Below are 115343 nucleotides of genomic sequence, written 5' to 3' on the forward strand. Positions count from 1 at the left end.
TAGATACGTTTTCTTTGTTTCATGGCAACATTCCTCCTTAAATAAGGATAGCGTTGCGCTCACCAATTGAACTCAAGACGTTAATCCGACGTTCACCACCTTTGATTTCTTAGCAATCCTTAGCCGGTTTGAGACTGGGGCGGGATATCTTAAAAACAAAGTTAAAAGCATAAGCTAATGTTTCCAAACACAATTATCCAGAAGATAATACATCAAATTTCTCTTTATAAAAGAACGGTGCTAATGTAACGCGTAGGTAAAAACAAACATGACAGCGGAGCGTCAACCACATGATTCAGAAATCAACTTTAGTTTTTATCCTATTTTTTTCCTTTTGCACTTTTGCTTTTGGTGACGAAAATAAACAAAGTGCAAAGTCTACGAATCTTCCCGCAATCGTGCACGACATTGCAACGCAATATCATGATATTGGGTGGTTTTCCGGAAGTGTGTTGGTAATACAAGATGATAGAGAAATATTTATATCGTCTTATGGATTTCAGAACATTCAAGAAAAAATAAAGAACACAGGGCAAACTCGGTTTAACCTTGGCTCGATCATGAAAGACTTCACTAAAGTGTTGGTATTACAACAAATCGAAGATGGGAAGATTAGGTTAAATAGCAAGCTAATTTCCTTTGATTTGGGCTTCAAACAGTCTTTTGCTGACAAAATAACAATCGAACAACTACTTAATCACAGCGCTGGTTTTGACGATATCTTTGTCGCAGAATATCGGGAAAACCCTCTTGCATTCGATACTATCGATAAGAAGCTGAGTGTATTAATTGATCGCCCCCTTCTATTTAAACCCGGCTCTGACAATCAATATTCGAACTACGGATATATTGTATTAGGTAAGATTCTTGAAAGAGTGACGGGTAAACCGTTCGAAGAACTACTAGAAAATAAAATATTCTTACCGGCGGAAATGACAGCGACCACATTCGAACCTTCCAATTCGCACGATCACCAGTCGGTAAAATATACTTATAAATACGACAGTACCTTGAGTGAAGTGGGTGTTGTTGAGCATCCAAGTTCAGACGGTGGTATTGAGTCAACTGTGAGAGACGTTCACCGATTTTATCAAGCACTCTTTTACACCGATAAACTATTACAAAACTCAGACCCTATTAATCGCAAAGTATTCGCTATGGATGGTTCACATTGGGGGGCATATGGTGGTGGACTTGGCGTCAGTGCCGCCGTCGAAATTGATTTAACTAACGGTTATCAAATTGTTGTTCTCGCAAATAGTGACAACTTGGTAGCTGAACTCATTTCTGGTCGAATACTCTCGTTTATCAAAAATGGAGAGTATGAGTCGGTAAGGCAATTGGAAAAGAATTTTGCATTTGAATACTACAAAGCCGAAGGTAAACAAGAGTTTACCAAGCATTTCAAACAAGCTTACGCCGATAAAGGCTATAGTCGATTTATTGGCCGAACCGTCAATGAACTTGGAATGGAACTTCTTAGAGCAGATTCATTTGAGGAGGCATTTGATATGTTCGATTATTTAGTTACACTCTTTCCCGATGCACCGCAGGTATACGACAGTTTAGCCTTTGCCTATCTATCTAAAGGGGATGGGAAAACCGCGAAAAAGACATTCAGTCAATCTTTAGCAATCAAAGCTAATTTTGAAAGCGATTACGTGAGTGATAATTATGGTCATAATGATACTTAAGTTGACTGAGTGCACGGTATTTCTGGCTCAGCACTGCCATTGCTTATCTGTCAACAAACTGCACTCCGGCTTTTGTTTTGGGATTTAACGGCTTACATGATTTTGCATTCGTTTATTTAATGAATAGTCCATTATCTTCATCCTGAACGTCTGCTGTTTGTCTTAAGGTGCCTCTGAGGCTGTTTGACAGCTCGGTACGTGAAGCGGTCGTTGGCTAATTGCACATTTGTTGGCGACAATGAGCGAGAAGCAGACGTATGAATGATTGACCGTGAATACGAACAAAAGCGGACTTACCGACCTAAAATAACTCGACGCACTTCAACACTAATTAATTATGTGCTTATATAATCCAAAAATAACAAAGGAATGTATTTTGAAACTTAAGTCCATCTATAAGTATAGTTTTATAATTATCGGTTTAATTGCTCTGCTGTACACAGTGTTAAGAGTTACTGCCGAAATAACCGTAAGCAAGCCAGATGCTGTAGGTGAATTTTTTGTGCACGAAGGTAAAAATGTCCATTACCGTTGTATAGGCGAAGGACCAAACATCGTAATATTCGAAACTGGGTTTGGTTCTGATAGCTTGAATACGTGGGGTGCTATTTCTGAGCAAGTATCTGATAGAGCGAAGTCGTGTTGGTATGACAGACTTGGTTACGGCTGGTCGGACGATTTCGGGGTTTCATTTTCATTACAGCAAAAAGCGCAAGTATTATCAGAATTGATTGAATTGGTAAGTGAAGGAAAGCCTGTAATTCTTGTTGCTCATTCTTATGGTGGTGTAATTGCAAGGCGAGCTATCTCCGATTATTCAATACCAATCAAGACACTTATCCTTGTAGATTCAGCACATGAAAACCAGCATGCTATGTTGGGAGAACTACTTCCTCCAATCCCTCAAAGCGTGGCACGCGCAACATATTTGGATGCCTTATTTGGTTTATCAAAAATTAAAAACATGTTTAATCGAGAAGGAAGCGATGAACACGACAGAGTGCGGAATTATTTTGCATCTAAGAAATATAGTAACGTCCTGAATAATTACGTTGAACTGGGGGGCTTTTTCACACCTTTAAAGAATTCAAACATTGACTTAAATGATGTTGAATTAGTTGTCTTAGAGCATGACCCACAAACATACCCTGCAACGGAAAGATGGGAGCAAGCGAATAGAATATGGCATAAATTACAAAGCGAATTAGCGGCGTTATCGACCAATTCAATTTTTGCAACAGTACCCAAGGCGTCACATAATATTCCTCAAGATAATCCTGAGTATTTAGTGAATCAAATTCTCATTGCAGTTGAGTGACGCTATCCGATTAAAGCGTAAATGCTCAAGGAAAGCTGAAAGGTTCTACACGCATTTTCATTGCAAGCTTAGGTCCGCTTATTGTAACACAGCTCGCATTTGAAACTCACTCTCGAACGGCCCCTTATGGCACAAACGCGAAGTGCTAGGACAACACTGGGAACATCCGCTGTTTGTCTATAGCCGACCATCAAACGGTACCCGAACCCACATTTTATTCATGACAAATGTCATGTTACTTTACTTACCTTTGTGACTAACTAAAACCCGCCCCGCATTACATACTTTCATCACTGCTTACGCACTTTTATTTATCAACTAAAAAGGCATCGTGATGAAAACACAAACACTAACGCTAGAACAGCAACGCGACATTATGAAACAACGCCGCTTTATCGCTATGCCACTGGCTGGCACTCTGGTTTGGGCGGCGATTGGTTGTGCATCGCCCTTTTTCACCGAGGTGATTCAAACCTGGATGCTCTACCTTGGAACGGGCGCTATTTTTTACATTGGGTCAGGGCTTTCCTACTTAACTGGCGAACGTTTCTTTTCTAAAGAACGCCAAAATACCGAGTTCGATACCTTGTTTTTCGTGGGTACCGCCATGGCCTTACTGGTATTTGCCATCGCACTTCCTATTGCGGCCATCGACCATACTACGCTTCCACTGAGTATTGGCATACTTACAGGACTCATGTGGATGCCCCTATCATGGGCTATCCAACACTGGGTTGGCTACTTTCACACTATTGCCCGTACCCTGGGCATTCTCATTGCCTGGTATGTATTCCCAGAAGCCCGGATTGAAGCCATATCAGCTGTTATTGTTGCGGTGTACTTGCTCTCACTCGTTACTCTAGAGTCTAGATACCAGAACATTAAACTTGCCACTTCAAACGCCGTTGACGGTACTGCAACAGGTGCTACTAATACCTCTGCCACTGACACTGGCTCTACTTCACGGGCTAATCCAAAGGTTGCCACTAAAACGTCGCTAGCTTCATTTTAAAAAGAAGTAGTATTAAAGAAAGTCGCCATAAACCTATGGCTTTTTCAAACTAAAGCTTTTCAAAGTAAAACCGTTTTAGCGAACAAAAAATCAATCAGCCGAAACAGCTAAACGACCTAAGACTTATACCGGAGAAAAAACATGACTTACTTATTACTCGCGCTAGCGATTGTGACAGAAGTAGCAGCAACACTTTCATTGAAAGCCTCAGATGGATGGGAAAAATGGTACTTCGGCTATGGCGCCATCGCGCTTTATACCGTATCAGGTATTTTATTTGCCACTGTGCTCAAGCATATGGGGGTAGGTGTTGCTTATGCCATATGGTCTGGAATGGGGATCGCTCTTATCACCGCAGCCTCTGTAGTCTTATGGAAACAAACTTTCGACTTATATGCTGCAATGGGTATTATATTAATTGTTTCAGGTACTTTGCTTATCACCAGCAAGTCTACCGTTGTATTTCAATAAGGACGAAATACCTAGATGAATAGCAATTCAATAAAAAACAGCGATAAGGCCACTAGCGGCACAGGTATTAACACTAGCGGTGCAGGTTTCAACGCTGGCGAAACCTCTGCTAATCTACAATCACCAACATTACCTTTGCTGGCGGATGGTCGTAAAAAGAAGTGGTCTTACAGTTCTCTGGTCTTTTCACTGTTTTATTTTGTGCCAATGCTATTTATGCAAGACGCGCCCTCCAATTCGGTAATGGCGCTTATTGTTACGGGTTTTGTCACCTTTGTTTTTCTTTACGTACTGAGTGTAAATCAACCTGTAAATCGCCTACCTTATTACCTGACGCTAATGATTTTTTTAGCCTATACCACCAGCTTGGTTAATCCAGGTGGCACGGTGATTTTTGGCTTTGTTAACTTTATTGTCGGCTACTATTATCGCTTCAGTATCGGCATTATTTTGTTACTTGCAGTATCTGCATCGCTTATTTTCATGAAAGTATTTTTGTACCCTACCGGTTTGTTTTTCTTCCTCGCCGCAGGGGTAAACATTGCTGTGCTGTTTGGTTTTGGCGTAATGGAACGCAAAGAAACCCTTTTCCAACAAAAGGAAGCGAAACACGCTGCCGCATTGGGCACCTTAAGTGCCATTGCTGAACGGGAACGCATAGGCCGTGATCTTCATGATGTAGCTGGCCATGCACTAAGCAGTATTTCGTTGAAAGCTCAAGTGGCCGACAAGCTACTAACCAAGGGCCGCACCGCTGAAGCCCAAGCAGAAGTAAAAGCATTGGCTCAGCTTTCTCAGCAATTGCTCAGTGAGATTAGGCAAACCGTAAGTGGCATTAAACACCTACCCTTGCGTCAAGAAATAGCTAAAAACATGGCAAAATTGTCTGAGCAAGGTTTTGAGGTGGTGAGCGATGTGGTGAGTGATGTAATTAGTAGTGAAGCTAGTGATGACGTTGGCGACATAGTTAACAATGAAGTAAACAATGTAGACGAGAGTAACTTCACTCACCTTACTCCCCTTCAAGAAACACAAATGTCGTTAATTGTAAAAGAAGCGACCACGAATATTTTGCGCCATAGCAAGGGTAATCAAGTAACGCTTACACTTCAATGTACAAACGATATGCTGAACCTCGTTATTGCTGATAATGGCAACAGCCACTGCCAAGCAGAGGGCAACGGCGTTCAAGGAATACGTGAGCGGGCTGAACTAATCAATGCCTCTGTGGAGTTTCAGTGGGGCTCCCCCACGGTGCTCACACTTCAATTACCGCTACTTGCTAAACATAATAATAGCCAGCCGAGCGAAGAGTACATATGCATATAGATAAAAATGACTAATTTAATATCGAGTAACCAGCAATGAATCGAATTTTAGTGGTAGAAGACCAATCTTTAGTGCGTGACGCTATCGCGACCTTATTGTCGTTAGAAGACGACTTTGAAATAAGCGAAAAATGCGCCAATGGACAAGAAGCATTAGATTGGCTTGGCGCGAACGATGCCCCCGACATTATTCTTACCGACATTGAAATGCCCTTAGTATCGGGGCTAGATTTGGCAGAAAGGCTAAACGCCTTATCTATCAGCAGCAAAGTGGTGGTAATGACCACATTCTCCAAGCCTGGCTATATAAAGCGAGCGCTGGCATTGGGCGCAAAAGGATTTATTCTAAAAGAGGCTGACAGTGAGTACCTAGTGAATGCGCTACAAAAAATAGCAAAAGGTGAAAGAGTTATTAGCCCTGAACTTGCTTTAATGGCGCTGGATGACAGTAACCCGCTTTCGGCAAAAGAAAGTAAAGCGTTAAAGCTCGCAGGTGATGGATTAAAAACCCAAGATATCGCGAAAACACTATTTTTGTCTGAAGGTACTGTGCGTAATTATTTATCTGAAGCTATAGCAAAACTTGATGCAACAAACCGTGTAGACGCAGCCAGAATCGCAAAACAAAAAGGCTGGTTATAAACCAGCCTTTGTTTGTCTATATCCGCTGCATTTAGTACAAATGCAGCGTTGATCTTTTTTCGTTTAAGCTTTTTAGCTTACTCAATTCGTTAATTAAAACTCAGTGGAGAAACGTACGCCAAACTCACTCGCGTCATTACTTAATACTTGGATAATATAATCACCAGCGTTTAAGCGAGCATTGTCATAACGCTCATCAAAAATGTTACGGCCATATAAAGCAACTGTATAACCTTCATCTGCGGGCGTGTACGCCACGTCGAAGTTAACTAATCCACGGCTATCAATCTGTGTCATACGAGTAGGCTCTGAGCTAGGCTCACCGTACATTTCTGCGCGGTATGAATAGTCGACACGTGCGCGAATTTTATCGCCACCTTCAAGGTCGAAGGTATATGACGGGCCAATCGCAAACGTTAAATCAGGCGTTAATGGCGCAACAGGATTAAAACCGTCTTGCTCATCTACTTCAACATCCATGTAACCAATGCTGGTTAGCATGCTGAAGTTGCCTACATTCAACGTAGTGTCTAGCTCGATACCACGTGAGGTTTGTTCAACCACTAAGTTAGCCGTATCAAAACCACCTTCACTCACTTGGCTTACTTGGTATGGTAAATCTTCAAACTCAGTGTTAAATACTGCAATGCTCACGTCAAAGTATTCATTTACACGACCTTTAAGGCCCACTTCGTAATTCACCGCGGTAATATTGTCAGAGGATACAAAACAGTTACTCGCATTCACTGCAGCAATTGTTGCATCTAAATCATCAAAGCCACCTGCCCCAAAGAAATCATTAAATAGGCAATAAGGACGTGCTGGATATTGACCAGATTGATAACCATTTTGAATAGTGGCATAACCTGTCATACCATTTTCAAATGTATAGTTGGTTGCCAGTTCCCACGTTACCTCGTCCCACTCATTTGAGTCGAATACAGTACCAAGGACATCAAATACGTTTGCAGACGCGTCTTTTTCATCTTCAGTGTAACGAATACCACCCGATACACTCAATTCGTCGGTTAAATCTCGGCGAAGGTTAAAGTATACCGCTTTACTTGTCGTTTCTTGGTCTAGTTGAAGGGTGTTGCCACCGCCATCGAAACTTGAATCGCTACCTTGACGGTTACTACCTTCTTCGTTGAAGTAATAAAGGCCAGCTACAAAGTCAGTGTACTCATTGATATAACCATTCAGTTGAACTTCAATTGATGTTTGGTCTGCTTCACCGCGCTCTGGGTAATGATCTAACGAGTAAATAGTACCGTCATCATCAAGACCCGCTTTGTACTTAGAAGTACGGCGGCTAGCAACCACTTTGGCGGTGTAATCGTCGCTAATATCCCACTCGGTAGTTAAAGACACACCGCGAGCTTCATTCGAAACGCTAGTCACTTCTGGTGTGCCTGTTGCATTATCGTAAATATCATACCCTTCTGGGGTAACATCGGTATTTCTAAGTGCTACCGCCAGGCCGTTTGTACCTGCATAAAAACGTCCTTCAGGTATTTCATCAATAAGCACTGTGTATGGACGTAAACCACCATCACCATTGTTGGCATCGGCAGTTAATACCATACGGAAATCATCAGACGGTTCCCATTTTACCGAGATACGACCTGAAATATCTTCTGTTTCACCAACATCATACTCTGCGTTAGGTACGTTAATGAACTCGCCCAAACCATCACGGGTGTTGTACGCTAGGTTCATGTTGAAAGCTAAGGTGTCAGATAATGCATGGTTCACGAACAAATCAGTTTTAACACGACCACGAGTACCAAACTCTGCATTTACTTTGGTCACATCGCCTTGATCTGGCTCTTTAGTAATGATGTTAATAGCACCACCAATTGAGTTACGACCATATAGCGTACCTTGAGGACCACGAAGCACCTCAATACGCTCGATGTTATTCAAGCTCCAGTTTTGACCTACTTGGCGGCCTAAATACACGCCATCCACATACACGCTCACACCTGGATCAGTAGTGATAAGGTGATCTTGAAGACCAATACCACGAATGAAAGGATTTACAGAGGAAGTGTGACCTGCTGAGAAGCCTGTTACGTTTAAGTTCGGAACAAACTTACCCACATCTGTTAAGTCAGTAATACCTTGTTCAGCCAGCATATCACCGTCAAATGCACTGATTGCAATTGGTACTTCATAGATAACTTGGGGACGCTTAGTCGCAGTAACGGTAATAGCTTCAAACTGTTGCTCTTCAGTAGCTTCAGCTTCTTGAGCAAATGCAGAATGTGATACAGCGGGAATAGTTAGTGCGACTGCCAAAGCGACAGGCGAAAGCCTACTGGCTAGTGTCTTAGACACGTCAGTATTGGTGATCATGTGTAACCCCTTTGCGAGAGTGTTTAGTGTCGAAAGTTTATTGTTTTAGGCCGCTTCACATTCTCTTTGGAACGTTGAAAACCAATTGACTCACAAATAGAGGGCGTTACGAAGCGTAACATTTAGCTGATTTATGGATATCCTTGATGAAAGTGGCGTGTATCCCTACTGGTTTTAAATGTCACTTTCTCTACCCTACCAGCCCCCATCTACTCACGACTGGAGTTTTGGCTTGAAGACTGGAAAAATATAATACTGGCTTCCTTTTGGCTTGCATAGCTAAATATTGCACTTTTATTAAAATGACTCTTTAAAATCTGACTGAATGGTTAACATACAAAGCATTGAAAAATGAATTATCCCAAGCCTATAAAAACAATATAATTCAGATGCTTAACAACAAAACAAAAAGGATGAAAAACAACCTAAAATTGGTAAAAATTGTTGACCAAATAGACAATTATTTTTATTGAAATTGTAAGGATTAAGTCAAGTTTGTTTGCGATATACCCAACTTATTACATGCAAATATGTCTATCTCGCAGCAGAAATAACCCTCCTTGTGAAAATCTCTTGCCAAAAGAAATTGGATATTTTAAACAAGTTACCAATACCGTTTCAATATAAGCTGTGTTTATTACCGTCCCGCCTTATTTCCTCTCATTCAGTTTCTTGTGTTATTAATTTATCACCACTACTTTGTCGACAATATAACCCCAATTTGGTTGACCCAGCCAGAAAAAAGGCCTAAATTGTCGACAATAGAGTTTATAGAGATATGTTCATTGTCGATTCAATTAGATGTTGAAAAGCCCATAACTAACGCAGATCGTACTTTTTACCAACTGCGCAACGATATAGTGGAAGGCGCTATCCTTGCTGGCTCTAAACTTAGTGAAACCGAGTTGTCGACAAAATACGAGGTTAGCCGTGCCGTTATTCGCGAAGGTATTAATCGACTCACTGCGTGCCACTTGGTTGAACGCAAAGCCAATGTAGGCGCAAAAGTCGTCTCCCTCACGCCAGAAGGGCTCATTCAGCTTTACCAAGTGCGAGAAGCGTTAGAAGGTATGGCTGCACGTCTTGCCGCTAGGCATATGAACGATGAAGAAATTGTCTCGTTGCAAGGGCTGCTAGATTCCCATTTCAACACAGTTAAAGATGCACAGCTTTATTACCAAGAAGCGGGGGATGTAGATTTTCATTACCGCATTGTTACTGGTAGTAAAAATAGCCATCTGATTAGCGTATTAATAGATGGGCTATATCATCTTGTACGCATGTATCGCGTTCAACTCGGTATGGCCGGCCCTCGGGTTAGCACTGCTTTTGATGAACATAGACACATTGTGAATGCTATTGCGAATCGCGATGAAGAGCTAGCCGAAATGCTAATGCGCCGCCATATTCTTTATTCAAAGAACAATATTGAAAACAAACTTAGTCCCACACCAACCTAATTTGAAACCAGAGAGTGTTATTTATGAGTGCAGGAAAGAAATTCAGACAAGCACTGGCCGACAATAAGCCACTGCAAATATTAGGCACCATTAATGCCTATACCGCCATGATGGCAAAATCTATCGGCCACAAAGCGATATACCTCTCAGGTGGCGGCGTTGCAAATGCTTCATACGGTTTACCCGATTTGGGCATGACATCACTTAACGACGTGATTGTTGATGTACAACGCATCACATCAGCTTGTGATTTGCCGTTATTGGTAGATATAGACACGGGCTGGGGCGGCGCATTTAATATTGCAAAAACCATTCGCGATATGGAAAAAGCAGGCGCAGCGGCTGTACATATGGAAGATCAGGTAGCGCAAAAGCGTTGCGGTCATCGCCCTAACAAAGAAATTGTGAGCACTGAAGAAATGGTCGACCGCATTAAAGCCGCGGTAGATGCTAGAACAGACCCCGACTTTTTCATTATGGCCCGTACTGATTCTTTCGCACAAGAAGGGTTAGAAAAAGCCATTGAACGTGCCAAAGCTTATGTAGCAGCAGGCGCTGATGGCATATTCGCAGAAGCAGTAAAAACTGAAGAGCATTACCGCGCATTTTCAGAAGCGTTAGACGTACCTATTCTTGCCAATATTACCGAGTTTGGACAAACCGAACTATGGAACAAAAAGCAACTTGGCGAATGGGGTGCCGCGATGGTGCTTTATCCACTAAGCGCATTCCGCGCCATGAACAAAGCTGCTGAAAACGTCTACCAATCAATACTTGATAATGGCGATCAAAAGGCCGTTGTCGACACCATGCAAACTCGCATGGACTTATACGATTACCTTGGCTACCACGACTACGAGCAAAAGCTCGACGAACTGTTCGCCAAAGGCAAAGGCTAACGGCTGGCGGCTGAAGCCGCTTTGGCTGAGGAGGCAGGGATACGGCGCTGCCACGCCGTAAACCCATCCATGGGGGCTCCGCCTCGGCATCCATGCCTCGGAGGGGCAGCGCTCGTATTCCCTGCCTCCACATCCGCGGCCTCGAGCGACAATTTGTAACGAGTAATATTTTGTTAAAAACAGCGATTGTTGATATCGATTGTTGAATTAGAAAACTAAACAAACTTTTGTACCTTACATACACAAGACCGGAGACAACAAGATGGCTAAACAATTAAGTGGCGCGGGATTACGCGGCCAAGTTGCAGGAAAAACAGCACTGTCTACTGTCGGCGTATCAGGTTCTGGCCTGACATACCGTGGTTACGATGTAAAAGATTTAGCAGCCAGTTGCCAATTTGAAGAGGTGGCTTATCTTATTTTGAAAGGCAAATTACCTACCCAATCCGAGTTAGATGAATACAAAACCTTACTTCGTGGTATGCGCGGATTACCTCAGGCCCTTAAAGATGTACTAGAGCGTATTCCAAAAGACGCCCATCCTATGGATGTACTTCGTACGGGTTGTTCTATGTTGGGTAACCTTGAAATGGAAAACGATTTCAGTGAGCAGGCCCATGCTACCGACCGCATGTTGGCCTGCTTCCCAAGCATTATCTGTTATTGGTATCGCTTTACTCACGATGGCGTTCGTATTGATGTAGAAACCGATGACGATTCTATCGGTGGTCATTTCTTGCATATGCTACACGGCGAAAAACCACGTGAGCTACATGAACAAGTGATGCATGTTTCACTTATTTTGTACGCAGAGCACGAATTCAACGCCTCTACTTTTACCGCTCGCGTGTGTGCCTCAACCTTATCTGACATGCACTCATGTGTCACTGGTGCTATTGGCTCACTTCGCGGTCCATTACATGGCGGCGCGAACGAAGCAGCCATGGAAATGATTGAAGGCTTTACATCGGCAGACGACGCTGAAGAAAAAATGATGGCTATGCTAGCCCGTAAAGACAAAATTATGGGCTTTGGTCATGCTATTTATTCTGAGTCTGACCCACGTAACGAGATTATTAAAGGCTGGTCTGAAAAGCTTGCAGCCGATGTGGGTGACGATGTGCTTTACCCTGTTTCTGTTCGCTGTGAAGAAGTGATGTGGCGTGAGAAGAAATTGTTCTGTAACGCTGATTTCTTCCATGCATCAGCCTATAACTTTATGGGTATTCCTACTAAGTTGTTTACTCCTATATTCGTAATGTCTCGCCTAACAGGCTGGGCTGCCCACGTGATGGAACAGCGCGCTGACAACCGCATTATTCGCCCATCAGCGGAGTACACCGGTGAAGATATTCGTGACGTACCTCCTATGTCTGAACGTAGTTAATGACTAAGGCTTAAAATCATGAGTAATATGAATTACGAATACCGAAAACCTTTGCCTGGCGCCGGAATCGATTTTTTCGATACCCGCGAGGCAGTGGAAGCCATTGAACCTGGCGCCTACGACAAACTTCCTTACACCTCTCGTGTATTTGCTGAAAACTTAGTGCGCCGTTGTAACCCTGCCGCGTTAACCGAGTCACTCAAGCAGTTTATTTACCGCAAGAACGACTTGGATTTTCCGTGGTTTCCTGCCCGCGTGGTATGCCACGATATTTTAGGGCAAACCGCGTTAGTCGACTTGGCCGGTTTACGAGATGCCATTGCCGCAAAAGGCGGCGACCCGGCGAAAGTAAACCCAGTCGTGCCTACTCAGTTAATTGTCGATCACTCATTAGCCGTTGAGCATGCGGGTTTCGAACCCGACGCGTTTGAAAAAAACCGCGCTATTGAAGACAGACGTAACGACGACCGTTTTCATTTTATCGACTGGACTAAATTAGCGTTTAAAAACGTGGATGTGATACCGCCCGGTAACGGCATCATGCACCAAATCAATTTAGAGCGTATGTCGCCGGTTATTCAGTCTCGCGATGGTGTAGCCTTTCCAGATACTTTAGTTGGTACCGACAGCCATACCCCTCATGTTGACGCATTAGGGGTAATTGCTATTGGTGTAGGCGGCCTTGAAGCAGAAAGCGTTATGCTAGGGCGCGCCTCTTACATGCGTCTTCCTGACATTGTAGGTGTTGAGCTTACCGGTAAGCCACAGCCCAATATTACTGCTACCGATATTGTATTGGCCCTTACCGAGTTCTTACGTAAAGAGCGCGTGGTGTCTTCTTATTTGGAATTTTATGGCGAGGGTACTACGCACCTCACCCTTGGCGATCGCGCCACTATTTCAAACATGACCCCCGAATACGGCGCTACCGCGGCGATGTTCTACATTGACCAGCAAACCATCGATTATTTGCGTTTAACGGGCCGAGAAGAAAAGCAAATTGCGTTGGTTGAACAGTACGCGAAGCACACCGGTTTATGGGCAGATTCATTAGCCAGTGCCGAGTACGAACGTGTTCTCACCTTCGATTTATCCTCTGTAGGTCGCAACATGGCTGGTCCATCGAATCCACATGCCCGTTTAGCCACCAGCGATTTGGCGCAGCGCGGTGTTGCTAGTGCATGGGAACAAGAAGAAGGCAAAATGCCTGATGGCGCGGTCATTATTGCTGCCATTACCAGTTGTACCAATACATCTAACCCTCGTAACGTGATTGCCGCAGGCTTAATTGCTCGCAATGCAAACCAACGTGGTTTAACCCGTAAACCTTGGGTAAAAAGTTCCCTAGCCCCTGGTTCTAAAGCAGTAAAACTGTATTTGGAAGAAGCCAATTTAATGGGCGAACTAGAACAGTTAGGCTTTGGTGTAGTGGCCTTTGCCTGCACAACCTGCAACGGTATGAGCGGCGCGCTAGACCCCAAAATTCAGCAAGAAATTATAGACCGCGACTTATACGCCACAGCTGTGCTTTCTGGTAATCGTAACTTCGATGGCCGTATTCACCCGTATGCGAAACAAGCCTTTTTGGCCTCACCGCCATTAGTGGTGGCCTACGCTATTGCGGGCACTGTCCGGTTTGATATTGAAAAAGACGTGCTAGGTATTGATAACGACGGTAACCCGGTCACGCTTAAAGATATTTGGCCAAGCGATGAAGAGATTGATGCCATTGTCGCGCAAAGCGTAAAACCAGAGCATTTTCGTAAAGTGTACGAGCCTATGTTCGACTTAAAAGTGAATACTGGCAGCGACATTAGCCCGCTATACGATTGGCGTGAAATGAGCACCTATATTCGCCGCCCACCTTATTGGGAAGGCGCGATGGATGCTGAACGTACCATGACGGGTATGCGTCCGCTGGCTATATTAGGCGACAATATTACTACCGATCATTTATCGCCCTCGAACGCAATTATGGCAGCTAGTGCAGCAGGTGAGTATTTGGCGAAAATGGGGTTGCCAGAAGAAGACTTTAACTCTTATGCCACCCACAGGGGCGATCATTTAACGGCGCTTCGCGCCACCCTTGCGAACCCGAAAGTGTTCAACGAGATGGTGCTTGAAAATGGCGAAGTGAAGCAAGGTTCGCTTGCTCGCATTGAGCCAGAAGGCAAAGTGGTTCGCATGTGGGAAGCCATTGAAGCCTACATGGAGCGCAGACAGCCACTGATTATTGTGGCGGGTGCAGACTATGGTCAGGGCTCTTCACGTGATTGGGCTGCCAAAGGTGTACGTTTAGCTGGGGTTGAAGTGATTGCCGCAGAAGGCTTCGAGCGTATTCACCGTACCAACTTGCTTGGCATGGGTGTATTGCCCCTTGAGTTTAAACCGGGCACAACCCGCAAAACGCTTGAGCTTGATGGCACTGAAACCTACGACGTTAAAGGCGATCCTGCACCGGGTGCAACTTTAACCTTAGTGGTGAATCGTGCCAATGGTGAAACTCTAGACGTACCAGTAACCTGTCGCTTAGATACCGCAGAAGAGGTATCGATTTACAGCGCAGGCGGTGTACTTCAGCGTTTTGCCAAAGACTTCTTAGAAGCTGAAGCTACGTAGTTATCGCTGGGACAGGGGAAAGTAATGTCGGTACAGGGCACGCCGTAAATACGTCCCTGTAGTCTCCCAATTCGCATCCATGCGAATCGAGGGCCCTGAACCGACATTACCTTTCCCCTTTGCATCCTCCAACAACGTTAATTAGAAGATGGATTTAGGTGATGGATTTAGAGGTTGTTGAGGATTTAAATGTTTCCCTTCTCTAACTACAGTATGGATTGGTGTGTTTTGAGCGGGGCTTAATCGTTATCACTGTTAGTAAATAAGCAACCAATCATCGTAACCAATCTTTGCCACCAATAATCGCCACCATTCAACAAAGGAATAACCAATGAAGCATGCTCCTCAAATTCGTGTACCGGCTACTTATATGCGTGGTGGTACAAGTAAAGGTGTGTTCTTTAACGTATCTGATTTACCCGAAGCGGCGCAGCAGCCTGGGCCGGCGCGAGATGCGCTTTTATTGCGTGTGATTGGCAGCCCAGATCCTTACGGTAAACAAACCGATGGCATGGGCGGTGCTACATCGAGCACCAGCAAAACCGTGCTTATTAGTAAAAGCGAGCGCGACGGCTACGATGTTGACTACTTATTTGGTCAAGTCTCTATCGACAAACCTTTTGTAGATTGGAGCGGTAACTGCGGTAACTTAACTGCCGCTGTGGGCGCATTTGCAATCAATAATGGGTTGGTCGATGCCAGTAAAATTCCAGACAACGGCGTTGCCGTAGTAAATATTTGGCAAGCTAATATCAACAAAGCCATTATTGCCAAGGTGCCTATTACTAATGGTGAAGTGCAAGAAACTGGCGACTTTGAGTTAGATGGGGTGACATTTCCAGCCGCTGAAGTTGAAGTGGCTTTTGTCGACCCAGCCGATGGTGAAGGGGCGATTTTCCCTACTGGCCGTTTAGTCGATACTCTTGAAGTGCCTGATGTAGGCTCCTTCAGCGCCACTATGATAAACGCAGGTATTCCTACTATCTTCATTAACGCTGAAGATATTGGCTACACGGGTACCGAACTGCAAGATAACATTAATAATGATGATGCCGCCCTAGCCAAGTTTGAAGCTATTCGTGCTTATGGCGCAGTTAAAATGGGGCTAATTAACGATATTGGAGAAGCAGTCACACGCCAGCATACCCCCAAGGTAGCTATGGTTGCGCCACCTAAGGGCTATAAGGCTTCTAGTGGTAAAGACATTTTGGGAAATGACATTGATGTACTCGTGCGCGCCATGTCTATGGGTAAGCTGCATCACGCCATGATGGGCACCGCCGCTGTGGCCATTGCAGCAGCCGCTGCTATCCCTGGCACACTCGTAAACCTTGCGGCTGGCGGCACAGAGCGTGAAGCCGTTGTTTTCGGGCACCCATCAGGCACCTTGCGTGTAGGTGCGAAAGCTAGCTTCGAAAATGATAAATGGAACATTGAACAAGCGGTTATGAGCAGAAGCGCTCGGATTTTGATGGAAGGCTGGGTGCGGGTGCCAAAAGAGCAAAGTTAAACTACGATTATCTGTATATGAAATTTAAAAGCGGTATTGAGTCCCTATACTTCAGTATAATTTTCTGATTTGAAGGCGATTTTATACCGCTTTTTCGTTATCCTCTTCTTTATTAAATTTACGGGTTAAACGAAATTATGTACAAAATTTTAGTCGTTGAAGATAGTTTAACCGTACGAAAAGTTTTAAGTAAGTTACTAGAATCAAACCCACACCTGTCGCCCGTTCTTTGTGAAACATTCACTGAAGCTAAACTTTTACTAGAAAAAGAAAGTGACTTTTTAGCGGCTGTCGTCGACCTGAATTTGCCGGATGCTCCTAATGGAGAAAGCGTTGAATTAAGTTTATCGTACTCCCTTCCAACTATCGTGCTGACAGGTAATTTTGATGAATTTACCCGAGCGCAGTTGCTTGACTTAGGGGTTCTAGATTACATTACCAAAGAGTCACGCTATTCCTATAGCCAAGTGATTAAACTTATAGATAGGTTAAGAAAAAACTTAACAACAAAAGTACTTGTCGTTGAAGATTCTATTACCAGTCGAAATTACATCTGTGGGTTATTGAAAAAATTTCATTTCCAAATATTCGAAGCTTCAGACGGTAGAGAAGCACTTACATTCCTTTCTGATACCAGCGACATTAGCCTTGTGATATCAGATCACCGCATGCCCAATATGGATGGATATGAATTAGTTAAAGCGATCAGGCATGATCGCAGGCTTCAAGATTTAGTCTTTATAGGTTTATCTGGCACCAATGACGGCATACTTTCATCCAAATTTATAAAAAGCGGTGCAAATGACTTCCTCTCTAAACCTTTTTATCATGAAGAGTTTTTTTGCAGAGTAATGCAAAACTTAGACTCTCAAGAGATGATAAGAACCATTCGAGCTTCAGCTAATATTGATTCGTTAACCCAAGTTTATAACCGTCGCTATCTCATTGAGCAAGGGGAAGCTATTTTTGCAAAGGGTCCATCCGGACAATCTGCAGCAGGGGTTATGGTTAGTATGATTGATATTGACAACTTCAAAGTGGTTAATGACAACTTAGGCCACAAAGCAGGTGACTCGCTGTTACAGGAGTTTGCGACGTTACTACAAGAGTATTTCCCTACCGATTTGGTAGTACGTTATGGAGGTGAAGAGTTTACTGTTATTGCTACCGGCTCATTCAAACAGCATGCCGCTGACATCTCTCAATTTATCAGTGCTGTGCGTCAAACCTCGTTCACGCAACATGCCCTCAATGTAACATGCAGTATCGGTATTTGTGCTGAAAACTTAGGTAGTTTAGAAGAGCAAATTGATGTCGCTGATAAGCGTTTGTATAAAGCAAAACATACAGGAAAAGATAAAATCGTTGCTAGTGATAAGTAAACGGATGTCTTTATAAATGTTGATAGTCACAATCCTCAATTGTTCATCTTTTTAAAAGCCAAGGTGCTTTTGAACAATAAAATATCTACATCCAAGATTTTCGTTTAGACTCCACTTCAAACAACACGTTATTCGCCAATTTATTTGCATATTCTTCAGGTAAAAACGGGACTGAAATAGCGCCAGATGCTAATACGAACTGCACCGTTGCCAGCTTTCGCCTTTTCATGAATACACTTTGCTTTACTACCACCTGCTGAACTTTGTAAGGTTCGAAGCATAAGTAATCTATACCTATGCGCCCTCGCCTTACATAAATGTATTTATCATCGCTCACCACGCCCCAGCGCCACCATCTAAGCGTAATAATGCCTAGAAGGATTGCGCTTACCAAGGTTACGCCCGCAGTAATATCTAAATGTTCTGTATAAATACCAATACCGGTGCCAACTACAAAAGGTATAGCAAGCGCTGCGATAACCCAATGCAAAATAAAGCGCTTACTGATGGACTGATAATCGCTACGGCGAATTTTACTCTGCGGCATCACCTCTTGGCTCAATTCATCCGCTTCGTCTTCAGTAACAGAAGGCACGATAAGCCGATTAGGCGACATTAGCTCTTTAGTGGAATGGCCAATTGATGCGTTTTGCTCAAAATACAAATTCACACGTTTGAGAATTCTGTCTAACCAATCTTGCTTGGCAGAGATAACTTGAATGCGGGATGCACGCATACTCACTTCTTGTTTGTTCAACAAACCACTTCTACGGATGTACCTATCGTGTTGCCGCGATAACGTATAATCGTAAAAGGTAAACAAAGCGCCGCCGATACTAATAAGCGCAACCACTGCCATGGCCATCATCAGCATAACAAAAGCGTATAAACCAAATTGCCACCAGGCTATGGTCTGCTCGCCAACGAGTTGATTTAGCTGCAAGCCCTTTTCAGCCAACCATTCTGATAGATACCCAAAAGCATTGTCGTAAAAAGGCGCAGCTGCACCTAAGAAAATCCATACTCGATTATTCGTTATACCGTGTATGACAATATCGGTAATAGAGCGCCTATTAAGTATGGTTTCGCCATCTTCATTGGTTTCTGAATAACGCTCGCTTTGGTCGCCATCAACGCAAGCTTGGCTGCTATTATTCGCATGCGCTCTATTATTTACATGGCCGCTATCATTTACATGGGCGCTGGTCTCGCGTTCTTGATGGCCATTCTCTTGATAGCCATTCTCTTGATGCCCATGCTCTTGGTGCTCGGCCAGCACTTGCTTTCTAAGAGCATGCGCATACGCCAAAGGAACCGCGACTATTTTGGCCTCTTCTCCTGCACTTCCCGCGGTATCGAGCACAACCAGTGCGAAACCGAACGGCCGGTAGTAGAAAGGCAATTCAATTTTTACATTCTGAATGCGCCAAAAAGGCAGATTGGTATAACTTCTAGAAAATACCCCACTGTGAATTTCAACATGCTGGTTGTTTACCCTGAAGCGATACATGAAGAAACTTACAACACCGCTTGAAAAGAAAATAATGACCAGAGCAGCAATGCTCAATAATGTAATGGGTGATTGAATGCTATCGTTAATATTAGCGGTTACCGCAATGGCTGGTACGGCATAAATAGCGCCTTGGGCCATGTTTTTAATGCTACGAAGAGTGAAATACGCAATGGCGATGGGTGAAAGCCTACGCCAATCTTCGCCGGTGTCGACCTTAACGGTTTGTGATCCTGCACTGCTTTCGGAAGGCTTCGCTGTGTCTACTTCGGGGGAAGCCACTATTTTGCACTCACATCTTTATGATCGAGAATGAACTGCCTTAATCGCTCGGCCACTTCCACCTCTATACCTGGAATTTCAAATGTATGGGTGGCGCCACCAGCCGAAAACAACTGTAAAGAAGCGAGCCCAGCTAAACGAGCAATAGGTCCACGCTTTAATTCAACGTGTTGAACACGCAATATAGGCTGGCAAGATAACGACCTAAATACCAAGCCTGACTGCAAGCTTAAGTCTTGTTCCCGTAGGGCATATTTAATAAGCGGATCGGCAAAGAAATGGTAGATTGTCGCTACACACCCCAGCACACAAACGCCCATCACAATATATGGAAAGGCGGTAACTAAGGGCTCTGGTATCGCAAAAAATGACTGGTAGCGTAGCGCACTAGCAACCATGATCAACGCAAACGCTATGCTAAAAGCCAATGAGATATTAATAACGCGGTAACGCGGAGAAATAGCTTCTAAGTTTAGTTGGTGAAGTTGCGGTATGTCTGATGCAGACGTGTTTTCATTAGTTATTATAGCGTTTAGCTGAGCATTGCTAAACGTCTCGTTGTCGGTGCCCATTGTCATTACGTCTACCCCTTGTAAACTCGCGAAATCGACTTCCAAATAAAAACGGGGCTTAATCAGCCCCGTTTTTTGTTAAACGATTTAATCGTCTACCCGCTGCTGATTAAGCCACTCTTGTAAGGCTTTCATATCGTGCTGTACGGCCATTTGCAACTCTTCAACCCAATCATGGACGTTCTGCCACCACGTAGGGTGATCGCCTTGTTGAATCTGATTTGCAATACGTTGTACACGTGCTAGCCCTACAGAGCCTGCCGCACCTTTAATCTTATGCGCTTGTGAGCACACTTCAGACTTTTCATCGGCACTTAGGCTTAACTGCAGAATTTCCATGTATTCAGGCATTTTTTCCTGAAACACTTTAACGCTTGCCCGCACCATATCATCGCCTATTGTATCCACTAACATCTGGAGCAAGTCCATATCTAAAATGTTACTTAATATTTTACTCGGCTCTGGCGGGCGTTCTACCTGACCTTCAATTTCTAACGGTGCAGGTGGCGCATGGAATAACTCGTTAAACACCTCAATTACGCGAGACTTCTTAATGGGCTTGGCGATGATATCGTCCATGCCGTTCTGCAAATACTCTTCCCGCTTTTTAATCACGTTCGCAGTAAGTGCCACAATAGGGGTTTGCATCACTAAGTCTTCTTCATGCAGCGTACTGGCCACATCGAATCCGCTCATGTCTGGCAATTGAATGTCTAACAGTATTAAATCGTATTGGGTAGCACGGGCTTTATCAATCGCTTCTTGCCCGGTCATGGCCACATCTACCTTTTGCCCCATTTTCTCAAGTAAGGCTTTGGCAACCATCACGTTAAGCTCAATATCTTCTACCAGCAAAATATTCAAATCGGTAACTTGAAGCTGCGCCACTTGCATAGGCTTTTTCGATATTTCTACCGGTAGCTCTATTTCGAAGCGCGTGCCTTTACCTACCACACTGGTAACTTTAATATTGCCCTTCATTAAATCGACCATTTGCTTACAAATAGCCAAACCAATACCGGTACCCGTGGCTGATTGGTGATCAGGGTGATCAACCTGATAGTACATGGCGAAGATTTTTTCTATCTCTTCCTCAGGTATGCCTACACCAGTATCTTCAATCACAAAGGTGACGAACGCTAAGTCATTTTCAGGTTTGGTAGATTCGATGGATAAGCTTACATGGCCTTTTTGAGTAAACTTCACAGCGTTAAACAGGATATTCCACAAAATTTGGCGCAAGCGCGTACCGTCTACTTCAACTAAACGAGGCAGCGGTTCTTTAATCGTAGTTTTAAGCTCTAGCTGTTTATCACCTGCTAAGAGTCGAATAATACTGCTTAGCTCTTCGGTAAAGTCTCTAAGCGATACGGTCTTCAAGCTAAGTTCAACTTTGTCTCTATCCAACTTATCAAGGTCGATAATATCGTTAAATATATTGCCAAGGGTGATAGCACTAGCATAGATAGTACTTACCCAGCTAAATTGCTCTTCGCTTAATTCGGTATCGCGCAGCATTCTACTTAAGCCAACAATACCGTTTAACGGCGTACGTAGCTCGTGACTAATCGTAGCGATAAAGCGCGTTTTATCAGTACTGGCTTTCGCTGCTGCATTTTCTGCTTGTTTACGTTCAGTCATGTCACGACCAAATGATAGCAAGCCTAAACGGTTACCTTCTTTATCGAAGAAAGGAACTCGCTTCATTTCGAAGTAACGGCGGCGGCCATCGGCAAAGCGCAGCCATAACTCTTCAGTAATACTGGCGTTAGTTTCTAGCACTTCATGGTCGCTGGCGACTATTTGACGGGCTAGGTCTTCTTCATAAACATCAGTCGGGGTTAAACCAAGAAGTTCTTGCTCGGTCTTACCTGTCATGAGCTCTGCTATACGATTGCAGCCCGCAAAGCGCCCTTCTTCATTACGGTAGTAAATAAGATCTGGCGAGGCATCAATGATAGAGCGTAGTAACGTAGATAAGCGACGAGCTTGGGCTTCTTGTTCAGACTTATCCTGAATTTCACGCTCTAAGTCTTTAAATAAGGCTTCACGCTCTTCTTGCGCTAATTTGCGCTGCTCAATTTCGTGGTTCAATTGGCGGATATTAGTTTGCAGTTCGCGGTTAAGAAAAACATCTTCTTCTCGCAAACGCTCAAGCTGACTTACCACTTCTTTAAGGTTGGTGCGTGAGTTCTCTAACTGCTTTATAAGTTCGCTAAAAAAGTACAACACCCAAGGCGCAGAAAGCATGGTTAAAATAACCGCGCTGATAAAGTCATCAGGTTGTACTGCACTGCCCATACTTACGCGTATTACGTATGAGCCGCCAAGTGTAAACACTAACGACAATACTACGAACAGAATACTTAACTTAAGCGTACCGAAGCGCTGTACAAACTGCGCAAAACGAATAGCCCAAGAATCGTTTGGTGAATCTGAATGCATGAACGACTTATTTTTAGGATTATATTCAGCATATCCTATCAGGCTTTATGCATTACGGAAATGCTGACAGACACCGTATCTACTGAACTATAGATTGTTGTTTATAAGAATTGATTCACCATGGTGTAATTTTTGTACAACTGCAAATGATTCTGGTAGGCTGGATGTAAAGAATGAACAACTACATAAAAATACAGCAAACATGCCCTTGAATAGATATTAAATGCCTCAATATGAATTTTTATTCATTTTTAGCGATTCCAAGACACTTACTTGAATTTCATTGCCTACCATTAGAACGATATATCGGGTTATAACATTTTTATTACAAAGATGAATTTATTAGTTTAACATTATGAAATTATTGATAATTTTAAACAATATGCTAAATCTTTGTTATACCCCTAATTTTAGCGTTTGATTTTACATATCAATATAGGTATTTTGTACGCCCCGCAAAGCAATAATGCATAAAAATGCGGAACACGACTGGAATCCTCTAATAATAAATAACGACAAGAAAAGGCGCATAGAGCGGTAATAGTGCCAGCTCGACAAAAGACGTCTGAACAATGTTGTGATACGCAATACCTAGGCGCATCTACACGCAACGCACACCTTGCCCCAGTCAAAGGTTGAAGGAGTTAAGAGATGAGTTTATACAACCCCAACGATTCCCGGGATAACTGTGGATTTGGCTTAATCGCCCATACCCACGGAGAAGCTAGCCACACGCTAGTAGAAACTGCTATTCACGGTTTAGACCGTATGCAGCATCGAGGCGGTATTGCCGCTGACGGGAAAACCGGAGACGGCTGTGGTTTATTACTACAGAAACCGGATGCGTTCTTCCATACTATCGCCGCAGAAAATGGCTGGAAACTCAGCAAAAAATACGGCGTTGGCATGATCTTTCTAAGCCAGGACCAGGCCCTTGCGCAAACTGCGCGCGAGGTATTGAATGAAGAACTCGAAAAAGAAACCCTTAGTGTTGTTGGCTGGCGCGAAGTGCCTGTCGATCGCTCTGTACTGGGTGAACTTGCTCTTACCGGCGTGCCACAAATAGAACAAGTATTTGTGAATGCACCAGCAGGTTGGCGCAAGCGCGATCTTGAACGCCGCCTTTATATGGTGCGTCGACGTGCTGAAAAGCGCCTTGAAAGCGATCCAGATTTTTACGTTGCCTGCCTATCTGGTTTGGTAACTATATATAAAGGCTTGGTAATGCCGAAAGACTTACCAGCCTTCTATTTAGATTTAGCCGACGAGCGTTTAAAAAGTGCTATCTGTGTATTCCACCAGCGCTTTTCAACCAATACGCTTCCGCGTTGGCCGTTGGCTCAGCCGTTCCGCTTCTTGGCCCACAATGGTGAAATTAACACCATTAAAGGTAACCGAGATTGGGCAATGGCACGTGCATCTAAATTTGCTACGCCACTTATTCCTGATTTGAAAGAAGCAGCGCCTTTTGTTAATACCGAAGGTTCTGATTCATCGTCACTTGATAACATGCTTGAGGTATTTTTAGCCGGTGGTATGGATTTATTCCGTGCCATGCGCTTATTAGTGCCGCCTGCGTATCAAAACAACAAAACCATGGATAACGACCTACGTGCATTTTACGAGTTTAACTCAATGCACATGGAACCGTGGGATGGCCCTGCCGGTATCGTATTAACGAACGGCCGCCACGTGGCGTGTAACTTAGACCGTAATGGTCTTCGCCCTGCCCGCTACGTTATTACCAAAAATGGCTTCATTACCCTTGCCTCTGAAGTTGGCATCTGGGATTACAATGAAGCTGATGTTATTGAAAAGGGCCGTGTAGGCCCTGGTGAAATGCTAGCCGTTGATACCTACACAGGTAAAATCTGGCGCTCCACTGAAATTGATGAAGAGTTAAAAGCGCGTCACCCTTATAAAGAGTGGCTCGATAAACATATTCGTCATTTAACGCCTATTGAAGAGCTAGATGCTTCACTGATTGGCAAGCGCGTTTTTGATGACGACACCATTTCAGTATTCCATAAGCAGTTCAGCTATAGCTATGAAGAAATTCAACAAGTTATCAAGGTACTAGCGAAAGACGGTCAAGAAGCCGTAGGTTCTATGGGTGATGATACGCCAATGGCGGTCATGTCTTCACGCCAGCGCACCGTTTACGATTACTTCCGTCAGCAGTTTGCACAGGTAACTAACCCGCCTATCGATCCGTTACGTGAAAATCATGTAATGTCGTTAGCGACTTGTATTGGCCGCGAGCAAAACGTATTTAGCGAAACATCAGGTTATGCCGACCGCGTATTGTTTAACTCGCCAATACTTATGTATACCGACTTAAAACAGCTACGTGAATTTAACCCTGATAACTACTATTCAGAAGTGGTTGAACTTCAGTACCAACCGCAAGAAGGCTTGAAGAAAGCCATCGAGCGTATTTGTAACGAAGTAGAGCACTTAGTTAAGCAAAAGCGTGCGGCGTTCGTGATTTTATCCGACCGCAATATCAGACAAAACCGCTTACCTATTCCAGCTGCTATGGCCGTTGGTGCAGTACAGCGCCGTCTAGTTGATAAATCACTACGTTGCGACGCGAACGTAGTTATTGAAACCGCCAGTGCCCGTGACCCACATCACTTTGCCGTACTCATAGGTTTAGGTGCTACCGCGGTGTATCCGTTCTTAGCGTATGAAACCATTGAGCAGCTTTGTGAAAAAGGCGAACTCGACATTTCACCTATGCAAGCCACGTTGAACTACCGTAAAGGTATTAACAAAGGCTTGTACAAAATAATGTCGAAAATGGGTATCAGTACTGTAGCGAGCTACCGTAGTTCGAAACTATTCGAAGCTATCGGTATTAACGATGCGGTGATGGAACTGTGCTTCAGAGGTGTTGCTTCGCGCCTGCAAGGTGCCGATTTCGACGACTTCCAACAAGATACGGTTAACTTAAACCGTGTTGCTTGGTTGAAACGTAAACCTGTAGATCATGGTGGTTTGCTTAAGTATGTACACGGCGGCGAATACCATGCGTATAACCCAGATGTAGTCAGCACACTGCAAAAAGCAGTAATGAGCGGCGAATACAGCGATTACCAGCAGTATGCGAAACTGGTTAACGAGCGCTCTCCCGCGCACATTCGTGACTTGCTAGCACTCGACCCACAAAGCGAGCCTGTTGATATTAGCGAAGTAGAAAGCGCGCAGAACTTGTTCCCGCGTTTCGATACTGCCGCTATGTCCATTGGTGCATTGAGCCCTGAGGCGCATGAAGCCTTGGCAATTGCTATGAACCGCTTAGGTGGGCAATCGAACTCAGGTGAAGGTGGTGAACATCCGTCACGCTTTGGGACTGAAAAGAACTCGAAGATTAAGCAGGTTGCTTCTGGTCGCTTTGGTGTAACACCGCATTACCTTGTGAATGCGAGTGTTATTCAAATTAAAGTGGCTCAGGGCGCAAAACCTGGTGAAGGTGGTCAGTTACCTGGCGACAAAGTGAATAAGTACATTGCCCAGCTGCGCTTCTCAGTGCCTGGTGTAACCCTTATTTCGCCTCCACCGCATCACGATATTTATTCAATTGAAGATTTAGCTCAGCTTATTTTCGATTTGAAACAGGTGAACCCAACTGCACTGATTTCAGTGAAGTTAGTGTCTGAACCTGGTGTAGGTACTATTGCTACGGGTGTAGCAAAAGCCTATGCAGACCTTATTACGATATCAGGCTACGACGGCGGAACTGCGGCAAGCCCACTAACGTCGGTTAAATACGCAGGAAGCCCGTTCGAATTAGGTTTATCTGAAACTCAACAAGCGCTAATTGAAAACGGCCTTCGCCATAAAGTACGCGTGCAAACTGACGGCGGCCTTAAAACAGGCTTAGACGTTGTGAAAGCGGGTATATTGGGTGCAGAAAGCTTCGGTTTTGGCACCGGTCCTATGGTGGCATTAGGGTGTAAATACTTACGTATTTGTCACTTGAACAACTGTGCAACCGGCGTTGCAACACAAGATCAAAAGCTTCGTGACGACCACTTTATTGGCTTACCTGACATGGTAATGAACTACTTTAAGTTTATTGCTCAGGAAGTACGTGAAATTATGGCCGCCCTTGGCGTGACTAAGTTTGACGACCTTGTTGGCCGTACTGAGCTACTTAAAGTGATCAATGGCATGACTGCGAAACAAAATCGCCTTGATTTAACGCCATTGTTGGTAAGACCGAAAGCCGGTGAACATACCCACCTGTTCAGTTCTCAGGCGACTAATGAGCCGGTTGATAAAGGTGTGCTTAACGCACAAATGCTTAAAGATGCACAGCAAGCGGTTATCGACAGCAAATCAATTAATTTGAAATACCCTGTTCGCAACACGGACCGTTCTGTAGGCGCGCTTTTATCAGGCGAAATTGCTAAGCACCACGGTAACCATGACTTTGAAGATACACCGATTAAAGTGAATCTTACCGGTACTGCCGGCCAAAGTTTTGGTGTGTGGAACGCTGGCGGTTTGCACATGCATCTTGAAGGCGACGCAAACGATTACGTAGGTAAAGGAATGACTGGCGGTAAGCTTGTTATTCATCCACCAAGAAACATGACTTACGATGCGCATGAAAGTGCCATTATGGGTAATACGTGCTTATACGGTGCTACTGGCGGTAAATTATTTGCTGCAGGCTGTGCCGGTGAACGTTTTGGTGTACGTAACTCTGGCGCTATTGCGGTAGTTGAAGGTATTGGTGACAACGGTTGTGAATACATGACCGGTGGTATTGTTGCTGTACTTGGCCCAGTAGGTGTTAACTTCGGTGCCGGTATGACAGGTGGTTTTGCGTACCTTATGGACGACAACGACGACCTCGATAACCGTGTAAACCAAGATCTTATTGAGATTATGCCTGTTGACGGTAAAGCGATTTTAGTAGAGCACTTACGTGGTCTTATTAATCAGCATTACGAAGAAACTGGCAGCGACCATTCGTTAGGCTTGCTAACCGATTTCGCAGCAACGCTGAAACGCTTCAAGCTTATTAAGCCGAAGACCAGTGATGTGAAGAACCTATTAGGTCACATCAGTCGTTCAAGCGCTGAATTGCGCATTCAGGCTCAGTAGGAGGAGAAAAGTTTATGGCAAAGAACGTATACCAGTTTGTCGATGTTGAACGTATCGATCCGCCGAAAAAGCCGATCATGGTGCGTAAACACGAGTTCGCTGAAATTTATCAGCCGTTAAGTCAATCACAAACCGAAGGCCAAGCAGATCGCTGCTTGGACTGCGGTAACCCGTATTGCGAATGGAAGTGCCCAGTACACAACTACATTCCTCAATGGTTAGACCTTGCCAATGAAGGTCGTATTATTGAGGCGGCTGAGTTGTCGCACAAAACCAATAGCTTGCCAGAAGTATGTGGCCGCGTTTGTCCTCAAGACAGACTATGCGAAGGGGCATGTACCCTAAACGACGACTTTGGTGCGGTTACCATTGGTAGTATTGAAAAATACATTACCGATACTGCGTTTAAAATGGGCTGGCGCCCAGATATGTCTGACGTAGTTTGGACAGATAAGAAAGTCGCTATTGTAGGTGCCGGCCCTGCCGGATTAGCTTGTGCCGACATTCTTGTTCGTAACGGTGTGAAGCCAGTGGTATTCGACAAGTACGAAGAAATTGGCGGCTTGCTAACCTTTGGTATTCCGTCGTTTAAGCTTGAAAAAGATGTTATTAAGCTTCGCCGCGAAATCTTTACCGACATGGGTGTTGAGTTTGTACTTAAGACTGAAATTGGTAAAGACATTGAAATGCAAACCCTGCTAGATGACTACGACGCCGTGTTCTTAGGCATGGGTACGTATAAATCGATGCAAGGTGGCTTTGAAAATGAACATGTGCACGGTGTTCACGATGCCCTGCCTTTCCTTATCTCAAACACAAACCGCGTGATGGGTCTTGAAAAAGACGAAGCCGACTTTGTTGATATGAAAGGTAAACGCGTAGTGGTACTTGGTGGTGGTGATACCACAATGGACTGCGTACGTACGTCTATTCGCCAAGAAGCCGACCGCGTAGTGTGTGCATATCGTCGTGACGAAGAAAGTATGCCGGGTTCTCGCCGAGAAGTGGTTAACGCAAAAGAAGAAGGGGTTGAATTCATGTTCAACATTCAACCTTTAGACATTGCTGTTGATAGCGAAGGCAAAGCTTGCGGTGTTAAATTCGTGAAAACCGAAATGGGCCCACCGGATATTAACGGACGTCGTCGTCCAGTTGAAATTGAAGGTTCTGAGCACGTGGTTGAAGCAGATGCAATTATTATCGCGTTTGGTTTCCAGCCTAGCCCTGCCCCTTGGTTTGCTGAGTTTGGCATTATGCTAGACGAAAAAGGCCGCGTACGCGCTCCTGCTGCCGGTAAATATGCTTTCCAAACCTCACACCCGCAAATTTTTGCAGGCGGTGATATGGTTCGTGGTAGTGACCTTGTGGTTACCGCTATCGACGAAGGCAGAAAAGCCGCTGACGGTATTATGGATTTCATTGGCGTTTAATATTTACGTGTAAAAACAGCACGTTGATGATACCCAAGGCTATAGCTGTATTTAGCCTATATAAAAGCTCGCTCCGGCGAGCTTTTTTGTGGGTGCAAATAATGGGGTCAGAGTACTTTTTAGGAAAAATTAACTCTGACCCCATTATTCGAGCTCTGTAAAAACAAAGCTCCGCACTAGCTAGGCTTTGGATTCAAATTAAAAAGTTACTCCGTTAACCGAAATATCTTCATAGCCGTTAACAACTATTCTAAATTGTTGCTGTCCAGAAGTATCAACTAAGTCAAAGCCATTTTGTGAATTTAAATTGAGCCTTATAGACTGATTAGTTTTCAACCCCAAGATCACCACAGGCTCACCAATATCCAAGCTTGCGATAGAAATCACGTAATCTGGAGGAGTACTACTTAATGTTAATTCTCCATCTAATTTATAGAGTTTAACTCTAGCCAACTCATTGTCTAGATGCGTGCCAACTTCGGATAATGCAACAAAAGCATTGTTTGATAGGCATTCATATCTAGCAACAGTGCTAAGTTGATCACTCCCTAAACATTTTGAATTAGCTTGAGTGCAAGCTGAAATTAAAAGCAAACTCAGTGCGATAATTATTCTCATTGCTGCCCCGATACGTGTATGTGATTTCTATGTTTTCTAACAACATTTCTGTTGTAAGCCCTGCTTCCCCAAGGAGTTTTCGCAGTAGAATTAGGGTTTGCTCTATTTACAGTTGTTCCATTAGCTCCTGTAACTTCAACTCTAGAAGGGCCATAGTTCTCTCGGATATTTCCTTGATTTGCGAAAGCATCTTGTAGATCTTGAACTCCCTGACCATTTTGGTCAACAGGTTGTCCATTGACAGAGTTGATGTCTGCCGCTTGCCCATTTCCATGCCTAGGGGAACTTCTGTTTACTCCTACACTCCCTGAAGTACTATTTATATTAACACTATCAACTCCCGAATCCCTCACAGCGTTTTCTATCATAGTAGCTGTCTCAGTAGTGAAGTCATTTGGAGGAGCTGGTGCTCCGCTTACATCGTTTACAAATGTAATATTAGTTTTTCCATCACCATTAACGTCCGTATCTACTGATGATCTACTGCAATCTTTATTTAAGCACGTAGTCATGCCTGTAGGGTCTGTAGCATTAATAGGATCATTACCCACATAAGCATAAAGATTCATCTGATCCTCATAACCCACAGGGTCAGTCTGAAGAAAACGGCCTAGCTTTGGATGATAAATCCGTGCTTTGTAGTAGAGTAATCGGATTCACAAGCCATGCTGTTATCTTGCAGAAAGGCTTTGATATTTAGGAGGGGTGCATCCCAGCAGTTTTTAAAAGAGCAGCTTACTTCCTCGTAAGCGATATCCTTCGTTGATTCTATGCGGCAATGCTGGATAAATCTAGCTGGTTTGAATCAATTCGTGTTTCATGCCAGTCAGCTTAATAGACGTTCTTTCCTACTCGCTGCTGTGTGAGATTGCCTGAGCAAATATTGCCTCAAGAAGAGACAAGTCTAAATTTACGCCTGCTATATTGGCATCTATCCAGTCTTGCTGGGGTATTCGAGGCCATGACACATCATAACCCAAGGTGAATAGCATTTCCTCGAAGAAGAAGCGCTGAACTCGGCCATTTCCTTCTCTGAATGGGTGGAGTAAGTTTATCTCACAAAATAAGTCAGCCACTTTGGATATTAAGGCTTCTTCAGTTTCCACATGTGCAAGAGTTGGGATAGTGTTAAATAATTTATTGGCTTCTGGCTCAATGCGTGACCATGTACAGAACCGCGTGCCGCCTTTCGAAATATCAACATCTCTTAACTGACCTGCCCAATCATAGACATCCTGAAAGAGGTGATAGTGGAGCTGTTTTAGATGCTCCAGCGTAAAATCAGCTATTGTTAGCTTGGGGGCTTCGTAGGTTCTGTAACGCTCAGCAGTGAACTCAGCTTCGGCTTCTGCTAATAACACCGCGTCGCGTATATCAAGGTGATTGATAAGAACGTCAGAATCGGGGTAACAGTATCTATCCTGTGTTACCCCGTACTTATCGAGCATACTTCCGTTTTAAGTCGGTAATACTTTTACGCTCATTACTTTTTTTGAGCGCAAGCCCTTCATAGCTCAGGCTTACTTCGAAGTTATCCATATTCGGGGTAAACCGACCTTTTTGGCTATTGCCAGTCTTTGCAACGGTGTTTTTCATATACCCTCCAGTGTTGCTACGATTTTACCTTAACATGCAAGAAATAGCCATTATGCCCTACCTGAACAATCTCTTATCGCTTAACGCGGACGGATGTGTCTTGTTGTACACATCGCGATGCTTGGAGCGTGAAACAAAGGTGTAGATTTGTGCGCTGACAATGTCAGCATGGCCCAGCATTTCTTGCACATACCGGATGTCAGCGCCGTTATCCAGCATGATAGTGGCTGCTGCATGGCGAAACAGGTGACACTTGAAGCGCTAGAAGCAGAAATAGCCGACCTGACCGATGACCCTGTGCTCAGAGAAGAATGGCTTAATACCACCGTCCCCATTCTGGGATCAAAAACGCCTCAGAGCTACTTCAACACCCCCTCGGATAGAGCGAGGCTTTGGATTCAAATAAACAGGTGACTTTCACACCTTTAGTTGTTCCTGCTGAGTTTATTAGACACTCAGTAAAGTATCCAAAAAAGCGACTTGTTCATGTTTTTCCTTGCGAAGTTCAAAAAGTCCGTTTACTTTTTTATGTTGGCACGTCCCATTTTCATTGCAAAACTCAAAACTGGCATAAAAATAATAACTCTCTCTGAGAAGATCTAAACCATCGAAAACAATGGCCGCGTAATTGCCTTCGTTTATATTGCTATCAGAGAATAGAAAGCTATTTTCTCGCATTAAACTGAAAGTTGCTTCACTATCGCCAGATCGAAATATCAATGAATGCAATTTAACTGAATCAAAATTATGATAATGATCTTGTATTTCAATTTTCAGATAATAAGGACTTCCTGTAATTATTAAACCATTTTTTTCTTGATGCGAACCGCGCAACTTCAATCCTATAGAAACTTCGTCCATTGTGGTATTAAATTCAGAGTAGACAAATTTCTCGTACTCATTTTTCTTAACGAAAAAAGTTAGAATAAAAATAGCTAGTACTATCGAAAAAATTGTAAATACTATGTACTTGGCTGTCATGAAAACTATTCCTCAAAAAGGGAATCAATTGCTAGTTTAATCCTGCTTCCAATAGTCGTAGGGTCTTTAGGTCCATTTCCATATAGAAAATAAGGAACTACATCTTTACCACCATGCTCAAGCGGATGATTTATAGGATATGCAAAGTTGTACGTCCCTTTGTTTAAATCATCGTTAACTAGATTACCTTCACCATCATAAACAGCCTCGTGACGCCCGTCTTCAGAAATATACTTTTTGTTTTGCTCTCCACCTTCACCTTGCATATGAAAAACACTTTTAGACTTTTCAAGTTGTTCAAAACCTAATTCACTACTTTTTGCTTCAGACTCAGTATCAGGCGAATTGTTATTGTTGTTTTCATTTCTATCCCAATGCGCTTGTCTCCATTCAGCTTCTTTCTTCGCGACTATATTTCCAGCGACACGAGAAAACTTACCTGTTGGATCAGTCTTATTTATCGGATCATTACCCACATAAGCATAAAGATTCATCTGATCCTCATAACCCACAGGGTCAGTCTGAAGAAAACGGCCTAGCTTTGGATGATAAATCCGTGCTTTGTAGTAACACCAATCAACCTTAGAAAAGTGATTGTAGCCAGTGTATCTCAACCTTCAAACAAATCCGCTCAAAGCACCTTTCCCTACAACATATTTTGTAACAACCTACTGCTAGCTTTCTACAACCACAAATGTATAGTATATTTAACATTGAGTTAAAAATTACGCACACAAAGTAAAATTTAACAAGCACAAATAGGTTTGGAGAAAGATAATGATTTCGTTTAGAGAGAAAAGTTTGTGGGTGTCTTTATTGGTATCTGCGGTGATCGCCTCTATTTATGGAGATAGTGTTTATACACTTATGTTTTTGCAACCAAATACAAGCCAAGATGACACCACTGCCCTCATCATGCGAATTACTATTGCCTTCATTATCTTAGAGGTAGCTTTACATATTGCGTTAGCCATGAGTCAGCAAGAAGATGCCAATGCCCCTGAAGATGAACGAGAGCGCAACCACCGACTCACCGCAAACAATGCAGGATACTGGGTATTGTCGATTGGTATTGTAAGTTGCGTGATACAGCAAATGATCAACAGCAACATTGATTTTGAGGCACAAAATAGCTACACCAACTATGCCCTTGCGCCAATTGAGTTAAAGCTGGTACTGATTTTTTGGCTATCGGAAGTCGTCCGCTTTGGTACTGAAATTTATTACTGCCGGAAAGAAAGCTAATGGCTGAGCATTACTCAATAACCAACAATATAAGAACCTTACGGTTTCTTGCCGATGAAATGACCCAGCAAGAGCTTGCATCAAAAGTGGGTGTTACGCGCCAAACTATAATGGCGATAGAAAAAGGAAAGTATTCACCATCTCTTGAAGTCGCATTTAAAATTGCACTTGTTTTCAATTTACCTTTTGATGAAGTATTTCAGTATGCGAAACATGATGAGTGACTTTCTAGCCGGCTTTACTCATCAAAACGTTAAGCCTTATACCCATCATGACGCGAACATACCTTGTGCAATCATTTACCTATTGCTCTTAGGTAGTTAGCCCATTATTATCGATACAAAGGGTAACGATAGGTTAATAACAATAATGATAAGCGGTTTACGTAACAACATGAGCAAATTCTTACTTAGCAATACTATTTTAGGTGCTGCTGTTTTTGGCATGTCTGGTTTGGCATTGGCCGATACTATAGACACAACAAACACCATAGATGCACCTACCACTCAGTCTTGCCCTGCTACCTTTTTTGACGTCTCTCTTATGTCCAACGCTAGGCAGTGTCAGCAATTCGACGATAGCTTGCCTGCAAGCATGGTGTATTTCACTAAACAAAAACCTGACGATGTTATCGCTTTCTACCAAAATGCGTACCCGCAATTTGTGAGAAAAACACCTGTGAACCAGCGTACTATGCTGGCTTCAACTGATGACTCGATTCGTATTGTCGTGTCTCCGGACAATATGGGCACCCAAGTCGACGTACTTATCATCAGTAAGGAATAACCTACTAATTAGGTTTATTCCCGCCAAACATCCTTCCTCGTTCAATGTGGCACTGCCTTTGCAATTTCAGTAAAGAACCACAGTGGTGTCAAAGAAAGCGTCATTTTTATGACGCGCATTACACGTTGATATGCGAGGATTACGATGGAACTGGCAATTATTTTAATGATGTTACTTATTGTGGTGGCATTAGGCGCCATAAAATTATCAGATAGCGGTGTAGCATTTCCCTTTCGCCGAAAGCCGCAACTTTTCACTCCTGTAGAGCACTCATTTTTAAACCTTATTGAACAAGCAATGGGGCGAGAATTTCGCATCATTTGCCGTGTACGCTTAAGCGACATAGTGTCCGTTCGCCACTCAACTAACAAGAAAACAGCCAGTCAGGCTATTTCTAGAGCTTCATCTCGCCAGCTTGATTTTATTTTGGTGGATAAGCAAGACATGAGCCCAATTTTGGCTATCGACCTTGTGCACAACCAGGGCAAAGACGGCTATAAAACACAGCGAGATTGGTTTGTTTCTGGCGCATTAGACGCGGCCGGTGTGCCTCATGTTCGCATTAAAGTTAAGTCGGGTTATACCGTAGAAGATATTCGCGAATGTCTAGAAAACAAGCTGGTTCCTTACCGTCGAATTCAACAAAAAATGTCGCAGCTTCCTACGCACAACCCTGAGCCGACTAAGCGCCCTACTCGCCCAGTGAGATCAAGTCGCGCGGCGGCTGCATAAATTATTAGTGTTTCCCCCTAGCCTTTGTTGCGCTCCATTATTGCTGTAATAGCAGGTGACAAAGGCTTTTTCCTGTCAGTTTTCCCCATTTCCTTATACAATTCGTTATCATATCAATAGCAGTTTCTGCTTCCCCCACTTTTGACTAAATTGGTAGCTACATGAAAAAAATTGGCATTCTAGGCGCAATGGACGAAGAAGTTGCGTTACTCAAAGCGTCACTTTGGGACGTGAAAGAAACAAAATACAAACACCTTACGTTTTACGAAGGCACTCTGAATGATATTGATGTAGTGCTGGTTAAATGTGGAATAGGCAAAGTTGCAGCAGCACTTGCTACTACAGTACTGATTGAACAGTACGCCCCAGATGCCGTGGTAAACACGGGTTCGGCAGGCGGTTTTGATAAGAGCTTGAACATTGGTGATTTAGTGATTGCCACACATGTTATTCATCACGATGTTGATTTAACCCACTTCGGTTACAAGTTAGGCCAATGTGCTGGCATGCCTGAAGATTACCGCTGTGACAACATTCTGATTGATGCCGCTAAAAAAGCAGCCGACGAATTGGAAAATATTCAATCTACTAGTGGCCTAATTTGTACTGGCGATTCGTTTATAGGTAGCGACGAAGCCGTAGAAGATTTACGTGAAAGTTTCCCCGATATGAAAGCGGTTGAAATGGAAGGTGCTGCCATAGCACAAACCTGTCATATGCTTGACGTTCCGTTTTTAGTCATACGTTCGTTGTCTGATATAGCAGGCAAAACGTCTACTGTGAGTTTTAAAGAATATTTAGATACTGCAGCGAAGCATTCAGCGCAACTTGTTATGGCGATGATTAAAGCGCTGGCGTAGTCGTAAATGGAAGCATTGCTGACCCAATCAGCCTATCAGTCTGTGCTGGTACTATGGTTGGCAGTTGTTTTAGATGCCCTTTGGCGGTGGCCGCTTAGCAGCCACCCGCTTACTCTCATGCGCTATCTTATTAGGCAAATGGGTTTCAAAGTTTTGCCTTCGCTGAAGTACTCTCCCTCACAACATTATATTTCTGGCTCTTTAGCTGCCATTGTGTTGTTAGCTCCTTTAATAGTCTGCCTAGCCATACTGATTTACATGGCCCAATATCCTGCGTTTTTTGAAGCCGTGATCATGGTTGCTTTGCTCGACTTTGCCTATCAGCGCCATCAATTCAGTAAGATACTGAATACGGTAGGTAAGAATAAAAAAGTACTTACCAGAGAAACCGTTGATACCATAGTTGCCCGTGAATGCACTCAGCTAACCGATGTAGGTATTGCGAAAGCGGCTATTGAATCGTTATGGCTTAAATTTTTATATCTTTATTGCGGTGTTATTTTTTACTTTATGTTGGCAGGCCCAATTGGCGCGCTCACTTATCGCTTGTTATTGCTCACATCATGGCAATGGCACTATCGAAATCCTAAAATGGTGCATTTTGCTAAACCGGTTCGAAAGTGTGTTGCTTTATTGGTTGTGCCACCTGCGTTGCTAGGTTGTGCTGCCGTATTGCTTTTTACTCACCCTATAAAGGGCCTTCGAGCGGTAAAGCAAAGTAAAGCCAGAGATAAAACTTCGTTATTATTGGCATTGTTTGGCGGAATTCAAAATATTCAGTTAGGCGGGCCTGCTTATTATCATGGAAGAAAGTACCGTTACCCACGAGTGGGTGGTGCCCAGCAGGTGAAGTATTCAGATATGATCCGCAGTAAGCGCACTATATTAGGCGCCATGGCGGTGGTAACCGCCATCGCCAGCGTATGTTTGTTATTGGTGGCAGTACAAACACAAACATTTAGTGAGGTGTTCTAGGGTGAAAAGTGTATTTCCTATTTTGTCATTAGGGGCTTTGCTAACGCGATGCAGACTATCAGTTATCGCATTGCTGAAAGGCATGGTTACCCTAAATTTGTATAACACGCGCATGCATAAGAAAAGCGGGCTGATAGTTTCTATATTGCTACTAGCATTTACACCTTATTCAACTACAGCTACTGAGCGAGTAGACGTAAAAGCAAACGTGCAATTAAAGCAAGAATTTAGCAAGCAAGCCCAACTTCAACAAACCAGTGCAATTCAAGCTGGCGTAAATCAAACTAGCGCAAACCAAGCTAGCGAGCCCGCCACGCGTATCATCACCCTTGCCCCGCACCTAACTGAATGGGTTTATAGCCTTGGTTTAGAGGCTCATCTAATTGGGGTTAGCGACTACAGTAACTTTCCTCAAGCAGCTCAATTGCTGCCTACCGTGGCCGACTATCAGGGTGCAGATTTATCTCAAATAATGACGTTGCAGCCTACTTTAATATTAGCGTGGGAAGGGGGCAATAAGCCGCAAGACTTACATCGATTAGAAAGCTTAGGGTACGACGTTTTTCGGGCCAAAATCACTGAAATAGAAGATATTGGAAGCGAGTTAATCAGGTTAGGTAAGCTCACCAATACCGAAGAAAAAGCCAATGCACTTGCTACCGCTTTTTTAAATGAGCTAACTGTATTAAGAGCTGAGTATGCCACTTCACCTTATAACAAGGTATTTTACTATTCTTGGTCTTCGCCATTAATGACCATCGGCGAAAATGCGTGGCCCAATAAGCTACTTAATGTCTGTGGTTCGCAAACACTGTTTAACGATAGCCCCGTAGATTACCCACAGGTTTCGGTGCAAGAAGTGCTTGCTAGGCAACCTGCGGCGCTTGTAGCTGCAAGCAATCAGCCCACTTCTAACCTTGAGCAGTTTTGGGCTCCCCACCGCAACTTCTTATCTGCCCCTCTAATAGCCGTTAACCCAGATGTTACCAGCAGGTTCTCGCTGCGGTTAATTAATGAACTAAAAACACTTTGTAAGGGTATTAACTAAAACACCCACAAGGTATAATAACGCCTCGCTTTTTTCTTAAGGTTTTTCATGCGAATTGTTTTGGCCTCTTTTCTTTGCGTTGCTGCAATCACGCTATTTGTGTCGATGCAATGTACTGCAAAAGCAACCTATCAATCATCGGTTGCGGCTTCCCCATACCTAATTGAACGGGTGAAAAACAATGACTGGATGCTGATAGACGTTCGTTCTCCCAGCGATTTTGCTGATGGGCACATTCCAGGTGCCATCAATATGCCACAGGAAAACATCAATGATTACCTTACTGAGCTAGAAGGCCATAAAGACAAGCCCATCATTATTTATTGCCAGTCTGGAAAACAGGCGAAGCTTGCCATGAAGTTTCTGCAAGACTTAGACTTTTCTGAGGTCATGCACTTAGAGGGTGATATGTTGGGCTGGAATGCTTCTCAAATGCCTATCGACAGAATGTAGCGTTTCATATTTGGCTATTGATTCTCGAACCAATAATACTTAATTAATTAGTTTCAACTTAATTTGGCTTAGATACTCACCTTTAAATACAGACCCACATGATAGTAAGCAAATTCCAGCGTTAAGAGAATTGCTTCTAAATATTAGCCTTGGGCAACCCACTCGCCATCGCACATTTCCATCACGCACTATCAGACGACAACATCCCCACAGTTTTGCTACACTGACACCCATTCACTAAGGTGACAGATAATTCATGAAAATAGACCTCGCAACACCGGCTATGCTTTTTCCAGCAATCTCATTGCTTTTACTTGCTTATACCAATCGATTTTTAACCCTTGCTACGCTTATTCGTAACTTTTCCAAAGAAGAAAGAGACGACAATACATTAGCTCAGATTAAGAATTTAAGGCTGCGAATTCAGCTTATTAAGCGTATGCAAATTGCGGGGGTGGGCAGCTTCTTTTTATGTGTAGTGTCTATGCTGGCAATTTACCTTACCTATCAACAGGTGGGAAATTGGATTTTCGCATTAAGCTTAGTATCGCTTCTGTATTCACTTTGGATGTCGGTAAAAGAAATACTGATTTCGGTAGAAGCATTAGATTTTCATCTTGATGGCATGAAAGAGCAGCATGACAATACTAAACCCGAATAGCGTTAAGTACTTACCTTTAGCGCCCGAGCATTTTGAGGATGTTATACGCTTAGGTAATGAAGTTCAGGGCGAAAATTACCTAATGCCTGACACATTAAAGGCTATGTACGATAAAAGCTGGCACAACAATATTAATGCTAGCTTGGTCAGCTATTGTGGTAATGACATTGTTGGCTTTCGAATTACCTACGCTCATTCGCAGTGGCAATATGATAAATGGTGCAGCCCAGAACTTTGGCCGGTGGCACCCCAGAAAGTATGCTATTTCAAATGTAATACGGTATCGCCTGCTATGCAAGGAGCTGGCATTGGAAGTACCTTATTAGCGAAGTCGGTAAGCGCGGCTAAAGCACAAGGCGCTGAAGCAGGACTTGCCCATATTTGGCTTTCAAGCCCAGGTAATAGTGCGTTTAAATACTTTACTAAAAACGGTGGCGAACTCATTAAGAAACACCCAGACAAATGGCGCTATGAGTCAATCCACGAAGGCTACGACTGCCCAGTATGCCCTGAAACCTGCGAATGTGAAGGCGCAGAAATGTTACTGCGGTTTTCCTAAAACCTACAGACATTAAAAAGCCCCGATAAATGAAGTGACCCCCAATAGTTGGACATTCCAATTACTGGGGGTTTTATGTCTACATACATTAGAGAGTTTAAACTAGAAGTGGCAACGCAAGCCAACACCAAAGGTTCGCGTCTGCTTTCAAAACAATTCAATGTCAGTTCAAGGCAAATTCGGTATTGGTGTTTAGTGTTTCGCCTTCATGGCGAACATGCTTTTTTGCATAAGCGAAAACCTTACACAAAAGAAGCTCGCCTAGAGATGATTCAACGAATGAAACGAGAAGGATGGTCGTTAACTTACACCAGTGCCTTTTTCGATTTGTCTTCTCCCGGAATGTTATCCGAATGGTTTTCTGCTTATAATTCGGGGAAATTAACTCATTCGAAGCCAACCAGAGTGAACATGTCCAAGTCCGCCAAAGCTAAAAGCTCAAAAGAAATGACAGAAAAAGAACTAAGAGAAGAGCTTGAATACCTCAGAGCGGAGAATGCTGTCTTAAAAAAGTGGAATGCCTTGGCTCAGAAAAAACAAACAGCGAAAAAGCAAAAGTAGTTGTTGAGCTTAAGGCTAGATTTAAATTATCGCATTTACTCAAGGCCAGTGAGTTGCCTAAAAGCGTTTACTATTACCATCGCAACAAAGGCGATAGTAACGACAAATACGATGCGATAAAGCAGCAAATTACGAGCATATACCACGCTCACAAAGGTCGGTATGGTTATAGACGCATAACGTCGACATTACGCAATGCAGGCACACTCATTAACCATAAAACGGTTCAACGCTTGATGCTTCAATTATCACTGAAATCAGTAGTACGACCAAAGCGTTATAAGTCTTATCGAGGCACAGTAGGTAAGCATATCGACAATACGCTTAACAGAGATTTTAATGCTGTGAAACCTAATCAAAAATGGGTAACCGATATCACAGAGTTTAAGGTAGCTAATCAACGTGTCTACCTGTCACCAATCATTGACCTGTTTAATCAAGAAGTTATTAGTTATGAGGTTGGCACTTCACCGAGATTAAATCTAGTCACGGATGCGCTAAACAAGGCTATTAAACAATTACAATGGCATGAGCGACCACTCATTCACTCTGACCAAGGTTGGCAATATCAACACCAGATGACCAGAAAAATCATTGCAGACCACAACTTAATACAAAGTATGTCTAGAAAAGGAAATTGCTTAGATAATGCCGTTGCAGAAAACTTCTTCGGCATATTAAAGACGGAAATGTATCACGGCTATGAGTACAAAAGTGTTACTGAGCTGGTAAACGCAATCAAAGAATATATAAAATATTACAATCACAAACGAATTAAGCTGAAACTAAAAGGCCTGAGTCCGATAGCGTATCGAAATCAGGCCTTGGTAGCCGCTTAGAAATGAGTCCAACTTTACGGGGTCACTTCATAAATCGGGGCTTTTTGGTATTTACGTTAACAGCAAAATGCTAAGGCCTAATGCCACGCTACGCTAACGTAATTCTCGCAAATTTACGTTTACCCACTTGATAAACGTTTTCGCCAGCTTCGGTCAGTACAAGACGAGTATCTTCTACTTTATCGCCGTTAATTTTCACAGCACCTTGCTTAATCATACGCATAGCGTCAGATGTTGAGCCTACTAGCTTGGTTTCTTTTAATAAGTTACCAATAGCAATACCTTCTTCGCCAAGAGCAATTTCGAACTCTGGCATTTCATCAGGAATAGCATTTTTCTGGAAACGCTGAATGAAGTCTTGGTGCGCGCCTTCTGCTGCCGCATCGTCGTGGAAACGAGCGATAATTTCTTTCGCTAGCAATATCTTAATATCACGTGGGTTTTCACCGTTTTCAACACGTTGCTTAAGTTCTGCAATTTCTTCAAGCGGACGGAAACTTAGCAAGTCGTAGTAACGCCACATCAAGTCATCTGAAATCGACATCACTTTACCAAACATATCATTTGGCGCATCAGTAATACCAATATAGTTATTTAATGACTTAGACATTTTTTGAACGCCATCAAGGCCTTCAAGCAATGGCACCATCACAATAGACTGTGGCTTAATGCTTTGCTCTTTTTGAAGCTCACGACCCATTAACAGGTTAAAGCGTTGATCAGTACCACCTAACTCAACATCAGATTTAAGCGCAACTGAATCCCAACCTTGTACTAACGGGTACAAAAATTCGTGGATCGCAATTGGCTGGCCATTGTTGTAACGCTTTTTAAAGTCGTCACGCTCAAGCATACGCGCAACCGTTTGGCTAGCGGCTAGCTTAATCATGCCCGCAGCGCCTAACTGATCCATCCACTCTGAGTTAAAGCGAATTTGAGTCAGTTCAGGATCAAGTATTTTGAACACTTGTTCCTGATACGTTTGCGCGTTTTCTAATACCTGATCTTTACTTAAGGGCTTGCGTGTCACATTTTTCCCTGTAGGATCGCCAATCAGGCCAGTAAAGTCCCCAATAAGAAAAACAACGGTATGGCCTAACTGCTGAAAGGTACGCAGTTTGTTGATCAAAACAGTGTGACCAAGATGAAGATCAGGCGCAGTAGGATCAAAACCCGCTTTAATGGTTAGGGTTTTGCCGGATTTTAATTTCTCAATTAAATCCTCTTCGGGTAGAATTTCATCCGTTCCCCGTTTAATTTCAGCTAGCGCTGTTTGCCAGTCTTTCATCGGTTATTTCACACTCTTGATATTGTAAGAATCTATTTTGAGCGGCATTTTACGCGGACATTGGAACCATTAAAAGGTTTCTGCGTCAAAAAGCGGATGACTTGTCGTCATGTTCGTTATTGAACGCAATGGTTGAGGCATACTAACTGTCTCTGTGCAGAGCGATAACTCGCGTGTGTCTGTGGGGAAGAAGCTGTAACAAACCCTCCACCGCATGGATGCGGTGGCGGAGCGCCCATGGATGGGTTTACAGCGTGTTTGTGGAAGCTTCTTCCCCGCGGGCGCAAAAGCGAGTTATCGCTCTTGCTCTACTCAGACCAACTCAGCATGTAAGAGTTCGACTGCCATTGCGTTCAATAATTAACTTTTGCGCTAAAAAACAATGAGAAAAGTTGCATTTTTGAGCAACTTATGTGACAAGTATATTGCACATAAAATTCTCAAGTGGGTAGTATTATGAGAATCAAACTAGACGCCTTTAAGGCGCTAAACATATTTAAACAATTGCCTAAGCAACACCGAACAGGATTAGCTGTCGCTAGTATGTTTTTAGGTGGGCTTATTCTTTTACCGTCTGACACGGTAGAAGCTAGCCGTCATCAAGACGCTTTGGTGCTTGATACCGGTATTCGTTATCCTCTTGATTTGAACATTATGCCGTCAACCGACGTGTTTTCAATTGAAGAAGAGTCGAACTGGCAAACTTATAAAGTACGTAGCGGCGATACCCTTGCAAAGCTTTTTAAGCGTGCAGGTTTCACTTCTCGTGACGTATACAATGTTACCCAAGCCGGTGACCTTGCTAAAACACTGGTAACCCTATTACCAGGTGATGAACTGTCGTTTAAAATCAACAACGATGGTACCTTTGGCGAGCTTAAATATAAGCTTTCATCCACAGAAACGCTTTTCATTCGCACTGATCCTGAAGGTGATGGCCATACTTTTACCGCTGATTTAGAAAAGCGTGATGTTGATATTCGCTATAATTTTGCTCAAGGTGAAATTCAATCGAGCTTTTGGAATGCTGCGGTAACCGCTGGCTTAACCAGTAACCAAATTATGAACCTCGCAGGCATTTTTGGCTGGGATATCGATTTCGCGATGGAAATTCGCGCAGGTGATACTTTTAACGTGGTGTTTGAAGAACAGTACATTGATGGTGAATTTGTAGGTTATGGCAACATAGTGGCTGCAGAATTTACCAACCAAGGTGAAGAATTTAGCGCTATTTTGCATGAAGATGGCACTTATTACACACCAGAAGGCCGAAGCATGCGTAAGAGCTTCTTACGTGCGCCAATTAACTTTAGGTACGTGAGCTCTAACTTTTCGAAAGCCCGTTTTCACCCAGTACAAAAGCGTTGGAAAGCACATCGTGGCACCGATTATGTAGCGGCCGTTGGTACACCAGTGATGGCGGCAGGTGACGGAAAAGTAATTAAATCTGCGTACGACAAATACAATGGTCATCATGTGTTTGTTCAACATGGTGAAAAATATACCACCAAGTATCTGCACTTTAAAAAGCGAGCAGTAAAAGTAGGCGACACAGTAAAACAGGGGCAAACCATTGGTTACCTAGGTAGCACTGGCTTGGCGTCTGGCCCACATGTTCACTACGAATTCTTGGTAGACGGTGTACACCGTAACCCTCGTACGGTATCGCTACCTAAGGCGTTACCTATAGCCGCTGAAGAGCGAGAAGCTTTCATGGAAATTGCCCATGTTCGCCAACAACAGCTTAATAACAACAAACGCATAATGCTTGCTATGAAATAGCCACCCCATGGCAAAATATATTGGCCTTATGTCAGGAACTAGCATGGACGGCGTTGACGCCGTCCTTTGCGATATCACTGTCGATAAGTGCCAAACCTTACATGCGGTATCTATTCCCTACCCTGCCAATCTACTCTCGTTACTTCATTCTCTTTGTACGCCTTCCCATAATGAACTCAATGCGATGGCAACTGCCGATAGGTTGGTGGCCTACAGCTTTGCACAAGCCGTAAGCGTGTTGCTATCAGAAACTCAGCTTTCACCAAGCGATATCACCGCAATTGGCTCTCATGGACAAACCATTAGGCACTTTCCGCAAGGAATTGAACTTCAAAACGACATAGAACAAAAAGGCTTTACGTGCCAAATTGGCGACCCTAATACTCTTGCCGTGTTGACAGGCATTGATGTTATTGCTGATTTTAGGCGCAAAGATATTGCCCTTGGCGGCCAAGGTGCGCCCTTAGTGCCAGCCTATCATAATGCGATTTTTGCCCATGACACCCACCCAAGAGTGCTGGTTAACATTGGCGGTATTGCGAATATTTCAGTGTTAGCGCCAAAACGTAATGAAGCGCCCCCTCTTGGTTACGATACAGGCCCGGGCAATACGCTAATGGATGGGTGGATTAAGCAGCATTTGAACCTGCCTTATGATGACAAAGGCCAATGGGCAGATACCGGATTGGTAAGTGATAGCTTATTAACGAAGTTGCTTTGTGATAGTTATTTTCATCAAGCTGCGCCTAAGAGCACTGGCAGAGAGTATTTTAACTTAGCATGGTTAACGTCTCATATTGACGCGCTTACTCGCCCATCAGCTATCGAAGTAGCCAGCTCTGAAGCCAGCACACTTTCCCCTCAAGATGTGCAAGCGACCTTGTTGGCACTAACGGCAACCAGCATTGCCGATGAAATTAGTAAGCATCAGTTACCTCAAGAGGCGGAAGTTATCGTATGTGGCGGCGGCGCCTTTAACCCTGTATTGATGCAACGTATAAGTAGCCTGCTACCTCAGTATCACGTAAGTGACAGCCGCTCTATTAATATACACCCGCAACATGTGGAAGGTGCCGCATTCGCGTGGTTAGCCTTTGCGCATAAGAATAACATTCCAGGCAACGTGCCCGCAGTTACTGGCGCATCGCGAGAAGCGGTACTAGGTGTACTTTGCCCCGCCAATTAAAGATATAACACCCGCTAGTTTTTATAATAACCCGCCCGTTTCATTACCGCCTCAGATTGATACTGAGCTGCTTTGAGTGCTTCATCTACCGATTGTAGTTGTTTAACTGCTAAATTCACCTGAACCCCAACTAGGTAACCTAATGCAGTGAATTCCGGTATGGGAACAAACTGGTTACCCGTAGTGGGTACATTTAGGTTGTCCACGTCTGTTGCCAAGAGCGCGTCATACTCATATCTTGCATAGGGAATAGCGCTCAAATAACTGCTAGTGTAGGTAGAGTGCCGAGTACCTGCTGGGGCTGCATAATGACCGTACTTTTCTTGAATGGATGCAATAAAACCTTTAGACGTTAACCAATATGCTAGCGCTTGTGCGGCCGCTACATTTTGAGATTGTTGCGGTACAGCGAAATTCCAAGACCAAAACCACTGAGCTCCCTCTCGCGTTTTGCCTATTGGCGCATAAGTCACCCCTACATGCTCCGACACTTTAGAGTAAGCAGGGTCAAGTAAGTAGCCGCCTAGCGATGATGCATCAACAAAGAATGCTAACTTTCCATCAGCAAAAAGCTGCTGATTTTCTTTCCAACCTAGGTTGTGATTATCTGGCGGGCCACTTTCTACCACAAGTGAAACATAGTCAGATACTGCTCGTTCCCAAGACTTAGTAGTCAGCATTGGTTTCATGTCTTCATCGAACCATTTTCCGCCGTATGTATTCACCATAGTGCTCACAAGAGCCATATTTTGCCCCCAGCCAACTTGCGTGCGAAGCCCTACCCCATAAATTTGATTTTCAGGATTGTGCAGTGACGATGCTATCGCCTTTAGTTTTTGATAAGTAAGAGGCGCGGGCATTTCAATATTAGCGCTCGTTAACAGATCTTTTCGATAAAATGTCAGTGTGGTTTCACCTACAAACGGCAAACCGTAAACCGCGCCTTGATAGGTGTTAGAATGCCTGGCTATAGGAATGATGTCTTCAACATCATAGGTAGAAGGCGGTTGAGTAAAAGGTAGCAACCAACCATTTTTAGCCCAAATGGGCACCTCGAAATTTCCTAGCATAACTAAATCGAACTGGGTTTCGTTAACAGCAGAGTCGCCCAGTAGATGTTTTCTAAGAATACTCTCTTCCATTACGCGCCACTGTATTTCAAGCGCTGAAAAAGGTGTATCGCTGCTATTTATATACCTGATCGCCGTTTCAATTCCGTTTATATTTGGCGCGCCAACAATCACTTTTCTCTTAGTGGCAGGGTTTGTAGGTTCTATGTATATACCGTATCGCTTCAACACCTTATCGATTGTTCCATCAGCTTGTAATGACGCCAATGCTCGGTTAAAACGCTCGATAAATTTCTGAGCATTAGGAAGCTGCTTTGAAAGCCCTAGAAAATAGGGGTTCTGCCCTTTTAGTGGTTTTATAAATTTGAATTTTTGAGCCAGATGAGGACGATGATTGATGATGGCTTGTTTCGCGCTGTATTCATCAATATATATGAAGTCCACTCTTCCTCGCTCTAACATGTCTAATAAGGTAGGTAAGGACTTAGCTAATAGCTTATGGATTTTCTCGGTTTGACTCAGACTTTCTGGTATTTGGGAACCACGCAATACCCCTAATCGAGTTAATCCCATGCCAACAAATTGGTCGACTGAATCGCCTAAATCAGCTTCAAATAAGTTTTCTATTTTTCGATTATTATGCACAAGATAGTTGATGCTTCCACCAGGTATTGCATCTGAATACACCATACCTTTTAAAGGTTCTTCGCTTCTGTGAAGAGGGAAAACACCTTCAATCTGGCCACTATCCGCAAGGTATATAGCTCGGGCATGGGGGTAAAATTCAAACTTTGGGGTGATTCCTATTTCTTTGAAAGTAAGGTGAATAACTTCATTAATGTAGCCTTGCAATTGGTTATGTTCGCTACTAAACGGGCTAACTTCAGAAGTGGCTAACGTAATGGTGTTACTTTGATCAGCGTTAGCTTTAAAAGTAAAAGTGTTTAAACCAATTAGTATAACAACGCTAAGAAAATGACTTAGAAAATTCGAATTCGAAGTGCCAAACAAGTTGCCCATAATCTCAGTTTTTGCATTTAGACTCTGGATTGAAGTATTAGCGTGAACTTATAAAATTGCCAGTAAACTGGTCTTAATCATTGTTTATCTATCTTTTGGCGCTTTTTAAGGAATTTTTTTTGGGGGGGCGGCGGAAGGGTGTAAAAAACATGCTTTTATATCCGATGCCGCAGTTATACTTCTTGGTTGAACGAGCCTGTATTCGCTACATCGATATTTTTTAATACAAATTGCTATATCCCTTTTTATGAAATCAATCCAAGTTGCGTCCAATTCTGTAATTACTTATATATACATTGAATAGGAGCGATATATGTCAGAATCATCTCTGTTTACGTCCTTGGAGTGGGCTGGTAAATCTTTAGAAAACCGCATGGTACTAGCCCCAATGACTCGCGCTCGCGCGGGCAGCGACCGTATTCCGAATAAAATCATGGGGGATTATTACGTTCAGCGTGCTGATGCTGGCCTAATTATCACCGAAGCGACTGCAATATCAGAAGAAGGTAACGGTTGGGTTGATGCTCCAGGCATTTATACCGACGAAATGGTAGCAGGCTGGCGCTCAATTACAGAACGCGTGCATGAGGCTGGTGGTAAAATAATACTTCAGTTGTGGCACACTGGGCGAGCTTCACATAGCGACTTTCATAATGGCGAGCTTCCGTTCTCTGCTTCTGCGGTTGCCATTGAGGGCGATGAAATTCACACGCCCAAAGGCAAAAAGCCTTATGAAGTTCCTCAGCCAATGACTCATGATGACATTCGTCGTACTGTAGCCGACTACAAACATGCAGCTGTGAATGCTAAAGCCGCGGGTTTTGATGGTGTTGAAGTGCATGCTGCCAATGGTTATTTACCTAATCAATTTTTGGACAGTCGTAGTAATCAGCGTAGTGACGAATACGGCGGTAGTGTAGATAACCGCTACCGTTTCCTTAGCGAAATCATGGATGCTGTATTAGAGATTTGGCCTGCCGAACACGTTGGCGTGCGTTTATCTCCGAACGGAATGTTTAACGATATGGGTGCCGATGACTTTCGCGATACATTTACTTTCGTTGCCCAACAGCTTAATAAACTCGAGCTAGGCTACTTGCACGTAATGGATGGCCTAGCCTTTGGTTTCCATGAACGCGGTGAAGCGATGAGCCTTGCTGAATTTCGCGCATTGTTTGACGGTATGCTTATGGGCAATTGTGGATACACCCAAGATGAAGCTGAAAAGCGCATTTGCGACGGTGATGCCGATATGATTGCGTTTGGCCGCCCTTGGATAACAAACCCAGACTTACCTACGCGATTTAAACATGACTACCCGTTGACTGCGTTTGATGACCCTTCGACGTGGTACGGTGGTAGTGAGGAAGGCTATACCGACTACGAGACTTATCGAGAGGAAAGTGGCAAAGCGGCGATGGAATCATTAACTTAAGAGTTAGGTTCTGCTTTATTGCGAAAAGCAAAGTAGTCAGTAAATAAAAAGCAGTTCAGCCTAATGGGTTCACCTCAGGACTGACTGCTTTTTCTATCTATCGATATTTAACTTACAGCATTATTGCCGTTTGCCAGTTAGTTAAAGGCCACTTGTTTATCAGCTAGAACGGCCAGCTTTTCTAAGCAAGACATCCACGCATATTGATGCTGATCGCATTCTTGTTGATTACTGAAGCCACTGTGAATTAATGTTAATGCGACTTCACCGTCGCATTCACCTTCTGCAAAAGACACTTCAACAGAGCTCATTACGGTTTCTTCCACGGCATCTTCCCACGCCCAAGAGAACACCAACTTCTCATCGGTAAGAATGCTGACGTATTCGCCAGTAAGGGCCATTTCTTCGCCTGTGGGCTCTAGCATTTTAATGCGGTAACGACCGCCTTCTTTAAAGTCGCTCATTATTTGAGATACCGTGCAGCTACCTGGTGCAAACCATTCAGATAAATACTCTGGTTCGTGAAACGCGGCAAACAGAAAAGAGATGGGCGCATGAAGAGATACATTTAAGGTAAATTGAAACATATTGGTAGCCTATAGAAAACCTAGAACCTTAGTAAGTTTAGGCTCTAGATGAAAAGGATTCTAGGGTGTTATCGGCTATGTTCGACATTTTCTTTAACTCAGCAAATACGTTGCCTTATACCATCTACTATTTTAGGGTATCTACATTTGCCGTATTGCGATAAGCAGCTTACTTACTGGTGTTCACTTATTGCCGATCACTCACTGCGCTTGCTTACTGGCGCCTACTCGCAAGTATTTGCTTGCAGAGATTTGCTTGCGGCAAGAATAAAGCAATGAACAAGCATTTCAGCAGTTTGAATGAATTAAAGGTTACTAAGGCTCATCTATGTCAATCCAATCGCCTACACTTAACGTTTCTATCCTTAGCAAAGATGCCAGCGCATTAGCAGAGGAAATAGAAAACTCGTGGCCCACACCTAGTACGTTGAATATTTGCCAAGCAGTGATCACCCCTGAGCAAATTAATACAGACAAGGTTGAGGTATTGCTTGCCGATCCAAATCTTGCGTCCAAGGTTATACATCAGTGCAATGGGTTAACGTGGTGTCAATCAACGTGGGCGGGTAATGCACCGCTGCTTAATTTAGACAAAACCGATTATATTCTGACTGGTGTTAAAGGTGTTTTTGGAAAGTTAATGCGTGAATATGTGTTTGCGTATTTGTTGCAATATGCACGAAACATCCCTGCATTCTCGCACAATCAACACCAGCAGCCCCCTATCTGGGAAGAAAGCCCTCGCAGCCCTCTTACCGGAAAAACCCTTGGTATATTAGGTGCGGGCTCAATAGCACAAGCGCTTATTCCGGTGGCCAAAAGCTTTGAAATGAGAGTAATAGGATTATCTAGAAGTGGGCAAAGCGTAGAAGGCTTCGATAAAGTATATCGAGCCACAGATTTGCTCAATTTTGCTCAAGACGCCGACCATGTAGTGAATCTAATGCCAGACACGCCATCTACAGCGGGTACGTTGAATCAGGCATTTTTTGATGCACTTAAGCCCCACAGCGTCTTTATTAACGCGGGGCGAGGAAGTGCGGTTATTGACGATGCACTTTTAAACGCATTGGATAACAATCTCCTGCAAGCAGCGATACTTGATGTATTTACCCAAGAACCACTGCCAGATAATCACCCTTTTTGGACACATCCAAAGGTAGTCGTTACTGCACATACTGCAGCAGTATCTTCACCTGAGGATGTGGCTAGTGTATTTGTGGCTAACGCAACCCGTTACATAGTCAATGAACCACTACTCTATCAGTTTGATTTTAGCAAAGGCTACTGACGGGGATCGGTAGCGGTTAGCTCTATACGGTCACGATGTTTTTCATGAAATTCTAATAGCAATGGATAATCTTTAAAGCTATGAAGCTCTCTAAACAATACCCAGTCAATCATTGAATACAAACATATTTCAGGGTAGTTCCAGTCACTAAGCCCTCCCGCTTCCAGCTGAGATGACAACGCAGAAAATACCGATTCAATGCGTTCCTTTTGCAAACGGATAATTAACTTATCTTCGTTAATATCAAAATCTGAGCGTTTTAATAACATTAGTTGCACGAATGAATCATTGGCAGCATCTATCAGCGTAAGCTGGTTTTCTTCTTCCCATGACAGCGAATCATGGTTGAGTTTGCTTGCCAAATAACGATAGATAGCTCTGGAGTCGAAAATTAGTTGTCCATCGTCTTCTAAACAAGGCACTTTTAGTGTGGGATTTCGAGAGGCTAATAACGCTCTGTCTTCCCCAGAGAAAATTTGTAAATCAAGGAATTCATGGGGTGTATTTGAAAGCACTACGCGAATTCGACGCACGAAAGGAGATGTTACCGAGCCATACAGTTTCATAATATCAACCTGAGATAGTTTATTTACAAACTCAGTGTAGCCATAAAACTAAGGGGGAGAAAAGCAAAATATGTGCAGAGCGAGACAAGCATACACCAAAGCGCGGTGTATGCCCCAAATTCAGTTAAACGCTAAAGCTAGCGCCACAGCCACAGGTAGTGGTTGCGTTTGGATTTTGCACTAAAAAGCGCGAGCCTTCTAAGCCTTCAACATAATCAACAATGCCGCCCACTAAATATTGTAAACTCATAGGGTCTACCACTAGGGTTACATCATCTTTATCAATTGTCATATCGCCGTCGTTCACCTTTTCATCAAAAGTGAAACCATACTGAAAGCCTGAACAGCCGCCTCCAGTAACGTAAACCCGAAGTTTCAATTCTGGATTTTCTTCTTCCGTGATGAGCGCTTTTACTTTTGTCGCCGCTGCATCAGAGAACTCAATTGGCAACGCCATTTCTACAGACATACTCACCTCTTCATTTTTAACGTGCACGCGCACGTCTTCACGTACACATCGATAACTCAATTATCTAATACTTGAGTAACGCTATCAACTATTGGGGTGAAAGTATCTGAAACAATGGGCAACCGCAGATCATTTCCCCCTAATTTTCGTTAAGTTCACTCGTGACTTTCTCGTATCAGGCCCTTTATTTCGGTGCAATGGATCTAAATACGAGTAAAAGTAAAAAACGTTATTAGAAGTGCTTACTTCTACGCCCTTGTGGCCGCCTGTCTCGATAGCTTGCCGGAAAGGTGCGATAGCTTATTGGACAGCCATGCTTTCAAAGTTTAGTCTGAAAAGAAACCAGCGGGATTATCATGACTCATTCAGTATCTTCTATTTCCCTTCAAGAACGTAAACTGACACTACCGGAAGACGGTGATGCCCCTTCTATTGATAGTCGAAAGCACTATAAAAAGGCGCTGAAAAGTTGGCAGAAGAAGCTGTTACATGTGCAGCAAGCTTATTTTCACCAAGGTCGACGAGCCATTCTTGTATTTGAAGGGTGGGATGCCGCAGGAAAGGGCGGCGCCATAAGAAGAATTACTGAAAAACTCGACCCTCGCGGCTTCCGTGTGCACCCGTTCGCTCAACCTACTGCGGAGGAACAGGGCAAACACTACCTGTATCGATTTCAAACTCGCCTACCTGCCCCTGGCAGGCTTGCCATATTTGACCGTTCTTATTACGGCAGAGTATTGGTAGAGCGAGTTGAAGGTTTTACCCCTAAACCAGCGTGGGAAAGAGCCTATCAAGAAATAAACGAATTTGAACGGTTACTCATTGATGATGACGTCACTATTATCAAATTGTTTATGCATATCTCTGATGGCGAGCAGCTAGAACGCTTTGAAGAACGGTTAAATAACCCCTATAAGCGCTGGAAATTAACCGAAGAAGATATACGTAACCGTGGACGCCGAAAAGACTATGTAACGGCGATAGAAGAGATGTTTGATAAAACGGATACCACACAAGCACCGTGGCATTTGATACATGCTGAACATAAATGGCATGCCCGTATAAGCGTACTAAAAACCATTGTAGAAGCGCTGAGTGAAGGCGTAACAGTAGAGCCACCCCCTATCGACCAAGAACTGGTACACCTAGCTGAAAAGCAACTTGGCATTACGCTAGAGTAACATTTTCAGTATTTGCCATAACAAAGTAACCATACCTGATTAAAAGTATGGTTAGCATCTTGTTCGTCATGCTAGCACTGTCTTTAGCGGGCTCTATTTACCTATATCGGCCTATAACAAGCTATAACGGCCTGTAACAAGTAAACAGCCACCAGCGCATCGTTAGCTTTCAGGTAAGGTAACGTTAAGCTCTAGCACGCTGCAATCATCGCTGCTTTCTAGTTGCACAGAAACTTGATCATCTGCAATGCTCACATACTTGCGTATAACCTGAATAATTTCCTGCTGCATCATAGGCAGATAATCAGGCTCAGTACGCTTGCGTCTTTCGTGAGCAACAATAATTTGTAACCGCTCTTTGGCCACTGCCGCAGTGCGCGGCTTTTCCTTTTTCTTCAGTAGGTAGTCAAAAATACCCATTACTTGCCTCCTAGCAGGCGCTTAAAGAACCCTTTTTTCTCTGCTTCTAGAAATCTATGATCAATGATTTCGCCTAGTAAACGGCGAACGGCGTCAGAATATGCCTGACCGGCATTGGCTTCTAAGTCTAGAATAACCGGCTGGCCTTGGTTCGATGCTTTAAGCACAGATTCCGATTCAGGAATAACACCCAATAACGGTATCGCTAATATTTCTTCAACATCAGCCACACTCAACATTTCTGCACTTTCAACACGCTGAGGGTTGTAACGAGTAAGCAATAAATGCTCTTTAACCGGTTTACCTTGTTCAGCGCGCAAAGATTTACTTTGTAAAATACCTAAAATACGATCTGAATCACGTACCGAAGACACTTCAGGGTTGGTGACCACTATGGCCTCATCGGCAAAATACAGTGCCATTTGAGCGCCTTGCTCAATACCCGCTGGTGAATCACAGATGATGAAATCGAAGTCTTCTTTTAATTCATTCAATACCGCTTGGACGCCATCGATAGTAAGCGCGTCTTTATCGCGTGTTTGCGATGCTGGCAGGATAAATAAATTGTCGGTACGTTTATCTTTAATAAGTGCCTGTTTAAGCGAAGCTTCTTTATTAATAACGTTAACGAAATCGTAAACAACGCGGCGTTCACAGCCCATGATTAAATCTAGATTACGTAAACCTACATCAAAATCGATAACCACAGTTTTGTGGCCAGCGAGTGCTAAGCCAGTACTAATTGCTGCGCTTGAGGTTGTTTTACCCACCCCGCCTTTACCCGAAGTTACTACGATAATCTTTGCCATTTTTAATTCCTTGTCGAAAACGTTAGCAGTTAAGCAATAGGCTCAATGTGCAACGTGTCCTCTTCTAAATAGATTTGTGCGGGTTGCTTCCAACATGACGCTTTTACGGTTTCGTGCATAATGAATTGCCCAGCAATTGAAATAAGCTCTGCATCTAACGACTGACAAAAAACCCGTGCATGAATATTACCTTTCACGCCGGCTAGCGCTCGGCCTCGAAGGGTACCGTAAACATGGATATTTCCATCGGCTAATACTTCAGCCCCCTCACTCACTGCCGCTGTAATAACTAAATCGCCACCTTCGGCATAAACCTGTTGCCCTGAACGAACTGGGCGGCTAATAACTTTGACTGGCTTGTTAGCGGTTGCTGCAGGTGCGGAGGCTTTAACTTTTTCAGGTGCTGCTTTTTCAGGTGCAGTGTTGTCAGGTTCAGCGCTTTGTGATTTAGTTGGCTTCAGAGAGCTCTCGGTAAACTTGCTTTGACTAACATCAGCTAAGCCTAAATCATTAATAATACTTCTCAGTTCGCCTACTTCACCCCGCACTGCCATAGGTTGAAGTTTGAACCTTCGACACAGCGCAACGAGTAATTCAAACTCGGTAGCATTGAGCGACTTAACCAAGTGTAATATCAGCGATGAACGAGTGAAAAACTGGGGTGCACTATTCACCTTTTCAGCAAGCTGAGATTCAAAGATATCTGGCTCAAAATCGATCACTTCCAACACTATACTGGTTAGCGTAGTGCCCTTCATGCGAAAGCATGTATCTGTCATTAATTATTCCTGAGTAATTTTATTGCTCAATCGCCCAACTAAGAGGGCTAAAAGCGAGTATGCACTCTATCAAATTCCGCTTCATCGGCAATAGGCAAGCGCTTAACAAGCGCACAACTGCTCATAAAACAACCACAATGTACCATTCCTTCAAGCCATCCTTCCAGTCTCCTCGTAAAATGACATTTAAAAATTCAGAAACAGTTATTCATCAAACATAGACATTTTTCAAAAAAGGCACTATCAGCCATGCTAATAACGCCTGAATGGCTTATTTTAAAAGCCCTTTGTTTTAGCCCCTTTTTTAAATTCCTAGCTTAATTTCTCACTTCAAGAGCCCAGCTTTTTTAGTAAAACGTAAGCTAATTACCAGTCAGTTTTCTAGGGTCCAATAATGTTTCCAATTCAGAGCGAGGAATGTCGGTCATTGACTCTGCAACGTCAATAACAGGCACCTTATCTTTGTACGCTTTTTTTGCAATTTCTGCGGCTTTTGCGTAACCAATAATAGGGTTAAGGGCTGTGACTAATATTGGGTTTTTCGCTAACGCTTTCTCAAGGTTTTCTTGATTTACCGTAAACCCTTCAATGGCCTGTTCGCCCAAAAGCACACAGCTATTCGACATCAGCTTAATACTTGAAAGCAAATTATCGGCAATCATAGGAAGCATAACATTTAGCTCAAAATTACCTGATTGCCCCCCTACCGTTATTGCCGCATCATTTCCAATAACTTGAGCAGACGCCATAGCCACCGCTTCAGGTATAACCGGATTTACTTTGCCGGGCATAATTGATGAACCAGGTTGCAGTGCAGGTAAAGAGACCTCGCCTAAACCAGCCAGAGGCCCTGAATTCATCCACCTTAAATCATTAGCAATCTTCATTAACGTAACGGCGAGGGATTTTGTCGCCCCTGATAGGGTAACTCCGGTATCTTGTGAGCTAATTAATGCAAAACAATTGTCCGCTGGGCTGAATTTTATGCCGGTTAATTCACTCAAGGTACTGGCAAAGGTTTCAGCAAATTCAGGATGGGCATTCACACCGGTACCTACCGCAGTACCTCCCTGCGCGATAGTTTGAATTGCAGGTTGAAGGAGCTTTAACGTGTTTAGCTGCCCGCCAAGTTGAGAAGACCATGCACTTAAGCTTTGATCCATTCTAACTGGCATGGCATCCATTAAGTGAGTGCGACCTGTCTTGCAATAATCTGAAACAGACTTTGCTTTACTATCGATAATTCCAATTAACTTTTCGATGGCGGGGATAAGTTGTTCAGCAACTTCAATGGCCGCACTTGCATGAATTGTGGTGGGGATTACATCGTTAGAGCTTTGTCCATTATTGACATGATCATTTGGATGAACCATTAGGTCGCTCTTTTCACCCTGTTTTTCACCTTGTAATTTATTAGCTAAGTTAGCAATAACTTCATTCGCATTCATGTTTGTGCTGGTGCCTGAGCCCGTTTGAAAAATATCCACGGGGAAATGCTGCGCTAAGTCACGTTCATTAAGTAAGGTGCTACATGCCTGCTCAATAGCGTCGGCGATATCAGCATCAATCGCCTCTAACTTTTTATTCGCTCGCGCTGCGGCCTGTTTGATAATAACTAAAGTTCGAATGAAGGTAAGCGGCATACGCTCGCCACTCACTGGGAAATTATTAATTGCACGCTGTGTTTGTGCGCCATATAACGCATCTATGGGAACATCGAGTTCGCCCATACTGTCACTTTCTGTTCGGGTGTTCGTCATCACTGGCCCCTTAAATATGAAGAAAGAAATCTTATTACTACTAATGTTGGCTACATCACCTTGCGTACTTTGGATCCTTATTCATTACATTCGTTGCTAACGTTCCTACCCTACCGAAGATTACATTGACAGCATGCCTATAAATGATAATAATTACCATTAGCATTTAATGCAGTTTATACCTGATCTGATTGTTCACTGCTTCGTAGCAATTAATGAGCGAGTAATTTACGTGCCTATGCCGTTTAAGCAATTAATACCGTTTGCGTGGCACAAACCCGTAAATCAGCATTTTCTAAATGCACTAATGCTAAACACCGCTATTTTCATTGAAAAAGGTGGATTAGCTGCTTACTTTTATCATCTGGAACCGGAAGTGATTTCCCTTATATCATCTGAAAAAGCCCACAAAGTAGGCACAAAACAAAAATCGCTGATGCTAAACAAGCGTCTCTTTTTACCTGCGCTAATTCTGGCGCTTCTTGCTTATTCGTTCACTCGAGAAGCTACCCTCGCAGTACTTTCTGATGCCTATTTTCAAGTAGCGGCGTTTGTATACACGTCGTTATCGGTATATTACATTGCAACACTCAAAGTATCGGCTGAAGCAATTGGCGACTTCATGCGCAAGCATCCGCTATACGAAGTTGGCTTAGCGTCTTTCCTTGGCGCCCTTCCAGGTTGTGGGGGTGCAATTATCGTGGTAACTCAATATACCCGAGGGGTAACCAGCTTTGGGGCGGTAGTAGCGGTGCTAACCAGTACAATGGGAGACGCCGCATTTTTGTTGTTAGCCCAAGCCCCTCTCGATGGATTAACCGTAATGGGTGTTGGTATGGTGGTTGGGACCATTACCGGGGTTATCGTAAACCGTTTTCATAATTACCAACCACCTGCCGCTAAAACCGCTGATTTGGACAAAAACACCACTGAAAGTAAGCAAGGGCCTCACCCTATTTCCACTTTAATTGATACCGTTTCTACCTATTTTTGGCTGGTGGTAGCGTTGCCGTCACTTGCTATTGCATTGGGTTTATCATTTCAAGCGCCAGTGCATGAATATTTAGGCGTGAGTGAAACAGGGTTACAAGTGATTGGTGCAGTCTTGTGTTTGTCCGCTGTTACACTATGGTCACTAAACGGTGGTAGTACCGGCTATGCCTCGCTGACAAAAGAAGACGCTGTAAAACCACCGCCTAGATGGCAAAGCAAAGCGGCGCTTGATACCCAATTCGTACTGGCTTGGGTGGTGGTCGCTTTCTTGCTATTTGAACTATCGATACTTTGGTTTGGCCTCGATATAGGTGCAACGCTCACCGCGATGGGACCCAGTGTGGTGGGTTTGGCTATATTGGTAGGTTTTTTACCAGGGTGCGGGCCGCAAATTTTAGTCACCAGTCTTTATCTAAATGGTGCAGTGCCTTTCTCGGCGCAACTTGGCAATGCAATCAGCAACGATGGCGATGCACTGTTTCCAGCCATTGCGCTTTCACCTAAAGCCGCCATTCTAGCCACCGTTTATTCTGCCATTCCAGCTATTGCTGTGGGTTACGGGTATTACTTTTTATTTGAGGTTTGATCACATCTAAAATTGGCTACCAAATTGTATTACTGGGTATCTTCCAAAATGCTGCCACTATTTAATGCATCGTCCCAGCTAACCGATTTAGATAAATCGCCCCTGCGGGACTTGTACTGATAAACGGTGGTAGTCAAAGTAATTGAAGCAGGCTGAAACCCATCTGGAAGCGTAAAATTAGTATTAATCGATTGGAAATATTTAAATTTATAGTCGATGGCTTGTTCAATAAATCCCGCATCACCCGTTGATATTGTTATTTCCTTACCTTCGCGCTCGCCGCTTATACTGATAGACAGCTTACCCTTCACAAAGGCTTTGTTCTGACGCTGCTGTAGTACCACAAAACGCATTTGATACTGATTGGGTTCAGGCAAGGCTGACACTTCAACGCCTTCAATATCGAACCCGTCTTGCGTAATTTCTGGCGCCATGATCCTTTGATAAAAGGCCAGTTGGCTTTCCAATTCGGCGTGCTCTGTTTGCAAATTACTGAGCTCTTCAGCAATAGATTGCTTCTCTAATTCAGTAAGCTCTAATGCCACTTCTAGCTGATTAACCTGGGTCACGAACTCGTTATTTTCACTAACGAGTAACCCTATGGTTCTGTCTTGGGCGGTAACTTTCAACCTATCGCCCTCATCCATCATTCGCGCCAACTTATAGCCAAAACCAAGCATTACCAACATCAAGGCGGCCACAAGCAATGACCACTTATAATCGCCTATCAGTTGTTTAAGTTTATCGGTTGTCATGTGTCGTTTTAATTCTTTATTGTACTCGATGCAAATACATTGGAATTCTTAACATTATGAATTTCAAGTGTTTGTGGTAAGCTGCTTGTATCTACGATTTCTCTACTGTATCACATCATGCGCTTGCAGGCTTTACGACAAGAAGTGGCTCACCCGAGAACGTCTATCCAACTTTGCCTCTTAGGTATTGTGGGTGGCGTAAGCGCTGGATTGTTGATTATTCTGTTTCGACTGTGTGTTGAATGGCTTCAAGCATCTGGCTTTGGTGCCCTTCGTGAATGGTTCAACGATGAATGGCCCGTTTGGTTTCTCATGCCCTTACTTAGCGTGCTGTGTATTTTGCTTATTGCCTATATCACTGGTTTCAAGCACTACCGAATGGGAATTCCTTTTGTTATCCACCGCGTCAAGTACTACTACGGTCATATCCCCTTTCGCACCACTATTAATCAGTTCTTTGGCGGCATGCTGGCATTAGCCGGCGGCTTCGTTGTAGGCCGAGAAGGCCCCTGTGTTCACTTAGGCGCTTCTGGTAGTAGCTTTCTAGGTCAGTGGCTACGGCTTCCTTATAATAGCATTCGTATCTTAGCAGGATGTGGTATTGCAGCGGGAATTTCGGCTTCATTTAACACGCCTTTTGCGGCGGTTATCTTCGTTATGGAAGTGGTGCTGCGGGAATATAAAATTCATATTTTTGTGCCCATTATGATTGCCGCAGCCTGTGGCTCGGTGCTAACTCGTATTGTATTTGGGCAAGTAAATGAGCTGTCGTTCTTGTCTTTTACCGCGTTTAGTCAATGGATGTATTTGTACCTTGTTTTACTTGGTGTATTACTTGGCATGCTTGCGACCTTGTTCAACAATCAACTTATGCGGGTAATGACCTGGTTCAGACCTGTCCCTATGGTATGGCGATTAACACTGGCGGCGCTAATAACAGGCACAGTGGGAATGTTGATACCGGAGGCGTTAGGGGCTAACTTTATTGACGTAGAAACCTTATTTGCCAGTAAACCTGAAACCCTTTTACTGTGTGCAATTTTAGTCAGTAAAGTTATCTTGGCTGTATTTGCTATTGGCTTAGGTATTCCCGGCGGTATTATTGGGCCGGTTATGGTGATTGGTATGCTAGCTGGGGCTGTGCTGTTATTGCCCTTGTCATACTTTATCGATGTGCCAGAATTTACGAACAGTTTTGCCTTATTGGGTATTGCAGGCATGCTTACTGCGGTACTTCACGCGCCGTTAGCGGCGTTATCTGCGGTGATGGAACTCTCGTATAGCCCTGAAATAATTTTACCCGCTATGTTGGTTATTGTGCCTGCGTATGTCACATCAACACAATTTTTCGGCAATCGGTCTATTTTCATTCGCCAGCTAGACTATCAAAACCTACCCTATGCTATATCGTCTATTCGAGAAGCGCTTGAAAAAACCGGTGTGCTTGCGGCGTTAAGTAAAGACTATAAGCTTTTTCACGACGCCCCAGATAAAGCGCTTGAAGACTATTTATCGAATAACCCAACAAAAATTGTAATTCAACAGTCAAAATTTGAAATAGATGTGCAGTATCGTCTGGTCCAATACAATGTGAGTCTAGAACACGATGCCAATGCCCTTAGTTATCATGAGATGGAAGGGCTAAATGCTCAGTGCACACTTCATGAAGTGTATGAGCATCTTAAAAATACGCGTTCTGGCGCAGTTTATATATACGATCAGGAACTCAACGATATTATCGGGGTTATTACCTGGAACATTTTGCAAAGCTTTTTACAAAAGGCTCAGTATTAATAATGTACATATTATGGTTTAAAGCACTTCATATATTTTTCATGGTAGCCTGGATGGCAGGAATATTTTATCTTCCTCGTTTATTCGTTTACCACGCAAGTGCCACATCGCAAGACGTAAAAGATCAGTTTAAAGTAATGGAAAGAAGGCTGTGGTTTTTTGTCACTCCCTTCGCATTTCTAACCTTAGCTTTCGGTATTGCACTGATTGTCAGCTACGGTAGTACATGGTTTAAAATGTCGGGATGGCTGCATATTAAATTTATGCTGTTGCTTGCAGTTTATGGCTATCACTTCTATTTGTATAAGCTGTTAAAGCAATTCTCTAGAGATGAAAATCGTCATAGCGCCAAGTTTTACCGCGTGATTAATGAAGTACCGGTATTAATTATCCTGGCTATTGTATGTTTGGCTGTAGTAAAACCGCTTTAGTTGAAAAGGCTGTTTTATTTTAAGAATGTTATGGATTAATCGTTAACCAACCCAAAGGAAACTACATGGATGATAGTAACCAACACCTGAAAGATTTGTTGTCGCAAACCGATTTAGCGTTTAAAGCGTTAATGCGGCAACCAGGTTCGAGTGAACTCGGAGCAGCCTACGACCGTGCAAAAGCGGAGTTAGACACCTATATGATGTCTTTACGGAACACCCTATCTCAACGCAAACAATTACAACGGCAGCGAGAACGTTAAGAACTTTTAGTAAAGGTCTCAAACTGATTGGGTAACGCCGCACTAAGCTCGCCAGCCAAGGCGATATAATCTTGAATCATGACGGGAACTTGCTTCCACAACAATGGTAAGTTTTCTTTTAGCTGCTGGGCTTGGCTAGAATTCCTATATTTTAAGGCCAATTCAACATTCGCCAAGGTCGTAAATAGTTTTAAGCATCGAGATAGGCGTTTTTCTGGAGTATTAGCATCCTTAGCGTCTGCACCTTGTACACCCTTTGCACTGAATTTTTCCCACGCTTGTTGCCACACACCTTCAAGCTGCTGATGAACATACAGCAATCCTTCAAGCCATTGGGCTAATTCCGGCGCTATGTCAGGGGTTGATTCATCAACTTCACCTTTTGCAAACTCACAGGCCAATGGCACTAAGGGCTTTTCGTCCGTCATACACTGCAGGTGAGCCCTTAAGTTATTCATTAGTACATCCGCAAGGGCATCTACATCTTTATCAACCAGCGCACTTGAAGAGCTTTGTATCAACCATGGCATCCATTGCTCTGGCATCGGGATTTCTGGTGATGCCGCAACCGCAAATATCATACCGTCGGCTTTATATGCACTAGGTAGTACATGCGTTAACTTACCCGTTTCAAACACAGGTAAAAGAATATCGATGGGACGCGCCGTTTCTGACATTAATAATCCTACTAGCAGTTGAAATGAACACTTTGTTACCTGTACCCTTCGCGCCCATTTTCATATTGTCTTAAAAACGTGTTGAGCAAGTAGCGATAGAGTGAGTCTGTGTGGTTGCGCAATAGCTAACCTATTGTCATGATAGCAAAACTAAACTAAGAGTGACTGCAATGGCAAAAGATAAATCAGGATATATTATCGCGGCCGCCTTCATTGGCCCAGGTACAGTAACAACGGCAAGTCTAGCAGGCGCTAACTTCGGCTTTCATTTGGTGTGGGCATTATTGTTTTCAATTTTTGCCACCATCGTATTACAAGATATGGCTGCTCGCTTGGGGGTGGCAACGGGTAAAGGGTTGGCATCAGCAATGAAAGACATGGTGTCTACACCCTGGCTGAAGATGCTATTTATTGCGTTAATTGTCAGCGCAATTGGAATTGGGAACGCCGCTTATGAATCAGGCAACCTTACCGGCGCTGCCATTGGTCTGGATGCGTTTTGGGAAATTGGCACGGGAACCTGGGCACTTATACTTGGAGCGCTAGCTATCGCACTACTTTGGACCGGCAGCTATTCATGGATAGAAAACGTACTGGTGTACCTTGTGTTTATAATGGCTGGCGTGTTTTTCGTTACCCTTATTGTTGCTAAACCCGATTTATCATTAATGTTTAGTCAGTTAATGCAGCCGCGCTTAGCCGCCGATTCTATTACCACCATTCTTGCGTTAATAGGCACCACCATTGTGCCTTACAACTTATTTCTTCATGCGAGTCTTGTGGCGAAGTCATCTCCAAACACAGAGAACCCAACCAAGGACAAAGTGAATACTGATAAACGCAATGCGATTAAAGCCTGTAGGAAGCAATCTGCAACCGCCATTAGCATGGGCGGCTTAATTACCCTAGTGGTAATGGCAACAGCCATGATGGCCTTTTTCAACCAAGCCGCCACTATGGACGCGGGGAACATGGGCGAACAGTTAAAGCCTGTACTGGGAGACAAGGCACAGTGGTTCTTTGCACTAGGCTTATTTGCAGCTGGGCTAACCAGTGCCATTACCGCCCCCCTTGCAGCAGCCTATGCGGTTTGCGGTGCCCTAGGCCTTTCTGACGACATGAAAAGCAAGGGGTTTCGCGCAGTGTGGCTGGCCATAATTGTGTGTGGCGTTGCCGTTGCTGCACTAGGTTTTAAACCTTTGCCGGCTATATTATTTGCTCAGGCTACCAATGGTTTATTGCTGCCTATTATTGCTATCTTTTTGTTGGTTGTCATGAATAAAAGCAAAGCCCTCGGTGATTTCAAAAATACTCTGTGGAGCAACCTTGCCGGTGTGGTAGTGGTATCTGTGGTAATAGGGCTAGGCCTTTACAAACTCACTAGCCTATTCATATAAACAAACGCTATTTAGGAAGGCTCACCGACACAAAAAAGCCCGTTATACGTAAAGCAAACGGGCGTTTTCTATATGCTAGCGTTTAATCAGTAGTTAACGCGTAAATAGGGGCTAGCGTGTAATTAGCATTTAAATTGCCGGCTACTTAGCTAAACGTTGGAGTATGTCGTTTAGCATAGACTGACTGCAACCGAAGTTAATTCTGAAATGATCTGCTTTATGAAAATCTGCGCCAGGAGAAGGGCCTACGCCTTTTTCTTCTGCCCATGTTTGCACGTTTTCTACACCTAAACCGCTCGCGTCTACCCAGGCTAGAAAGGTAGCGTCGGGTTTCAACATTGATAATCCGTCGATACCGTTTATCGTTTCATACACGGCATCACGGTTAGCGCGCAAATAATCAATTTGGGCACTATGCCAATCATCACATAAAGTAAATGCGGCTTCGGTAGCGGCTAATCCTAGTACGGTAACCCAAGGCATAATACCCGCGGCTGCACTGGTAAATTGCTGCCTAAGTTTAGGGTCTGGAATAATCGCAAAAGAAGTACCTAAACCCGCAACGTTAAAAGTTTTGCTTGCAGCCATTAGGGTAACGCTGTTGTCGGCTAAGTTAGCCTCACGACCGGCAGGAATGTGCTTAACGCCTGGCTCTAAGATTAAATCACAGTGGATTTCATCTGAGCATAACCGCACGTCATTAGCGTTACAAATATCAGCCACTCGGTCTAGTTCTGCTTTAGTTAAGACCGAGCCTACAGGGTTCATTGGATTACAAAGAATGAATAGCTTACATTTGGGGTCGGCGGCATGGGCTTCTAGTGCTTCGAAATCCAATGTGTAGCGATTTCCTTTTGATTCTGGGTCAATCACAGTGCCAATATCGATGCGCTCTAGTTCATTTAATTTGGGCGCCGCTAGCAATGGGGGGTAGTTTGGCGTTTGTATAAGCACCTTATCGCCTGGCTCACAATACGCTTTACAGGCTACGTTGAACGCAGGCACTACGCCTGGTGTCCACACAATCCATTCTGCTTTTACATCCCAGTCATGTTTGTCTTTCAACCAGCGCTGTATTGCACTAATAGCGCCTTGATGCTGACCAGGTAATACATAACCTAAGTTACCGTGCTCAACTTTTGCTGAAATAGCATCTAAAATAGGCTGTGCGCAACGAAATTCAGTGTCGGCAACCCAAGCAGGAATAATGTCCTTACCTTTATATTTTTGCCATTTGAACGAATAGGTATCTTTACGAGGTGGAGTTTGGTCAAAGTTAATCGTCACACATACATCCTGTTGCCATTACATTATGGCACCAGTGTAATAATTCATGAGCATATAAACTAGCGCTGCTTAGACCATTTAGCACTTTTTTATTTGTTTGCGCTATTCTATCTTCCCGCTAGCGCTACGGCTTTCGCTTTTTCGGCCAAGGCTTCCATATTGAGTGGTTTAGCGAGAAAGCCAGACACACCTAGTTTACGCGCTTCCATCACAACTTCTTTAACCGGATCGCCCGTAATAAGCAAAAAAGGAACTAAGAGGTTTGCTGAGCGACATGCTTTTAACAAACTTAAGCCATCGTATTCTTTCATGACTTGGTCGCTAATAATAAGTTGTAGCGTATCAGGGGTCTGTTGAAGCAGAAACTCACGGGCAATTTTACTACGGCTGAATGGATAAACCGTCGCCGATAAGCGTGTTTCTAATGCATCGGTGATTAAATCAAGCGTGATAACATCGTCTTCAATAACTGCTACAGAGAACACAGGCTTTGCCTTTTTAATTTCATTAACTTGATGATAGAGACCTAAGTGAATATTGCCAACCCACCTTTCGTCGAAATCTCAGCAAAATGCTTCAGCAAAAATAGGTTAGCAAAAAAAAACGCCAGCGTTAAGGCTGGCGTTTCTTGAATCATCTTTACTGCATTTAGTAACCTTTTAGGTTAACAATGCAAAAGTGACTACTTTTTCTCGCGTGAAGAACGCTTACGTTCGTTTTCAGTAAGAAGTTTCTTACGAATACGAATAGACACAGGCGTTACTTCTACTAGTTCGTCTTCATCAATGAACTCAAGCGCTTGCTCAAGAGACATCTTGATAGGCGGAACCAAAGTTTGCGCTTCATCAGTACCAGAAGCACGAACGTTGGTTAACTGCTTCCCTTTAAGGGCGTTAACAGTTAGGTCGTTGTCGCGGCTGTGGATACCGATAACCATACCTTCGTAAACTTCTACACCGTGACCGATAAACAAACGACCACGCTCTTGTAAGTTAAACAAGGCGTTAGTTAGGGCTTTACCGTTAGCGTTGGCAATAAGAACACCATTCTTACGCTTACCAATGATACCGCCTTTGTACGGACCATAGTGATCGAATGTATGGTAAAGCAAACCAGAACCAGACGTCATTGTCATGAATTCAGTTTGGAAACCAATCAAGCCACGGCTAGGAATTACGAAGTCGATACGTACACGGCCTTTACCATCTGGAGACATGTTAGTCATTTCAGCTTTACGCAGACCAAGTTGTTCCATGATTGAGCCCTGATGCGCTTCTTCACAGTCTACCGTTAGTGTTTCGAACGGTTCTTGTGTTTGGCCATCTTCTTCTTTAAGAATAACTTCTGGACGTGATACTGCTAGCTCGTAGCCTTCACGACGCATGTTTTCAATAAGGATACCCAAGTGAAGTTCACCACGACCTGATACGCGGAATTTATCCGGATCTGGTGTTTCTTCAACACGTAGTGCAACGTTATGTACTAGTTCGTCATTCAAACGCTCTAGAATATTACGTGAAGTAACGTATTTACCTTCTTTACCAGAAAACGGTGAAGTGTTTACTTGGAAAGTCATGGTTACTGTTGGTTCATCAACAGATAACGGCGTCATTGCTTCTACTTGGTTAACATCACAAATAGTGTCAGAGATTTTAAGCGAACCTAAACCTGTGATTGCGATGATATCGCCTGCGCTTGCACCTTCAACTTCGTGACGTGCTAAACCAAGGTAACCATATACTAGGCCAACTTTACCGTTACGCTTTTCGCCTTCAGCAGTAACAACAGTTACTTGTTGGTTTGGCTTAACAGTTCCGCGCTTAATGCGGCCAACACCAATTACACCTACATAAGAGTTGTAATCAAGTTGAGAAATTTGCATTTGGAATGCACCAGAAGCATCAGCGTCTGGAGGAGATACTTGGTCAACAATAGTTTGGAACAAAGCATTCATGTCATCTTCAGGTTTGTCGGCATCTAATGAAGCCCAACCGTTAAGTGCTGATGCATATACAACTTGGAAATCTAACTGATCATCAGTTGCGCCAAGGTTGTCGAACAAATCAAATACTTGATCCATAACCCAATCAGGACGTGCGCCTGGCTTGTCAATTTTGTTGATAACAACAATTGGCTTCAAGCCTTGAGCAAATGCTTTTTGTGTTACGAAACGCGTTTGAGGCATTGGACCTTCTTGCGCGTCAACTAGAAGCAACACTGAATCGGCCATTGACATTACACGCTCTACTTCACCACCGAAATCGGCGTGTCCTGGAGTATCTACGATGTTGATACGGTAGTCGTTCCAGTTAATAGCAGTGTTTTTCGCTAAGATTGTGATGCCGCGTTCTTTCTCGATGTCATTCGAGTCCATCACGCGCTCTTCTTGCTCACCGCGAGTTTCAAGAGTGCCTGACTGCTGTAACAGTTTATCAACCAAAGTTGTTTTACCGTGGTCAACGTGAGCAATAATAGCAATGTTACGTAATTTATTAATATCAGTGGTATTCATCTAGGGAGCCTGTGTAAATCATTACATGTGTTTAAGCATGCATTAGATTTGTTGCAAAAAATGCAGATAGAAAAATTTGCGCGGATTGTACAGAAAAACCACGGCATTTGCGCACCTTTTTTTACTAGGAGGCAAGATTTTCTTTATTATAGCCTTTGATTAACTAATTTTTTACTTTTGAGCCGTGTTTTAGGGTGGTAAGTGAAGACGAGTTACTCTAGGCTAGATGTCAGCTACTCACATTTAATTTGCACCAAAATATAGCGAAACAGCACCATTTAGGTGCAAGGTCATTCATCTTTCGGTATTTCTCTTGCTGCTAAGCCAGCAAAATCGGAACTAAGATAGATGGCATGATAATCGCTTTTAGTTTTTCCACTGTTGGGATGAAGCTGATCATTCCGCATTTTTACATCAAACCTGGAGGACACGATGTCAGTTAAAAAGGCATTAGAGCTAATTAAAGAATGTGAAGCGAAATTTGTTGATTTACGCTTTACTGATACTAAGGGCAAGGAACAACACGTATCTATTCCTGCTAGCACAGTTGAAGAAGAAACATTTGAAGAAGGTAAAATGTTCGATGGTTCTTCAATTGCTGGTTGGAAAGGCATTAACGAATCTGACATGGTACTTATGCCTGATCCTACGAGTGCGGTTATCGACCCATTCGCAGAAGAAACTCAAGTAAACATTCGTTGTGACATTTTAGAGCCTTCTACTATGGAAGGTTACGAACGCGATCCACGCTCTGTTGCACGCCGCGCAGAAGAATTCCTAAAATCTACCGGCATCGGCGACACAGTTTTCTTCGGTCCAGAGCCAGAATTCTTCTTGTTTGATGATGTGAAATTCCACACAGACATGGCAGGTTCTTTCTACAAAATTGATGCTGCTGAAGCAAAATGGAATTCAGGCGCCGATTTTGAAGGCGGAAACATGGGTCACCGTCCTGGCGTTAAAGGCGGTTACTTCCCAGTACCTCCAGTAGATTCAGCACACGATATTCGTGCAGCAATGTGTTTAGTAATGGAAGAAATGGGCTTAGTTATTGAAGCGCATCACCACGAAGTAGCTACTGCTGGTCAAAACGAAATCGCATGCGAATTCAACACGCTAGTAACTAAAGCGGATGAAATCCAAGTATACAAGTATGTAGTACACAACGTAGCGCATGCTTACGGTCAAACTGCTACATTCATGCCTAAGCCTCTTGTAGGTGATAACGGTTCTGGTATGCACTGTCACCAATCAATCTCTAAAGATGGCGTAAACATCTTTGCAGGTGACAAATATGCTGGTCTTTCTGAAGAAGCGCTTTTCTACATTGGCGGTATTATTAAACACGCTCGTGCAATCAACGCTTTTGCTAACGCATCAACGAACTCTTACAAGCGTTTGGTTCCAGGATTCGAAGCACCGGTAATGCTTGCATACTCTGCACGAAACCGTTCTGCATCAATTCGTATTCCATACGTAACTAGCGATAAAGCACGTCGTATCGAAGTACGTTTCCCTGACCCAACAGCTAACCCATACCTTGCTTTCTCAGCAATGCTTATGGCTGGCCTTGACGGTATTAAGAACAAGATCCATCCTGGCGATTCTATGGATAAAGACTTGTACGACTTACCACCAGAAGAAGCGGCTGAAATTCCAACGGTTGCTAGCTCGCTAGAAATGGCACTTGAAGCATTGGATAACGACCGTGAGTTCCTTAAAGCTGGCGGTGTTATGACTGACGACATGATTGATGCTTACATTGCGCTTAAGCAAGAAGAAGTGACTACACTTGCAATGTCTACTCACCCTGTTGAGTTTGATATGTACTACAGCGTTTAATCTACGCGTATACACTTAAATACGAAAGCCCGCATATGCGGGCTTTTTTTTATGCCAAAGCTTTTCTACTATAGAAACAATAAACTAAAAGCGGATCTATCAATTGAAAATCAATCTACATATCATATTAGTTGCGGCTATTGGGTTAGCGTCTTTTGGAAGTCATGGGCAAAGCAAGCCAAAAGATCCTGATGTCTCAAACACCGGAAGTACTGCGGTTTACAAAGTAAAGCAGGCCGATGGCAGCGTGTTATACACCGATAGCCCTTCCCCAGAAGGTGCCACCGTTGAATTTGATGCGAAGACACAGAATGTGGTTTCAAGCCCTTCGGTTCCTAAACCTGCGCAGCCCCAAACCACCAAAACTGAAAAGAAAAAATATGAGGTGACTATTGCCTCTCCTGCCCCAGGTGCAACCTTACGCAACAACGCAGGAAACCTGACAATACGCGCTAATCAGCCTACTTCAGTGAAAGCCCCACGTTATCAATTAATTTTTGATGGCGCCCTATTGGAGAGCAATACTACTGGGGTATTCAACTTAAATGGTATAAATCGGGGCGAACACCAATATAAGGTTGAGCTAACCGACAATAAGGGCAAGACTCTTGCATCCTCTGCACTACAAACGCTGTTTCTTCATCAAGCATCAGCGTTAATAAATAGCAACTAACGTTCGATAGTAGCGCAAAGCCCGCACCATCGCGGGGAGCAGAAAAAAAGTAACACCAATTCTGTGCCTACAATTTTTATCGTTACGTTACAATGCACCTTTACAGTGCAGAGGAGATAGACTCGGATGCAATCAACCGAGTTAGACACGCAACAATTTTTAAATAGCCTGAATACTGCGCTGGTCATGGTCGACGATAAATTAAATATCGTTTACGCCAACCACGCAGGTGAGGCGCTGTTTGAAACAGGCAGAAAGCAGTTATTAGGCCATCGTCTTAATGACTTTTTCATACCTGGGAATATTGACCCCACTCGCTTACGCGCAGCATTAAGACACGGAGAAGACTTCACCGAAAATGAAATCCGGCTCTGTTTCAGAGATAACCGCAACGTCATGGTTGATTTAACCGTAACGAATTTGCAATTAGAAGAAGGGGCTCGGCTGCTATTTGAAGTAAAAAAAATAGATCAGCAAAAAAGAATCTCCCGTGAAAACTTACAAAATGCGCAACACTATGCAGCCCGAGAGCTCGTTCGTGGGCTTGCCCACGAAATTAAAAACCCGCTAGGGGGCATTCGCGGCGCCGCGCAGTTACTTGAAAAAGAGCTAAGCGAAGAGCACAAAGAATTTACCCAAATGATCATTGAGCAATCTGATCGCTTGCGTAATTTGGTCGATCGATTACTCGGCCCAAATTCGCTTCCGCGGTTCAACTGGAGCAATGTTCATCAAGCATTAGAGCAAGTGAGAAGCCTAATGCGAGTAGATTCAGAAACCCCTATTACCATCATTCGTGATTACGACCCCAGTATTCCGCCGTTAATGATTGACGCAGATATGATTCAACAAGCTGTGTTAAACATTGTTAGAAATAGTATTCAGGCGCTAACCGAAAGCGAAACACCTAATCCTCAAATTCGCTTAGTAACACGCATTGAACGGCAAATGACTATTCAGGGACACCGCCATGCGTTAATCGCTAAAATCAAGGTGATAGACAATGGCCCGGGTATTCCCCCTGACATAAAAGACACGCTTTTTTACCCCATGGTAAGCAGTAAGCAAAATGGATCCGGTTTGGGTTTATCGATATCACAAACATTGATAAACCATCACGGTGGAAAAATTGATGTTGAAAGCCATCCTGGGCACACCGAATTCGTAATTTATATTCCGATAGACCGCAAGGAGACAGACAATGACCAATGAGTCAGTATGGATTGTCGATGATGATAGTTCTATTCGTTGGGTGCTTCAAAAGGCCTTACAAACAGCAAGCATCGGATGCTTGTGTTTTGAAAACCCACAAGATTTACTCCTTCAGTTACAAAGCGGTCAAGCGCCAGAAGTGATTATCTCTGATATCAAAATGCCGCAGATGGACGGCATGACATTGCTTAATGAAGTGCATGCTACGCATCCTATGATGCCTGTTATTATTATGACGGCGCATTCTGATTTAGACAGTGCGGTTAATGCCTATCAAAAGGGCGCCTTCGAGTATTTACCTAAACCTTTTGATATTGATGAAGCGGTTACCCTTACGCAGCGAGCGCTAGCTCATGCTAGAGAGCAATCGAAAACGCAACAAGCTCCTCAAGAAGATCCTGAAACCGAAATTATTGGTGAAGCTCCTGCCATGCAGGAAGTTTTCCGCGCCATAGGTAGGTTATCTCGCTCATCGATTAGTGTATTGATTAATGGGCAATCAGGTACTGGTAAAGAGCTGGTTGCCCATGCCTTGCATCGCCATAGTCCTCGCTCTAGCAAGCCGTTTATTGCACTTAATATGGCCGCTATTCCAGCTGACTTGGTGGAGTCTGAGTTATTCGGCCATGAAAAAGGCGCGTTTACGGGAGCACAAAATGCTCGCCAAGGTCGTTTTGAGCAAGCCGATGGCGGTACGCTATTTCTTGATGAAATAGGGGATATGCCGTTAGACGTTCAAACCCGTTTGTTGCGGGTATTGGCCGACGGCCAATTTTACCGCGTAGGGGGTCATCAATCGGTATCGGTAGATGTGCGGATTATTGCAGCAACCCATCAAAATCTAGAAAAGCGTGTGGCCGATGGAAAGTTTCGTGAAGATTTATTTCACCGCTTAAACGTTATTCGTGTGCACTTGCCTTCGTTATCGGAGCGTCGCGAAGACATTCATTTGTTAGCGCGACATTTTTTACGACGCGCCGCGAAAGAACTCGATGTTGAAGCAAAAAGCTTAAGCAAAGATGCCGAAAAGCTAATGGCTCAGCTTCCTTGGCCTGGAAACGTCAGACAACTAGAAAACGTATGCCGTTGGCTTACCGTAATGGCCAGCGGGCAAGAAGTGTTACCAAGCGATTTACCACCCGAAATTCATTCAGACAGCAGCATTGAAAAACCGGCAGCGGAAGCAGGCGATTGGCCAGACTTGTTAGCACGATGGACTGACAAACAGCTTCGTGATGGTAGATATAACATTTTGAACGATGCCATGCTTACGTTTGAAAAAATCATGTTAGAACGAGCCCTTCAACATACCCACGGCCATAAGCAAGACGCCGCAAAACGTTTAGGCTGGGGTCGAAATACCCTAACCCGTAAATTGAAAGAACTGGGAATTACTTAGTTTCACTAGGCTATTGTTGCAGCTAATAGGCAGGTCACACCTAATAGTTAAGTCATACTCAATACATAAAAGCCCGCTTTATTCATTTTGAATAGCGGGCTTTCTTATGCGAGGCACTTTTTATGTGCAGACGTTAAACGACGAGCTTTTTATACTGTGAACATTTATATGAGCTATTTTTAAATTCGATTTTTAAAGACTGTAAACTGAAATACTAACCGCCTTTTTTCAACAAGCTCGTCATTGCCTGATTAAAAAGCCTAACCCACTTCATGCTGAATTGACCTTTCGCACTGCGATTAATTTCTATCACAGCCTCTTTCTTAGATAATTGCTTATCTTCATTGTGTGCTCGGGAATGCGTCATGGCATCGTAAGTATCAACAATGGCTAATAACTTAGCACCGTCACAAATATCATCTTCCTTTAGGCCTAACGGGTAACCTGTTCCATCGGTACGTTCATGATGTTGCATCACGATTTTACGGGCTAAATCCCACTGGTCTAAATGCTCGAGTAACCGAGAGCTTTTATACACATGCGAGCGCATTAGATTAAATTCTATATCGGTTAACGCTTCATTTTTATGCAACAACTTTAGCGGCATGAAAGCCATCCCAAAGTCGTGCACATAGCTGGCTACCGCAAGCTGAGACTCGTCAATAGGTGTGCCTGCGGTACTATTAATAAAAAGGGCTAACTTTGCCACCCTATCCCCTCGTCCTACCCAATAGTTTGAGCGGCGCTCTATGGTTTGCATAAGATCGCGAAAAAAAAGAATATCCTGTTTCTTTTCACTACTCATATCTTTAGGAATGCCAGACGTGGCGAGCGTAGGCGGCTTTATCTGAATTTTTTCTGGGTTACTATCGTCGGTTACTACATCTAGTGCCGGGTTTAGTAGTAAAACCGCCTCGGTAAGGCGCTTTTCATGCTCATCACCGTTATCTGGCGTAATCCGACTAATTGCCAGCACAAGTTGCTGATGAAGTGTCTCGTCATACTCAGCTTTTCCTGCGGCCATCACCGATTCAACAAACGCTTTTACCCTATCCATGGTGAGTAACACTAAATCGCTCATGTTACTGGTATAAGACACCTGGCTTTTGCGCAAATAATCGAGTAAGTCTTCTACGTGCTGCAGCAATGGGATCATCGGAGTGAAGTTAACTAAGCCAAGATCCCCTTTAATCGTATGAATAGAGCGAAACAATGCGCGTTGCAACTCATTGTCCTCAGGACGTAGCTCAAGTTCGATTAATGTTTGCTCACTTGCTTCATAAAGCTCATTAATTTCTTCCATTAAGTCGCAAAGAATATCTTCTTCGAGGTCGTCAGGTACAAATGTCTGCATTGTAGATACCGAGTTGGTGTGGATGAAGTAGCACGTTTAATTTCTGTAAGTATGCTATCGGCCAAGTTTTTTCATACTAAAGATATGTATTTTAGAATAACTTTCCCATTTTGAACGAATTTATTGTGATTCCATGACATCAGGGGGGCGAAAGCATCTATAATAACTCATCGGACAAGTGTACGCTGAAACTTACTTTATACTTCGCGCGTCATTTATATTCAGGAGTCACTTTGATAGCTTTACTACGCGTTCCCGCGCTGCTTTTTTCATTTCTGTTGATTAACATCGCCCTTCTCGCAGTTTGTATTTTACGCCCTTTCCACAAAGATAACGTGCATACGGCGGGTAAACTTTATTCGTTAATGTCTTATGTAATGGGTATGAAGGTGATTGTTCGAAAAGACCCCGCGGTAGATATTAAAGAGCCTTATGTGTACATCGCTAATCATCAAAATAGCTATGATGTGATGACCATCTGTAAAGCCGCCTTACCGGGTGTAGTGACAATAGGTAAAAAAAGTCTTAAGTGGATCCCAATATTTGGTCAAATTTACTGGTTGTCAGGTAATATTCTTATCGACCGTAAAAATTCTGGAAAAGCCAGAAACACCCTAGATATAGCCGCTAATCGCATTGCGAAAAAGCGCACATCGGTATGGTTTTTCCCAGAAGGAACCAGAAGCTATGGCCGTGGTTTATTACCATTTAAACAAGGCGCATTTCGCCTAGCTAAGACCACTAATGAACCTATTGTTATGGTTACTGCCAGTAATCTGCATAACAAAGTGAAGTGGAACCGATGGGATAATGGCGTAGTGCTTATTGATATAAGTGCGCCTAAACCGCTCACTGATGAAAAGCCGATTAAAGTCTGGATGCAGTATTTCAATGACCAGATGAAAAACAAGATGGCCGAGTTAGATGCTGAAGTCGCTGAAATGGAAAAAAGCAGGTAAACTTGCCAAAAATGATTGAGGTTTTGCTTTATGAGCCAGTTTGATGAAAGAGAAGAATGGTATTCCTTTAATGAGGAAACCATAGAAGCATTATTAGAAGATGGTAGTCAGGCCGATGCTGAATATACCATTGAGCATCACTTTGCGAGCAACGACTTCGACAAGTTAGAAAAAGCAGCTGTTGATACGTTTAAAGCAGGCTTTGAAGTGACTGACGCTGAAGAGTTGATGCTTGATGATGGCGGCACTATTTTTTGTTTCGATGCAGTAGTTGAGCGGGAATTAAACATCGAAAAGCTTAACGCAGACTCTGATGCCCTGTTAAAAATTGCCGACAAGCAAGACGTACAATACGACGGCTGGGGGACATACTTCATGCCTCGTGGCGACGATGAAGATGAGTATGAAGACGACTACCTAGAAGACTAAAACTTCGTTGCTGTAATTGGAACAATACTCACTACATTAAGGGTGGCTTCAGTTTTTGTTCATCTTATTTAATTAATAATGGCTCCTATCATTATTGATTAGAAAAGGATGTAAACAATGAAACCACCCATTTACTCTCTGGCTACGTTAAGCCTAATAGCCCTACTTCCTACTCTACTACCCACTGCATCATATGCTGCTGACACGCCAGCAAACGAGCCTATCTCTGTGGAATCTACAGAATACCGTTACGGCGCAGTTTACTCAGCTAGTGAAGCCTTGACTGAGACTGCTGGCAAAACATCTAACTCCCCGCTAAGCGAAAGCGCTGGCACAGATAAAGGCACTGAGATTAACGATGCCTCCTCGAAGATAATAACCCCAGCAGCCAATAAACAAGCCACACGTGAAAGCAATTATAGCGGCATCAGCAAATCATACGAAGAGGCACAGTCTGCCACACTATTATCAGATTATTGGATTTACGATAGCTGGGTATCTTTAGATACTGATATCGATTATGACGGTTACTACTCTGAATTTACCGTCGAATTCGATGCAGATACCGTTTTTGATAGTGCATTGGTATACGCCGTGATTTACCTTGGCAGAAACGATCGTTATGAATCCATTCACGTTACCTCAGAATTTGTACTGTATGGTGAAGACTCTTCTGATTCTTTTGTCGTAGAAAGTCGCTTGCTGTCAGGTTTTCCTGCTGCAGAATATGACGTGCTTATCGAAGTGTATGATGCTTATTCTGAAGAGCTTGTTGCGTTTTCTGATGGCTACGATGACGCAGATTTGGCTTACCTTAGTTTAGAAAGCGACAATCACGAATATATCTATGAAGATACGGTAATTGTAGTTGAAGAGCACGGCGGCTCCACTGGTCTATATAGTCTATTCTTTATCGCATTTGCTTTAGTTATGCGCAGAGCAGTTAAATACTAGCTGTTAAAGTAGGCTAAAAAGACTTTCACAGAAATACAACGTTTTATCGGTTTACTACTATACTAAAGTCGTAGAACAAAAAAGAAGCATTATACAACTTCCTCAGTTGCCATAATGACTTACTGAAGTGGTTACGGGATGGTAGCCACATCGTTATATGAATTTTAGTTGGTATGTGGCGATGAGTTTAGAAAATGTAAACCTGATAAATTTATTAGAGCACGCGAATATTGGCGTGGTGATACATTCGTGGGATTCACAAATTGTTTATGTGAACCCTGCGGCTACAAAGCTTTTTAATACGTCTGTGGACAACTTACAAAGTCGACACAAATCATTAAATGGATGGGAGTTTATAGATAGGCAAAACCGTCGGCTACACCCAGATGAATACCCGGTTAGTAAAGTGATCTCGTTAAATGTTTCTATTACAGATGAAGTAATAGGCTTAGTTGATGAGCCAACTGGGGAAGTGTGTTGGTTGAGTGTAAGTGCCTATCCTGAGAAAAGTAACGGCGTAGGTTTTGTGGTGGTTTACTTTACTGAAATCACCCAAAAAATTGCAGACTTTTCGTTTCTTGATATTGTGCAAAGTGCACAAGATATGATTATTGTTACCGAGGCAGAATCTATTAAGGGGCCCCTATCACCGCAAATTATTTATGTAAACGACGCAATTTGTAATCTTACCGGCTATTCACGCGAAGAGTTGATAGGCGAAACCCCGAGGATATTTCAAGGAACGCTAACCGATACGCAGGCAACAACTCGCATTTACCAAGCACTTGCCGAGAAAAAGCCAATCACGGAAACACTGCTCAACTATACCAAAACCGGTACTCCTTATTGGGTTGAAATGAGCATATTTCCCCTTAAAAACCAATTTGGTGAAGTCACTCACTTTGCTTCTGTTGAACGAGACGTTAGCGCCGTTAAATTTCATGCTGAGCAACTTAATACCCGAAATTCTGAGCTGAGAGATATTCGAGAAAATTTAGAGGAATTAGTAAGCCAGCGAACGAGAGAGCTTCGTAACGTCAACCTGAAACTTGAAAAACTCGCTTACTTCGACTCCTTAACTGATATTCCGAATAGGCGGGCTTTTGAAGAAGACTTAGAAAAATCTACGCATTTTGCTACCCGTCACAAGCACTCTTTACTTGTTGGACTTGCAGATGTCGATCACTTTAAGAAACTTAATGATACTTACGGTCATGCGTTTGGCGATGACGTATTAGTCGCTATTGCGAAATCTATGAAGCAGTTTTTCAGGCAAGAGGATGCAATTGGTAGAGTGGGAGGTGAAGAGTTTGCCTTTTGCATGATACTGCCGGGATCGCATAATCCTGAAGATATTCTTGAACGCCTTAGAAAAAGAGTAGAGTTAATTTCAGATACGCTTCCTGCGCTAAAAGGCTATAACGTGACTATTAGTATTGGGGCGTATTATGTAAATGATATACATCTACAAACAAAAGAAATGGTAAGCAAAGCTGATGAAGCTCTGTACCAAGCTAAACGTGAAGGTAGAAATCGGGTAAGCCTTATCCGACAAGAAAAAATCGAATTTAATTCAGTTAGTTAATACTTTATAGAAAAAAACAACAGAGCACTATTCAACTAGTTCTTTTGTCTAAAATGAGGCTAGATTGGGCATTTAACTTGGTAAATACCCAAAATCGATGCCAGAATAAAATTTACTATTACTGAACCAATGGAGTTATTTGAATGCCCCCCAGCCACCGTTTATCTTCTTACCCTCGGCGAAGCTTTATCAAGGGAGCGGCAGCGCTAGGTGTAACGGCAGGTGTAACCCCTTTTGCTATTGGTAAACCCAAGCCAACGTTAAAGGTAATGGGCACGCATGTGACACTTCAAGAAGAAATTCGCCAACATGCTATGGCTGACTTAGGCATTAATATTCAATTTGAGCCTGGTGGAAGCGCCACCGTGCTTCAAAAAGCATCGATGAATCCAGACTCTTTCGACTTGTATGAGCAATGGTCAAATAGCATTAATGTGCTCTGGCGCTCGAAGGCAATTCAGCCTATCGAAAAGAAAAAGCTTATCTATTGGGACGAAATTAATGACTTAACTAAAACAGGGAAAGTAACAGACTCGGCTAAGTTAGGAGCCGGAGACGCACCGCATAAAATTATCAATGTTCAACCCGATGGCAGTTTGGGCATTGAACATACAGAAACCATTAGCTTCTTGCCTTACGTGCATAATGTAGATTCTTTCGGATACAACACAGCACAATTCCCAGAGCCTCTAAAAGGTAAGGAAGAAAGCTGGGGTTGGCTGCTTGATAGCCGCTTATCTGGCAAAGTAGGAATTGTAAATGACCCCACCATTGGGCTTTTCGATTTAGCGCTAGCCGCCCAAGCGAAAGGTTACATTACCTTTGAAGACATAGGTGCGATGACCACCCAAGAACTCGACAGCTTATTCAGTATTCTCATCGAGTTATCACAACTAAATCATTTCAGCGGCTTTTGGACATCGGTTCCCGAATCAGTCCAATTCATGAAGAGTCAAAGAGTGACTATAGAAAGCATGTTTTCTCCTGCCGTATCTGCACTTAACGGTCAAAACATTCCCGTTAAGTTTGCCGCACCTAAAGAGGGTTACCGAGGTTGGCATGGTGTAATGTGCCTATCATCGACATCTCAGGGCCGCAGCAAGGACGTTGCCTACGAGTACATGAATTGGTGGTTATCAGGCTGGCCTGGTGCGTTTATTGCGCGTCAGGGCTACTACATATCAAACCCACAACGGTCAGCAAAATACTTATCGCAAGCTGAGTGGGATTACTGGTACAAAGGGTTACCAGCAAGCGAAAATCTTAAGAGTCCAATGGGTAAGGTGAGTGTTCAAAAAGGCGAGCAACGTTCTGGGGGAAGCTATGAAGATAGGTTCAGTAATGTTGCTGTATGGAACACAGTTATGCCAACCTATGAATACAGTCTCCAGAAATGGTATGAATTTATTACGTCTTAGCTAAAATAGTTAAGTGAAAGGCACAGAAATAGTTATGCTGTCATCTATTCGAACTCAGCTTATTTTGGTATTGATTGCGTTAGTCGCCCTATTGTTGTTACAAGGGTTTATCGCAAGAGAAAATCTATCTGTTTTAAGTAGCGGTATGGCGTCTTCTAGTCGTGCTGTTATCGAGGTTGGTTTGGTAAAAGAGCTCGAAAGAGATGTTATAGATCTTCAACGTAATGTATTAATTTTTAAAGAAAACGCAAGCCAGTCAGCAGTAACCCGATTTGAGAGGTTAATGCTATCAATTAATAAACGGCTAGACCAACTGGCTGATCCAAACGCCCAAATTGATGAGATAGACGAATCTTACGTATTGTCTCGTATGCGCAAGCATTTAGTTGCGTATCAGGAAAACTTCCGCCAAGTTATTGATGCTCGCTCAAGAAAAGATGATCTCATCGTTGAGGGCTCTTTGTCTGATATTTTAGCCGTTAAGAAAATATTCAACGCCGCGAACACTGAATTTAATATTAAACAAGGCACCATTGACCAACTCAATTTTCACATCGCTAATGCACAAAATGCTATTCTTCGTTACCTAATGAAACCTGATATGGCGTTAATTTCTCAGTTCAACGAGGCATTTACTGCAGTTAGAGAGATTACGAAATCAACTCCCGAGTTTCATACCCGTATCAATACGCATCTAGTTCAAGCCGAAACAGACATGTTCAAACTCACGCAAATTACCCAAGGGAATTTGTTTTTGGTCAATGTGGTGATGGCTGGTTCTGCCAATGAGTTTTTGTATTTAAGCGGTGAACTTGCAAATCAAGTAACGTCGAAAACTGAATCAATCACGCAAGACACCTATGTAGTAGCCCAAGAAACTCGTCGTAATGGAGAAATATTTTCGTTTGTGGCCATCCTTCTTGCCATTGCTGCAGCAATATTTACTGCGTTTCGAATTCTCGGGCCCATTAAAACCATTACTCAAGTGTTTAATCGACTTTCTGAAGGTCAAAATATTTCCAGAATTCCTGGGCATAATCGCAATGATGAAATTGGTAATCTTGCGAGATCTGCCCATGTATTTAGCGATAAGAACAAGCAGACTGAAAGTTTGTTATTAGAGGCTCGCGGGCTTAATGGCCGCTTGGAATCTCTTAACAAAGAACTCACCGACAGCAAAATAAAAGCGGAACGAGCCACCGCATCGAAAAGTATCTTTTTGGCAAACATGAGCCATGAAATACGTACCCCTATGAACGGTATTATTGGCTTAGTTGAATTAGCACAGCAGCATCAGGTGCCGGATATTGTAAGAGGATATTTGGACAAAGCGGCCTACTCTAGCCAGATATTAATGAGTGTTATCAATGATATTTTAGATTTCTCCAAAATTGAAGCAGGTAAACTTAAAATTGAAGAAGTCAGCTTTTCTTTGCACTCGCTTTTCGACAACTTAATTGCAGTAATAGCCCTTCGGGCTAAAGAAAAGAACTTAGCGGTTCGTTTTATTGTTTCGCCCTCAATACCGCCCCAAGTTATTGGCGACCCATTACGTATTGCTCAAATAATAATGAACATTGGCAGTAATGCGGTGAAATTTACTGAGCAAGGGCATATCAGTATTCACTTTGATGGTAGCGTAAACGACAAAGGCAATTTGCTTTCCCTAACAATGAGCATTCAAGATTCAGGGATAGGTATGAACGACCAACAACTTGCCCGAATTTTTAACCCCTTCACGCAAGCGGATGACGCCACAAATCGTAAATACGGTGGCACAGGCTTAGGGTTAGCCATCGTAAAACAATTAACCGACTTAATGCGCGGTACTTTGTCTGCTACATCAGAAGCAGGTAAAGGAAGTACATTTACTATCTCACTACCTCTTCGTGTTTTTGAGAACCAACCAGGCATATTCGACCTAACACCACAGCTGCCAACGTCAAGTGTGTACCTTACTTCTTCGCCCCTGCTTCCTGAAACTTATCAAACGATTATTCAAATAAGTCACGACAATATAATGGGTATTAGTGACGCGAAAACGTTAGAAACTTTACCGAAGCACCTTATTGTAGATATTCCTAACTTTACGACGTTTAAAGAGAATATTGGTTGGCTTCACGAGTTAACAGAACAAGAAGTACATGTCGGCTTGATTATGGATACGGTAGGTAGCGCGTTACACGACAAGTACACCAACTTTTGGAAGGGCCCGCTAATTATGCATCCTTTCACTCCTGCTCAATTTGAGCAATTCATGTCACAGTTGGTAAGCGAAGCATCACCTCAAGCAATTTTTGAACGTAAAGATAGTAGCGACGATATCAATTTAGAAGGCCATATATTACTGGTAGAAGATAACAATATTAACCAAGTGGTAACGGGTGAAATGCTCAAAACATTGGGGCTTACGTTTGATATCGCTGAAGATGGCAATCAGGCGATGCGAAAGATTGAAAACGCGCCGCATTACGACTTAGTGTTAATGGATGTACAAATGCCGGTAATGGATGGCTATGAAGCTACCAAAGCGCTTAGAGCAGCAGGTTTCACCTCTTTGCCTATTATTGGCCTTTCAGCTAACGCCATGAAAGAAGATAAACAAAGTGCCATTGATGTAGGAATGAATGATTATCTAACTAAGCCCATTAAGCGTAAAGCACTTGTTGATATGTTAAAGCGCTATTTATATAGCTAAGGAGAATTAGCCTTTAAGTCAGCCTTTAGGCCGCTCCCCTATTCCAGCTTGTACACAAACTCTTTCGACAGCTTCAGAAGACCTGCTAGTACGCGTAGCCGGTTTGACCCTGTCATAAAAAAGGGTTGTCTTTCGACAACCCTATTATCTTTTTTACTTAACTAAAGCTCATTGCCTATAAACCAATACTACAATACTGCGGCTATAGCGTGGCTATAAGGTGTTCGTAAAACACTATAACGCAGCAATCGTCTCGTACTGTTCTTTGAGCTTTTCGAGCTGCTTCTCGCCTTCTTCCAGCTTAGCACGCTCTTTCTCAATTACGGCGTCTGGGGCGTTACTTACAAACTTCTCGTTACCCAGCTTTCCACGTGTACGTGAAACGTCTTTATCCACTTTATCCATGGCCTTAGTGATACGAGCAAGCTCGGCATCTTTGTCAATAAGACCCGCCATTGGAATAAGAATTTCCATTTCACCCACCAACGCCGTAGCACTCGCAGGCGCTTCTTCACCGTCTTTGAGGATGGTTACTGTTTCAAGCTTAGATAACTTGTCTAAGAAGGCCTTAGCAGCATCTAAACGGCGGCTATCTTCAGCACTTACGTTTTTGAGTAAGGCATTAAGCGGTTTATTCGGAGAAATATCCATTTCGCCGCGAATATTACGAATACCCACGATGAACTTCTTCACCCACTCAATATCGGCAAGCACTTGCTCATCTTGCTTAGCGGCATCTTGTACTGGGAATGCTTGCACCATAATGCTGGCATTCTCTTCAACCTGTAGCGCACTTAATGGTACAACACGCTGCCAAATAGTATCGGTAATAAACGGCATTAACGGGTGCAACAAACGTAGCAAGTTTTCTAGTACGTTAATTAACGTATGACGTGTACCACGCTTCTCGGCTTCACTGCTAGCTTCATTGCTAAGCACAGGTTTCGTAAGCTCCAAGTACCAATCGCAGAACTGGTTCCAAGTAAACTCATAAACAATATGCGCAGCAATGTCGAAACGGTAGTCTTCTAACGCTTTTTCAAACTCAACAAGGGTTTGTTGGAACTTAGCCCAAATCCAGCGATCAGCAATACTTAATACCATTTCGCCGCCATCACGGCCTGTATCATGCTCTTCGGCATTCATCAGTACAAAACGTGATGCATTCCAAATCTTGTTGCAGAAGTTACGATAACCTTCAACCCGCGCCATATCAAAGTTGATATCACGGCTGGTTGACGCCATGGCAGCAAAAGTAAAACGAAGTGCATCTGTACCGTAAGCATGAATACCATCTGGGAATTGCTTACGAGTGCGCTTCTCAATCTTTTCAGCTAGCTTTGGCTGCATCATGCCTGAGGTGCGTTTTTTCACTAGCGTTTCAAGGTCAATACCGTCAATAAGGTCGATAGGGTCAAGTACGTTCCCTTTTGACTTAGACATTTTATCGCCGTTCTCATCTCGGATAAGACCAGTAATATAAATATCCTTAAACGGAATTTGGCCTGTGAACTTCTTCGTCATCATGATCATTCTGGCTACCCAGAAGAAAATGATATCGAAGCCGGTTACCAATACCGATGAAGGCAAGAAGGTTTCTAGTTCAGGCGTTTTTTCAGGCCAGCCCATGGTCGCGAACGGCCATAATGCAGATGAGAACCACGTATCAAGTACATCGTCATCTTGGCGAAGGGCAATGTCGTCGCCCAAGCTGTTTTTAGCGCGAACTTCTGCTTCAGTACGACCCACGTAAATCTTTCCGCTGTCGTCGTACCATGCAGGAATGCGGTGTCCCCACCACAACTGACGAGAAATACACCAATCTTGAATGTTGTGCATCCACTGGTAATAGGTTTTGTTCCAGTTTTCTGGCACAAAACGAATCTCGCCGCTTTCTACTGCTTCAATAGCAGGCTTGGCCAGTGATTCAACCGCCACGTACCATTGGTCGGTAAGGTAAGGCTCAATAACCGCACCAGTTCTGTCGCCACGAGGCACTTTAAGCTTATGCGGTTCAATCTTAACTAATGCGCCTTGGGCGTCTAAGTCGGCCACAATTTGCTTACGTGCGTCGAAACGGTCTAGGCCGCGATAAGCTTCTGGCGACTCATCATTAATTTTGGCATCGTCAGTTAAGATATTGATCATTGGTAGGCTGTGGCGCTTACCCATATCGTAATCGTTAAAGTCGTGAGCTGGCGTAATTTTAACGCAGCCTGTACCGAACTCTTGATCTACATAGTCATCGGCAATAACAGGAATTAAACGGCCCGTAATAGGCAGTTTAATGTCTTTACCAATGTAAGCTTGATAGCGTTCGTCATCAGGGTGCACCGCAACGGCGGTATCACCTAGCATGGTTTCTGGGCGTGTTGTGGCTACGACTAACTCACCGCTGCCATCAGCAAGTGGGTAGCGCATGTGCCACATGTGGCCATCTTCTTCTTCGTTTAGTACTTCTAAGTCTGATACTGCGGTGTGCAGTACCGGATCCCAGTTAACCAAACGCTTGCCGCGATAAATTAGGCCTTCTTCGTGAAGCTTTACGAAAGTTTCGGTTACCGCATCAGACAACTTGTCGTCCATGGTAAACACTTCACGAGACCAATCAGGTGATGTCCCTAAACGGCGCATTTGCCCCGTAATGGTTCCACCACTGTGCTCTTTCCATTCCCAGACTTTTTTGATGAAGTCTTCACGACCTAAATCATGACGGGTCTTACCTTCTGCATTTAATTGGCGTTCTACCACCATTTGGGTAGCGATACCCGCGTGGTCGGTACCCACTTGCCATAAGGTGTTGTCACCCTTCATACGGCGATAGCGGGTTAAGGCATCCATAATGGTTTGTTGAAAACCGTGCCCCATGTGAAGGCTACCGGTAACATTCGGCGGTGGAAGCAAAATACAATACGGATCGCCGCTGCCCGATGCTTTAAAAAGGCCCGAATTTTCCCATTTTTCATAGCATTGCTGCTCAATGGACTGTGGTTCGAAGGTTTTATCCATTACTTACTCTCGTTGTGAAGCCCGATTCTGATATGATCACTACGCAGTTTTCTTAAACTGCATGTTACATCCGGCTTGCTGGTAGTTCTTATATCGCACCCGCGCAGCCTGTTTGGCTTCGTCATCTACGGGAACAAAATCGATAATTTGGCGATGTTGATTTGGCGAAGGCACCATGCCCGAACCAACATTAACCACCATTTGACGGCGGGCAACCTGCTCGGGTTGCCAACATATTTCCACCGGCGTGCCGCTTTGTGGCCCTTCACCATATAGGTTGTGAGGAACAAAGCGATTGGCCGGCAGTTGCCATAAAAATTCATCAACTTCTTCGGCTTGCTTTTGCGTATCGCATAACACGCTTATCTTTTGCTTGTTCGCAAAAGCATCTGCAATAAGTTCGCTCGCACGAGACGCCACACTCGTGTCGCCTGCGCTCAGTTGATAAAACACGACTTGAGGCATCGTGCGTTAGTCCTCTAACTTGGTGCCAGCGCGGTTCATTAAGAACTGCGATAACATAGGAACAGGTCGCCCTGTTGCACCTTTGTTCTTGCCACTGCGCCATGCAGTACCGGCAATATCTAAGTGTGCCCAGTTATATTTCTTGGTGAAACGAGACAAGAAACACGCCGCGGTAATACTGCCTGCCGGACGACCACCTAAGTTAGTCATATCAGCAAACGGGCTTTCAAGCTGTTCTTGGTAATCATCCCACACGGGTAAACGCCATGCGCGATCTGAACTTTGCTCAGAGGCATTTAGCAGTTCATGGGCAAGCGGGTTGTGCGTGCTCATTACGCCAGTTGCATGGTGGCCAAGCGCAATAATGACTGCACCGGTTAGGGTAGCCACGTCAATCACTAACTCAGGCTCGTAGCGCTCAACGTAAGTTAACGCATCACACAGTACCAAGCGCCCTTCTGCATCTGTATTTAATACTTCAACAGTTTGCCCTGACATGGTGGTTAGAATATCGCCTGGACGATATGCAGTACCATCTGGCATGTTTTCACAGCCGGCTAATACACCAATTATGTTTATGGGCAAGTTTAGCGCTGCAATAGTGTGCATGGTACCTAGCACACCTGCTGCACCGCCCATGTCGTATTTCATTTCATCCATGGCTTCGCCAGGTTTAATCGAAATACCACCTGAGTCGAAGGTAAGCCCTTTACCCACCAGCACAATTGGCGCTTGATCGGCTGGACCGCCACGGTGATGCATAATACTCATCATGCTTTCGTTTGCAGAACCACGGCCCACAGCTAGATAAGCTTGCATGCCTAATTCAGCCATTTGGGTTTCATCCACTACTTCAGCACTTATGCTTTCGTACTGGCTGGCTAATGACTGCGCTTGCTCCCACAAATAAGCAGGGTTACAGATATTCGGCGGCATGTTAGCCACATCTTTGGTTACTTTCGCGCCGCGAGAAATGGCTAGCCCGTGTTCTACCGCACGCTCACCCACGGTGAGTTCGCGGCGTGTAGGTACGTTAAATACAATTTTACGTAACGGACGACGTGGCTCACCTTTCTTGGTTTTAAGTTGCAAGAAGGTATACAAAGAATCTTCGGTTGCTTCTACGGCCTGACGCACTTTCCAATATGTGTCGCGCCCCTTAACGTGTAATTCCGTTAAGAAACACACCGCTTCCATCGAGCCCGTTTCGTTTAGGGTAGTAATGGTTTTGGCAATAATTTGCTTGTATTGGCGCTCATCAAGTTCGCGCTCTTTTCCGCAACCTACTAATAATACGCGCTCACTCAGTACATTCGGTACATGGTGCAGCAATAGCATTTGCCCGGCTTTACCTTCTAGGTCGCCGCGGCGTAATAAGTTGCTAATATAGCCTTCACTGATTTCGTCTAGTTGTTCAGCCACCGCGGTAAGGCGGCGCGGCTCGAAGACCCCGACAACAATACAGGCACTGCGTTGTTTTTCCGGACTGCCACTTTTTACACTAAACTCCACGATATCACCTCGTTTTTCGTCGTTTAAGATTTGCATGCTGACTAAATTCACATAACGTTTCGCGCTGCTTTATGTTTTAATACGCAGCCATACTTGCATGCTAGCTGCGAATGACGCAATGTTGACGTAAATTATGTCAAATTTGCTTCGCCACACCATGCAATTAATTTTATGATTGCAGGCAAAACTTGTAAAAACGGTAAGTTTACTCAAAATTGTGGTTTCTTTCACTAAAATTCCAAAGTTTCCGGTAGGACTGAGATGTTGATATTCCGCTATTTGCTTAAGGAAACCCTTAAGTCTCAGTTAGCCATATTCTTCATTCTAATGGCGATATTTGTCACCCTTAGATTTGTACGCGTGCTTGGTGATGCCTCAGACGGCGATATACCAGCAGGGCTAGTACTTGGCTTTCTTGGGCTATACGCCCCTATTCTCGCATCACTCGTGCTGCCTATCAGTGCTTATTTAGGCATTATGCTTGCCCATGGGCGGCTGTATGTAGACAGCGAAATGACCGTCATGCGCGCATGCGGTATCAGTGAGTGGTACATCACCCGGGTGATGTTGTTCTTATCTGTACTCATTATGATAGTAACGGGGGCTATTACCCTCTATTTTGCGCCTATGGCGGCTGAAAACGAATACCAACTCAGGGAAAAAGCCCGTAATGAGGCTGGCCTTTCTGCCATTATCCCTGGTCGTTTCCAACAAACCGGTAATGCAAAAGCCGTTATTTTTGTTCACGACATTGATACCGAAGACCAATTACGCCGCGTGTTTTTATCGCAAAATAACTCTGAGAACGGTGAAAACCAAGTTCAGGTGGTATACGCGCAAACAGGGCAAGTGGCCAGCAACCCAGACGGCACCCGAAACTTGGTGTTAAAACAAGGGGTGCAGTACGAAGGTCAGCAGTCGCAAAAAAGCTATCGAAAGGTAGAATTCGATGAATACCAAATTCAAATAGCGGATAAGCCAGCAGAGGAAGCAAGGCGTAAAGTAAGCGTATTGCCTACTACTGAATTATGGGGTGATGAATCGATAGAGGCCCGTGCAGAGTTACAATGGCGTATTGCCATTCCGCTTTCACTGCCCTTCTTGATTCTAATTGCCGTGCCCTTGAGTGCTGTAGATCCGCGCCAAGGCCGATTTGGAAAAATGTTCCCCGCTATACTGCTCTATCTTGGTTACTTTTTATTGCTATTAGCCAGTAGACGGGTACTCGAAGATGGCAAAATACCGCCTCAACTTGGGCTGTGGTGGGTGCATACCATCATGCTATTTATTGGGGTTGCGCTCATTGTGCGAGACAGAAAAACAGGCACCCAATTTAGGGCCTGGATATTGGGGAAAAAATAGATGTTTAAAATCCTCGATTTATATATTGCTCGCACATTATTAGGCACGGTAACCGTTACCTTATCGGTACTTATTGGCTTAAGCGCACTTATTAAATTCGTAGAGCAACTACGAAAAGTGGGTGAAGGCGACTACGACATGATGGTGGCGTTCCTTTATGTGGTGCTTAGCTTACCAAGAGATTTAGAACAGTTTTTCCCTATGGCAACCCTGCTAGGTGGATTAATTGGTATGGGTGTACTTGCCAGCAACAGTGAGCTTGTTGTTATGCAAGCAGCAGGCATGAGTAGATGGAACATTATTGTCTCTACCATGAAGTCTGCCACTATTATGATTTTACTAGTGATGGCGGTGGGCGAATGGGTAACACCGTTCAGTGAATCTAAAGCAAAACAAATTCGCACCGAGGCTATTTCAGGGGGAAGCCTGTTTTCTTCCGAGCAACTGGTCTGGGCAAAAGATGGCGAGCACTTCGTCAGTATCGGCGAAGTGCTAAGTAGTGATTCACTAAAAGATATCAACATTTTCGATTTTAACGACGACCTTTCGCTTGAAAGTATTACCTATGCCAAATCGGGAAATTTTGATGGCAGTCAATGGCGTTTAAGCGATGTAGACATTACCCGTTTTAGTGAAACAGCGGTAACGTTGAATAACGAAGACAGTATGCAATGGAACTCGACGTTAACCCCAGATAAGTTGGGCATTGTTGCGGTAAAACCAGAGGCGCTATCTATTTCTGGTTTGCTAGATTACGTCGGCTATTTAGCTAATAACGGACAAGATCCATCTCGCTATGAATTGGCATTATGGCGTAAAATATTGCAGCCTGTGTCGGTAGGGGTAATGCTATTAATGGCCTTGTCGTTTATCTTTGGGCCATTACGAAGCGTTACCATGGGCGCCCGGGTGATCATGGGCGTATTAACGGGCTTTGGCTTCTTTATCTTAAATGAAGTATTTGGCCCGCTTAGTTTGGTATATCAAATTCCACCGTTTTTAGGCGCTTTGCTTCCCAGCTTACTGTTTGCGGCCATCGCCGCCATCATGCTGCGGAAGTAGTGCGGTTTAAACCGCTAGTTCAAAGTATTTGGTTGAAGCAGTTGGTTTAAGATTTGGGCTTAAGGTTTTGGCTTAAGGCTCTGGTTTGAAAAAAATAAAAATTCGAATAGCCTAAGCGCTAATGTCTGAACCGCTATAGTCTTTAGTTTCTTGGGGCAAACCCGAAATACTAGGCATATGAAAAATACTACAGGCAAAAGACACAAGCCATAAAAAAAGGGAAGCACTGCTTCCCTTTCTTAAATCTGTAAACTGGATTTCGCTTACCAGCTTTTATGATCGTTGCTTTCTTTCGTCAATTTAAGCACTTGGGTTTGCGCCAATCTATCTTGCAGTGATTGTTTGTGCTTAAAATCAAACAGTACCAACAGCGTACCTAAGCCCCCGAGTGACGCCACTAAGCGAATGAGTAATCGTGGCCATGTCATAGGCGCATCTATGGTGCTGAAAATACGTAGTCGCCATGCACGCATACCCAAGGTTTGCCCACCTCGCTTCCAAAACCATAAAAAGAAACCAACCACCCACAAACCAACCCATACCTGAATAAGTAACTTATACCCCGTAGATGCCTGAATTAATTCAGCGGGTTGCTCATAGCCTTGCAAATCCAGTACATCATTTGAAAGCAACACAATAAGCGTCACTATTACCACCATGGCTGCACACATCCCCACCGCTACGGCAACCAATGTATCGTAAATCATGGCGGCTAAACGGCGAATAAACCCTGCGCGCTCTGAGACAGGAGTTAACTCGACAGCTTCATTTTTGGTGAGTTTTTCAATCTTATTTGCTTTTTTAGCGTTGCGTGCAGCTCGTGACGCTTTGTGATTACTTTTGTTCAAAATACTTCCGATACGGTTCAATACCGCGCTAGTGTGCCACAACGCCGACAAGGCATAAATAACCGATAGTGAAACAGAGCTAGTTTTAACACTTAGTATTGTGTATTGCTAAGCCGTACTCGATTAGAAAACGCTTATAGGGTGAAGCGGACAAATAATATTTGTACTTTTTGCATCTAATTACAGGTGGTAAACGTTTAATAACATGTAAACACAAACAATCGATCGAAAAGTTCTTGTGTCTATACCCTGATCAGAGTTCCGACGCTAAAGGCTATTTAATTTCTAAATGCCATGTATGTCTCGGTAAAGAAGGATACTTTATGGAACATGAAACCTTGTTTCCCCTACTGTGTGAAACAGCGAATGGCAATAAAGCCGCCTTTGCTGAGCTATATAAATTAACCAGTCCACAACTTTACGCCGTGGTGCTAAAACTATTAAAACGGCCCGAATTGGCCGATGAAGCCACTCAAGATGCGTTTATAAAAATATGGCATAACGCAGGCAGTTACCAACGTGGCAAAGGTACGGTGCTAACGTGGATGGTGAGCATAGCGCGCTACCGTGCATTAGATTTAATGCGCTATCACAATGTGCGAAACGAAGTTGAATTGGATAACGAAGCCCCTCAATTAGATGAGTCTTCTGACACCGTTCGGATGAATACCGAGCAAGATAAATTAGCGGAATGTTTGGACGAGTTGGACCAATCCCAGCGTCAAGCAATACAACTAGCTTATGTAAACGGACTTTCCCATCAAGAAGTTGTGAACCATTTGTCGTCGCCTCTGGGCACTATTAAAAGCTGGATCCGACGTGGCCTTCAAAGCTTACAAAGGTGTTTGTCATTATGAATTATTTGAAAGAAGAACGGTTGAACGCACTCGCAGCCGAATATGTGGTGGGAACGTTGCGGGGCAAAGCACGCCAACGCTATCAAAAGTTATTGATGCAATATCAAATAGTAGGTGAAACGACTGCAAAGTGGGAAGAGTACTTGGTGGGCTTTTCTGACGGTATTACCCCAGTAAAACCGCCTCATGCTGTGTGGGAGCAAATTCAACGCCGTCTTGATCACGGCAATTCAACAAAACTAGCATCTAACGTACTTGAATTTGAACAAGCAAAGCAGGCTAGATGGCGTTATCTCTCTTTACTGTCTACCGCGGCTGCCATGATATTTGCGGTACTTCTTGTAGTGATGATGCCGGTATCCGATGAAGAAACTTCACATATTGCTGTTGTTAATAACGCAGATAACGCACCTTTGTGGGTAATAGAAATTTCTGAATCAACCATGGATGTAAAAGTAACCAGCGCTTTTGCCCCTATTACCGATAAAGACTACGAACTATGGATGGTACCTGAAAATGGTGAAGCGCCTATTTCTCTAGGCCTATTACCTGAGTCGGGCTTCGAGCACTTTGCCACCAATGCCATATTGCTTAATGGCAGCATTGCTGCCCTTGCCGTAAGTTTAGAAGCTCCTGGAGGTTCTAAAACCGGTGCGCCAACTGAAGTGATATATATTGCGCCGTTGGTTTCCGTTTAATAAACAATCAACATTAGAAAGCCGGCTTCATGCCGGCTTTTTAGTGTCTGAAAAAAATATTTTAAATAAAAGTAAATTATTTTGCATCCAACTTCCCATCCGAATCGTTTGGCTTTATGAACTCACTCACTAAGAGACATAATATGATTTCGATTAAACGTTCAGTAGTTGCTGTATCTTGCGCACTTATTGCCGCAGGCGCAGTGGCTTCAAGCCACCGAGAAGCACCAAACATTACTCGTCACCCTGCTTTAGACAGCACCGACTTTTATGCTTTTAATAGCTATGAAGAAGGACGTGAGGGCTACGTTACTTTCATCGCAAATTACATTCCACTGCAAGATGCCTACGGCGGTCCTAACTATTTCGCCATGGATCCAAACGCGCAATACACTATTCATATCGACAGCGATGGCGATGCAGTTGAAGACATTAGTTTCGTTTTTGAGTTTCAATCTATGCTTGCCGCTGAAAACGAAGGTATTGCATTGCCTATTGGCGCAGCTGGCGAAGAAAAAATGGTGAAAGTGCCATTAAAGAACATTGGCCCTGTTAGCGCAGACGATCAAAGTGCAGCCAACTTCTCAGAAATGTATAGCTTAACTATGGTATCGGGCGACATGCAAAGCGGTGAGCGTACTACGCTGACGCCAAGTGCAGGTGATATGTTTACCAAACCACTTGATTACATTGGTAATAAAACCTTCACCAGCGAAGCAGAATACGCCCGCTATGCCGAAAGTTTTATTTATTCATTCTCGATACCGGGCTGTGATGACATGGCAAAGGTATTTGTAGGCCAACGTAAAGACCCGTTTGTGGTAAACCTAGGTAAAACCTTCGACTTAGTGAATTATGTGCCCGTTGAAGGCGACAGTGCCCCTGGCGCTGGTGATGGAGGCGGTTTCCCCGGCGGTATCACCCAAAGTAATGACAACGATGACTTGTCAGATAAAAATGTGACGTCGATATCTGTAGAAGTACCTTCAACGTGTGTTACGGGTGACGGTAACGGCGTAGTAGGAAGCTGGACAACAGCAAGCCTTCCGCAAGCCCGAATTTTAAACCCTGATGCTACCTTTGCATCGCCAGAAGTTAATGGCGGCGCGATGACCCAAGTATCTCGCTTAGGCAGCCCATTAGTTAACGAACTGGTTATCGGTATTGGCGATAAAGATACCTTCTCTAGTGCCCACCCAAGTGACGACGGCCAGTTTGCTGATTATGTTACTCACCCTGCACTACCAGAATTACTAAACATCTTGTTTAAAGATGCAGTAAACACAACGTTGGGCACATCAATTGAAACCTTAGCACCCACTAATTTCCCTAGAAACGATTTAGTTGCTGCATTCTTAACAGGTTTCCCTGGTGTTAACCAACAGGCCACAGTAACGGCTTCTGAAATGCTTCGCTTAAATACAGGCATTCCAGCAACGCCTGCAGCCGACCAATCTGCATTCGGTGTAGCAGGCGACGATTTAGCTGGTTTCCCGAATGGAAGAAGACCTGGCGATGATGTGGTAGATATTGCCCTTCGCGTTGTGATGGGTCGTTTGTGTTATCCCATTCCAGTGAATGGTGAAGAAACCAACCTTGGCCTTTGCGCAGAAGAAGATGCAAGCGTAGGTAATGTTCCATTCACTGATGGTGCGCCAGTTGATGCCAGTATGACCGATGCGTCATTCCCTTACCTTAAAACACCTATTGCGGGTTCTGAATAAGGAGTGATGATTATGAACAACGCTCTTTTAAGAGGCATAGTGTTGGTGGGCGCAGTAAGTGCGCTTACTGGATGCTTTGATAATGACGATGATAAGCCAAAAGTAAACGTGGCACCGGTAGCGGAAGATGCCATGTTTACTACTCAGGCTGATATAGCGTTTACCGAAATGCTAAGTGCAAGTGATGCTAATGGTGACGCGTTAACTTATACGCTGGCCACAGACAGCGAAAACGGAACCACAACGGTAACAGCAGACGGTGATTTTACTTATACACCGAATGCGCAGTTTACCGGAACTGATTCTTTTGTTTTCAGTGTATCTGACGGCGTAGCCGATGCTGATATGGGCGAGGTGACTATTACTATAGATGCGCAACAAGTCTCGTTTTCAAGCTATACACGAGATGCATTTAATCAAGAAGCTACTGACGAGCCCCTTCCTATTAACGGAAGAGAATTCACTCAGGATGCCGAAGAAAGTAGTTTTGATGACTTACTACCTCAGCAGTAAATAGCCGTAGCGCCAGGGAAGGCGCTTTTTTCTTACGTTTGCTTATTAGCGATGAATAACCATAGGAGGTTAAGTTATGAAAAAATTAGTCACTCGTTTTTTAGCATTAAGCACGTTGACTCTGCTAAACGTTTTAGCATTTTCCGCAAGTAGCACTGAATACTCAAGCGATACGGTAATCGCGACTTGGAGTGCAGAACCCGAAACAGAGATGACCTTAGCCCAAGCTAAAAAACTGCTTAATGAAAGCCGCTATCCCAACGCTACCGGCAATGAAAGACAGCAAGTTACCCACTTTATTCATTATCAAAAGCAAAAAAAAGATACCCTATCGGCAACAGCACTAACAGAATTAATGGTGTTAGAAGCCAAGGTGCTACAAGGCACTCACCAATTTAGCCAAGCTGCCGCTATTTTAGATACTATAGATACAACCAATAATGCAGCGGCTTTATTACTACTCGCTGACATTAATATTCAACAAGGCAACCCGGCAGCAGCCAAAACCTATTGCCAGCAATTAGTTGGCAAAACCAGCTACTTATTGGCCTTTACGTGTATGTTGAATGCCGAATTCACACTCAACACCAGTACTGCCACTTATGAGAAATTACTAAGCCTTGAAGGATTTGCTGAAAAAGCCCATGTAGAGGAAGTAAGCGATAGCGAAAGGTTGTGGTACTACGAAACCTTGGCGGCCATGGCCTATACCCTAGACAAACCAGAGGCGACCATTTCGCACCTAGACAAATTAAACGCTCAAAAGCTGCCAGTAAGTGCATTATTATTGTGGTCTGATGCGCAACTAAAACTCGCGCAACCTCAACGTATCATCAATAGATTCAAGGCAATGCAGTCAGCTTCAAACCCTACGTCTAAGCGTACTTTTAGCCTGACTTCCAACGATAGCGGTAATAATGCTGGCAATAGCATTGATGATGGCTTACTGCTTCGCTGGGTAAAAGCAGAAAGACAAATAAGTCTTCATGATACTGAAATTCAAAAGCAATTAGCTGATAGAATGGCATTACGAACTTGGCGGGAAGATGTTTCTCATGCAGCGCAAGTGGCTAGTTACTTTTTAGATATTGACTATAAACCTGCAGTAGCACTTAAGTTCGCCACGTTAAATTGGCAGGCGGCACAAACACAAAGTGACGCTAGATTACTAGCTAGGGCCGAGCAAGCTGTTGCTAGATCATCTACATTGAATTAAAGAAAAAATATGAAAGCACTTGTAGTTACTCTCTTATTATCATTTTTGATTGTGAACACTAGCATTGTTAACGCCCACGAACTTAGTAGCGGGTATTTGACGTTAAACGCGGGTGAAGAAAATACCTTCAGTGGCGAATTATTATTGAAGCCCGATGATATTGGCCAAGTGGCAGGGTTAGACACTAATGGTAACGGCGCACTAACGTGGGGCGAGATTCATCAAAACTTGCCCCTATTAGAGAGCTATATTGTAAACGTGCTCAGTATTCGCGTAGACGACTCTCCTTGTGAGATTAGCCTTAGCATGCCAAATATTAGAAGTGTTTCTGCCGAGTCTTACCTAGTGTCACCCATTCAAGTTGCCTGTGACTCAGCCGGTACGCTTGGCATTCGTTACGATGGAATTTTTGAGCATAGCCCCACCCATAAGCTGCTTGTAAATGTGAATCTCGCTGCTCAATCATCAGTGAGTTCACAAAGCTCTTCGGTCACTAGTGTGCTTGATACTGATAGCCGCAGCGTAACCTTCGATGCAAGCACTACGTCTCTTACCTCGTTGTTTCTTTCGTTAGTATACGAAGGCGTGTGGCACATATTTATTGGTATCGACCACATCCTATTCTTAGTGGCCACCTTGCTTACCGTTAACCTAACCAGAGAGCAAAAGTTGTGGCAAAAAGAACCTTCTGCTTCTCGAATTTTAAAGCATACGGTAATTTTAGTCAGCGCATTTACGCTTGCACACTCTATTACCTTAACCGCTACCGCACTTAATTTTATTGCGTTAGATAGCCGCTTAGTGGAGCTTGGTATTGCTATTTCAGTACTGCTAACCGCCCTTAACAATATTTACCCACTGATTGTGCGACTAGGCATTATCACCTTCGCCTTTGGTTTATTACACGGAATGGGGTTTGCCAGCGTATTTGCCGATTTAAATGCCCAGTCAAATAACCTTGTGCTTAGTGTGGCTGCATTTAACATTGGGGTGGAAGTGGGTCAGTTAGCCATTGTCGCCGTGCTACTTCCTTTGCTGTTGTGGCTTAGACATTATACGTTTTATGCTAAGACCTTAATGCCGCTGGTATCTTCAGTCATCGCTATCATCGCCATCAACTGGACGATTCAGCGCTGGTAAGTGCTGTTTAAAAGCGCGAATTGAACATTCTTTCAGCAACCAAGCATTTAAGCTAAAAAAAGGGTTGTATGCGCGCGCCGCATCGCTATAATGCACCACTTAGCGATAGCACACCTATCCAAGCCAGTGTGATGGAATTGGTAGACATGACGGATTCAAAATCCGTTGCCAGCAATGGCGTGGCGGTTCAAGTCCGCCCACTGGTACCAAACATTTAAGCCAACTTTTTAGTTGGTTTTTTTGTGCCTGAAATTCAAGAAGCCGCCACGCAGGCGCGGCGTCCGAAGGTCGGTCCAGCCGAAGTCCGCCCACTGGTACCAAACATTTAAACCAACTTCATAGTTGGTTTTTTTGTGCCTGAAATTTAAGAAATCACCACGCGAGCGTGTCGGCCCATCGCGTGGTGACCAATTAAAGCCCGCCCACTGGGGGCATCTCTTCTTAGTCTACGAGAAGAGATAACAATAAACCGACCGAAGTCGGTTTTTTACGTGGTGGAAATCTACTGTGCCCTTATTTATCTGGATTGATAAAGTCACAAACATTGCGTGAGTTTACTAGACGTATTAGTACACTGATAGCTGTCATTTAAACTACTAGTTACCCCGTTCATAATAATACTATTTTGCAACTTCCTAGTCTCATCAATACGTAACCTTAATCGTTGTTAATGGTTTTTTCTTCTCTTAGTTACCCATTTCATGAAAGAATACTTTTCTAAAGCATACCTATCAGCTACTTATGGGTATTACATTTCATACTAGTAAAACTGTTATTTACTTGGAAAATTTTCACCTGACATCTACTCTATTAACTCTTGCTAACCCCTTACTAACGTTCTTATTGGAGATAAAAGTGTTAGATAGTCTAGGTAATTATGTATACGCCCTAGTAGATCCGGAACTTGATAAGATCTTTTATGTGGGTAAAGCAGGCAAAGGTTTTAAAGGAAAATTAAACGTCCGTCCCACTAAACATTTTGACTTTAAAGAGCCTAAAGGTGATAAAGAGTATTATATCGCTGGATTAATAGAGAAAGGTTACGTCAAAGACGAAATAATCCACGTAATCCGTCATAATTTAGCGGATGAAGCAGTCCTGAACGTTGAAGCTGCTGTAATTGATGCTATTGGTATAGAAAATCTAACCAATGCAAAACTAGGTGATAAAGTTGAGCACGGACGTATGCCGTGGTCAGAAGTAAACATGCGTTTTGGCAGTAAATTAGTTGATTGGAAAAAACTTCAAGAATTTGCTGATCAACGAGGTGTTCGCCTGACGCTTATCCATATCAAGAAAAGTTATCGACCAAATATGTCAGCTGTTGAGCTTTATGATGCAACGCGCGGCTATTGGAAAATAGCTAGACATAAAGCTTCCTTAGATAAACCCACCTTTGCATTGTGTTGTTTAGGAGATACAATTCTTGAAGTATACCGAATTGAGGCATGGCTACCCGCCGGCTCCACAGTTTCTACCGTATATACAACAGACGCTCTGGAACGGATAAAAAAAGGCGACGAAATAAAGGAAGAAGTCAAAGCTAAATTTGAATTTGTCGGCCAGCTGGCAAAAGATGACGAATTTAAATTTCGCGGTTATCGTATCACTAAGGATCAAGGGAATTTGACTTGGTCGGAATCCTCATTCATGCACATTGAGTAAACTTTAGTATGAAGGCAAGACTCACTTCAGCAGCACAAAAAAAACTTCAAGATAAAATAAAAGCATCGTTAGATAGCTTCTACCCGCAAATTAGTTTATCGCCCAAACTTGCGCTGTACGATATAACTAACTGGCGAACCCACGAGGTTGAATCTCACCTCTATGTAAATCATCACCTAATTGTAGAAGAACCCAAACAGGCTGACGCAGAATCACCAATACTCGACATAGCACACCGTTTAGAGGATGCATTAGGAGAAGAGTTGATTCGAACACATCTAAACTGGACTGCGATCGGCAAGGCTGCTGCAAGGCTAATTTCTGAAGAAAAAGAATTCGAAGCACATATTGCGGTTCATGGAGAACATTCCGTGCATCCATGGCTCATAGAGCACGAAGCTGTTTACCCGTTAAGCTACTACATTCAGTTTCACGAAAAGCACATTTCAAACGCTTATTAGTAGTCCAAGATGGTCTACTTCTGTCTTGGTCCAGTGTAATATTCAAAACGCATAGACTTTTTAATAACTACTATTCGTTTTAGTCATTATGATTGATAATCGTCAAATTTGTAATATCTTGGACGTCATATGAAGCTCTTTTCATATGTAGTGATGTAAGGTACAGGATTTGCTCAGAATCATTTACATGAATCAAATTTTGTTGTTTACGAGGCGATGGTGTGGTGCCCTAAGGTAGGCCCATCGCGTGGAGATTCGCATTTTGATGATAAGGTACTTTTCTCCCCTTATTCTTTTGTCTAGAGCAGCTTTAATCAGACGATTTTGATTGAAACCAATGGTGAATTAACATTCCTGCAAGCATCGCAATCACAAATATGATGACGTCTGACTGGAGAGTAGCTACTGCCACTAGGCCTGGCCCAGGACAAAAACCTCCTATTCCCCAGCCAATGCCGAAAATAGCAGCGCCAAATATCAGCTTTTTGTCGACGGTGGTACTTGTCGGTATATCGAATTTGTCTGCAAACAACGGGCTTCCTTGCTTGCGCACCCAATAAATACCAGGGGCTGCGATTGCAATAGCGCCGCCCATTACAAACGCCAGCGTGGCATCCCAGTTCGCGCTCCAATCCAGGAAATTTAATACGCGAGCCGGATTACTCATTCCAGATATAATTAAACCTAAGCCAAATAAAAGCCCACAAAATAACGAGGTAACAAGTGCTTTCATGTATTCGTTCCTAAATTGAATTAAAGGTGTCTGATAAGATTGGTAGTAACAACTGCAGCACTCATAAAAATAAGTGTGGCTACTATTGAACGTTTTGAAAGTCGAGAGAGCCCCGCTACGCCATGACCAGAAGTACAGCCGCTACCTAAACGGGAGCCAAACCCAACCATCAAGCCAGCTATTATCAACCAACCGGGGCCTACTTGGGTTTCAACAGGAAAGCCGCCCCAAAATACGAAGTACATGATTGCAGCCAGAATGATGCCGGCTAGAAAAGCTAGCCGCCAATGTCGCTCGAAACCTTGTTTCGTCATTGCACCAGCAGAAATACCCGAAATCCCTGCAATACGACCGAGCGTCAGTAATAGTAAAACTACTGATGCTCCGATAAGAATGCCGCCCGCTAAACCAGCCCAGGGTTCAAACGGGGTAGTCGTCCAGTTGTCCATTATCTCTCCTAAATTTCTTTGTGCGAGGATACGTTATCACTAATGTAAATCACTCAGCGCGATACCGTACACGTGGAAGCCCAGTTCCAGTCTTAAGTGCTTGATGACTGAAACAAGCTCAGCGTTATCTTTATATTCAGCAAAGTGAATATAATAACATAAGACCCTAGCATACTACGGGTTTGTAGTCTGATCATAATGCGCTTTCATCGCTAGTTCGCTTTTTATTCTAGCCTCTATTTAGCCAGATTATTCCGCCCCATTATTCTCATCGTAATACCACTGAAACATAAACACTTTAGCTTTATAGAATTCGAGTCATTGTGTGTGAATTAGACCCGTTCACAAAACTGAGTAAAGCGAGTTGATATAGTTTTATATGAAAAAACTGAAACGCTATCAATACGAGCGATATGCCATTCTTTGCCAACTTGCCTACCCCGATGCCGAAGCGCATTATCGTCAAATACTCAACCCCTTTTACGAACGTCACCTAGTCGATAAATATGGCAGGATGAGCGTGAGGATATTGTGGGTGGATAATAAAAAAGAAGCCATCGTGGTATTTAGAGGGTCGCTAGGCGTTAGAGACTGGTTAGCTAATTTGGTATTTCTGCCTACTAAAATTAAACAAATAGATAAAAAATTCTATGTGCATTGGGGTTTTAAGCGATTGTTAAATCAACCTATGTATTCAAGTACAAAAACTATTGACCAAGCACTGCCGTTACGGGAGCTACTGGTTAAAGTACTAGAACCTCTGCAAAAGAAAGGTAAGCGTTTTACGTTTATTGGGCATTCCTCAGGGGGCGCAGTGGCGGTACTAATGGCCGATTATTTCGAGCGAAAAAATGCGAAAGCCGTTAAGCGTGTCGTAACCTTTGGTCAACCTGCAGTGGGCAGTCGTTCGTGGTACAAAAGTTATCTCTTACACCATAAAACATATCGTATTTGTTGCGATTTAGACGTAGTCACGTTTATGCCCCCCTTCCCTTTCTATTTTTGGCATGTAGGTAAAATGCTATGGCTGCATGACGATCAAATTTATGAAAACACGCCTACGCATGAGCGCTTTTTAAAATCGTTACGTAGTTGGCTACTGCGGCCTATTACCTACCACTACATGCGAAAGTACATCAGAAATAAATCACTATTTGATGAGCATTAATACGTGGTCATACTTAGAATTCAGTAATTTATTAACTTACAAAACAAAAAACCGACACTAAGTCGGTTTTTTTATTTAAACGTATTGTTAAACGGACGCGTTAACTAGAATGCTTAAGGCGCTCGATAAAGCTATCGAACACCTTCATCATACAAAGCACATATTTAACGCGCCTTGTTTTGCACACTCTATTTTGCGGGCCATACTTTATGGACTTAGCCGGCTTACAAGCAGCCTACAAACTGTCTAAATCGTAAACGCCCTTTTCAGCAAGTGCTTCATTTACTGGCTTAACGTTTTCTTTAAATAGAACTTCTAACTGCAGTTTGTACTTTTGCCATCTGGCTTCTAAATCGTCTAAACGCTGCACGGCCCCAGCCTGCGCTGGCGCGCCGGTTCTATCGAAGTTATCCATTAAAAAGCGCACTTGCCTGTCTAGCATGTTAGGCCAGTTAATATCATCTTCGAATGTTTGGTGCTTAGGTTGAATAACCAATGCTTCCCAATCATCAATAGCACTGACAATACGGTCAATTGATGCCGATACTTCACTGGCTAGTATCACATTCGACTCAGTAACCCCATTTAGCGTTGCACGCACGTTCCGGGCTTTTTGCAGATGTTCAAATAGCTCATTTAATAAAGCTTCACTGGCCTGAATACTTTGCTCTACCACCTGTAATTGGGCAGCGTTAGCTTCTTCCCGTGGATCAGGTAACACCTTAAATGCTCTGGTTTGAGAGTGCTCGCCCACCGTAATAGTCGCTTTATAGTCGCCAGGCATTACCCTAGCGCCTTTCCACCCACCGAATAGCTTTACATTATCAATACATTGCAAAGGTGAACGACGTAAATCCCACACAAACTGGTTATAGCCTTCTTTTGTAGAGGGGTGTTTAAACTTCAACGGGCTTCGTGCATCTTCGTTACCCTTAGCACACTTTTCAAACGCATCTGCGGTTGACGATAACGTGCGCACAAGTTGATTTTTCGAATCAAAAATATCGATGCGAAGGCTGTCGCTCTCTTCAAGCTCATCTTTTAAGTAGTAACGAAAGGTGGCACCACGAGCGGGGTTTTTCGCTTCCGGTTGGCCGCTCATATTACCGCCTGATAACAAACGCACACCATCAACAGGGCTAAATTGAAACAGCGCTTCATTATGTAATGAACCACTGACTTCACGCAGCGGGTTTATGTCATCCAAAATCCAGAAGCCACGCCCTTGGGTTGCTACCACTAAGTCATCACCTTTTACCTGCATATCGGTAATTGCGACAGGCGGTAAATTAAGCGCCATCTTCTGCCAGTTATCACCATCATCGAAACTAACGAACATACCGCTTTCTGTACCCGCGAACAGCATTCCTTCATGTTGCTTATCTTCGCGTACCACGCGTACAAACGCATCTTCAGGCAGGCCTTTATCTATACGACTCCAGCGCTTGCCATAGTTTTCCGTTTTATAAATATAGGGCTTATAGTCATTCAATTTATAGCCGGTAACGGCCACATAGGCTTTACCTTCAGCATGAACGCTTAACTCAATAGCATTAACCTGAGCTTCTTTTTTATGAGGCGTTATGTCTTTCCAGTTTTTGCCTTCATCTGTGGTTAAATGTAATTTGCCATCATCTGCACCTACCCATAGTTCACCTGCGTTCGCTGGCGATTCAGCAATATAGAAAACGGTATTATAATATTCGGCACCTGCTTGTTCATTGGTGATAGGTCCACCGTTTAAGCCCTGCTTTTCTGTATCGTTGCGCGTTAAGTCTGGGCTAATTTCTTGCCAATTTACGCCTCTATCGGTGGTTTTTAAGATCATTTGTGTACCGTAGTACACCGTTTTGGGGTCGTGTTGCGACACCAGTACCGGTGCATTCCAGTTGGTACGGTATTTCTGATCTCGTGCGTTTCGCCCAAACACATATTCAGGGTAAGGCATGATAGGACGAGTAAGACCTGTCTCTTTGTTGAACTCAGTTAATGTGCCATTGATAGTGGTGGCGTAAATAAGCGTAGGGTTGTCTGCATCAAACGCGATATGGGCACTTTCTCCGCCACCTACGGCGAACTGCTCTGCTATTCCAATGCCTGCATCGTAGGTAGAAGAAGGCGTAGCCATAGTCGTGTTATCTTGCTGCCCGCCATAAACATGGTAGGGTTCAAGGTTATCGGTCACTACACGGTAAAACTGCGCAGTAGGTTGGTTGTAAATACTAGACCAAGACTTACCACCATCAAAGGTTACGGTTGCCCCACCGTCGTTGGCATTAATCATATTCAGGCTGTTTTCAGGGTTAATCCACATATCGTGGGTGTCACCGTGTGGCAATGATTTTATTTCGAAGGTTTTGCCGCCATCAATAGATTTATGCAACTGTACGTTCATCACGTACAGGGTGTTTTCGTCGTTAGGATCGACCTTAATATGATTGTAATACCAGGCTCTGGCTTTAAGAATATTATCGCCATTCATTAGCTGCCAAGAAGCGCCAGCATCATCGCTGCGATACAAGCCACCTTTGTCAGCTTCAATAATGGCATAAACGCGCTTAGGGTTAGAGGCAGAAATATCAATTCCCACCTTTCCGATAAGCTTGGGCAAACCCTTTTCTAGTTTATCCCAAGTTTCGCCACCGTCAGTGGACTTATAAATACCGCCACCGTCGCCACCTGATTTTACGAACCATGGCGTTCTACCGTGGTGCCACATGCTGGCGTACAACACTCTTGGGTTAGACGGGTCGAGTGCTAAATCTGCCGCCCCCGTGTCGGCATTAACTTTAAGCACATGTTTCCAGCTTTTACCGCCATCGGTCGTTTTAAACACACCGCGAGCTTCATTTGGCGCCCAAATATTACCTTGAACAGACACCCACGCTATATCTGGATTGGTGGGGTGAATGCGAATTTTAGGAATTTGACCACGGTTTTCTAAACCAACTAGCTCCCATGTTTCACCCGCATCGGTAGACTTATATACACCTTTACCATGGCTGGTCGTTACACCTCGAATTGGCCCTTCCCCTGTGCCCACATAAATAACATTGTGATCTGATGGTGCGACGGCAATAGCACCGATACTACCTACTTCAAAGTATTTGTCGGACAACGGCTTCCAAGACATACCGGCGTTTTCTGTTTTCCACACGCCGCCACCTGCAGCGCCCATGTAATAAAGGTTAGTGTTACCTTCAACGCCCGAAACGGCAACAGAGCGTCCCCCCCGAAAGGGGCCTATATTACGATATTCCATTTTATCGAAAAGCTTAGGGTTAACGGTATCTTCTAACGCAAATGCCGGGAAAGAGAGACTAACCAGCGTGTTAATAGATACTACTAAGGCAGCTAGTGTTCGCCGTAATGTCATCATTGAAAGCCTTTTTATATTTAATTGTTTATGAAGGATAGGTGCTTGCGATTTATATAGTGCAACGTATTTAGCCATACGGTAAAGGCTTAAATATCTAATTCATTAATAATTTATATCACTTCCTATAATAGTGGATAAAGCGATGATTTATATTGCCTTAATGCGTTCGCCCGCTTGCTATTTTTTTAAACGTTACCATTGAAGCATAGTGAAGGAATTTAAATTGGTTCGACAACTAAAGCGTCTTGTCGCATCTATCCATGGGAGAGGAAGTGCAAATAGAAAAAGCAGTGCAATATGGATTTTTTTAGCGATACCTTGTTTGCACTTAGCGTGTTTGTAGGTTTCACTTTTATTGTAGGCTTCTTTGCTCTTATGTACCTATGGGCCAGAAAACAAAAAGGGGCTGCAATAGTATTTGGTATGTTGATGCAGATGATTTTACCCGATCCTAAAGTACAGCATACTATCGAAATGGTGGTCGAATCTAAGCAAGAAAAAACTGGTAAAGAAGAAAAAGGTGAAGATGATATAGAAAAGGATGATCTCGATTAGTTGCAGCAAGGCCAATGCTAGCCACTGAAGGTACCAATGCTGACCGCATTCTTCCCTTTGTTCTTGGCACTATATAATGCGTCATCTGCACTCGATAGCATTTGGTTCGCCAGCTCCTGTACCTTTATCGCACTCTGTGTACTCTGCGCATTCGGCGCGCTCTTCACTCTATTCTCATTGCTTAAAGCTAATTGCTCTGAGGTAACACTGACTATGCCAAACGAACAGGAAGTATTAAACGAACAACCTGCTTTACCGAAATCTGTATTTGATATGCCTTTGCGAATTCGTTCGACAGCAGTAGGCGCATAATTTTCATCTTGTTTGTTGGCAAACAGTATTACAAACTCATCCCCTCCCAACCGCGCGATACAATCAGACTGACGAATATTTTCTTTTGTAATGGTAGTTATTTTTGTCAGCAACTCATCACCATTAGCATGACCATATTGATCGTTAACTTTTTTAAAATCATCTATGTCAAACACGCATACTGATAACCAATTTAGCTCACCACGTAGCATTAAGTTCACCGCTTCGGTCAATCGTATCTCTAAGTAACTACGGGAAAACGCTTGGGTTAAATAGTCGTACATGAGTCGGTTGCTCAGTAAGCGTCTTTCCTCATAGAGGTCATCTATATGTAAAACCAGAACCCACGCTATACATGAGGTAACCAAAAATGAACCTACCCAACTTAGTGGCGGTAAATCAACAACCTGAATTCCCGTGAAGGTATCGCAAAGTCCGGTAATCACCCACACCACATTTGCCACCAATAGCAATAACACTGTGTTCGTATTGCTGTTCTCTTGCCTGACACGCTGGCGATTAAACACTCTCACGAGTATGAAAATACAATAGGCGGCGAGTACCAATATCCATACTCCCCACAGCTGGAATACGGGCCCATATTCTAAGCCTGTATAGTACTTGGAGGTTGAGTAGAAAGCATGGTTAAGAAAGTATTGGTTAGGTACAATGGCTAACAGGGAAAAAGCACCGCAGATAACATAACAGTACTGCAAAAAGATGGGCGCTTTGTACTGGAAAAAAGCAATGTAGAAATGCAGGCTTAATACAATGGTGAACATGGCCGTAATAACGGTTACTCGGTTGGATATGCTCAAATAGAAAAGGTTATCGCTTGAATTGACGAGCACCCCAAATGCGCCAAAAAAGACGCCACTTGTTAAAGCCGCTAGGGCAAATATCAGGTAATACTTAACTTGCTCTTCATGGCGGGACGTTAAGCGATAGTATAAAAGCATGAAGAAAAAGCTTAACAGGAAGCAAATACTAGCAGTAATAAATAAGGGTAATGAAAATACGTGAACCATACTATGCAATCATCTCCCCTACTCCTTTTATTTTGTACCTTTGGGCCGGTGAAATCCATACCACCTGTTCAGCAAAGTGCGCTTAACAGCTCACCACTCATGTAATAGGTATGTTAACGCAACCCCGTACCCTTTATATAGTGCATTTATGTCGATTTGATAAGTATTTAGCAGTGATGATACTTGGCTACCCGTTGTTGATACTTCACGCTAAATTCATCATTTGGCCAGCCAGGCTGCCATTCGAAAAGCCAAGCGTTATTTAGAGAACCCACGCGTCGATGGCGCGCAGATGACACAACACCAACGCAACAAAAGCTCTTGCGAAAGAATGGCTAAAACGAGTGTGCCCCCAGTTATTGGAATATCCAATAACTGGGGGCAATGCAAAAGTTAGTTTTCTTGGAATATGCTAGCGCTCGTTACAGCGCCGCCTTCCATGCGGATTCGGGTAAAAGATAAAGCCCATTTTTATGGGTACTGCCTTCACCTACAATATGCCCAATACCGGCTGCCATTACCGCCAAGGTAACGTCGAAAGCATTCAAGCTATCACCATAGCCTGCAGTAAGGTTAAACATAGAGCCATCAGCCAGTAAGAATAGGGTTTTGCCATTTAGGTTATAAGCATTCACGTAAGGCATGGGTTCACTGTGATTGGCATTTGCTTTAAGGTATGGCACATCGATTTCTTGTGCTACATGCCCAACGTTTAATATAAAGGTGCCTTCTTTCATCGCATCCAAATGTTTTGCACTTACTACACCGTAACCGCCTGTGGCAGTAGCAATAACATCGACATCTTTTACTGCGCTGGCCAAATCAACCACAGGCCAGCCATCGTATTTAGCTTGTAGCGCCCGAGCAGGGTCAAGCTCAGCTACTTGCACTTGTGCTCCAAAAGCCTTTGCTGATGCCGCAACCCCCTGCCCCACTAAACCATAACCTATTACCACCACAACTTTTTCATGCAAGGTAAGATGGGTGGTTTGGAAAAAGGTTTGCCAAGCGCTTAAACCCACCATATGACGATTGTGTAAGCCTTCTTTAACAGGTAAATCGTCCCAGTTAAAAATAGGATATTCAGGCTGCATACCGTTCAATCGCGTAATACCTGAACCTGTGGCTTCTAAGCCAGCCACAATATTCGGCACCTTCAAGCCTGCTTGCACTTTTTCATGTAAGCGCGTGGTTAAATCAGCCCCCATTTCACATAAATGAGTGGGTTGCCATTCTAATGCTTTGTCGAAAGATTCTGACCAATCAGCGTTGCTCATGTCTCGCCACGCGTGTGCCGTTGCCCCTTTATCTACCAAATACTTCACTACGTCATCTTGAACTGTAGTGGGGTTACAGGTTGTTAGAAAAACCTCACACCCGCGAGATAATAACCCTTCAACCAAAGGAGCCATTTTCAAATCTAGGTGCATATTACAGGCTAGCTTAATGCCGTCTAAGCTAGGAAGAGAAGAAATAGCTTCACGAGTGCGCGGCATATGTAAGCTGGCCCAAGAAAGCTCAGCTTGAAAATCTTGATACATAAAAAGTCTTATTCTCAGAAAAAACAAAGCACTATAGTACGCCACAATATCTTTATCCTACAACTAACAATCTAGCTTTACCCTGTTAAGGCAAAACCTTGATATACATAGAAATAGTTTTTATATCGCTAGACTGCGCCAGATTCTGCACTTTGGGTTAGCGGAATTCGTTCTGCAGTGCTAGCTCAGAGGTGCTGACTCAGAGGTATAAGCTAGGCGCCGTAATTCCAGCGCATTGAATTTTGTATTAAGAGTTTTTACTCAGAAGCTCGCTATCATCTTCAAAACTTCCAATAGTTTAATTTCTTTCTAATTTTAAAGTTTCTTAGTAGGTTTATAGGCTTTTTATTAGTCCAATTACTACTAACCATTTCTTCAACCGCTTTCACTACTCGATAAGAAGACTTTCCATCTAGGTAAGGAGTTATTGAAGGCCCGTATTGCTGAATGCTGTCTAGAAGTTCTTGTGACGGTGACAGAGCTTTAGTTATTGCGCCTTCTAGTGCGTCACTTTCGGTTATATTAATAAAGCAATCTAACGGTGTGCTGTTGTTCACGGTAACAACTGGCTTGTTTAACAATAGGAACTCTTGGAATACAGAGGAATTATCACAAACCATAACGTCAGCTCTGTGCAACGCTTCAATAACTTGATTGTTTTCAAAAAATTGTAAGTTTTCACTTTCCAATGCTTTGTATTTTTGAACGGTGGAAGCTGCCATTTTCGGATGTAGTGTGACTAACCATTGCCACTTACCAGTTTGGCTTAACCGTTTAACTTGTTCATAGACAAGTTCCGCGCAGGACAGCGCAGTTGAAAACGTAGAGCCAAATAGTATCTGCGGTTTATCGAAATGCTCTTTTGGCTGGTACTGAAACAAAGAATCTAATTTCACCCAGCCTGTTTCAACTACTTTATAATTGCCTTTATTGCTGCTGGTTAATGTACCTGTCCGTCCTGGCCCTTCTGTACAATACAGGTCAAACATACCTCGTTCAGGATAAATATTTCCCCGCTTGCTTTGGTTGAGGCCGTGGAACACTTGTACTTTTATGCCCGAAATGAAATTGGGCACTCTATCACCAGGGGCAAATACCGCATCAGGCTCATACGCTACCGCCTGCTCAATAGTGGTTAGTTTTTGTTCTTCAGAATGCAAAAAATGCGCTGAAGCATCCTTACCCACCACTATCCATTTAACTTGGTGGCCGTGTCTAATCGCTTCATTTTGTATAGGGCGAAGTATATCGAAGGAGTAATTTTGCTCTACATATAAGAGAAACTTTAAAGGTTTCCCCATGGTACTTGATGGCGATGCATGCATGTTCTTACCCTTTAATTTCAAACTAAAACCCAAACCAAAAAAAGAATAGTAATGAGACAACAGCTTTTTAGCAAACTGCGAACAAATGATAGACAAATTTAGTGCTTTAAGAGTGTCTTTTGCTAATGCATTTTGTACGTATTTCTATTAATTCCTTTTAACACTTCGTCTGCGATCAATCTCCATACAAGATACGTATACAGCGCTGAAACGTTGGTTTGAATAGTCGTTTGGTTTAACAAGCTATTCGGCAATAAGTCGACAATAAGCCACCAGCTATATGCAATAAACATTAAGGGGAAGAAAGTGTCATCTGAATTATATAACTCACGGGTAGTTGCGGCGCTGAAAAATGGATTTATTGCAGACGCATTGGCAATGCCGGTGCATTGGTATTATAAACCTGCAGATATTTTAAGAGACTTTCCTGGCGGTGTGCAGCAATTCGAGAGTGCGCCTTCTTTTCACCCATCTTCAATTATGTCTTTGCATTCTACCAGCGAGGGGGGTCGCGCTAAAGCATCTAAGCCATCATCAAACCAAGCAGCTATAAACATTGTCGGCGACGTTATTTTAAAAGGTAAGCGCCAATATTGGACTGGCGCAAACCAACATTACCATCAAGGTATGGAAGCGGGAGAAAATACCTTAAACGCCCATTGCGCTAGAGTAGCACTGCGGGCTTCAGCCGGTATTTATCAACAAGATGCTTTTTTAGATGGGTATATAAAACTGCTATGTTCCGATGAACCGGCTCACCCCGATACTTATGCTGAATCTTACCATCGAGGCTTTTTTGCTAACCTAGCTGCCGGAAAACCTGCCAACGATTGCGGCGCAGTTACTCACGATACCGCATCTATAGGCGGTCTTGTCACCATTGGTCCTGTGGCACTTAGCTGTGCCCTTAAAGGTAATGCACTGAATGACATTCAACGTCTCTGCAGAAATCACTTGTATTTGACTCACCCCAGTGAAGACCTTGGTGCGGTTTGTGATGATTATGTCGAACTGCTGTATCGATTGCTCTATCGCAGTGATGAATCTCCCCTCGCTATACTTGAAAATATTGCCCTACGAGGGAGTCACCTTTCTTTAATAAAGCTAGTCGCCAAGAATAAAAGTGATATCGAAATAGTGGGCCATCAATACTCTCCTGCGTGCTACATTTCTGATGCATGGCCCAGTGTGTTGTATTTTGCCTACCGCTATGTAGAAGATGGTAAAAAAGCACTCACTGCCAACACTAATGTAGGGGGTGATAACGTGCACCGCGGTTTTGTATTGGGTACAATCATGGGTTTAATTGAAGGCGAGCCAATTCGCGATATGTTTGAACAACTTGCTGATGCAGAAAATATAGAGTATGAAATTCAGCAAGCGTGTAAAAATGAATAATAAACCTTTAGAATTTTTAGATTAAAAGCACGGATACCCCAGCAATGACGATAGAGCGAATAGAAACAAAACAGCGTATGAGCCGCATAGTAAAACACAACGGCACTATCTATTTATGCGGCCAGGTTTGCGCCGATGCTACCCAAGGCATTACCGAACAAACTCAAACGATGCTAGATAAAGTAGATACCTTGCTAGCTCAGGCAGGTAGCGACAAAGAACATATTTTATCTGCCACTATTTATATCAAAAGCATGGAATATTTTGCCGAGATGAACGCGGTTTGGGACAACTGGGTGCCAGAAGGTCATGCCCCTGCTCGCGCTTGCGTTACCGCTGACATGGCTCGTGAAGCATTGTTAGTTGAAATAACCGTTGTCGCGGCTGAGAAATGCTCATAACTCGCGCTTTAAAACTTCCCTCGAGAGCCTCTTAAAAAGGCTCATCTATGGCTTTACTTGGCTCGGTGAACCACACTGCGCCAGTTTCAGATACGTAGAAATGATCTTCCAAGCGAATGCCAAACTCGTTGGGCACTACTATCATGGGTTCATTGCTAAAGCACATTCCGGGTGCCAGAGGATGGGGATTATCCTTTACTAGATATGGCCACTCATGAATATCCATACCAATGCCATGCCCTGTTCTATGGGGCAAACCTGGAAGATTGTAATCTGGGCCTAAGTTATCGAATTCTAGGCTGTCTCGCGCGGCTTTATCAACATCGCCACAGGGTACGCCAGGTTTCACTGCATTGAATGCAGCGAACTGTGCGCGCTTTTCACTTTCCCACATTGCTTTTTGCTTAGCCGTTGGCGTACCAAAGCAATAGGTTCGCGTAATATCCGATAGATACCCATGCACTTTACAGCCGGTATCAATAAGCACCAAGTCGTTGTCTTTCAATACTTGCGGATCTTTTACCCCATGCGGAAACGACGTTGCTTTGCCAAATAGTACAATACAAAAGTAGTTTCCGGGGGCACCTACTTTTTTGTGAGCATCCTCGATAAAGGCTTCTACTTCCGTTGTCGTTATCCCCGTATACAGCATACTCGCTGTGGCTTTATGTACCGCAAGGGTCATGTCCATAGCACGTTGAATAAGCGCAAGTTCATTAACCGATTTATGCATTCGGCAGTGTGCAGTTACCTCTGCACCATTGATAATGTTAGCGTCTTCAGGCAGCGCTTTATTGAACCCATCAACAACGAAGAACTGGGTCGATTCATCTACAGCAATATTGTTACCACCAGTGGTATCAATAGTTCCCAGTAATCGAGCAACCAATGCATAAGGGCTTTCATGCTCTTGCCAACCAATAATGTCACCCTCGATGAGTTTACGTTCCTCAAGGGAGTCTATTTCAAAGAATGGCGCTACGTAGACAATATCGCCAGAAGCAGGAAGTATCGCTCCCACCAGACGTTCGCTGGCATACCATTGCATACCCGTAAAGTAAGATAAGTTAGTACCCGCATTAAGATATAGCGCACCTATACCATTTTGCTTCATATACTGCTGTGCTTTATCTATACGAGATAAAAATTCACTTTTTTGAATAGGTGTTATGTCGCTAGTCATATTTGAAAGACTATGCAGAGCCTCTTCTTTTGTTTTTCCGCCGATACATGTCGTCATAGCCTGCCCTTTTAATTTTGTGCGTGGATAAAGCAAGAGCACTGTACAACAATGATGTAGAAAGTCGAGGTCATGAGCACTTCAACGCTTACTAAAGACACTTAGAATTCAACACTACAACACTCAACGTAAATCATGGTATTTTCTATAAATTACAAATAGTTTCCTACTTAAAACCAATATTGATAAAGGAGTTCAAGCGTGGCGCTTACTCAGATGCAGATAATTCAATCGCTAGGCGAAGCAATGACACATTGGTGTTTTGAATAATAATGGCAACCCCTATAACACCCGCCAACTTGGAAGCTTGATTATCAATACGCTTCAAGAATAACAGCAGACGAAAAGCATAATTTTCACTCCACACGTCCTTAATTTAGTTTTCTTTTAACTAAACTAACTGCTTAGGAAGTGTAAGCAGGAATGTGGTATCAAACTCGCTTGATTTATCTGTAGGCGCTAATGCCAATGTTCCTTGCATTTTTTTCGCTAAGTTAAAACAAACAGACAGGCCTAGCCCTGTACCTTCACCAACATCTTTGGTGGTGAAGAAGGGGTCAAAAATATGCTTACGACTGCTTTTTTCTATACCACCTGCATTATCTGAGACACTGATTAGAGTAGAATTTTGCTCTTCTACAATACTCACCCTGATAATTTTCTGTTGAATATGCCTACCTGACGTCGCGTGAGCTTGGATAGCATTTTTAATAAGGTTTGTTAATATCTGCTGAATAAACCCTTTATGGGAGGTGATCTCAATATCAGTTTCTAAGTTCAATTGGACGTCAACTTCTTCACTGAGTTCGTACTTAAGCATACGCACAGTTTCTTTAGTCACCTCACTAATGTTTAATAGCTGGCTTTCAAGTGACTCTTTACGAGAGTAGCTTCCTAAATCGCTAATAATATCTCTTACTCTAAGTAATCCCTCTTTAGAATCGTGAACTAGTGCTTTGATGTCTTCAGTTACAAAATCAATATCACTGGTTTGTTTAAAGCTTTTAATTGATTGTGTAAGCTTTTGATCCACGGGCTCTTCAATCTGGTTGATTGATTGAATAAGTTGTTCGTGCAAATCCACCATACTAATTAATGTTTCTATATAATGGTCAAGGGGATCAAAGTTACTAATAACAAACGCTAAAGGATTATTAATTTCATGCGCAATCCCTGCTGCCATTTGCCCTACAGATGCCATTTTTTCAGAATGAACCAAATGGTTCTGAGTGATTTGAAGCTCGGCCAATGTTTCTTTTAAACGCTGATAATGCGTGGCCATTCGCGTCTCGGCAAATCGACGCTCTAGTATTATTTTGAGCTGTAAGGATGCGTCACGCATTACGTTTAGTTGCGTAGTAGATACACTGTCTAGTCCCTCATCACTGATGAAACAAATAATAGAAGCCAGGTTATTGTTGTACACAATTAATGGGAATACTAAATAGCCAGCGACGGGGTTAGGCAAACGTTCAATTAGTGACTGCATTGGCGCAAGCGCTGGTGACAACTCGACCACCGGGGCTTTACATTGTAACGCTAAGTCAATGATATATTGCTTTGTACCTTTATCTACTGCATCGAGTTGGCTTTGGGCTATTGATGGCGTCGATGTTTTTACATTAGTAATTTTAGCGGGTGTAACGACTAACCCACTATGGCCTTCACAAAATTGCAGCAAGGCTTCTGCATAAGAGGCGATTAAAGTCTGAATGTTCTGACGTTGGTGGGAAAATCGGTTCACCGAGGTAAGCATATTTATTTGCGCATCTTTTTCAATGAGATGCTTTTTACTTATATTAATGCGCTTAATAATTCGCGCAATTTTACGTTGCACAAACGAGGCATCTTCGATATCTAATCTAATAACATCATCTATATCGGCCATATTCATTAGTTCACATGACGTAGTTGAAACTGAGTTATCTAAACAAAAAATGAGCGTGCTACTTTGCGAAGCCAGTGACTTCCTTAGGTATTTCACGATATTTATGCTGTCCGACTTACTCTGTCCGTCTATTATATGAAAAAATAGCTTTTCAGGCGTGTTCGAACGCAGTGCTTTTTTTAGCTTCTTGGCTGATGAATAACAGTGGGTGTCGAGACCTTCGGGTATAAATGCAGCCAACTCAGATGGCGCGTTAGTGTATATCATTGCCATTTGAGGCAAATTAGGATTCACCATAGATTTGAAGATTTCATCCTTTTGCTCTATCTATTCTTAATAAACTTATAGTTTGTTTTTGCAAAAAGGAGTATTAATAACTCTATGAAAAATATAGTGCGCTTAATTTATTTGAGTTCGGCAACCCGAGATATGTCACTTTCAGACATGAAAGATATCTTAACTTTTGCCCGTAAAAATAATCAGTCTTTAGGGATCTGCGGGATGCTCTGCTACGACAACCGCTATTTTGTACAAGCCTTAGAAGGTGAGCGCGAGGCGGTCAATGAGTTATTTTTTCATATTTCAGATGATGCTCGACACTCAGATGTCATTATTACCAGTTACGAATATATCGATAAGCCAACCTTTACAGAGTGGAACATGGGGTACGCGAGTAGCACGCCAATTTTCACTCAGTTGCTCGCTCGATTATCGCAAACTGAATTTGAGCCAACCAAACTCCCCCCTAAGCAAATTTATGCATTACTTAGGCACCTTTCTGCACATCAACAGAAGGTCTAATCTCAACTATTTCACGTTGACAGTTGAAGGTTATTACTTCGCTTCAAGGCTTCAATCTTAGGCGGGAGCATAGGTATTTAATCTATACTGCCGGCTTTCGCTAACTAAGAAAATAATTTAACACTAGCCTTCCCCTTTCAAACTGGGATAAAGGCTAAAAAACTCATCCCAATGCGATATCAAATGCACATTCTCACGATCACATTCTGGTTCAACGGGTAAGTCTTTTAAATGACTGGCGCCGGTGTATTTCACCACTTGCATATCAGCGGCTAGTGCCCCTTGAATGCCCGCTTCTGAGTCTTCGATAACTAAACAATTTTTAGGCTTAATTCCCATCTTTGATGCGGCAAGTAGAAATATATCGGGAGCAGGCTTTCC

General features: G+C 43.4%; 100 protein-coding genes and 1 tRNA gene (1 of these 101 running past the window's edge). 62 read left to right on the top strand and 39 right to left on the bottom strand.

Translation table 11 applies throughout. The annotated features are described in order from the left end of the window. Positions 1–398: 398 nt before the first annotated feature. From Q4561_RS09100 to Q4561_RS09125, 6 genes are all read left to right on the top strand, one after another. The gene (locus Q4561_RS09100; RefSeq protein ID WP_303459427.1) at positions 399–1694 is read left to right on the top strand and encodes a serine hydrolase; all 1296 of its coding nucleotides are present in this window, start codon (positions 399–401) and stop codon (positions 1692–1694) included. Between the two features lie 376 nt (positions 1695–2070). Beyond that, entirely contained in the window at positions 2071–3012 is a 942-nt protein-coding gene (locus Q4561_RS09105; protein WP_303459430.1) for an alpha/beta fold hydrolase, read from the top strand. A 334-nt stretch (positions 3013–3346) separates the two neighbouring features. After that, a complete protein-coding gene (locus Q4561_RS09110) occupies positions 3347–4024 on the top strand; it encodes a hypothetical protein (RefSeq protein ID WP_303459432.1) in 678 nt (225 codons plus the stop codon). 141 nt (positions 4025–4165) lie between these two features. Further along, positions 4166–4495 (top strand): multidrug efflux SMR transporter, encoded by a 330-nt coding sequence (locus tag Q4561_RS09115; RefSeq protein ID WP_303459435.1) that lies wholly within the window; start codon positions 4166–4168, stop codon positions 4493–4495. A 15-nt stretch (positions 4496–4510) separates the two neighbouring features. Then, entirely contained in the window at positions 4511–5824 is a 1314-nt protein-coding gene (locus Q4561_RS09120) for a sensor histidine kinase (protein ID WP_303459438.1), read from the top strand. Between the two features lie 35 nt (positions 5825–5859). After that, positions 5860–6465, top strand: a complete 606-nt coding sequence (locus Q4561_RS09125; protein ID WP_303459440.1) for a DNA-binding response regulator — start codon at positions 5860–5862, stop codon at positions 6463–6465. A gap of 93 nt (positions 6466–6558) precedes the next feature. On the opposite strand, the gene Q4561_RS09130 is transcribed toward Q4561_RS09125, so the two are convergent. Next, positions 6559–8823, bottom strand: a complete 2265-nt coding sequence (locus Q4561_RS09130) for a TonB-dependent receptor (RefSeq protein ID WP_303459443.1) — start codon at positions 8821–8823, stop codon at positions 6559–6561. 791 nt (positions 8824–9614) lie between these two features. On the opposite strand from Q4561_RS09130, the gene Q4561_RS09135 reads away from it, so the two are divergent. From Q4561_RS09135 to Q4561_RS09160, 6 genes are all read left to right on the top strand, one after another. After that, the gene (locus Q4561_RS09135; RefSeq protein WP_303459785.1) at positions 9615–10283 is read left to right on the top strand and encodes a GntR family transcriptional regulator; all 669 of its coding nucleotides are present in this window, start codon (positions 9615–9617) and stop codon (positions 10281–10283) included. A 23-nt stretch (positions 10284–10306) separates the two neighbouring features. Beyond that, entirely contained in the window at positions 10307–11182 is an 876-nt protein-coding gene (prpB, locus tag Q4561_RS09140) for a methylisocitrate lyase (RefSeq protein WP_303459444.1), read from the top strand. Between the two features lie 262 nt (positions 11183–11444). Beyond that, a complete protein-coding gene (gene prpC, locus Q4561_RS09145; protein WP_303459447.1) occupies positions 11445–12569 on the top strand; it encodes a 2-methylcitrate synthase in 1125 nt (374 codons plus the stop codon). Positions 12570–12596: 27 nt separating this feature from the next. Continuing rightward, positions 12597–15188, top strand: a complete 2592-nt coding sequence (acnD, locus tag Q4561_RS09150) for a Fe/S-dependent 2-methylisocitrate dehydratase AcnD (RefSeq protein ID WP_303459787.1) — start codon at positions 12597–12599, stop codon at positions 15186–15188. A 331-nt stretch (positions 15189–15519) separates the two neighbouring features. Further along, positions 15520–16698: a 2-methylaconitate cis-trans isomerase PrpF gene (prpF, locus tag Q4561_RS09155; RefSeq protein ID WP_303459450.1), complete on the top strand. Its 1179-nt coding sequence runs from the start codon at positions 15520–15522 to the stop codon at positions 16696–16698. A gap of 137 nt (positions 16699–16835) precedes the next feature. Beyond that, entirely contained in the window at positions 16836–18080 is a 1245-nt protein-coding gene (locus Q4561_RS09160) for a diguanylate cyclase (protein ID WP_303459452.1), read from the top strand. Positions 18081–18165: 85 nt separating this feature from the next. Here the strand turns inward: Q4561_RS09160 and Q4561_RS09165 are convergent, their stop codons facing one another. From Q4561_RS09165 to arcB, 3 genes are all read right to left on the bottom strand, one after another. Continuing rightward, positions 18166–19872 carry a PH domain-containing protein gene (locus Q4561_RS09165; RefSeq protein ID WP_303459454.1) on the bottom strand — a complete coding sequence of 569 codons (1707 nt, stop codon included), beginning with the start codon at positions 19870–19872 and terminating at the stop codon, positions 18166–18168. Further along, on the bottom strand, positions 19872–20450 hold the full coding sequence (locus tag Q4561_RS09170; protein WP_303459456.1) for a PH domain-containing protein: 579 nt from the start codon (positions 20448–20450) through the stop codon (positions 19872–19874). Before Q4561_RS09170 ends, Q4561_RS09165 begins: the two co-directional genes overlap by 1 nt. A gap of 81 nt (positions 20451–20531) precedes the next feature. Beyond that, positions 20532–22889 carry an aerobic respiration two-component sensor histidine kinase ArcB gene (gene arcB, locus Q4561_RS09175; RefSeq protein WP_303459457.1) on the bottom strand — a complete coding sequence of 786 codons (2358 nt, stop codon included), beginning with the start codon at positions 22887–22889 and terminating at the stop codon, positions 20532–20534. 651 nt (positions 22890–23540) lie between these two features. Between arcB and gltB the strand changes: the two genes are divergently transcribed. Further along, positions 23541–28007, top strand: a complete 4467-nt coding sequence (gene gltB, locus Q4561_RS09180) for a glutamate synthase large subunit (RefSeq protein ID WP_303459459.1) — start codon at positions 23541–23543, stop codon at positions 28005–28007. A gap of 14 nt (positions 28008–28021) precedes the next feature. Then, on the top strand, positions 28022–29437 hold the full coding sequence (locus Q4561_RS09185) for an FAD-dependent oxidoreductase (protein WP_303459461.1): 1416 nt from the start codon (positions 28022–28024) through the stop codon (positions 29435–29437). Positions 29438–29635: 198 nt separating this feature from the next. Here the strand turns inward: Q4561_RS09185 and Q4561_RS09190 are convergent, their stop codons facing one another. The 7 genes from Q4561_RS09190 to Q4561_RS09220 all read right to left on the bottom strand — a co-directional run bounded on the left by Q4561_RS09190 (position 29636) and on the right by Q4561_RS09220 (position 33246). Further along, positions 29636–30055 carry a hypothetical protein gene (locus tag Q4561_RS09190; RefSeq protein ID WP_303459464.1) on the bottom strand — a complete coding sequence of 140 codons (420 nt, stop codon included), beginning with the start codon at positions 30053–30055 and terminating at the stop codon, positions 29636–29638. Continuing rightward, a complete protein-coding gene (locus Q4561_RS09195; protein ID WP_303459788.1) occupies positions 30052–30711 on the bottom strand; it encodes an RHS repeat-associated core domain-containing protein in 660 nt (219 codons plus the stop codon). The genes Q4561_RS09190 and Q4561_RS09195 overlap by 4 nt, the downstream gene beginning before the upstream one ends. A gap of 192 nt (positions 30712–30903) precedes the next feature. After that, the gene (locus Q4561_RS09200; protein WP_303459465.1) at positions 30904–31503 is read right to left on the bottom strand and encodes a Fic family protein; all 600 of its coding nucleotides are present in this window, start codon (positions 31501–31503) and stop codon (positions 30904–30906) included. After that, positions 31493–31651, bottom strand: a complete 159-nt coding sequence (locus tag Q4561_RS09205; RefSeq protein WP_202942542.1) for a hypothetical protein — start codon at positions 31649–31651, stop codon at positions 31493–31495. The genes Q4561_RS09200 and Q4561_RS09205 overlap by 11 nt, the downstream gene beginning before the upstream one ends. Before the next feature lie 57 nt (positions 31652–31708). Continuing rightward, a complete protein-coding gene (locus tag Q4561_RS09210; RefSeq protein ID WP_303459790.1) occupies positions 31709–31897 on the bottom strand; it encodes a tyrosine-type recombinase/integrase in 189 nt (62 codons plus the stop codon). Between the two features lie 201 nt (positions 31898–32098). Next, positions 32099–32632: a hypothetical protein gene (locus Q4561_RS09215; RefSeq protein ID WP_303459468.1), complete on the bottom strand. Its 534-nt coding sequence runs from the start codon at positions 32630–32632 to the stop codon at positions 32099–32101. 5 nt (positions 32633–32637) lie between these two features. Continuing rightward, on the bottom strand, positions 32638–33246 hold the full coding sequence (locus Q4561_RS09220) for an RHS repeat-associated core domain-containing protein (RefSeq protein ID WP_303459470.1): 609 nt from the start codon (positions 33244–33246) through the stop codon (positions 32638–32640). A gap of 163 nt (positions 33247–33409) precedes the next feature. Between Q4561_RS09220 and Q4561_RS09225 the strand changes: the two genes are divergently transcribed. The 12 genes from Q4561_RS09225 (at position 33410) to Q4561_RS09280 (ending at position 41351) form a co-directional block, all read left to right on the top strand. After that, positions 33410–33877, top strand: a complete 468-nt coding sequence (locus Q4561_RS09225) for a hypothetical protein (RefSeq protein ID WP_303459473.1) — start codon at positions 33410–33412, stop codon at positions 33875–33877. Further along, positions 33877–34101, top strand: a complete 225-nt coding sequence (locus Q4561_RS09230) for a helix-turn-helix transcriptional regulator (RefSeq protein ID WP_303459476.1) — start codon at positions 33877–33879, stop codon at positions 34099–34101. The genes Q4561_RS09225 and Q4561_RS09230 overlap by 1 nt, the downstream gene beginning before the upstream one ends. A 169-nt stretch (positions 34102–34270) precedes the next feature. After that, positions 34271–34663 carry a hypothetical protein gene (locus Q4561_RS09235; RefSeq protein ID WP_303459478.1) on the top strand — a complete coding sequence of 131 codons (393 nt, stop codon included), beginning with the start codon at positions 34271–34273 and terminating at the stop codon, positions 34661–34663. 144 nt (positions 34664–34807) lie between these two features. After that, positions 34808–35395, top strand: a complete 588-nt coding sequence (locus Q4561_RS09240; protein WP_303459480.1) for a DUF2726 domain-containing protein — start codon at positions 34808–34810, stop codon at positions 35393–35395. A 161-nt stretch (positions 35396–35556) separates the two neighbouring features. Then, on the top strand, positions 35557–36255 hold the full coding sequence (locus tag Q4561_RS09245) for a 5'-methylthioadenosine/adenosylhomocysteine nucleosidase (protein WP_303459481.1): 699 nt from the start codon (positions 35557–35559) through the stop codon (positions 36253–36255). 6 nt (positions 36256–36261) lie between these two features. Next, entirely contained in the window at positions 36262–37230 is a 969-nt protein-coding gene (locus Q4561_RS09250) for a cobalamin biosynthesis protein (RefSeq protein ID WP_303459483.1), read from the top strand. 1 nt (position 37231) lies between these two features. Continuing rightward, a complete protein-coding gene (locus Q4561_RS09255) occupies positions 37232–38278 on the top strand; it encodes a cobalamin-binding protein (RefSeq protein WP_303459484.1) in 1047 nt (348 codons plus the stop codon). Between the two features lie 48 nt (positions 38279–38326). Continuing rightward, entirely contained in the window at positions 38327–38731 is a 405-nt protein-coding gene (locus Q4561_RS09260) for a rhodanese-like domain-containing protein (RefSeq protein ID WP_303459486.1), read from the top strand. A gap of 256 nt (positions 38732–38987) precedes the next feature. Then, the gene (locus Q4561_RS09265; protein ID WP_303459489.1) at positions 38988–39392 is read left to right on the top strand and encodes a DUF2721 domain-containing protein; all 405 of its coding nucleotides are present in this window, start codon (positions 38988–38990) and stop codon (positions 39390–39392) included. Then, positions 39370–39951, top strand: a complete 582-nt coding sequence (locus Q4561_RS09270; RefSeq protein WP_303459491.1) for a GNAT family N-acetyltransferase — start codon at positions 39370–39372, stop codon at positions 39949–39951. The genes Q4561_RS09265 and Q4561_RS09270 overlap by 23 nt, the downstream gene beginning before the upstream one ends. A 75-nt stretch (positions 39952–40026) precedes the next feature. After that, complete coding sequence (locus tag Q4561_RS09275; RefSeq protein ID WP_303459492.1) at positions 40027–40512, top strand: helix-turn-helix domain-containing protein; 486 nt, start codon at positions 40027–40029, stop codon at positions 40510–40512. Beyond that, entirely contained in the window at positions 40464–41351 is an 888-nt protein-coding gene (locus tag Q4561_RS09280; RefSeq protein ID WP_303459493.1) for an IS3 family transposase, read from the top strand. Before Q4561_RS09275 ends, Q4561_RS09280 begins: the two co-directional genes overlap by 49 nt. Before the next feature lie 88 nt (positions 41352–41439). Here Q4561_RS09280 and tyrS read toward each other — a convergent pair whose 3' ends face one another. Further along, positions 41440–42639: a tyrosine--tRNA ligase gene (gene tyrS, locus Q4561_RS09285; RefSeq protein ID WP_303459496.1), complete on the bottom strand. Its 1200-nt coding sequence runs from the start codon at positions 42637–42639 to the stop codon at positions 41440–41442. A gap of 456 nt (positions 42640–43095) precedes the next feature. Here tyrS and Q4561_RS09290 point away from each other — a divergent pair, with 456 nt between their 5' ends. Further along, complete coding sequence (locus tag Q4561_RS09290; protein WP_303459498.1) at positions 43096–44421, top strand: OapA family protein; 1326 nt, start codon at positions 43096–43098, stop codon at positions 44419–44421. Positions 44422–44428: 7 nt separating this feature from the next. Continuing rightward, positions 44429–45607, top strand: coding sequence for an anhydro-N-acetylmuramic acid kinase (locus Q4561_RS09295; protein WP_303459501.1), 1179 nt, complete (start codon positions 44429–44431; stop codon positions 45605–45607). Positions 45608–45621: 14 nt separating this feature from the next. Here the strand turns inward: Q4561_RS09295 and Q4561_RS09300 are convergent, their stop codons facing one another. After that, positions 45622–47697 carry an extracellular solute-binding protein gene (locus tag Q4561_RS09300; protein WP_303459502.1) on the bottom strand — a complete coding sequence of 692 codons (2076 nt, stop codon included), beginning with the start codon at positions 47695–47697 and terminating at the stop codon, positions 45622–45624. Between the two features lie 313 nt (positions 47698–48010). Here Q4561_RS09300 and Q4561_RS09305 point away from each other — a divergent pair, with 313 nt between their 5' ends. Further along, positions 48011–49132 (top strand): alkene reductase, encoded by a 1122-nt coding sequence (locus Q4561_RS09305; RefSeq protein WP_303459505.1) that lies wholly within the window; start codon positions 48011–48013, stop codon positions 49130–49132. A gap of 137 nt (positions 49133–49269) precedes the next feature. On the opposite strand, the gene Q4561_RS09310 is transcribed toward Q4561_RS09305, so the two are convergent. After that, positions 49270–49719 carry an SRPBCC domain-containing protein gene (locus tag Q4561_RS09310; RefSeq protein WP_303459508.1) on the bottom strand — a complete coding sequence of 150 codons (450 nt, stop codon included), beginning with the start codon at positions 49717–49719 and terminating at the stop codon, positions 49270–49272. 328 nt (positions 49720–50047) lie between these two features. Here Q4561_RS09310 and Q4561_RS09315 point away from each other — a divergent pair, with 328 nt between their 5' ends. Then, a complete protein-coding gene (locus Q4561_RS09315) occupies positions 50048–51010 on the top strand; it encodes a D-2-hydroxyacid dehydrogenase (protein ID WP_303459509.1) in 963 nt (320 codons plus the stop codon). On the opposite strand, the gene Q4561_RS09320 is transcribed toward Q4561_RS09315, so the two are convergent. Both Q4561_RS09320 and erpA read right to left on the bottom strand, forming a co-directional pair. Beyond that, entirely contained in the window at positions 51004–51576 is a 573-nt protein-coding gene (locus Q4561_RS09320) for a glutathione S-transferase family protein (protein ID WP_303459510.1), read from the bottom strand. The genes Q4561_RS09315 and Q4561_RS09320 overlap by 7 nt on opposite strands. 124 nt (positions 51577–51700) lie before the next feature. After that, the gene (gene erpA, locus Q4561_RS09325) at positions 51701–52045 is read right to left on the bottom strand and encodes an iron-sulfur cluster insertion protein ErpA (RefSeq protein ID WP_303459511.1); all 345 of its coding nucleotides are present in this window, start codon (positions 52043–52045) and stop codon (positions 51701–51703) included. A gap of 356 nt (positions 52046–52401) precedes the next feature. On the opposite strand from erpA, the gene Q4561_RS09330 reads away from it, so the two are divergent. Next, on the top strand, positions 52402–53226 hold the full coding sequence (locus Q4561_RS09330) for a polyphosphate kinase 2 family protein (protein ID WP_303459513.1): 825 nt from the start codon (positions 52402–52404) through the stop codon (positions 53224–53226). A gap of 162 nt (positions 53227–53388) precedes the next feature. Here the strand turns inward: Q4561_RS09330 and minE are convergent, their stop codons facing one another. The 4 genes from minE to Q4561_RS09350 all read right to left on the bottom strand — a co-directional run bounded on the left by minE (position 53389) and on the right by Q4561_RS09350 (position 56994). Next, positions 53389–53646, bottom strand: a complete 258-nt coding sequence (minE, locus tag Q4561_RS09335) for a cell division topological specificity factor MinE (RefSeq protein ID WP_303459516.1) — start codon at positions 53644–53646, stop codon at positions 53389–53391. Next, positions 53646–54455, bottom strand: a complete 810-nt coding sequence (gene minD / locus Q4561_RS09340; protein ID WP_303459519.1) for a septum site-determining protein MinD — start codon at positions 54453–54455, stop codon at positions 53646–53648. Before minD ends, minE begins: the two co-directional genes overlap by 1 nt. Positions 54456–54484: 29 nt before the next feature. Further along, positions 54485–55234, bottom strand: a complete 750-nt coding sequence (minC, locus tag Q4561_RS09345; protein WP_303459521.1) for a septum site-determining protein MinC — start codon at positions 55232–55234, stop codon at positions 54485–54487. 362 nt (positions 55235–55596) lie between these two features. After that, on the bottom strand, positions 55597–56994 hold the full coding sequence (locus tag Q4561_RS09350) for an aspartate ammonia-lyase (protein ID WP_303459522.1): 1398 nt from the start codon (positions 56992–56994) through the stop codon (positions 55597–55599). Between the two features lie 169 nt (positions 56995–57163). On the opposite strand from Q4561_RS09350, the gene Q4561_RS09355 reads away from it, so the two are divergent. Beyond that, positions 57164–58573 carry a putative manganese transporter gene (locus Q4561_RS09355; RefSeq protein ID WP_303459525.1) on the top strand — a complete coding sequence of 470 codons (1410 nt, stop codon included), beginning with the start codon at positions 57164–57166 and terminating at the stop codon, positions 58571–58573. Between the two features lie 29 nt (positions 58574–58602). Here Q4561_RS09355 and Q4561_RS09360 read toward each other — a convergent pair whose 3' ends face one another. Then, positions 58603–59328 (bottom strand): DUF6776 family protein, encoded by a 726-nt coding sequence (locus Q4561_RS09360; RefSeq protein WP_303459527.1) that lies wholly within the window; start codon positions 59326–59328, stop codon positions 58603–58605. Positions 59329–59445: 117 nt separating this feature from the next. Between Q4561_RS09360 and Q4561_RS09365 the strand changes: the two genes are divergently transcribed. From Q4561_RS09365 to Q4561_RS09375, 3 genes are all read left to right on the top strand, one after another. After that, positions 59446–61122, top strand: a complete 1677-nt coding sequence (locus Q4561_RS09365; RefSeq protein WP_303459530.1) for a chloride channel protein — start codon at positions 59446–59448, stop codon at positions 61120–61122. 2 nt (positions 61123–61124) lie between these two features. After that, positions 61125–61553 carry a CopD family protein gene (locus Q4561_RS09370; RefSeq protein WP_303459532.1) on the top strand — a complete coding sequence of 143 codons (429 nt, stop codon included), beginning with the start codon at positions 61125–61127 and terminating at the stop codon, positions 61551–61553. Between the two features lie 65 nt (positions 61554–61618). Next, positions 61619–61816: a hypothetical protein gene (locus tag Q4561_RS09375; protein ID WP_303459534.1), complete on the top strand. Its 198-nt coding sequence runs from the start codon at positions 61619–61621 to the stop codon at positions 61814–61816. Here Q4561_RS09375 and Q4561_RS09380 read toward each other — a convergent pair. Beyond that, the gene (locus Q4561_RS09380; protein ID WP_303459537.1) at positions 61813–62493 is read right to left on the bottom strand and encodes a UPF0149 family protein; all 681 of its coding nucleotides are present in this window, start codon (positions 62491–62493) and stop codon (positions 61813–61815) included. The two genes, Q4561_RS09375 and Q4561_RS09380, sit on opposite strands and share 4 nt — an antisense overlap. A 170-nt stretch (positions 62494–62663) precedes the next feature. Between Q4561_RS09380 and Q4561_RS09385 the strand changes: the two genes are divergently transcribed. After that, a complete protein-coding gene (locus Q4561_RS09385; protein WP_303459540.1) occupies positions 62664–63890 on the top strand; it encodes an Nramp family divalent metal transporter in 1227 nt (408 codons plus the stop codon). 141 nt (positions 63891–64031) lie between these two features. Here the strand turns inward: Q4561_RS09385 and Q4561_RS09390 are convergent, their stop codons facing one another. The 3 genes from Q4561_RS09390 to typA all read right to left on the bottom strand — a co-directional run bounded on the left by Q4561_RS09390 (position 64032) and on the right by typA (position 67689). Then, entirely contained in the window at positions 64032–65177 is a 1146-nt protein-coding gene (locus Q4561_RS09390; RefSeq protein WP_303459542.1) for a MalY/PatB family protein, read from the bottom strand. Positions 65178–65284: 107 nt separating this feature from the next. Next, a complete protein-coding gene (locus Q4561_RS09395; RefSeq protein WP_303459543.1) occupies positions 65285–65662 on the bottom strand; it encodes a response regulator in 378 nt (125 codons plus the stop codon). A gap of 197 nt (positions 65663–65859) precedes the next feature. Then, positions 65860–67689 carry a translational GTPase TypA gene (typA, locus tag Q4561_RS09400; RefSeq protein ID WP_303459545.1) on the bottom strand — a complete coding sequence of 610 codons (1830 nt, stop codon included), beginning with the start codon at positions 67687–67689 and terminating at the stop codon, positions 65860–65862. A 432-nt stretch (positions 67690–68121) separates the two neighbouring features. On the opposite strand from typA, the gene glnA reads away from it, so the two are divergent. From glnA to glnG, 4 genes are all read left to right on the top strand, one after another. Further along, a complete protein-coding gene (gene glnA / locus Q4561_RS09405; protein WP_303459547.1) occupies positions 68122–69531 on the top strand; it encodes a glutamate--ammonia ligase in 1410 nt (469 codons plus the stop codon). 103 nt (positions 69532–69634) lie between these two features. Next, positions 69635–70204 carry a DUF4124 domain-containing protein gene (locus Q4561_RS09410; protein WP_303459550.1) on the top strand — a complete coding sequence of 190 codons (570 nt, stop codon included), beginning with the start codon at positions 69635–69637 and terminating at the stop codon, positions 70202–70204. Between the two features lie 126 nt (positions 70205–70330). Next, complete coding sequence (gene glnL / locus Q4561_RS09415; RefSeq protein ID WP_303459553.1) at positions 70331–71416, top strand: nitrogen regulation protein NR(II); 1086 nt, start codon at positions 70331–70333, stop codon at positions 71414–71416. Next, complete coding sequence (gene glnG / locus Q4561_RS09420) at positions 71406–72815, top strand: nitrogen regulation protein NR(I) (protein WP_303459555.1); 1410 nt, start codon at positions 71406–71408, stop codon at positions 72813–72815. The genes glnL and glnG overlap by 11 nt, the downstream gene beginning before the upstream one ends. A gap of 214 nt (positions 72816–73029) precedes the next feature. Here the strand turns inward: glnG and Q4561_RS09425 are convergent, their stop codons facing one another. Then, entirely contained in the window at positions 73030–74169 is a 1140-nt protein-coding gene (locus Q4561_RS09425) for an HD domain-containing phosphohydrolase (protein ID WP_303459557.1), read from the bottom strand. 233 nt (positions 74170–74402) lie between these two features. Between Q4561_RS09425 and Q4561_RS09430 the strand changes: the two genes are divergently transcribed. The 6 genes from Q4561_RS09430 to Q4561_RS09455 all read left to right on the top strand — a co-directional run bounded on the left by Q4561_RS09430 (position 74403) and on the right by Q4561_RS09455 (position 82212). After that, a complete protein-coding gene (locus Q4561_RS09430) occupies positions 74403–75128 on the top strand; it encodes a 1-acylglycerol-3-phosphate O-acyltransferase (protein WP_303459560.1) in 726 nt (241 codons plus the stop codon). Positions 75129–75158: 30 nt separating this feature from the next. Next, on the top strand, positions 75159–75557 hold the full coding sequence (gene rraB / locus Q4561_RS09435) for a ribonuclease E inhibitor RraB (RefSeq protein ID WP_303459563.1): 399 nt from the start codon (positions 75159–75161) through the stop codon (positions 75555–75557). A gap of 117 nt (positions 75558–75674) precedes the next feature. Beyond that, positions 75675–76511 (top strand): choice-of-anchor H family protein, encoded by an 837-nt coding sequence (locus tag Q4561_RS09440; RefSeq protein WP_303459565.1) that lies wholly within the window; start codon positions 75675–75677, stop codon positions 76509–76511. Between the two features lie 181 nt (positions 76512–76692). Beyond that, positions 76693–78096: a diguanylate cyclase gene (locus Q4561_RS09445; protein WP_303459568.1), complete on the top strand. Its 1404-nt coding sequence runs from the start codon at positions 76693–76695 to the stop codon at positions 78094–78096. Positions 78097–78239: 143 nt separating this feature from the next. Further along, a complete protein-coding gene (locus tag Q4561_RS09450; protein ID WP_303459571.1) occupies positions 78240–79514 on the top strand; it encodes a PotD/PotF family extracellular solute-binding protein in 1275 nt (424 codons plus the stop codon). Between the two features lie 34 nt (positions 79515–79548). Further along, positions 79549–82212, top strand: a complete 2664-nt coding sequence (locus tag Q4561_RS09455; protein ID WP_303459573.1) for an ATP-binding protein — start codon at positions 79549–79551, stop codon at positions 82210–82212. A gap of 234 nt (positions 82213–82446) precedes the next feature. Here Q4561_RS09455 and Q4561_RS09460 read toward each other — a convergent pair whose 3' ends face one another. From Q4561_RS09460 to pepA, 3 genes are read right to left on the bottom strand one after another with little or no spacing between them, the layout of a single operon-like run. Beyond that, on the bottom strand, positions 82447–85221 hold the full coding sequence (locus Q4561_RS09460; RefSeq protein ID WP_303459575.1) for a valine--tRNA ligase: 2775 nt from the start codon (positions 85219–85221) through the stop codon (positions 82447–82449). A 39-nt stretch (positions 85222–85260) separates the two neighbouring features. Beyond that, positions 85261–85686: a DNA polymerase III subunit chi gene (locus Q4561_RS09465; RefSeq protein WP_013782780.1), complete on the bottom strand. Its 426-nt coding sequence runs from the start codon at positions 85684–85686 to the stop codon at positions 85261–85263. Positions 85687–85692: 6 nt separating this feature from the next. Continuing rightward, the gene (gene pepA, locus Q4561_RS09470; RefSeq protein WP_211071606.1) at positions 85693–87198 is read right to left on the bottom strand and encodes a leucyl aminopeptidase; all 1506 of its coding nucleotides are present in this window, start codon (positions 87196–87198) and stop codon (positions 85693–85695) included. A 261-nt stretch (positions 87199–87459) separates the two neighbouring features. Between pepA and lptF the strand changes: the two genes are divergently transcribed. Both lptF and lptG read left to right on the top strand, forming a co-directional pair. Continuing rightward, positions 87460–88560, top strand: a complete 1101-nt coding sequence (gene lptF / locus Q4561_RS09475; protein WP_303459580.1) for an LPS export ABC transporter permease LptF — start codon at positions 87460–87462, stop codon at positions 88558–88560. Continuing rightward, complete coding sequence (gene lptG, locus Q4561_RS09480; RefSeq protein ID WP_303459582.1) at positions 88561–89622, top strand: LPS export ABC transporter permease LptG; 1062 nt, start codon at positions 88561–88563, stop codon at positions 89620–89622. Positions 89623–89885: 263 nt separating this feature from the next. Here lptG and Q4561_RS09485 read toward each other — a convergent pair whose 3' ends face one another. Further along, the gene (locus Q4561_RS09485) at positions 89886–90410 is read right to left on the bottom strand and encodes an RDD family protein (protein ID WP_303459792.1); all 525 of its coding nucleotides are present in this window, start codon (positions 90408–90410) and stop codon (positions 89886–89888) included. A gap of 383 nt (positions 90411–90793) precedes the next feature. On the opposite strand from Q4561_RS09485, the gene Q4561_RS09490 reads away from it, so the two are divergent. The 9 genes from Q4561_RS09490 to Q4561_RS09530 all read left to right on the top strand — a co-directional run bounded on the left by Q4561_RS09490 (position 90794) and on the right by Q4561_RS09530 (position 98744). Further along, positions 90794–91327: a sigma-70 family RNA polymerase sigma factor gene (locus Q4561_RS09490; protein WP_231519368.1), complete on the top strand. Its 534-nt coding sequence runs from the start codon at positions 90794–90796 to the stop codon at positions 91325–91327. Continuing rightward, complete coding sequence (locus Q4561_RS09495) at positions 91324–92025, top strand: anti-sigma factor (RefSeq protein WP_303459584.1); 702 nt, start codon at positions 91324–91326, stop codon at positions 92023–92025. The genes Q4561_RS09490 and Q4561_RS09495 overlap by 4 nt, the downstream gene beginning before the upstream one ends. Positions 92026–92168: 143 nt before the next feature. After that, entirely contained in the window at positions 92169–93749 is a 1581-nt protein-coding gene (locus tag Q4561_RS09500; RefSeq protein WP_303459585.1) for a DUF4331 domain-containing protein, read from the top strand. Between the two features lie 12 nt (positions 93750–93761). After that, complete coding sequence (locus Q4561_RS09505; protein WP_303459588.1) at positions 93762–94262, top strand: Ig-like domain-containing protein; 501 nt, start codon at positions 93762–93764, stop codon at positions 94260–94262. A gap of 76 nt (positions 94263–94338) precedes the next feature. Then, positions 94339–95478 (top strand): hypothetical protein, encoded by a 1140-nt coding sequence (locus Q4561_RS09510; protein ID WP_303459590.1) that lies wholly within the window; start codon positions 94339–94341, stop codon positions 95476–95478. Positions 95479–95487: 9 nt separating this feature from the next. Continuing rightward, on the top strand, positions 95488–96618 hold the full coding sequence (locus tag Q4561_RS09515) for a HupE/UreJ family protein (RefSeq protein ID WP_303459591.1): 1131 nt from the start codon (positions 95488–95490) through the stop codon (positions 96616–96618). A 122-nt stretch (positions 96619–96740) separates the two neighbouring features. Then, positions 96741–96827: transfer RNA gene (locus tag Q4561_RS09520), tRNA-Leu, on the top strand. Positions 96828–97473: 646 nt separating this feature from the next. Then, positions 97474–98283, top strand: coding sequence for a hypothetical protein (locus tag Q4561_RS09525; RefSeq protein ID WP_303459593.1), 810 nt, complete (start codon positions 97474–97476; stop codon positions 98281–98283). 8 nt (positions 98284–98291) lie between these two features. Further along, positions 98292–98744: a hypothetical protein gene (locus tag Q4561_RS09530; protein WP_303459595.1), complete on the top strand. Its 453-nt coding sequence runs from the start codon at positions 98292–98294 to the stop codon at positions 98742–98744. Positions 98745–99054: 310 nt separating this feature from the next. Here the strand turns inward: Q4561_RS09530 and Q4561_RS09535 are convergent, their stop codons facing one another. Then, complete coding sequence (locus tag Q4561_RS09535; protein WP_303459597.1) at positions 99055–99477, bottom strand: DUF6691 family protein; 423 nt, start codon at positions 99475–99477, stop codon at positions 99055–99057. A gap of 20 nt (positions 99478–99497) precedes the next feature. Further along, complete coding sequence (locus Q4561_RS09540) at positions 99498–99926, bottom strand: YeeE/YedE family protein (RefSeq protein WP_303459598.1); 429 nt, start codon at positions 99924–99926, stop codon at positions 99498–99500. 379 nt (positions 99927–100305) lie between these two features. Here Q4561_RS09540 and Q4561_RS09545 point away from each other — a divergent pair, with 379 nt between their 5' ends. Continuing rightward, the gene (locus tag Q4561_RS09545) at positions 100306–101094 is read left to right on the top strand and encodes a thioesterase domain-containing protein (protein ID WP_303459600.1); all 789 of its coding nucleotides are present in this window, start codon (positions 100306–100308) and stop codon (positions 101092–101094) included. A 235-nt stretch (positions 101095–101329) separates the two neighbouring features. Here Q4561_RS09545 and Q4561_RS09550 read toward each other — a convergent pair whose 3' ends face one another. Further along, positions 101330–104473: a glycosyl hydrolase gene (locus Q4561_RS09550; protein ID WP_303459602.1), complete on the bottom strand. Its 3144-nt coding sequence runs from the start codon at positions 104471–104473 to the stop codon at positions 101330–101332. 297 nt (positions 104474–104770) lie between these two features. On the opposite strand from Q4561_RS09550, the gene Q4561_RS09555 reads away from it, so the two are divergent. Beyond that, entirely contained in the window at positions 104771–105028 is a 258-nt protein-coding gene (locus tag Q4561_RS09555) for a hypothetical protein (protein ID WP_303459603.1), read from the top strand. 17 nt (positions 105029–105045) lie between these two features. On the opposite strand, the gene Q4561_RS09560 is transcribed toward Q4561_RS09555, so the two are convergent. From Q4561_RS09560 to Q4561_RS09570, 3 genes are all read right to left on the bottom strand, one after another. Then, the gene (locus tag Q4561_RS09560) at positions 105046–106299 is read right to left on the bottom strand and encodes a GGDEF domain-containing protein (protein ID WP_303459605.1); all 1254 of its coding nucleotides are present in this window, start codon (positions 106297–106299) and stop codon (positions 105046–105048) included. Positions 106300–106790: 491 nt separating this feature from the next. Further along, positions 106791–107909, bottom strand: a complete 1119-nt coding sequence (locus Q4561_RS09565) for an adenosylhomocysteinase (protein ID WP_303459607.1) — start codon at positions 107907–107909, stop codon at positions 106791–106793. 281 nt (positions 107910–108190) lie between these two features. Next, on the bottom strand, positions 108191–109234 hold the full coding sequence (locus Q4561_RS09570) for a CDP-glycerol glycerophosphotransferase family protein (protein ID WP_303459609.1): 1044 nt from the start codon (positions 109232–109234) through the stop codon (positions 108191–108193). 306 nt (positions 109235–109540) lie between these two features. Between Q4561_RS09570 and Q4561_RS09575 the strand changes: the two genes are divergently transcribed. After that, on the top strand, positions 109541–110632 hold the full coding sequence (locus Q4561_RS09575; RefSeq protein WP_303459612.1) for an ADP-ribosylglycohydrolase family protein: 1092 nt from the start codon (positions 109541–109543) through the stop codon (positions 110630–110632). A gap of 44 nt (positions 110633–110676) precedes the next feature. Continuing rightward, a complete protein-coding gene (locus tag Q4561_RS09580) occupies positions 110677–111033 on the top strand; it encodes a RidA family protein (protein WP_303459614.1) in 357 nt (118 codons plus the stop codon). A 31-nt stretch (positions 111034–111064) separates the two neighbouring features. Here the strand turns inward: Q4561_RS09580 and Q4561_RS09585 are convergent, their stop codons facing one another. Together Q4561_RS09585 and Q4561_RS09590 are read right to left on the bottom strand one after the other, a co-directional pair. Beyond that, a complete protein-coding gene (locus Q4561_RS09585) occupies positions 111065–112273 on the bottom strand; it encodes a Xaa-Pro peptidase family protein (protein ID WP_303459617.1) in 1209 nt (402 codons plus the stop codon). Positions 112274–112664: 391 nt separating this feature from the next. Then, positions 112665–114458 carry a sensor histidine kinase gene (locus Q4561_RS09590; protein WP_303459619.1) on the bottom strand — a complete coding sequence of 598 codons (1794 nt, stop codon included), beginning with the start codon at positions 114456–114458 and terminating at the stop codon, positions 112665–112667. Positions 114459–114542: 84 nt separating this feature from the next. Here Q4561_RS09590 and Q4561_RS09595 point away from each other — a divergent pair, with 84 nt between their 5' ends. Further along, entirely contained in the window at positions 114543–114962 is a 420-nt protein-coding gene (locus Q4561_RS09595) for a BLUF domain-containing protein (protein WP_303459622.1), read from the top strand. Between the two features lie 123 nt (positions 114963–115085). On the opposite strand, the gene Q4561_RS09600 is transcribed toward Q4561_RS09595, so the two are convergent. Next, positions 115086–115343, bottom strand: the final stretch of a protein-coding gene (locus tag Q4561_RS09600) for an HAD family phosphatase (protein WP_303459624.1). Its footprint extends 444 nt past the window's final position; only the last 258 of its 702 coding nucleotides appear in the window; its start codon lies beyond the right edge, outside the window — the gene reads right to left on this strand; it ends in the stop codon at positions 115086–115088.

The sequence above is a fragment of the Alteromonas sp. 1_MG-2023 genome, from assembly GCF_030547075.1.
Lineage (GTDB): Bacteria > Pseudomonadota > Gammaproteobacteria > Enterobacterales > Alteromonadaceae > Alteromonas.

Bases quoted from the DNA above. Each gene is read 5' to 3' on its own strand.
- Q4561_RS09595 (WP_303459622.1), top strand. From the start codon at position 114,543: ATGAAAAATATAGTGCGCTTAATTTATTTGAGTTCGGCAACCCGAGAT.
- Q4561_RS09250 (WP_303459483.1), top strand. From the start codon at position 36,262: ATGGAAGCATTGCTGACCCAATCAGCCTATCAGTCTGTGCTGGTACTA.
- Q4561_RS09300 (WP_303459502.1), bottom strand. From the start codon at position 47,697: ATGGGCAACTTGTTTGGCACTTCGAATTCGAATTTTCTAAGTCATTTT.
- Q4561_RS09245 (WP_303459481.1), top strand. From the start codon at position 35,557: ATGAAAAAAATTGGCATTCTAGGCGCAATGGACGAAGAAGTTGCGTTA.
- Q4561_RS09215 (WP_303459468.1), bottom strand. From the start codon at position 32,632: ATGACAGCCAAGTACATAGTATTTACAATTTTTTCGATAGTACTAGCT.
- Q4561_RS09270 (WP_303459491.1), top strand. From the start codon at position 39,370: ATGACAATACTAAACCCGAATAGCGTTAAGTACTTACCTTTAGCGCCC.
- Q4561_RS09225 (WP_303459473.1), top strand. From the start codon at position 33,410: ATGATTTCGTTTAGAGAGAAAAGTTTGTGGGTGTCTTTATTGGTATCT.
- Q4561_RS09425 (WP_303459557.1), bottom strand. From the start codon at position 74,169: ATGCAGACATTTGTACCTGACGACCTCGAAGAAGATATTCTTTGCGAC.
- prpC (WP_303459447.1), top strand. From the start codon at position 11,445: ATGGCTAAACAATTAAGTGGCGCGGGATTACGCGGCCAAGTTGCAGGA.
- Q4561_RS09295 (WP_303459501.1), top strand. From the start codon at position 44,429: ATGGCAAAATATATTGGCCTTATGTCAGGAACTAGCATGGACGGCGTT.
- acnD (WP_303459787.1), top strand. From the start codon at position 12,597: ATGAATTACGAATACCGAAAACCTTTGCCTGGCGCCGGAATCGATTTT.
- Q4561_RS09500 (WP_303459585.1), top strand. From the start codon at position 92,169: ATGATTTCGATTAAACGTTCAGTAGTTGCTGTATCTTGCGCACTTATT.
- lptF (WP_303459580.1), top strand. From the start codon at position 87,460: ATGTTGATATTCCGCTATTTGCTTAAGGAAACCCTTAAGTCTCAGTTA.
- Q4561_RS09110 (WP_303459432.1), top strand. From the start codon at position 3,347: ATGAAAACACAAACACTAACGCTAGAACAGCAACGCGACATTATGAAA.
- Q4561_RS09185 (WP_303459461.1), top strand. From the start codon at position 28,022: ATGGCAAAGAACGTATACCAGTTTGTCGATGTTGAACGTATCGATCCG.
- Q4561_RS09330 (WP_303459513.1), top strand. From the start codon at position 52,402: ATGACTCATTCAGTATCTTCTATTTCCCTTCAAGAACGTAAACTGACA.
- Q4561_RS09380 (WP_303459537.1), bottom strand. From the start codon at position 62,493: ATGTCAGAAACGGCGCGTCCCATCGATATTCTTTTACCTGTGTTTGAA.
- Q4561_RS09580 (WP_303459614.1), top strand. From the start codon at position 110,677: ATGACGATAGAGCGAATAGAAACAAAACAGCGTATGAGCCGCATAGTA.
- Q4561_RS09450 (WP_303459571.1), top strand. From the start codon at position 78,240: ATGCCCCCCAGCCACCGTTTATCTTCTTACCCTCGGCGAAGCTTTATC.
- minE (WP_303459516.1), bottom strand. From the start codon at position 53,646: ATGGGTATTTTTGACTACCTACTGAAGAAAAAGGAAAAGCCGCGCACT.
- Q4561_RS09460 (WP_303459575.1), bottom strand. From the start codon at position 85,221: ATGGATAAAACCTTCGAACCACAGTCCATTGAGCAGCAATGCTATGAA.
- Q4561_RS09115 (WP_303459435.1), top strand. From the start codon at position 4,166: ATGACTTACTTATTACTCGCGCTAGCGATTGTGACAGAAGTAGCAGCA.
- Q4561_RS09585 (WP_303459617.1), bottom strand. From the start codon at position 112,273: ATGACGACATGTATCGGCGGAAAAACAAAAGAAGAGGCTCTGCATAGT.
- Q4561_RS09490 (WP_231519368.1), top strand. From the start codon at position 90,794: ATGGAACATGAAACCTTGTTTCCCCTACTGTGTGAAACAGCGAATGGC.
- Q4561_RS09515 (WP_303459591.1), top strand. From the start codon at position 95,488: ATGAAAGCACTTGTAGTTACTCTCTTATTATCATTTTTGATTGTGAAC.
- Q4561_RS09510 (WP_303459590.1), top strand. From the start codon at position 94,339: ATGAAAAAATTAGTCACTCGTTTTTTAGCATTAAGCACGTTGACTCTG.
- glnG (WP_303459555.1), top strand. From the start codon at position 71,406: ATGACCAATGAGTCAGTATGGATTGTCGATGATGATAGTTCTATTCGT.
- Q4561_RS09465 (WP_013782780.1), bottom strand. From the start codon at position 85,686: ATGCCTCAAGTCGTGTTTTATCAACTGAGCGCAGGCGACACGAGTGTG.
- typA (WP_303459545.1), bottom strand. From the start codon at position 67,689: ATGAATACCACTGATATTAATAAATTACGTAACATTGCTATTATTGCT.
- glnL (WP_303459553.1), top strand. From the start codon at position 70,331: ATGCAATCAACCGAGTTAGACACGCAACAATTTTTAAATAGCCTGAAT.
- Q4561_RS09230 (WP_303459476.1), top strand. From the start codon at position 33,877: ATGGCTGAGCATTACTCAATAACCAACAATATAAGAACCTTACGGTTT.
- lptG (WP_303459582.1), top strand. From the start codon at position 88,561: ATGTTTAAAATCCTCGATTTATATATTGCTCGCACATTATTAGGCACG.
- Q4561_RS09190 (WP_303459464.1), bottom strand. From the start codon at position 30,055: ATGAGAATAATTATCGCACTGAGTTTGCTTTTAATTTCAGCTTGCACT.
- Q4561_RS09170 (WP_303459456.1), bottom strand. From the start codon at position 20,450: ATGACAATGGGCACCGACAACGAGACGTTTAGCAATGCTCAGCTAAAC.
- Q4561_RS09530 (WP_303459595.1), top strand. From the start codon at position 98,292: ATGAAGGCAAGACTCACTTCAGCAGCACAAAAAAAACTTCAAGATAAA.
- gltB (WP_303459459.1), top strand. From the start codon at position 23,541: ATGAGTTTATACAACCCCAACGATTCCCGGGATAACTGTGGATTTGGC.
- Q4561_RS09545 (WP_303459600.1), top strand. From the start codon at position 100,306: ATGAAAAAACTGAAACGCTATCAATACGAGCGATATGCCATTCTTTGC.
- Q4561_RS09555 (WP_303459603.1), top strand. From the start codon at position 104,771: ATGGATTTTTTTAGCGATACCTTGTTTGCACTTAGCGTGTTTGTAGGT.
- Q4561_RS09235 (WP_303459478.1), top strand. From the start codon at position 34,271: ATGAGCAAATTCTTACTTAGCAATACTATTTTAGGTGCTGCTGTTTTT.
- Q4561_RS09540 (WP_303459598.1), bottom strand. From the start codon at position 99,926: ATGGACAACTGGACGACTACCCCGTTTGAACCCTGGGCTGGTTTAGCG.
- Q4561_RS09205 (WP_202942542.1), bottom strand. From the start codon at position 31,651: ATGAAAAACACCGTTGCAAAGACTGGCAATAGCCAAAAAGGTCGGTTT.
- tyrS (WP_303459496.1), bottom strand. From the start codon at position 42,639: ATGAAAGACTGGCAAACAGCGCTAGCTGAAATTAAACGGGGAACGGAT.
- Q4561_RS09565 (WP_303459607.1), bottom strand. From the start codon at position 107,909: ATGTATCAAGATTTTCAAGCTGAGCTTTCTTGGGCCAGCTTACATATG.
- Q4561_RS09360 (WP_303459527.1), bottom strand. From the start codon at position 59,328: ATGACAACCGATAAACTTAAACAACTGATAGGCGATTATAAGTGGTCA.
- Q4561_RS09275 (WP_303459492.1), top strand. From the start codon at position 40,027: ATGTCTACATACATTAGAGAGTTTAAACTAGAAGTGGCAACGCAAGCC.
- rraB (WP_303459563.1), top strand. From the start codon at position 75,159: ATGAGCCAGTTTGATGAAAGAGAAGAATGGTATTCCTTTAATGAGGAA.
- minC (WP_303459521.1), bottom strand. From the start codon at position 55,234: ATGACAGATACATGCTTTCGCATGAAGGGCACTACGCTAACCAGTATA.
- Q4561_RS09305 (WP_303459505.1), top strand. From the start codon at position 48,011: ATGTCAGAATCATCTCTGTTTACGTCCTTGGAGTGGGCTGGTAAATCT.
- Q4561_RS09445 (WP_303459568.1), top strand. From the start codon at position 76,693: ATGAGTTTAGAAAATGTAAACCTGATAAATTTATTAGAGCACGCGAAT.
- prpF (WP_303459450.1), top strand. From the start codon at position 15,520: ATGAAGCATGCTCCTCAAATTCGTGTACCGGCTACTTATATGCGTGGT.
- Q4561_RS09370 (WP_303459532.1), top strand. From the start codon at position 61,125: ATGTACATATTATGGTTTAAAGCACTTCATATATTTTTCATGGTAGCC.
- Q4561_RS09290 (WP_303459498.1), top strand. From the start codon at position 43,096: ATGAGAATCAAACTAGACGCCTTTAAGGCGCTAAACATATTTAAACAA.
- Q4561_RS09350 (WP_303459522.1), bottom strand. From the start codon at position 56,994: ATGACGAACACCCGAACAGAAAGTGACAGTATGGGCGAACTCGATGTT.
- Q4561_RS09120 (WP_303459438.1), top strand. From the start codon at position 4,511: ATGAATAGCAATTCAATAAAAAACAGCGATAAGGCCACTAGCGGCACA.
- Q4561_RS09590 (WP_303459619.1), bottom strand. From the start codon at position 114,458: ATGGTGAATCCTAATTTGCCTCAAATGGCAATGATATACACTAACGCG.
- Q4561_RS09440 (WP_303459565.1), top strand. From the start codon at position 75,675: ATGAAACCACCCATTTACTCTCTGGCTACGTTAAGCCTAATAGCCCTA.
- Q4561_RS09560 (WP_303459605.1), bottom strand. From the start codon at position 106,299: ATGCTTTTATACTATCGCTTAACGTCCCGCCATGAAGAGCAAGTTAAG.
- Q4561_RS09310 (WP_303459508.1), bottom strand. From the start codon at position 49,719: ATGTTTCAATTTACCTTAAATGTATCTCTTCATGCGCCCATCTCTTTT.
- Q4561_RS09200 (WP_303459465.1), bottom strand. From the start codon at position 31,503: ATGCTCGATAAGTACGGGGTAACACAGGATAGATACTGTTACCCCGAT.
- Q4561_RS09570 (WP_303459609.1), bottom strand. From the start codon at position 109,234: ATGCATGCATCGCCATCAAGTACCATGGGGAAACCTTTAAAGTTTCTC.
- Q4561_RS09535 (WP_303459597.1), bottom strand. From the start codon at position 99,477: ATGAAAGCACTTGTTACCTCGTTATTTTGTGGGCTTTTATTTGGCTTA.
- Q4561_RS09385 (WP_303459540.1), top strand. From the start codon at position 62,664: ATGGCAAAAGATAAATCAGGATATATTATCGCGGCCGCCTTCATTGGC.
- Q4561_RS09320 (WP_303459510.1), bottom strand. From the start codon at position 51,576: ATGAAACTGTATGGCTCGGTAACATCTCCTTTCGTGCGTCGAATTCGC.
- Q4561_RS09495 (WP_303459584.1), top strand. From the start codon at position 91,324: ATGAATTATTTGAAAGAAGAACGGTTGAACGCACTCGCAGCCGAATAT.
- Q4561_RS09550 (WP_303459602.1), bottom strand. From the start codon at position 104,473: ATGATGACATTACGGCGAACACTAGCTGCCTTAGTAGTATCTATTAAC.
- Q4561_RS09130 (WP_303459443.1), bottom strand. From the start codon at position 8,823: ATGATCACCAATACTGACGTGTCTAAGACACTAGCCAGTAGGCTTTCG.
- arcB (WP_303459457.1), bottom strand. From the start codon at position 22,889: ATGCATTCAGATTCACCAAACGATTCTTGGGCTATTCGTTTTGCGCAG.
- prpB (WP_303459444.1), top strand. From the start codon at position 10,307: ATGAGTGCAGGAAAGAAATTCAGACAAGCACTGGCCGACAATAAGCCA.
- Q4561_RS09455 (WP_303459573.1), top strand. From the start codon at position 79,549: ATGCTGTCATCTATTCGAACTCAGCTTATTTTGGTATTGATTGCGTTA.
- Q4561_RS09375 (WP_303459534.1), top strand. From the start codon at position 61,619: ATGGATGATAGTAACCAACACCTGAAAGATTTGTTGTCGCAAACCGAT.
- glnA (WP_303459547.1), top strand. From the start codon at position 68,122: ATGTCAGTTAAAAAGGCATTAGAGCTAATTAAAGAATGTGAAGCGAAA.
- Q4561_RS09240 (WP_303459480.1), top strand. From the start codon at position 34,808: ATGGAACTGGCAATTATTTTAATGATGTTACTTATTGTGGTGGCATTA.
- Q4561_RS09160 (WP_303459452.1), top strand. From the start codon at position 16,836: ATGTACAAAATTTTAGTCGTTGAAGATAGTTTAACCGTACGAAAAGTT.
- Q4561_RS09365 (WP_303459530.1), top strand. From the start codon at position 59,446: ATGCGCTTGCAGGCTTTACGACAAGAAGTGGCTCACCCGAGAACGTCT.
- minD (WP_303459519.1), bottom strand. From the start codon at position 54,455: ATGGCAAAGATTATCGTAGTAACTTCGGGTAAAGGCGGGGTGGGTAAA.
- Q4561_RS09355 (WP_303459525.1), top strand. From the start codon at position 57,164: ATGCAGTTTATACCTGATCTGATTGTTCACTGCTTCGTAGCAATTAAT.
- Q4561_RS09125 (WP_303459440.1), top strand. From the start codon at position 5,860: ATGAATCGAATTTTAGTGGTAGAAGACCAATCTTTAGTGCGTGACGCT.
- Q4561_RS09315 (WP_303459509.1), top strand. From the start codon at position 50,048: ATGTCAATCCAATCGCCTACACTTAACGTTTCTATCCTTAGCAAAGAT.
- Q4561_RS09505 (WP_303459588.1), top strand. From the start codon at position 93,762: ATGAACAACGCTCTTTTAAGAGGCATAGTGTTGGTGGGCGCAGTAAGT.
- Q4561_RS09265 (WP_303459489.1), top strand. From the start codon at position 38,988: ATGAAAATAGACCTCGCAACACCGGCTATGCTTTTTCCAGCAATCTCA.
- Q4561_RS09260 (WP_303459486.1), top strand. From the start codon at position 38,327: ATGCGAATTGTTTTGGCCTCTTTTCTTTGCGTTGCTGCAATCACGCTA.
- erpA (WP_303459511.1), bottom strand. From the start codon at position 52,045: ATGTCTGTAGAAATGGCGTTGCCAATTGAGTTCTCTGATGCAGCGGCG.